Genomic DNA, 113,380 nt, shown 5'->3' with positions numbered 1-113,380 from the left:
TCGACACATAGGCGACCGGGCCCTCGACCTTGGCAGGGGGCAGGTGGTCGAATTTCTCGATTTCCGGGAAGCTGATGTCGACCTGGGCGGCGCCGGTATGGCGGCGCTCGCGGATCATCTGCGGCAGGCGGTGCAGGGTCTGCGGGCCGAACACCACGTCCACATGCGGTGCGCGCTTGACGATGGCCTGCCCTTCCTGCGAAGCCACGCAGCCGCCCACACCGATCACCAGGTCCGGCTTGTCGCGCTTGAGCGCCTTGAAGCGGCCCAGGTCGGAAAACACTTTCTCCTGCGCCTTTTCGCGCACGGAGCAGGTGTTCAGCAGGATGACGTCGGCGTCTTCGGGCGAATCGGTGCGGACCAGGCCATCGGTCGAGCCGAGCAGGTCGGCCATCTTGTCCGAGTCGTACTCGTTCATCTGGCAGCCGAAGGTCTTGATGAATACTTTTTTCTGCATGGAAAGCTGTGTTGAAGGGAAGGGCGGATGCCGTGGCACTAGCGGCATCCAGTTTATCGTAAATCACCATCAGGGCCGGAAATCGGCCCGTGCGCTCCCATTTTCTATGCCGTAGGGAACGATATGTTTCTTAACCTAAAGTAGTTGTTGTACTGCTCAGATTGTTAAATGTGAGTTCGCACACCGAACAGCTGGAAAATATCGGGGAGTATGTCGACAACAAACTCTTTCTTCTTGTAAATCAATAGGTTCCGCTCAACTTCTAATTAGGAAAATTTATTGCAGAAATCTCTTGCGTGCGCCACAAAACATCCCCATGTGCTGAAATGCCTATGTGACAAGCTTTCCACACGATAGCTTGATTTCTGACAATGAGTCACATGCGCAGCTCGGGTGTACTGAGGGCGTATGGGCCTGATAATTTGTTCGAAAGACAAGTGCGCATGTGGGAAGTGGCACGCGGGGGCATGCGGTCCGGTACGTTTCTTTAAGGAGATTTTCAGGTCCTGCCTGTTTAATCTCCTCAAGGTAGACGCGGAACTTTCGTTGAAGAGTGGCTTTTAACAAAAGTTCGTAAGGGAACTATTTTAACCAACTTAAGAGGTAAACATCATGGCACAACAGCATCATGCTTTGTCTTCGCAAGAAAGCTACAACCCGAACCATCTGCTGGATATCCTGCTCGGCAAGATGCAACTGAAAAACGATGCCGCGCTGTCGCGCATGCTCGAAGTGGCGCCGCCCGTCATCAGCAAGATCCGCCACCACCGCCTGCCGGTCGGCGCATCGCTGCTGATCCGCATGCACGAAGTGACCGGCATGAGCATCCGTGACCTGCGCGACCTGATGGGCGACCGCCGTACCAAATACCGCCTGTCCGACGCACAAGGCCGCCCGAAGCCAGAAGAGAAGGCAGCCCAGGCAGCCGCTGCGGCAGCCGCCCAGCAGCAACCGCAGCAACAGCAACAGCAATCGTCCAACGAGAACCAGTCGTCCTCGTCCGGCAATTATGCGCACTGATGCCGTGGGCATGACGGCCGCGCCTGTCATGCCTTCGGTACCAGCGGGCTGCGGCGCCGCGCCCTGAAGGGCGGTGCCGCAGCGGTACCACATACACAAGACGCCACCATCCGTCTTTTTTGGCCAGGTTTGGCCAGCACGTCATCGGGCCGTTCAGTCGGCCGTTCTTTTTTCAGGCCATCAGGATGGCCGCCATCTCCTCGACCTGCAGCTCCGTCTCGTGGAAGGCCTGCAGCCACGCTTCTTCCGACATGCCAAGTGCCGTCCAGGCCACCGCCGATACGCGCGGCACCAGCTCGTCCGGATTGCCTGCCAGATCCAGCGCGTGCACGACCGCACTTGCCACGTGCACGATGGTCGCGAGAAAGCCCGCTCCCGGCGCTTCCGGCATGCGATAGAAGGCGATCGCCTGGCGCATGGTGCTTGAAAAATGCCAGTGTTCGGCCAGGGCCACGCCGGCGTCGACGTGGTCGATGCCCAGCAGGGCGCGCTCCGCTTCCGCCAGTTCGCAGTCGCGCTTGTCGCGCAGCGAAAGCACGGCCTGGTAGCGCTCCGGGAAACGGCTCACCAGCACCAGGCGGCCGATGCCATGCAGCAAGCCGGCCGTGAAGGCGTAGTCGGGATTGAAGCGCACGCGCCGCGCCAGCACCCGCGCGCAGGCGGCGGTGGCGATCGAGTGGCGCCAGAAGGCACGGTCATTGAAACCGGGGCAGCGTCCTGCCGGAAAGCAGCCAGTCAGCGCGGCGGCCGTGATCAGCTGGCGCATGGTCTGGAAACCCAGGAAAGTCATGGCCTGCTGGATCGTGGTCGCCTTCACCTGCAGCCCGTAGGCCGAGGAATTGGCCAGGCGCAGGGTCTTGGCCATCAGGGCCGGATCGCTCGCGACCTTTTTCGCCAGCACGGCGATGTCGCTGTCTTCCTGCTCGATGCTGCCCAGCAGTTCCATCACGACGTCCGGCAGCGAGGGCAGGTCTTCGACGCCGCCGATCAGTTCTTCGATCGACAGCGCGGAGTTCAGGGAGTCCGGGGCGGTCATGGCGCCACCTCGCGCTTGAGGCGGTAATCCTCGACGTAGCGGCGCAGCAGGCCGGTGGCCCAGTCGCCGAGGTCTTCGCGGTCGTTGCGGCGGAACAGGTGATCGAGCCGGGCCTGGATCTCGGACTCGTCGGGCGGCGTCAAGGGTACGGCGCGCAGGATGGGTGCGGCGCCGACGCCATGCCGCGCGAGCGACTGGATCGCCGCCTCGTTCAGGGTCGCGCCCGCCGCCAGCAGGACGTGGCCGTGCTCGTCCATCAGGGCGTCGGCCAGCACCATCCCCGGGTAGAGGTGGGCCAGCGGCGTCATTTCATAGGTATCGCTCATGTCTTCCCCACGTAGTTTCTTGTGCGTAAGCCTATCGATCTTAACACCCCGGCATGCGCTGAGAAGGCTCTTCTGGACGGATGTAGCGTTCTCGCAAAGTCCTACGCAACATGTTGTACGATTGCAATCCAATGGCCGTGCAGGCCACCCTCTGCCCGCAGGCCCGGGCTGAGCGCCACATCCTGTTTGCCTCGGATACCATCGCGCCATGAGCCAATACTACGTAGCACTTTTAAGAGGAATCAATGTTGGGCGCGCCAAGCGTGTCGCCATGGCCGACCTGCGCCTGATGGTGGAAGGGCTGGGATACACGGACGTGCGCAGCCTGCTCAACAGCGGCAATGTGGTGTTCCGGGCGGAGGGGACGAGTGCGCCTGAAGCCGCCGCCGCGATCGAGGAGGCCCTGGTGCTCAGGCTTGGCGTAGCGGCGCGCGTCTTCGTGTTGGACAGCGAAGAACTGGCCGCCATCGTCGCGGCCAATCCCTTGCTCGACGTCGCCGACAACCACGCGCGCCTGATGGTCTTCCTGCTGGGCGACCCCGCGCAGCGCGAGCGGCTGGCGGCGCTGGCGGAGCAGGACTGGGGCTGCGAGCAGCTGGCGCTGGGCGAGCGCGCCGCCTATGTCTGGTGCCCCGACGGCATCCTGGATAGCGCCCCGGCGGCGGCGCTGGGAAAACAACTGGGAGACGGCACGACGTCCCGCAACTGGAATACCTTGATGAAGCTGCACGCTATGTGCGCTGAAGGCTGAGGCGGGGCGCCAGGCTGGGGCATGAATCCGCAGGCAAGGAAGTGGCGCGCGTTCCTGCCTTGATGCTTCAAGCCGGGCAGGGCGCCCGGCCGCTACGAAAGACTGCTTACTTGAACTTCTCGCTGCTGTCGCGGCTCGCGCGGTAGCCGATCAGTACCAGGCCGAGCAGCATCATGGCGAACACTTCCGGTTCGGGCAGTTCGGACATGTGGCTTGGCGGCGTGACGATGTCCTGGCGCTGGGTCACGGACAGGTTGCGGACCGGTTGCTGGGCGGCGGGCTGCGTGCCGGAGTGAAGGTCGATCAGGGCAGCTTGCGCCGGACTGCCGAGGCAGATTGCGAGCGCCGCTGCCAATGCATATCTTTTCATAGCCGTTCCTCTTGCTGTGAATGCTCATGGCCCCAGGCGACCCCGGATAGGGAGGATGGGGCGAACCCATTGTCCGAATCAGCATATCAAAACCGCGCAAATTGTCGCGCTCAATTGAATGGTTGAGTTGCGCAAAGATGTCATCAGGATGCGCAAAGATGCATACTGTTGAGCTCACGCAAACCATTCTTTCACTGTCGCAAAATAGCCTCGCGCCTGACTGACATTATTGCAATGCGCGGGTGGGTTTGTAATGGCATTTATATAAGAAACACGTTTTGTTTTACCAGTTCGATAATTTCTGCTGACAGCCTGACAATCAAAACTGTTATCGTTATTTTCACTATCGGCGTAATCGGCATTTTTTTCATCGCACGGTATACACCTCGGTTTTTTTTGCGGGTATAGTCTCCATATCCCTATTGCCTTCGGGCATCAAAACAATACCAAACGAACACGTTTGGAAACCAGAGCGGCCCCTGTGCGCCGCAGCCGATCCCGCGAGACCACGCCGGCACGGCATCCTGAAGAAGTACCGTCGCTGTCCCAAACTGAGCTTAGAGATCACCATGCCCAATTTCGCCCAATTGCAAGTTGCTTTCAAGAACGCGTTCAAGAGCGTGTACGTGCGCATCGCCCTGGCGGCGCTGCTCGGCGTGATCGCAGCCGTGGCAATCTGGAAATCGACCGTGAGCCAGGACCCGAGCCCGGTCGTGCATTCGCAAAACATTGCCGAGATCACCGAACTGGCCGCCAAGAAGGCGCGCCTGGAATACCTGCTGATCGCCAAGCCGCTGTCGGAGTCGCCGCGCTACGTCTATAAATTCAAGGATTCGAACGCGATCAACGTCGTGAAGGTGCCGAGCACCTCGCACCTGTCGCTCGAACGCGAAGTGCTGCTGAAGAACGCCATTCCGTATTCGATCGCCAAGGACGAGTACCTGGCCAGCCACAAGGCCGTCATGGACGAGGGCGAGAGCTTCCTCGACAAGACCGGCACCTTCTTCAAGAACTATGGCCTGAACATCGCCATCGTCCTGCTCGTGCTCTACCTGCTGAAGTTCGGCGTCCCGGGCATGAATGCGAGCGCCTCGATCATCACCCCGGACAAGCTCAAGGGCAGCATGGATGACCTGATCGGCATGGAAGACATCAAGCAGGAAGTCCTGCACCTGGAAGACATGATCCGCAATCGCGACGAATACCAGTCGCACAACATCGACAAGCCCTTCAACGTCATGCTGACCGGCCCTGCCGGCACCGGCAAGACCAAGCTGGTCGGCTACCTGGCCAAGCGCCTGGACATGCCGCTGATCTCGGCTTCGGGCTCGGCCCTGGAATCGGGCTACGTCGGCGGCGGCTCGAAAGCGCTGAATGCGCTGTACAAGAAAGCTTGCGCCAAGGGCAAGTGCATCATCTTCCTGGATGAGGCGCAAAGCCTGTTCATGCCGCGCGGCCGCAGCGAAAAGAAGTGGGAAGACGACACCGCCAACACCCTGCTGGGCCTGCTGGACGGCGTGAAGAGCGACAAGGGCCAGGGCGTGATCTGGGTGGTCGCCTCGAACTTCGACGATTCGAATACCGAGATGGACGAAGCGATGCTGCGCCGCTTCTCGGTCAAGATCAACTTCCGCCTGCCGAACAAGCAGGAACGCAAGGAACTGCTGCGCAGCTTCCTGGCGCGCAAGAAGGATGGCCTGGTGGACTGGAACGACACCAACCTGGACCAGGTGGCGGAAATCACCCAGAACCTGAGCCCGGCCCTGCTGGAAACCGTGGTCGAGCGCGCGTCGATGCTGTCGATCCAGGAAAAGGCGATCATCAACACCAACCTGCTGTTCCGTGCCTACGAACGCGCCACCATCGGCCTGACCGACCGCGCCACCACGGCCGAGAAGACCAAGCAGCGCGAGCGCATCGCCCTGCACGAGCTGGGTCACTTCTTCATGCAGATCGACCCTTACCTGCGCCAGGGCCTGAGCCTGGCCGAGGTGAAGGAAAAGTCGCACCTGCTGAAGATCAGCACCGAGGCCGTGTCGAAGATCGGCGCCCTGGGTTACGTGCTGCAGTCGGGCGAGGACATGTCGCTGCGCACCCTGGAAGAGCTGGAGCGCGACGTGGTCGGCCTGTACGGCGGCGTGGCGGCGGAAGAGCTGTTCTACGGCGCCCGCGGTATCTCGGTGGGCAGCCAGAACGACATCGAGAAGATCACCAAGATGCTCAACCTGATGGTGAGCAAGCTGTCGATGTACTCGCGTTCGAAGCTCGACTACTCGCAACTGTCGAAGGAAGTCGGCGGCGAGCATACCCTGCGCCTGGTGGAAGAGAAGGCCGATGAGCTGTACACCTACACCCTGGACGCGATCCGCGACTACAAGCTGGTGATCGAGTCGCTCAAGGACACCCTGATGGACGAGTACGTACTGTCCAAGGATGCGGTGTTCGCGCTGCTGGAAGAGCGCAGCGAAATGATCTACTCGCAGCTGCACGGCCGCCACGCCAACCTCAAGCTGTGCGTGGAAGAAGCCGCCGCCTGAGTCTGACGATTTTTCCTTGCTGTTCTTAGCCCCGCCGTGCGCAAGCCGGCGGGTTTTTTTTGTCCTAGTGCGCGGTGGCCCCTTCCTTGAGCGTCTCCAGCACGTGCCGCGTCATGCTCGCCGCCAGCTCCTGCTCGCCCACGAAGACCTTGCCGCCGGTCTCCTGGCGCAGCAGGTCCGCCTCGCCTTCGTTATGGCTGCGCACCACGACCCCGACCGAGGGGTTGAGCATGCGTGCGATTTCGACCATGCGCCGCACCTCGAAGGTGTCGGGCGTGGCGATCACGAGCAGGGCCGCATGGGTGATGTGCGCCTGAATCAGTACCGCCGGCTCGGCCGCATTGCCCGCCACCGCCGGAATCCCGCGTGCGCGCAGTTGTTCGACGACTTCGCGGTTTTGCTCCGCCACCACGAAGTGCACGCCGCGCGCCGCCAGGTCGTCGGCGATGCGGCGGCCGACGCGTCCGAAGCCCACCAGCACCACCTGTCCGCTGAGCTTCTCGTGCGCCGTTTCCATCGGCAGCTCGGCCAGCGGGTCAGCCGGGCGTTCCAGCTTGCGCGCCAGCTCGGGTTTCGAACGCAGCCATTTTTCCAGCGGCGCGCCGAGGCTGAACATCAGCGGATTGACGGCGATCGAGATGATGGCGCCGGCCAGGATCAGGTTCTGGCCCAGGGCCGGGAGCAATTCGAGCTGCATGCCCAGCGCCACCAGGATGAAGGAGAATTCGCCGATCTGGGCCAGGGAGGCCGAGACCGTGATCGCGGTGTTGATCGGGTAGCGCAGCGCCAGTACCAGCACGAAGGCCGCGACCGACTTGCCGAACAGGATGATCGCCACCACCGCCAGCACCTGCAGCGGGTACTGGACCACGACCATCGGGTCGAACAGCATGCCGACCGAGACGAAGAACAGCACCGAGAACGCGTCGCGCAGCGGCAGCGACTCCTCGGCCGCGCGGTGGCTCAGCTCCGATTCGCGCAACACCATGCCGGCGAAGAAGGCGCCCAGCGCGAACGAGACGCCGAACAGGTGCGAGGAACCATAGGCGATGCCGACCGCCGCCGCGATCACGGACAGGGTGAACAGCTCGCGCGAATTGGTTTTCGCGACCCGCCAGAGGAACCAGGGGAAGACCTTGCGGCCGACGATCAGCATGAAGGCGACGAAAGCGCCCACCTGCAGCAGGGTCTTGCCCAGCGCCGGCCACAGTTCGGCGCCGGCGTCGCCCTTGCCGCCCAGCGGGCCGGCGAGGGCCGGCAGCATCACCAGCACCAGCACCATGACCAGGTCCTCGACCACCAGCCAGCCGACCGCGATGCGGCCGTTCATGGAATCGAGCACGCCGCGCGCTTCCAGGGCGCGCAGCAGCACCACGGTACTCGCAACCGACAGCGCCAGGCCGAACACCAGGCCGGCGCCCAGTCCCCAGCCCCAAAAGTAGCCAAGCCCCATGCCCATCATCGTCGCCACCGTGATCTGCAAGAGGGCGCCGGGGAGGGCGATCTTCTTCACGTCGAGCAGGTCGCCCAGCGAGAAGTGCAGGCCGACGCCGAACATCAGCAGCATCACACCGATCTCCGCCAACTGCGACGCCAGCTGCACATCGGCCACGAAACCAGGTGTGGCGGGGCCGATCAGGACGCCGGCGGCGAGGTAGCCGACCAGCGCGGGCAGTTTGAGGCGTATGGCGAGCATGCCGAACAGGAGGCCGAAGCCCAGTGCGGCGGCGATGGTGGTGATCAGGCTGAGTTCATGGTGCATCCGTGCGGCCTCCGTGGCAGGTTGTTAACTCCACGAGTATAAGGGACGCAAGTTCCTTAGCCGGAAAAAAATTCCACCAAATGGAGGATCAGTGCATTTCAGGGCACGGTCGCAAGCGTTAGCAGCACTTTGTGCACCGATGCGCGCACGGCCGCGAACTGCCCGGGACGCGCGTGACGGTCCAGGCGAAACAGCATCAGGCCCTCGACCTGGGCCACGATCAGCACGGCGCGCTGCATGGCCTCCTCGTCGCCGATGGCCGGGTTCAGGCCGCGGATCAGGCCATACACGGCCTTGCGCTCGCGCGCCATCATCCTGCCCATCAGTTCGGAAGCGAAAGGGTGGCGCGAGGCCAGCGCCCAGATCTCGAAGAAGATCGCGTGGGTGACGGGATCGGTGATCTCGTCCAGGAACATGTCGATCGTGGTGAGGAAGCGCTCGACCTGCGGCCGGCCCGCCATCGCCACGGCGATGCGGTCCATCTTGGCCTGGAACTCGTCCATTGTATAGAGCAGCAGCGCTTCGAGCAGCTGCTCCTTGCTGCCGTAGTAGTGCTGGACGTTGGACAGGCTCATGCCGGCGTCCTGGGCGACGCGCCGCATCGACAGGCCGGCATAGCCTTCACTGGCGAGCAGGGCACGCGCGGCCAGCAGGATGGCACGGGCACGCCCGAAGCCTTTTTCGGTGGTGAGCGAGGGCTTGTTGCGCAGCGCGCTGTCCAAAGTCGGGGTCATGCGGGGATTATCGCATCGGCATACAAAAGTGAGTACGGCTGACCTATAATCGGAGTGATAGTAGGTCGCGCGACCTAGAATGAGGAGACAGCATGAACAAGGTGTATGTGAGCGGCGTCGGGATGATCCCCTTCGCCAAGCCGGGCGCGAGCAGCCCCTACCACGAGATGGGCGCCCAGGCGGCGCGCGCGGCGTTGGATGACGCGGGCCGCGGTGGCGTACCATTCTCCTACGAACTTGTCGAGCAGGCCTATGCCGGCTATGTCTACGGCGACTCCACCAGCGGGCAGAAGGCCCTGTACGCGGTCGGCATGAGCGGCATCCCCATCGTCAACGTCAACAACAACTGCTCGACCGGTTCCACCGCCCTGTTCCTGGGCCGCCAGGCGGTCGCCAGCGGCGCGGCCGACTGCGTGCTGGTGCTGGGCTTCGAGCAGATGAGCCCCGGCGCCCTCGGCTCGGTCTTCACCGACCGCCCCACGCCTTTCGACGCCTTCGACGAAGTGACCGACCGCCTGGTCGGCAAGCCGGAGATCCCGCTGGCGCTGCGCTACTTCGGCGGCGCGGGGCTGGCGCACATGAAGAAGTACGGCACGCCCCTGGAAGCGTTCGCGCGCATCCGCGCCAAGGCCAGCCGCCACGCCGTCAACAATCCGCTGGCGCTGTTCCGCAAGGAAGTCACGCCCCAGGACGTGCTCGACGCGCCGGAAATCTGGCCCGGCGTGATGACCCGCCTGATGGCCTGCCCGCCGACCTGCGGCGCAGCAGCAAGCTTGCTGGTGTCGGAAGACTTCGCGAGGCGCCACGGCCTGCGCCGCGACGTCCACATCGCCGCCCAGGCGATGACGACCGACACGCCCGGCACCTTCGATTCCGGCGACATGATGCGCCTGGTCGGCTACGACATGAGCCGCGCCGCCGCGCAAAAGGTCTACGAGCAGTCCGGCCTCGGTCCGGAAGACCTCGACGTGGTCGAGCTGCACGACTGCTTCGCGCACAATGAACTGATCACCTACGAAGCCCTGGGCCTGTGCCCGGAAGGCGGCGCCGACAAGTTCATCATGGACGGCGACAATACCTACGGCGGCCGCGTGGTCACCAACCCTTCCGGCGGCCTGCTGTCGAAAGGCCATCCGCTGGGCGCCACCGGCCTGGCGCAGTGCTTCGAGCTGACCCACCATTTGCGCGGCACGGCCGACGCCCGCCAGGTTGCCGGCGCCCAGGTGGCGCTGCAGCACAACCTGGGCCTGGGCGGCGCCTGCGTCGTCACCATGTACCGGAAGGGCTGAGGACATGGACATGAACTCCCCCTGGATGAACGAGGAACTGGCCGCCTTCCGCGATGCCGTGCGCCGCTTTGTGCTAGGTGAGATCACGCCGCACCAGGACGCCTGGCGGGAGCAGCGGCACGTCGACCGTGAACTCTGGCGCAAGGCCGGCGAGATGGGCCTGCTGCTGGCCGACATCCCGGAAGAATATGGCGGCGCGGGCGGCAGCTTCGCCCACATGGCGGTGGTGTTCGAAGAGCTGTCCTACGGTGGCGATACCGCGTTCGGCATCCACGTGCACGCCATCGTCGCGCACTACCTGCTGAACCAGGGCACCGAGGAGCAGAAACAAAAGTACCTGCCGCGCCTGGCGAGCGGCGAGATGATCGCGGCCATCGCCATGAGCGAGCCGGGCGCGGGCTCGGACCTGAAGGGCATCCGCACCACGGCCGTGCGCGGCCCCGACGGCTACCGCGTGAGCGGCTCCAAGACCTTCATCTCGAACGGCTATATGGCTGACCTGATCCTGGTGGTGGCCAAGACCGACCCGGCGGCCGGGGCCAAGGGCGTGTCCCTGATGCTGCTCGAAACGAAGGACAATCCGGGCTTTCGCGTGGGCCGCATCCTGGAGAAGGTCGGGCAGAAGGGCCAGGACACCTGCGAGCTGTTCTTCGACGATGCCCACGTCCCGTTTGATAACGTGCTCGGTGGCGAGGAGGGGAAGGGCTTCGCCCACCTGATGACCGAGCTGCCCTACGAGCGCACCATCCTGGGTGTGTGCGGCGTGGCCGCCATCGAGCGCGCGCTGCAGCTCACGGTGGAACATACGCGGGAGCGCCGCGCCTTCGGCCAGGCCCTCATCGAGATGCAGAACACCCGCTTCGTGCTGGCCGAGATCAAGACCGAGGCCACGATCGCGCGCATCTTCATCGACCGCTGCATCGAGGACATGCTTGCCGGTCGCATGGACACCGTGCGCGCCTCGATGGCCAAGTACTGGATATCGGACCTGCAGTGCAAGGTGGTGGACCAGTGCGTGCAGCTCTTCGGCGGCTGCGGCTACATGCTGGAATACCCGATCGCCCAGATGTACGTGGACGCGCGCGTGCAGCGCATCTACGGCGGCGCCAACGAGATCATGAAAGAGATCATCGCCCGCTCGCTCTGACAGGCAGAAGGAGGACACGATGGCAGGACCCTTATCAGGCGTACGGGTGGTCGAGATGGTCGGCATCGGGCCCTGTCCCTTTGCCGCCATGATGCTGGCGGACATGGGCGCGGAAGTGATCCGCATCGACCGCAAGGCGACAGCGGGGGAAGACAACCCCTACCCGGTGCTGGGCACGCGCCATGACGTGATGGCGCGCGGGCGCCGCTCGCTCGCGCTCGACCTCAAGAAGCCCGCCGGCCGCCTGGCCGCGCTGGGATTGATCGACCGCGCCGACGTGCTGCTCGAGGGCTTCCGTCCCGGCGTCATGGAACGCCTCGGCCTGGGGCCGGACGTGTGCCTGGAGCGCAATCCGAAGCTGGTCTATGGCCGCATCACCGGCTGGGGCCAGGACGGGCCGCTGGCGCAGGCGGCCGGGCACGACATCAACTACGTCGCGCTGTCCGGCATGCTGCACGCGATGGGCCGGGCAGGCAGTCCGCCGGCCCCGCCTCTGAACCTGGTCGGCGACTTCGGTGGCGGCGGCATGATGCTGGCCTTCGGCGTCGTCTGCGCCGTGCTGGCGGCGCGGCAGTCGGGCCAGGGCCAGGTGGTGGACGCCGCCATGACGGATGGTGCCGCCCTGCTCGGCGCCATGACCTATGGCCTGCGCGGCTTCGGTGCCTGGAACGACAGGCGCGAAGACAACCTGCTCGACGGCGGCGCCCCCTTCTACGACAGCTACGCCTGCCGCGACGGCAAGTTCATCGCCATCGGCGCCATCGAGCCCCAGTTCTTCGCGAAGCTGCTGGCGCTGACGGGGACGGTCGACGAGGCGTTCACGAAGCGCTGGAACAAGGCGCACTGGCCAGGGCTGAAAGCGCGCTTCGCGGCCCTGTTCGCGACCCGGACGCGCGAGGAGTGGTGCCGCCTGCTGGAGGGCACCGACGCCTGCTTCGCCCCGGTGCTGGACATGGCCGAAGCGCCGCGTCATCCGCACAACGCGGCGCGCAAGACCTTTGTCGAGATCGACGGCGTGACCCAGCCGGCGCCGGCGCCGCGCTTTTCCCGGACCGTGCCAGGCAAGCCGACGGCGCCATCCAGCCCCGGCCAGGACAACGAGGCCATCCTGCGCGACTGGGGCTTTACGGCAGAGTCAATCGAAACACTGAGGGCCGGCGAAGTCATATAGGATGGGTAGGGTGCACGGCTTTGCCGTGCGCGCGTTCAAATACACGTCGAAATGGGGCGCATCGTCCATTCCCGCGCCGGTTGAACGCGCGGTCGGCGAAGCGTGCTCCAGTCCACTGGACTGGACCACCCCTACGAACCCGGGACCATGACCAAGGAAGCCGAACTCCGACAATCAAAACTGCTGGCGCTGGCCTTTTTCGCCGGCGCGGCCCTGCTATTCCTGTCGACGCTGTTCCTGCCCCAGAACTGGTGGACCGGCCTGCTGCGCGCCTTTTCCGAGGCGGCCATGGTCGGCGCCCTGGCCGACTGGTTCGCCGTGGTCGCCCTGTTCAAGCGCGTGCCGATCCCCATCGTCTCGCGCCACACCGAGATCATCCCCAAGAACAAGGAGCGCATCGCCGACAACCTGGCGCTGTTCGTGCGCGAGAAGTTCCTCGACACCGAGTCCATCGTCGGCCTGATCCGGCGCCACGATCCGGTGCAGAAGGTGGCCGAGTGGCTGGTCAAGCCGGCCAATACCGAGCTGCTGGGCCAGCACCTGGTGCGGGTGGGCGCCTGGATGCTCGACTTCATCGAGGACAGCGCCGTGCAGGGTTTCATCCGCCGCGCCGTGCACGCCATGGTGGGCAGCGTCGACCTGTCGAAATCCGCCGGCACCATCCTCGAAAGCCTGACGCGCGACGGGCGCCACCAGGAACTGCTCAATGAAGGCATCGTGCAACTGGCCCGCCTGCTCGACAATGCCGACACCCAGGAGACCATCGGCCAGGGCATCGTCGACTGGCTCAAGGAAGACTATGCCTTCATCGAGAAGATGCTGCCTTCGGAACTCATCGGCCGCAAGGGCGCCGACCTCGCCGTGCGGCTCGCCTCAGGCATCCTGAACAAGGTGGCGGCCGACCCGCATCATCCGCTGCGCCAGCGCTTCGACGCCTTCACCGTGGAATTCATCGAGCGCCTGAAGCGTGATCCGGCCTTCGCGCAGAAGGCCGAGGAAATCAAGGCTTACCTGCTGGGCGACGAGACCCTGAACGGCTACCTCGGCTCGCTGTGGGGCGAGCTCAAAGGCTGGCTGAAGCAGGATCTGCACAGCGAGGATTCGACGCTGCGCCGGCGCCTGGTCGGCATGGGGGCCTGGGTCGGCAAGGTGCTGGCCGAAGACCCGCAGCTGCGCGCCTCGCTCAGCGAGAACCTGGAATCGGCCGCGCGCGGCGTGGCGCCGGAGTTCGCGGGTTTTCTCACGCGCCACATCGCCGACACCGTGAAACAGTGGGACGATCGCGAGATGTCCGAGCAGATCGAACTCAACATCGGCAAGGACTTGCAGTACATTCGCATCAACGGCACCATCGTCGGTGGCCTGATCGGGGTCACCCTGTACCTGCTGTCGCAGGCGCCCGCGCTGTTCCGATGAAAGGAAACACCATGCAGCAACTCGCACTGGATGACTGGCTGGCGCTCAACCCGGACGTGGTGCAGATCCCGGGCCGCGACCTGTTCGTGATCGCCAAATACCTGGTTCCCATGGAGGCGACGCTGGCGCAGGGCTGCCTGGTCGCAGCCGGCATCCCGGCCGTGCTGGCCGATGCCCACCTGATGCAGACCGACCTGCTGCTGGCGCCCGCGCTGGGCGGGGTGCGCATCCTGGTGCCGTCCGACTACCTGCAGCAGTCGGCGGCCGTGCTCGAGGGCCTGGCCCGCGGCGACTACGCCCTGGACGACTCCTTTACTGCCGAGTAGATCGCCCCTTTGCGTGAAGTAGCGAACGTTGCAGCGACAGACAGAGGCGTAGCCTGAGCCCATGGACTAACCATGACAGGAGAATCATCATGCCTCAAGGTGATAAATCGTCCTACACGGACAAGCAGAAACGCCAGGCCCAGCACATCGAGCAAGGCTATGAGAAGAAGGGCGTGCCGAAGAAGGAAGCTGAACGGCGCGCCTGGGCCACCGAGAACAAGATCTCGGGTGGCGGCAAGAAACACTAACTGGTTTTTAAAAAATAATGGCCCGCTATCGGGCCATTATTGATTAATCAAGCTGCTTTGTGCTTCGTTCCCCCGCCTAACGCTTGTAATTCTTTGAAGGACTGGTTGCAGTAGGGGTGCATTATTTCGCAGTTCGCAGGATCCCCATCACCCCCTTCGCGAACCGGTGTAACATGGTCATACGACATAGATTTTTCGGCATCCATAAAACCTTTGCACATTGGGCAGCGAATCGCCGACTTAAGTGCTGTTTTCAAAAACACAAGACTTTTAGTGTCATCCGTAAAAGACGTTGACCTTTGAATATCCTTGCCAACAACGATTTTTCCTTCTAGGCCGAGCAATTTGACTAACAATACATCATCTGGCGCAGTTCCATTGGAGAGCGAATCAATCAAGCCAGACAGGAACTGCTCATATTTATCGACTCGCTTCTTACTCGGATGCTTTTGGAGAATGGTAGCGATCATTTCCTTATCTTCGATAAGAATTTTCTCGAGTTGCTCCCTAACCCTCGTAAATTTCGGGAAAAATGTTTTATCATTATTTGCTATGGCACGCGCAATCAACGAAATGGTGCCCATGAACATCGGATTGGAGTGCCGCCCGGTCGGGCCGTAAAAATATACCGCAGGGTGAAGGCCTAAGCTGCCATTTGCATTGCCAGAAACTCGCTGTGCAAGTTTGTCCAATTTAATAAGTACATTAGCCGTGCCGTTACCATCTTCATCGTCAGGAGTGTCATCAATTGAAGTTGGCTTACCTGACTGATCTCGAAGTGCAATTAAGCAAAGATCAATTAATGCTTGAATTGCAGTGCGCACCCCCTTTGGTCCACCAAGTGGAAGGTCAAGAGTTTTGATTGGCCGCTGGAGTTCGGGGTCGAATAAAGTTGAGTGGATCTTTCGCGATAAATCTTCGATTTTAGCCGTGACGTCCTGATTAAACGCCGACCAATACTTGTGACCTTTGCCAGCCCGAATAATCGCCCGTGCTGAAATTGAGATGGCCTTTTTTCGCCCCTTCAATAAAAGCTCTTCAATATCATCAAGCGGCGTTCCCTGGGTGTTTATGTTGAAAAACGAAGTTTCTGCCTTTTCAGCATCGCCTTCAACCCACTGTATGGGTAAGCCTCGAACAGCAATGGTATTAACGATCTTCTCCTCAATAGCTGAAAGTCCTGTAGTTCCCATTTTTGCCTGGAAATGCTGCCATGTTCCAACTTGAGTTTGCACCATTTCACGCACGCGCTTTGCAATGCGCTTCTGCTCTTGTGAGATTTCATACCCGAAAAAAGGTTGGGAGGCGGGCCCGTCTCCATAATCGTCAGTAACCCAGGCTTTCAATACACTTAAGCGATGGCCGCCGTCAATAACGAAAAAATGACGATCAGATTTCCAAAGAATTACCGATGGGATCAGGTCGCCGTTAATGAAACACTTGAGAAGTGATACTACCTGTTCCGGTGTCCAATGATTTGTTTCACGTTGGAAATCTGGCTTCCGTAGAAGCTTCCCAATAAAACCGTCAGGGCCGAGTTCCCTTAACGTTATCTTATCCGTCTTTTCAAAAGATTGAGCCTCACCACTAGAAGCCGCGAAGTCTTCGCGAATAATCATTGCATCTAGATTTACTAGGTTTGCCATACAGTCCCTTTGCCGTTCGATTATCGTAAAGATTCTGAACCTAAGCTTAAGGTTTAGCAACACATTTGCGTGAAAAAAGATCAAGCATGCGACAATTGATAAATTATGCGCTTAACATTTATATTTTTTGAGCTAGTGTTCACTCTGAAGAAGGATGATGACTAACCGAATTTTGATGGGGTTTGCAGATCAAGAAAAGAAAAAGCCGTCGACTCAAGTAAGTCGACGGCTTTTGTCATGGTGGTGATAGGTGGACTTGAACCACCGACCCCAGCATTATGAGTGCTGTGCTCTAACCAGCTGAGCTATATCACCGAAAGCGGTAAAACAAAATGGCCTGACTGCGAGAGCCAAGCCATCCGTTTGGAATTCTGTGGTGGTGATAGGTGGACTTGAACCACCGACCCCAGCATTATGAGTGCTGTGCTCTAACCAGCTGAGCTATATCACCGCAACGGCAGGCATTATCGGGGCCAGCGCGACGCCTGTCAAGGCTGGACACTGTTCCCTGGCGTAAAAATCTTACGTCGATGTCATTTTTCCAACGCTGCCAGCCGGTCCAGCAAGGCTTGCGTCGGGTCCGTACCGAGGCAGTCTATCACGATCCGCTCCGGCATCGCGCGCAGCCAGGTGATCTGGCGCTTGGCCAGTTGGCGGGTGGCGATGATGCCCAGTTCGCGCAGGTCTTCCCGGTTGATCGTGCCGTCCAGGTAGTCCCAGGTCTGGCGGTAGCCGACGCAGCGCATCGAGGGCAGGGTCGGCGACAGATCGCCCCGCGCGCGCAGCCGCGCCACTTCCGCCACCAGGCCCTCGTCGTCGCGCGTGCCCAGCATCCCGTCGAAACGTTGGGCGATCCGTTGATGGAGGACGGCGCGGTCCGACGGTTCCAGTGCGAAGGAGACGAGGTCGAATGGCAGCTCGGGCCTGGCGCGCAATCCGAGCAGCTCCGACATGGGCTTGCCGGTCAGCTGGATGATTTCGAGGGCGCGGTTGATGCGCTGGGCGTCGTTCGGTTTCAGGCGCTGGGCCGTGACAGGGTCGAGGACGGCCAGCTTCGCATGCATCGCCGGCCAGCCGATGCGCGCGGCTTCTTCTTCGATGGAGGCGCGCACGGCCTGGTCGGCGGTCGGCAGGTCGTCCAGGCTGTCGGTCAGGCCCTTGAAGTACATCATGGTGCCGCCCACCAGCAGCGGCAGCGCGCCGCGCGCCGAGATCTCGCCGACCAGGCGGATCGCATCCTCGCGGAACTGCATCACCGAATAGGCTTCGAGCGGGTCGATGATGTCGATCAGGTGGTGGGGCACGGCGGCCAGTTCCTCGGGCGAGGGCTTGGCGGTGCCGATGTCCATCTCGCGGTAGACCAGGGCCGAGTCGACCGAGATGATCTCCACGGGACGCGTCTTCGCGATCGCCAGCGCCGCCGCGGTCTTGCCGGACGCGGTCGGCCCCATGATGGCCACGGCCATCGGTTTCTTTGGATCAGACATCATTGGCCGCGCAGGAAGAGCTTGTCGAGCGCCGCGATTTCGAGCTGGACCCAGGTCGGGCGGCCGTGGTTGCACTGGTCGGAGCGCTCGGTGATTTCCATCTGGCGCAACAGGGCGTTCATCTCCTGGTTCGACAGGATGCGGTTGGCGCGCACCGCCGTGTGGCAGGCGAGGGTGCCGAGCAGTTCGTTGCGGCGCTCGATCAGCACGCGCGAGCCGCCGAATTCGCGCACGTCGCGCAGCACGTCGCGCGCCAGCGTCTGCGCGTCGGCATTCTTCAGCAGGGTCGGCACCGTGCGCACGGCGAGCGTGGTCGGCGACAGGGCGGCGATGTCGAAGCCGAGGGCCTTCAGGGTCTCCTGGTGGTCCTGGGCGGTCGCCACCTCGATGGCGTCGGCGTAGAAGGTCACGGGGATCAGGAGCTGCTGCACCTGCAGCTCTTCGCCTTCGGCTCTGGCGTCCAGCGCGTTCTTGATCTGTTCGTAGAGGATGCGTTCGTGGGCCGCATGCATGTCGACCAGCACCAGGCCCTTGGTGTTCTGGGCCAGGATGTAGATGCCGTGCAGCTGGGCCAGCGCGAAGCCGAGCGGGAAGTCGTCGTTCGACAGCGGGCGGTCGGATGCCGACAGTGGCACGCCGACCGGTGCGGCCGCTTTCGCCGGCTCGTTCGACGCGAACAGTGCGCCATACGCCTCGGTGCGCTGGGCTACGCCACCCTGCGATGGTGCGGGGCGTGGATCGTCCCAGCGGCTGCCCGGCGCGAAAGGCGAGGGCGAGAAGGTCGGCGCGAGCTGCGCTCCGAACGAGGTCTGCTCGTGCGGACGCGGCGCCCACACCGGCGTGCCGGTCGGGCGCACTTCGGCGGCGGAGATCGGCGCCGGCGCGCTGCCGTGGGCAGTGGCCGACGTCTGGGCCAGGGTGCGCTGCACCGCGTGGAACACGAACTGATGCACCGCGCGACTGTCGCGGAAACGCACCTCGATCTTTGATGGGTGCACGTTGACGTCGACCAGTGCCGGGTCGAGGTCGAGCGAGAGCACGTAGCAGGGGAAGCGGTCGCCGTGCAGCACGTCCTGGTAGGCCGCGCGCACCGCGTGCACCAGCAGCTTGTCGCGTACGAAGCGCCCGTTCACGTAGAAGAACTGGCCATCGGCGCGCGCCTTGGAGGCCGTCGGCAGGCCGACGTAGCCATGCAGGCGCAAGGGACCCGCCGCTTCGTCCAGCGGCAGGCGCGCCTCGGCGAAGTCGTTGCCCAGGATCTGGGCGCTGCGCTTGGCCGCTTCGCTCACGTTCCAGTGGTCGATGGTGCGGCCGTTGTGCGTGAGGCTGAAGGACACGTCCGGACGCGCCAGCGCGATGCGGCGCACGACTTCGGCGCAGTGGCCGTATTCCGTCTGTTCGGACTTCAGGAACTTGCGGCGCGCGGGGGTGTTGAAATACAGGTCCTGCACGTCGATGGTGGTGCCGAAGGCGCCCGATGATGGCGCCACGGTGCCCTCGTGCGAGCCGACGATTTCCCAGGCGTGGGCGGCGTTCGGCGTGCGCGAGGTGATGCGCACCGCGGCGACCGAGGCGATCGAGGCCAGCGCCTCGCCGCGAAAGCCCAGGGTGCCGACGTGTTCGAGGTCGTGCAGCGAGGCGATCTTCGAGGTCGCATGGCGGGCCAGCGCCAGCGGCAGCTGCTCGGGCTCGATGCCGCGGCCGTTGTCGGTGATGGCGATGCGCTTGACGCCTCCTTCTTCCAGGCGCACGGTGATCTGGGTCGCGCCCGCATCCAGGGCGTTCTCGAGCAGTTCCTTCACCACGGCGGAGGGCCGCTCGACGACCTCGCCGGCGGCGATTTGCGAGATGAGCTGATCAGGCAGCTGCTGGATCGGACGGTGGGTAGGGGCGGGCGCGTTCATCGGCAAATTATATCCCGCCCCAACGGGGTGCGGCGGCGGTCTTACTTCTGCTCGCGCACCGGAATCGGCGCATTGCACAGGTCAATCTTGCCGGTGGCAACCTTGGTCCACGGGCCGCCGCGGTTGCGCTGGGCCTCGACCACGGCCTGGTAGGTGGCGCTGTCGGTGCGCATCACTTCGAACTTGCTGCGCTCGGTTTCCGGCAGGTCGGCCGCGATGCGCACTGACTGGATCGGCATGCGCTGTTCCGGCTTCTCGTAGAAGCCGGCGGCGCCCGTGCCGCGCGGCTGGGCGGACAGCAGGGGCATGCCATGCACGATGCGTCCCACCACGGTGATGTTGCGGTCCAGGTGGCGCGGCGCGTGGCCGATGACCACGTAGAGCTGGGAGCCGTTGCCGCTGTCGTAGCCGTTGTCGCGCGCCACGCCGATCATGCCGTAGCAATGGGGCAGCCAGGTCTCGCCCCTGGCGGGATCGCGCGCCACGGGAAAACCGTTGACGTGGCCGACCTGGGGCGCGTAGACGTCGCCATCCTTCAGGCGGGTAAAGGCGCCGGCCTTGGCCGCGTCCCTGATCGGCACGGTGAATTCTTCCTTGACCGTTTTGGCGGCCTTGAAGGGCTTCGGGTTCTCTTCGTCCGGGTCGCCCCACTGCACCACGAAGCCGTCCTGCGAGCGGATGATGAACAGGCCGTCGAAGTATTTTTCGCGCACCAGGGCGCGGATGTTGGCGGCGGTGGCCGGGGCAAAGGCGGGCGCCAGTTCCATGATCACGCGGCCCGTCGGCAGGTCCATGTAGACCGTGTTCTCCGGGTCCAGCGCGCGCCAGTCGGACGGTTTCGAGGCCTTGAGCACGTCGGCCACGGTGGGCTTCGGCGGCAGGGTGTTGGCCTTGGTGGCGTCAGGCGCGGCCTGGGCGGCGAAGCCCATGGCGGCGAGGGCGGCGGTGGCAAGGCGCAAGGTGAACACGGCGGTCATGCAGTCTCCGTATGGATGGGTATTCGAGCGATTGTGCGGGAATGTGGTCACAAGGTAAAGCATCCGAGATGATATGATGGCGGGCTACCTTCTAGGACGAATATGGATTTGATGCAATTATTCGACATGATTCTTCATGTCGATAAAACGCTGGGCACGCTGCTGGCCCAGTACGGCCTGTATGTCTACATCGTGCTGTTCGCCATCGTCTTCTGCGAAACCGGCCTGGTGGTCCTGTTCTTCTTCCCTGGTGACACCCTGCTCTTCATCGCCGGCGCCTTCTGCGCCACCGGCGAGATGAACTATCCGCTGCTGACGGCCCTGCTGGTCGCGGCGGCCGTCCTCGGCAACACCCTGAACTATTACATCGGGCAGGCAATCGGCCACCGGGTGTTCTCACACAATTACCGCTGGATCAACAAGGATGCGCTGCAGCGCACCCACGACTTCTTTGAAAAGCACGGCGGCAAGACCATCATCGTGGCGCGCTTCGTGCCGGTGGTGCGCACCTTCGCGCCCTTCGTCGCCGGGGTTTCCGAGATGACCCATGCCCGCTTCCAGCTCTTCAACATCACGGGCGCGGTGCTGTGGGTGGTGAGCCTGGTGACAGCCGGCTACCTGTTCGGCAACATTCCAGTCGTCCGCGAGCACCTGACGGAGATCGTACTGGTCGGCATCTCGGCGGCCATGGTGCCACTGGCCATTGGTGGCATGGTTAAATTCGCACGGCGAGTGCTCAGCCGATGAGCAGCCGATGGGTTGTCAGATCGCTTCCACCCCTTGCAACACCTTCAACGCCCCGAGATTTTCGGGGCGTTGTTGCTTTAGCGCACTCAAGTTTTGACGACAATTTGCCGATAAGCATGAGGACAGACCAATCCTGGAATCCCATGCGCCACCTCATCGCCCTGTTAGCTTGCAGCCTCGCCATGGCCGGCGCAAGCGCGAGCGACTCCGCTCCATCATCCGCAGCGCCGGCCAAGCCGGTCGCCGAATTCAAGGCCAGCGACGCCAAGGTCGACGGCAAGTCGGCCGACGTCAAGGCCATCCTCGAAGGCAAGGGCAGCGTGCCGGCCAAGCCTTCGATCAAGCCGAACCTCAAGCCTGCCGCCGCTGCGCCGGCGCCGGCCGCAGCCGACGAAGACCAGGCCGAAGTCGACCTGTCGGTGCGCATCGCCGAACGCCTGGCCCAGCTGCGCGAGCAGCAGGCTGCGCGCGTGGCCGCGGCCGCACGGGCGAAGAAGGCGGCTGAGGCCAAACGCCGCAAGGAAGCCGAAGCGGCGATCGCCGCCGCCAACAAGCCGAAGAACGGCACCCACTGGACCTACGAGGGCGAGTACGGCCCGGCCAACTGGTCGAACATTAATTCCGCCTGGGCCAAGTGCAGCACCGGCAAGCGCCAGTCGCCGATCGATCTGCGCGACGGCATCAAGGTCGACCTGGAACAGATCACCTTCGACTACCATCCGAGCTCCTTCAGCGAGATCGACAACGGCCACACCATCCAGGTCAACGTCGGCGGCGGCAACTTCCTCACCGTGGGCAACATGAGCTACGAGCTGCAGCAGTTCCACTTCCACCGCCCGTCGGAAGAGCGCATCAACGGCAAGGGCACGGAGATGGTGATCCACTTCGTGCACCGCAGCTTCGAAGGCAAGCTGCTGGTGCTGGCCGTGCTGCTCGAGCGCGGCCGCGCCAACCCCTTGATCCAGACCGTGTGGAACAACCTGCCGCTGGAAAAGCAGACCACGGTCTCGCCCTCGATCGTGCTGGACCCGAACGAAGGTCTGCCCGAGAAGCGCGAATACTTCACCTACATGGGTTCCCTGACCGAGCCGCCCTGCACCGAGGACGTGCTGTGGATCGTCATGAAGCAGCCGATGCAGGCTTCGCCCGCCCAGATGGCCTTGTTCTCGCGCCTGTATCCCCTCAATGCGCGTCCCGTCCAGCCGAGCAATGGCCGGATGATCAAGGAATCCAATTGACCGATTCAACCTCGGTGTCAGGTCTGACATTTGGACACGAGCTCAGCTTTAATTGCTCGCCAACTGTCGAGGCCGTGTCTGAATGTCAGACCTGACACCCTGGTTTTAATGTCAGACCTGACACCCTGGTTTTTGATTCACCGTTTCATCGCGCCGCGTGCACGGTTCGGCGCATTGCGCTGGACCGCAATCTCGCCTCTTACTAAGGTGGGAACTTTCCAACCCCCGGAGTTCCCATGCGCGCTTTCCTCGCTTCGATCCTTCTCGCACTCTGCCTCACCCATTCCGCATACGCCGCCGACCAGGTCCGCAGCAGCGGCCCCGCAGCCGATGTCGCGGCCATCAACAGCGTCGTCGAGCAGTTCAAGGCCGCGATCATCGCCCACGACGGCAAGACCCTCGGCAGCCTGTTCCTGCAGGACCACGACAGCTGGCTGTCGGTGGCCGACGAGAAGGCCTGGGAAAAGGTCAAGGCGCGCCATCCGAAGGCGCGCAAGGTGGTGCCCTCGAGCTGGAAGAAGTTCGCCGAATTCGTCCAGACCGAGAGCAAGCCGATCGAGGAGCGCTTCTACAACGTGCGCATCGACACCAACGGCGCGGTCGCCTCGGTCTGGTTCGACTTCGACTTCATCGAAGACGGCAAGGTGGTCAACCGCGGCAGCGAAAGCTGGCAGATGGTGCGCGCGGAAGACGGCTGGAAAATCAGCTCGATGCTGTTCTCGATGGGCGATTGACAAGATAGAATCGCAGGATTGACAGATCCGGAACGCCCAGCGTGAAAGTCGAAACGCCCCTGCTCGTCCCCGTGCTGGCCGCCTTGCCGGTGTGCGCCTGCATGGCCATCCTCGGGCTGCCGGCCTTCGGCCACGGCTATGCCGCCGCCTTCCGCACCCTGTTCTTCACGGCCTGCCTGGCCTGGCTGGTTCCGCTGGCCCTGCTGCAGCGGGCCATGTGGCGGCGCGAATGGCCCTGGCTGCGCATGGCGCTGGTGCTCTTGGCGTCGACCTATGCGATGTCCCTGCTCAATGCCGTACTCGGGCAACGCCTCGCCATCTCGCTCGGGCTGGAGACGGAATACCGCTGGGATGAACTGGTGCAGGGCCTGGACGGCTGCTGGCTGGCCCTGATCGCCTTCTGCGCGGTGCATGCGGTGGCCGGCTACTACCTGTCGCTGCAGCAGGTCCGCCTGCACCTGGCCCAGGCCCAGGCTGCGGCGCGCGACGCCGAACTGCGCGCACTGCGCCTGCAGGTCAATCCACATTCTCTCTTCAACTCCCTGAACGCGATCTCCGCGCTGGTATCAAGCCAAGCCAACCGCGAGGCCAACCACATGCTCGGCTGCGTTTCAAGCTTCCTGCGTTCCACCCTGGCGCACGACGGCCGCCACGAGCATTCGCTGGCCGAGGAACTGGCCCTGCTCGACGCCTACCTCGAGATCGAGAAAGCGCGCCTGGGCGAGCGCCTGCGCCTGACGATGAAGGCCGGGCCCGACCTGCTGGATGCGGTCGTGCCCTACCTGATGCTGCAGCCGCTGGTCGAGAACGCGATCCGCCACGGCATCGCGCCGCTGGCCGAGCCGGGACGCCTCGACATCCGCGTCGAGCGCCAGGGAACGCGCCTGCTGGTCGAGGTGCACAATGATGGCCGGCAGCCTGTCTACTGCGGAAAGGGCATCGGCCTTGCCAATGTGCGCGAACGCCTGCGCCACCTCTACGGCGAGGAGCAGCAGGTCGATGCGGGGTGGGGCATTGACGGCCGCTTCGGCGTGCGCATCGCGCTGCCGCTGCGCACCGAGGAGGCAGTGGCATGAACATCCGGGTGGTCGTCATCGACGACGAGCCGCTGGCCCGGCTGGCGGTCAAGGCCAGGCTGGCGCGACGCAGCGGCTTCGAGCTGGTGGGCGAATTCGGCGACGGCGACAGCGCCTGCGAGGGGATCGCGGCGCTGCGTCCCGACCTGGCCTTCGTCGACGTCGAGATGCCTGGCAGGACCGGGCTGGAGGTGCTGGCCGCGCTGCCCCCTGGGCAGCGGCCGATGGCGATCCTCCTGACCGCCTACGACGGCTTCGCCGTCCAGGCTTTCGACCTGGCGGCGATCGACTACCTGCTCAAGCCCGTCGACGACGAGCGCCTGGACGAAGCCCTGGACCGTGCGCAGCAGGCCTTTCCCTACCGGGGGCCGTGCCGCGCGGCGCCGCCGGCTGCGCCGGTCGCGCGCACCTTCAGCGTGCGGGTCGGCGCGCGCACGGTGCTGGTGCCGGTCGCCGAAGTCGAGCGCATCGAGGCCGATGGCGACTACGCCACCCTGCACGCGAACGGCAAGACCTGGCTGGTGCGCGAGCGCCTGCACAACCTGGCCATGCAGCTCGATCCGCGCCAGTTCCACCGCATACACCGCTCGACCATCGTGCGGCTCGACATGATCGCCGAACTGCGCGCGCTGACCAACCGCGACGCCCTGCTGCGCCTGCGCGACGGCAGCGTGCTGCGGGCCAGCCGCACCTATATGCCCGCCCTGGCGGAAGCGCTGCAACACCTCAACAAGAAAACCGCATGACACCCCGCGAATCGAAACACGGCCGGCTCGCCGGATTGGACACCCTGCGCGCGCTCGCCATCGTGCTGGTCCTGATGTCCCACTACAACAGCTTCGTCAGCCGGGCCCCGACCTTCGGCTTCATGGGTGACATCGGCTGGGCCGGCGTCGACCTGTTCTTCGTGCTGAGCGGCTACCTGATCGGCAACCAGCTGCTGGCGCCGGCGGCGCGCGGCGAGAGCCTGGAACTGAAAACCTTCCTCGCACGCCGCCTGCTGCGCACGCTGCCGAATTACTATGTCGTGCTGGCCGTCTACCTACTGCTGCCCGACAGTCCGATCGCGGGAAAAAGCATGGCGCCGACCTGGCAGTCCCTGACCTTCACCCAGAACTTCGGCCTGAACTACGGCGAGACCTTCACGCACTCGTGGTCGCTGTGCATCGAGGAGCAGTTCTACCTGGTGCTGCCGCTGGCGGTGCTGGCGCTGGTCGGCAGCAGACGCTCGCCGCATCTGCTCTGGTGCGCCCTGTTCGCCGCGATCGGCACCGGCATGACGGCGCGCGGCATGGCCTTCATGGACGGCAAGGACGTCTTCGCGGCGCCGGTGTACTACTCGAGCTTCTGCCGCTTCGACGAACTCCTGCCGGGCGTGGCCATCGCCATGCTGAAGAACTTCCATCCGGCGGCCTTTGCACGCGTGCTCCGTCATGGGAACGCGCTGCTGGCGGCAGGCCTGGGCATGGCAGCGGCCGTGCTCTATGGGGTGATGAACGATGCGCCGAGCGCCTTCATGGGATCGACCTTCGGCTTCTCGCTGGTCGCCATCAGTTTCGCGCTGCTGACCTGCGCCGCGCTCAGCCCGGGTTCGCTCCTGAACCGCCTGAGCATTCCCGGCGCGGCCAGCCTGGCGCTGTGGTCCTATGCGGTCTACCTGGTGCACAAGCCGGTGTTCATGGCGCTGCGCCCGGAACTGCTCGGCAGGGGAATCGATCCGGGTGCGCCGCTCACCATCCTTGCCGTCATGGCGGCCGGCATCCTGGGCGGCTGGGTGCTGTACCGGGTGGTCGAGACGCCCTTCATGCGGCTACGGGCGCGCTGGTTCCCTGCGAGCGCCGCGAAGGCGCCCTGGCCTGCTCCCGCCTTCCCGTCCGGCAGCGCGCGGGTGGGCTGACGGTCATTGCATCCACATTTTCAGGGGCTCGTATGCGCGTGATTCTATCCATGATGTTCTGCCTGGCCTGTACGGCAGCCAGGGCCGAAAGCCTGTTCACGTTCTCGAACATGCCCGGCCTGCACGGTGTGGGCGTGCGCGTGGTCAAGCAATACGATCGCACGCGCACGTTCACGCTGCAGCAGGGCATGCTGGCAAGCGTGTTTTCGAAACAGGAGAACCGGGGCCGGCCGATCCAAACGGTGATCTGGTATCCGGCGGAGAAGGGCGGGCAGGGCGTCAGGTATGACGATTACCTGCAGCTGGTCGGTTGGGAAACCGACCCCGAACGCTCGCCGAAAGAGCGGGCGCGGACGGTGGATGCCTGGCTGCAGATGGTCACCGAAGGCAAGCGCAGGAAGCAGGTCGAGTCCGAACGGCGCAGAAGGATGTGGGCGGTGCGCGACGCCGTGCCGAAGGCCGGCAAGTATCCGGTGGTGATCTACGCGCCCAGCATCAACAACACGACCTTCGAAAACGCGGACATCGCCGAATTCCTGGCGAGCCATGGCTATATCGTGATCGCCGCGCCAACCATCGGAGAAACGAGCCGCTGGATCAAGAAGGATTTGAAGCACGCGGAACTGCAGGTGGACGATATCCGCTTCCTGATCGATTATGCGCGCACGCTGCCGCAGGCCGACATGACGCGGGTGGCGGTGGCGGGTTTCAGCTGGGGTGGACTCAGCAACGTGCTCGCGGCTGCGAAAGACGAGCGGATCAAGGCCCTCGTGTGCATGGACGGCGCGGTACGCTATTTCAATTCCATCGTGACGCAGGCGAAGTACGCCGTCCCCGAGAAACTCAGGACGCCACTGCTCTTCCTCGCCCAGACCCCGGCGTCGATGGAAGAAAATATCCGCTACAAGGAAGACATGAGCGGCAGCTTCATGAGCCGCATGAGCAATGCGGACGTGTACCTGCTGACGATGTATCCGATGGAGCATGTCCACTTCGGGTCCGCATATATCCGGCTCGACGACCCCGCCGAGTACAAGGAATACACGCCTGAGGAAGTATCGTTCGCATACAGCCTGGGAGCCAGGTACATCCTGAACTTCCTGAACGGTTACCTGAAGAACGACGGAGCCGGACTGGCCTACCTGGCGAACAGGCCGGTCGCCAACGGCGCCGCGCCGCATTCGATGAAAATGGAATACATGCCCCGCCAAGGCAAACGGTGATTGGCGACGCTCGGGCTTTCCCGATTCGTGACAGAGCGCGTATTTCGGCAGCCTGACTGGCTGCTAACATGGGCGGATCCAGTTCCTGAGGAGACCGACAATGCCCATGCGATCGACAGGGTTCAATATGGTAAGGCATGCCTGCGCGGCTCTCGTGCTGGGCGTCATCGCAAGTCCCGCCAGCTGGGCTTGCCGTGCCCCGCCGCGCGAGCAGGTCGTGACACCGCAGGAGCTGATTGCAAAGGCAAGCGATGTATCGCTTGCAAAGGTGGTCCGCGCGACTCCATTGTCGGGCGCAACGGGTGGCGGACGTCCGTCCGTAGAGTACGAGTTCGAAGTCCAGCAGCGCATTCTCGGACCGGAAGAACCGCGCTTCATCCTGATCGGCGCGCATGGCCAAACGCGCCACCAACCAGCATCGGCCGATCACAGCGACGAAGCGTTCTGGCAGCAGGGAGGAGGGCGCCTGTACAACGACATGGATTGCGTCTTGCGGCCCGATTTCGCTGTCGGTGAAAGCTATCTGATCTTCTGCGGCAAGCCTGCAGTCTGGCGCGGCTTCGAGCGCATCGAGACTGTGCGTGGCCGGCCGAATCCTGAAGACAAGTGGCTGTCCTATGTCGTGGAAAAGCTGGGAAGCCGATAGGCGCAAATGCCTGAGCTGAGGCCGTTTTCGAGGCGGCGCCAGCACCGGCAGGCCAGCGCCCCCCGCTAAGGCAGGAGGCCGCCCGGCTGCCCGGCGATTACTTTGCCGCGCTGCGCTTCTTGCGCTGCTCTTCCCGATACGCCTGATAACGCTCGATATGCGGCTCGCGGCGCAGGATCTTCGAATTCGGATCGAGGACGTAATGCGCGCCTTCCTCCAGCTGCACACTCCCGCGCCCGTCCGTCATCGGCACGTTCACGATGCGCTCGCCCACGCGCACTTCGACCGGCATCGGGAAGGGCGTGTCCTTCTCCGTCTTCCACGCCAGGTTCAGGGTGTTGCCGCTGCGGGTGGCCTGCAGGTCCGGCAGGGCCGCCTGATAGAGATAGGCCTGGAAGAACCAGTCCAGGTCGCGCCCGCTCTCGCGTTTGGCAATCTCCATGAATTCCTTCGTCGTGCCCAGGCGCGGCTCGAAGTTGCCGGGGCGCGGGTCGGGGGTGCCATAGACGCTGGTCCGGACGGTGCGGAAGAAGGCCTCGTCGCCCATCACGCCGCGCAGCGTGTGCATCACGAGCGCGCCCTTGGTGTAGATGTCCTGGCCCGGTCCACCGCGTTCGGTGGAATACACCTGGCCCTCGGTGCGCGGCTTGCCCGAGACGATAGGCGCCTTGTTCTGGATACCGGCGCGCTGCGCCATCAGCTCGGCGAAGTAGGCCTGCTGGCCGCGCAGGTACTGCATGTAGAGCGGCTGCATATAGGTGCCCAGGCCCTCGTGCAGCCACATATCGTCCCAGTCGGCATTGGTCAGCTGGTTGCCGAACCATTCGTGGGCGAGTTCGTGCTGCAGCAGCTCGTCGTAGCCGTACTGCGTCTTGGCGTACTTGTTGCCGTAGGCATTGATGGTCTGGTGCTCCATGCCCTTGTGCGGGGTCTCGACCACGCCCATCTTCTCGTAGCCGAAGGGGTAGGGGCCGATGGTGCGCTCGAAGAACTCCAGCATCTGCGGGAATTCCTTGAACAGCTCCGCGGCCTGCTTGTCGTTCTGCGGCAGGTACCAGAAGCGCAGCGGGACCGTGTTGCCGTAGCGGCTGGCGTAATTCCCTTCCAGGAGTTTATACGGGCCGACGTTGATCGAGATGCCGTAGGTGCTGGGGTTCCTGGTCGACCAGTGCCAGGTGCGCCAGCCGTCTTTCTCGTCCATGCCCATCGCGACGCCTGCGCCGGCCGCGACCAGGGGGGCGGGCACGGTGAAGTGCTGGTCGACCTGCTTCGGTTTGCCGGTCGGATGGTCGATGCAGGGCCAGAACAGGTCGCAGCCTTCGCCCTGCACGGCGCTGGCCACCCAGGGCTGGCCATCGGGCGTTTGCGACCAGACGAAGCCGCCGTCCCAAGGGGCGTTCCTGGCCACGTGCGGCGTGCCGCGGTAGCGCACGCGGATCGTGGTCTGCTTGCCCGGTTCCAGGCGCTGCGGCAGCCTGACGGTGAGGCGGCCTTCCGGATTGCTCCAGCTGCCGCCTGCCAGCGCCTGGCCGTCGACCTCGATGGCCTCGATTGGCAGGTTGCGGTCGAGGTCGAGCTCGATGCGGTCGACCGGCTGGCGGGTGCCGAAGGTCAGCAGGGCGTCGCCCTGGATGCTGCGGGTCTTCGGCTCCACCCGGATGTTCAGGTCGGCCTTCTCGAAGCTGAGCGCCAGTTGGTCGGGACTGCGGGCGACGCCGGAATCGACGGTGTAGGACGTGAGCGCAGGAGGCGGCGTCGTGGTGGCGCAGGCGGCCAGCAGGGAGCTGGCGGCAGTGGCGATCGCGATCTTTTTCATCTGGCGGGCGGGAGCGGTTAATAATCTGTCCAATTTATCACGGAGGAAACTTTCCGGATATATTGACGGCCCGCCGGCCGGCGCCGTTCAGCTGACGCGGTAGTTTCCGGTCCAGGCCTGGCCCGGCGCCAGGGTATGCGGCTCGAGCAGGGCCGGCTCGATGCACACGAAGCGTTTGTACTCGTCGTCCGCCATGTCCGACAGGGCCGCGGTATCCAGCGCCCCCGGATTCCACACGACTGCGTCCAGGAAGCCGCCCTGTTCCAGCAACAGCGTGCGTTCGCCGGTGGCCAGGGTGGCCCGTCCCGTCACGTGAGGATAGACCTTGTCGAGCTTGTCGATGATCGAGATCTCGTCCGAGGAAATGCCTTCGATGCGCACCTCGCACACGTCCGGCACCAGGTAATAGGTGTGCAGGGCCGCGGAGAAGGGGAAGGGCATGCTGCCCTCGTTGCGCACGGTGAGCGTCATCGCCAGCTCGTTGGCGCAGACCGCCACGCGCAGCAGCAGCGCGAAGTCATGCGGCCAGGCCTGGCGGACAGGTTCGGCAAGCATGCGCGGCGCCAGCGCGAATTCGGCCCAGGCCGTGCCGCCGTCCAGGCCGCTGCCGGCCAGTTCCCAGGTGCTCACGCGCGCAAAGCCATGGCGCATGCCGGCGCCGCGTTCCGCGAACTGCGGGAAGATCACCGGCACGCCGCCGCGGATCGCCTTGCTGCCGTCCATCGCCGACTGCGTGCTGAGGAACATGCCTTCGTTGCCATCGGCCCCCGTCCACGAGACCAGGTGGGCGCCGTACAGCGTCACGATGGCCTGGGCGCCGTCGGGCGCCGCGATGCGGATGGCGGGCAGCTGCCCGAAGGTGGTGGCGGTGGCGTGGGTCATGGGCGATATCAGGTCTGGCGGCTCTTGGCCATCGGTGGATTGTCGGCGAAGTAGCGCTTGATGCCCTTGGTGATGGCGTCGGCCAGCTGGTTCTGGTAGCCGTCGTCGCGCAACTTCGCCTCTTCGTCGGGGTTGGAAATGAAGGCGGTTTCGACCAGGATGGACGGGATGTCCGGCGCCTTGAGCACGGCGAAGCCGGCCTGCTCGACGGCCGCCTTGTGCAGGCGGTTGATGCCGCCGATCTCCTTCAGGACGGCCTTGCCGACCTTCAGGCTGTCGTTGATCTGGGCCGTGGTCGACAGGTCGAACAACACGCTGGCGAGTACCTTGTCCTGCACCGCGGCGTTGGCGCCGCCGATCAGGTCGGCCTTGTTCTGGTCGTTCGCCAGCCAGCGCGCCGCGCTGGAACTCGCGCCCTTCTCGGACAGCACGAAGACCGAGGAGCCGCGCGCCGTCGGCGAGATCCAGGCGTCCGCGTGGATCGACACGAACAGGTCGGCCTGCACCTGGCGCGCCTTCTGCACGCGCTGGCCGAGGGGGACGAAGTAGTCGCCGTCGCGGGTGAGCATCACGCGCGTGTTGGGCAGCTGCTCGAGCTTCGCCTTGAGGCGCTTGGCAACCGCCAGCACGATGTCCTTTTCGCGCGCGCCGGTGGCGCCGATGGCGCCCGGATCTTCGCCGCCATGGCCGGGGTCGAGGGCGATGGTCACCATGCGCACCACTTTCTGCGCGGGCGCCCTGGCGACCTGCCTGCCTGGCGTCGGCTGGACCGGCTGCGACGGCGGCGTGCCGTTCAGGGCCGACATCTCGGATTCCAGTTTGGCGATGGCGTCCGGAACGACCTCGGTCTGGGCCGGCGGCGTGGCCGGCAGGGGCGAGGCGGGGTTGGCGCTGCTCGCGGCCGCAGCCGGGGTGTCGTCGGTGGTCCACTCGCCCTTGCGGATCATGGCCGCGATCGGGTCCACGGGCTTGAGCGGATACAGGTCGAAGACCAGGCGGTGCTGGTAGCCTGCCACCGGCGCCAGTGTAAAGACTTCCGGCTTGATCTCTTCCTTCAGGTCGAACACCAGGCGCACCACGTTCGGCCGGTTCTGGCCGACGCGCACCTGCTTGATGTAGGGGTCGTTCGGTTCGACCTTGGCCACCAGGCTTTTCAGGGTGTTGTTCAGGACCAGGCCGTCGATGTCCACCACCAGGCGCGGCGGATCGGGCACCAGGAAGTGCGTGGTTTTCAGCGCGCTGTCGTTTTCCAGCGTGACGCGGGTGTAGTCGGGCGCAGGCCAGACGCGCACGGCCATGATCTGCGTGGCGCTGGCCGGCAGCGGCGTCAACACGGACAGCAGCAGGGTGCCGCCGGCCTTGAGCAGGGTGCGTCGGTGCGGTGAACCGGGAGTCAGGGGGGCGGGGCGTAGGCGAGACGGTCGAGGCATAGCAGGCCCAATTGAGACAACGCCTGCAATTCTACCTCACGGCCGAGCCCACTGACGCTAAGCAACACCCGGACGTCGGGCGGCGGCAACACCGGCTCGCCCTTTTCGGGCCATTCGACGATACAGACATTGCGTCCGTCGAAGTCGTCGCGGAAGCCCGCGTCGAGGAATTCCTCGGGGCTGGACATCCGGTAGAGGTCGTAGTGGATGATGTTGCCAGGTTTGCCATCGATCGTGACCCGGTAGGGTTCCGACAGGGTGTAGGTCGGACTTTTGACCGTGCCCGTGTGCCCACTGGCCTGGATCAGGGCGCGCGTGAGCGCCGTCTTGCCGGCGCCGAGGTCGCCATGCAGGTAGATCACCAGGCCGGGCTGGAGGGCGCGCGCGAGCGCCTGCCCCAGGGCGATGGTGGCGGATTCGTCGGGCAGATAGGCTTTGAAAGGCTGCATCGAATAAAATAGCGTGTTAAATCGCGGCTGGTGATGCCGCCTCGTTCTATCCTGCCATGTTGCCAAAACCCCCTGACTTGCCAGAACTTGCCCGCGCCATCAAGGCATGGGGACGCGAACTCGGTTTCGCCGACGTGCGCATCGCGGACGTCGACCTGGCGCATGCGGAAGCCGGCCTGCAGGCCTGGCTGGACGCCGGTTATCACGGCGAGATGGATTATATGGCAAGCCACGGCATGAAGCGTGCGCGGCCGGACGAGCTGGTGCCGGGGACGGTGCGCGCCATCGTGGCGCGCATGGACTACCTCCCCATGAGCCGGGACGACGGTTGGCGCGAGCAGGAGCGGGCGCGCCAGCTCGAGCCGGGCGCTGCCGTGGTCTCGGTGTATGCACGCGGCCGCGACTACCACAAGGTGCTGCGCAACCGCCTGCAGGCCCTGGCCGAGCGGGTCAAGGCGGCAGCGGGCGAACTCGGCTACCGCGTGTTTACCGATTCGGCGCCGGTGATGGAACTCCCGCTGGCCGAAAAGGCCGGCCTGGGCTGGCGCGGCAAGCACACCCTGCTGCTCGCGCGCGACGCCGGCTCGACCTTCTTCATCGGCGAAATCCTGGTCGACCTGCCATTGCCGGTCGACCCGCCCACGGGCGCGCATTGCGGCGCCTGCAGCGCCTGCATCGACGCTTGCCCGACCCAGGCCATCCTCGGCCCGGGCCGGCTGGATGCGCGGCGCTGCATTTCCTATCTCACTATCGAACTCAAGGGCAGCATCCCGGAAGCGCTGCGGCCCCTGATCGGCAACCGCATCTACGGTTGCGACGACTGCCAGCTGGCCTGCCCATGGAACAAGTTCGCGCAGCGTGCCGCGCTGCCGGATTTCGACGAGAGAAATGGCTTGGGCGATGCAGGCATGATTGCGCTGTTCGCCTGGGAAGAGGACGAATTCAACCGGCGGATGGAGGGCAGTCCGATCCGTCGCATCGGCCACGAGCGCTGGCTGCGCAACCTGGCGGTCGGGCTGGGCAATGCGGCAGGAAAGGATGGCGCGGATGGCGAGGCGATCGTTGCCGCGCTGCGCGCACGCGCCGCGCATCCATCAAGCCTGGTGCGCGAGCACGTGCGATGGGCGCTGGCGCGCCACGGCGTGGACGTTTCGTTCCTATTCGATGCGCTTGAGGCGCAGGGCTGACCAGTCGCCGTCGATCGAGATCATCGCCACGCCGGTAATGCCGTTTTCCTTGGCATAGGCGTTGATGGAATCGCGGTTGATGTCGGTTGCCTTGGAGGCGGTCTGCTTGAGGTAGGCGATCCACAGGGAGCCCTTGTCGCCCAGGCGCTCCTTGGCGGCGGGCAGGTATTGTTCGAGTTCCTTGCGGTTCAGGGCGAACAGCAGGATGACGTCGAAGGGTCCGTCGCCCTCCTTGACGATCTCGGCGGGCATCTGCGCCGCCACACCCGGGTTGGCCTGGCCATTGAGGATCAGCATCGATTTAGCCGTCCTCAGGAACATTTTGTCTGCGACAGTCTTTTCGTTCATGAGTATTCCTAAATGCAATTGCTCGCGGCGTAGTGCGGCGAGGCGTTCAGCCTGATTTTACAAGGCTTCGTGCAAAGGGCAGGGACGCTTGCATGCATGCAAAAAGTAGGGTGGTCGGCTTCGCCGACCGCGCGTTCAACTCCCCTGTGAACAGATGCGGCGCGACTATTCGCCGGGTGGTTGAACGCGCGGACGGGAATTTAGTCCACTGGACTAAATTCCCCCGTCCACCCTACTTTAAAAGACCGGCCAATTCGACGGCCGTTTTGACCTGCATCTTGTCGAAGATGTGCGCGCGGTGCACCTCCACCGTCCGCATGCTGATGCCGAGTTTATCGGCCACGACCTTGTTCATCATCCCGGCCAGGATCAGGTCCAGCACCTCGCGCTCGCGCGCCGACAGGGTGGCCAGGCGCGCCTGCACGGCTGCCGCCCCGGCCGCCTTGCGCGAGGCCGCCAGGGCTTCCTCGACGCGGTCCATCAGCACATTATCGTTGAACGGTTTCTCGAAGAAGTCGAAGGCGCCGCGCTTGAGCGAGTCGACCGCCATCGGCACGTCGCCGTGGCCGGTCAGGAAGATCACGGGCAGGCGCGAAAGCAGGCCGCGCGCCACCAGCTGGTCGAATACCGCGATGCCGTTCATGTCCGGCATGCGCACGTCCAGCAGCACGCAGTCGCCTTCCGGATCGGGCGTGCCCACGGCGTCGAGGAAGGCCTGGCCGCCGGCATGGCCGCACGCCTGCAGGCCGCGCGATTGCGCCAGCCAGGCGAGGGCGTCGCGGATGACGTCTTCATCGTCGACGATGTGCAGCATGTGGTCTCCGTCCTGTCGGGGTGTGCCCGCGTTGTTGTGTGCAGGGGGGATTTTAGCCCAGCGTCCCGTCCGCCGCTTGGCCTGTATGACAAGGCAGGGCAAAGGTAAACACGGTGCCGCCACCCGGGTTCGGCGCATGGCTCAGGGTCCCGCCGTGGAATTCGATCGCCGTGCGGCAGATCGACAAACCCATCCCCATGCCCTCGGCCTTGGTCGAATAGAAGGGCTCGAACAGGCCGGCCGCGACGTTTTCCGGAATCCCGTGGCCGCGGTCGATCACCGACACCGCGACCTTGTCTTCGACGACGGCGGCGGCGATGCGCAGCACGCGCTGGTTGGGCGCCGTGTCCTGCATCGCCTCGATGGCGTTGCGCGTGAGATTGAGCAGCACCTGCTCCAGCATCACGCGGTCGGCCAGCACGGCGGGCAGCTGGGGCGGCAGCTCGACGCGCAGCACCACGCCGGCCTGGCGCGCCTGCAGTTCGACCAGGGCGCGCACGCCGTCGATCACGCTGCGGATCGTCACCTGCTCGCGGCGCGGCTCGCGCTTCTTGACGAATTCGTGCACGCTGCGGATGATCTGGCCGGCGCGCTGGGCCTGCTGGCGCGCCTGCTCCAGCGCGTGGCGCAGCATGCCGCCATTGAGCGTTTCGCCCGACTGCCTGCTGCGCTCCAGCACGTTGAGCGCGCCCGCCGTGTAGCTCGAGATCGCCGCCAGCGGCTGGTTCAGTTCGTGCGCCAACATCGAGGAAATTTCCCCCATGGTGGCCAGGCGCGCGCTCGCTTCCAGCTTGGCCTGCTGCTGGCGGTTCAGTTCCTCGACGCGCTTGCGGTCGGTGATGTCGAGGATCGAGCTCATCCAGCCGCTCTGGCGGCCGTCGGCGTCCACCAGCGGCGCTTCGAATACCAGCACCGGCACCCGCACGCCGTCGGGACGCTGGAACACGGTTTCGAACTGCGGGGTGACATTCCCCGCCAGCACACCACGGAAGCGTTCCTCGTATTCGGCCATCGCTTCCGGCGCCCAGTAGGGCATGGGCGGCTTCTTGCCCACCAGCTCCTCCGCCGGGTGGCCGACGATTTCGCAGAAGGCGCGGTTGACATAGGTTACACGCCCCTCGAGGTCGCGCGCGCGCAGGCCGGTGATCAGGGAATTTTCCATCGCGGTCCGGAAGGCCATCTGCTGGCGCAGCGCGCTCTCGGCGGCGAGGGTGCGCGAGATGTGGCGCCACAGGGCGCCCAGGCTCAGCACCAGGCCCAGGGCCAGCACGATCACCGAGCCCACCAGCAGGTTCGGCAGCAGCTGCGGCGCGCGCTTGGTGCTGTCGGTGGACAGGATGACCAGGGCGCCCGGCAGGTCGAGCTCGCGCCGGTGCGTGTAGACGCCGCGGCCCGGGCCGCCGGCCGCGCGCCGCGCCACCGGCTGGTCGTCGCGGTCGAGCAGGGTCAGGGCATTGTCCTGGGCGAACCACCAGGGCACGGTCTCGTCGAGCAGGATCTGCAGGCTGTAGGTTGCCACCAGGCGGCCGGCCGGACGCCCTTTCGCATACAGCGGCAGCACATAGTCGAGCACGCCGGAGGTGGCGGCCGTCGCGCCATACACTTCGCTGTAGCGGCCGCCACGGGTGCCGGCGGCGACCTCGGCCGCCAGCTGGGTGGGCGCGGGCAGGGCGGCGGGCGGTTCCAGGCCGTGGCTGGCCAGGACCTTGCCCTCGGCGTCGTACCAGACCACGCGGATCAGTTCGTGGCCATTGTTGAACATCTGCTGGAAGCGCGCCTGCAGGGCGGCGGGGGAGGGCGGGCGCGTGACCAGGTCGGTCCCCAGGCCGGCCAGGGCTTCCTCGCTGCGCGCCAGCTCGAAGCGCAGGGTCTGCTCGACCCAGAGCGTATCGGCAATCAATTGCTCCTGTCGCTCGGTGGCTTCCATCTGGCGCGCCTGCCAGGGCAGCCAGACCAGCACCGCCAGGAACAGCAGCACCAGCAGCACCGGCACCAGCCAGCGCCAGGAACGCGCACGCTGGGCGGCCCCGGGCTGGGCTGCCCGTTGCTGGGCGCAGGGAAATGTCATTCGAGGCTGCATATACCTTACACTGTCGAGCGATTGTGGATGTCCACGATGGTGCACCCATCCAGGTGCGCGCAGACTGGGATCATCTTATTCCCATTGTTTTCAGGAAGACCGAAACCTCATGCGATTTCCCCTGCTGGCCGCGGCGCTGCTTGCCTGCGCCGGATTCGCCTCCAGCCCCGGCGCCCTGGCACAGTCGCGCAATGCGCCGAACGCGTCCGCTGCACCGATCGTCATCAAGTTCAGCCACGTGGTCGCGCCCGACACGCCGAAGGGCCGCGCCGCCGAGCGCTTCAAGGCGCTGGCCGAGCAGATGAGCAATGGCCAGGTGAAGGTGGAAGTCTACCCGAACAGCCAGCTCTACAGGGACCGCGAGGAGCTCGAGGCCCTGCAGCTGGGCGCGGTGCAGATGCTGGCGCCCTCGCTGGCCAAGTTCTCGCCCCTGGGCGTGAAGGAATTCGAAGCCTTCGACCTGCCCTACATCTTCCCCTCCAAGCAGGCGCTGTACGCGGTGACCGAGGGACGCATCGGCCGCAGCCTGCTGCGCAAGCTCGAATCCAAGGGCATTACCGGGCTGGCCTATTGGGACAATGGCTTCAAGATCATGTCGGCCAACAAGCCGCTGCTCGCGCCCGCCGACTTTCGCGGCCTGCGCATGCGCATCCAGTCTTCGCGCGTGCTGGACGAGCAGATGCGCGCGCTCGGCGCCCAGCCGCTCGCGCTGGCCTTCTCGGAAACCGCGCCCGCCCTGCGCAACGGCGTGGTGCAGGGCACCGAGAACACGCCCTCGAACATGTACACCCAGCGCATGCATGAAACCCAGAAGCACCTGACGGTGTCCAACCATGGCTACCTGGGCTATGCCGTCATCGTCAACAAGAAGTTCTGGGACGGCCTGCCGGCCGGCACCCGCCGCATCCTCGCGCGCGCCATGGCGGAGGCGACGGCCTACGAGAAAACCATTGCCCAGCGTACCAATGACGAAGCATTGGAAGCGATCCGCCGCGCGGGCACTACCACCATCCATACGCTCAGCCCGCAACAGCAGGCTGAATGGCGCAAGGCGATGGCGCCCGTGTATGCACGGATGGAAGAGCGCATCGGTAAAGACGTGGTGCAGGCGATCCGGCGCGAAGCAAGTGGCCGATGACATGAAGATGACACACGACGCGAACGCTCATGCGTTTTCTTCATAATTAAAATAATTTTCGGGAATGTGGTCAAAAAGATACGTTTGTACGCATGTGCTTGCGTTATGATGGGGCCTTCTCGCACTTACATGGTGCGTACGCGAACAGAACACACACGGTTTTGGGGAGCATAGATAAAATCACGGTAATCCATACCGGAGACAAATCGAGGAGACACACGTTTTACAGAAGCCGTTAGCACTGCTAAACGGCCGGGGACGTGACCCGAATTGGAGCGCACCTTTGAGTGCGCTTTTTTTTCGTCCCCGCTATGCCCCGAAAGAGGTGGCAAGGGAAGCACTGATTTATTCTGGCGTGCAGGAATCGATCACGAAAAATGTGCCCGGCAAGGCCTGGCCGGCCGCGCTCAACCGCAGCGATACCAGGTGGTATCGCGAGGATTTACAACGCAGCAGGGTGCATTTTCTCGTGGTCGAGGCCGCAGCCATGAATAGATCAGTGCTTCCCTAGGGTCCCGCCCAGCGGTTAAGATGAGGGCATGAAGACAGACCAGGTTTTGTTCAACGCCATCGTGCCGGCGGCCTTCGGCGCGCTTGGCATCCGTACGCTCGAAGGCCGGGTGCGCGAGCTGGTCTACCTGCCGCCATCCTTCGAAGAAAAGGCGGCCGACAACGAGGTGGCCGCCCAGGCCGCGGAGCAGGTCGCCCGCTATCTCGCCGACCCCGATTTTCACTTCGACCTGCCCCTGTTCGAGGCCGGCACCGATTTCCAGCGTCGTGTCTGGAGCGAGATCTCGAGCATCCCGCGCGGCAGCGTCAAGACCTATGGCCAGCTCGCCAAGACCATCGGTTCGGCCCCGCGCGCGGTCGGCCAGGCCTGCGGCGCCAACTGGTTCCCCCTGATCATTCCCTGCCACCGCGTCACCGCATCCGGCGGCCTGGGCGGCTTCTCGAACCAGGACGACGAGAACGGTTTCCACCTGTCCGTCAAGCGCTGGCTGCTGCGCCATGAAGGCGCCACCGCATCCCCATGGCAGCAGCAATCGATCTGGGACTGATCGACGAGTTCTGCGACACCCTCTGGCTGGAACAGGGGCTGGCCAAAAATTCGCTCGACGCCTATCGCCGCGACCTCAAGCTCTTCGCCGGCTGGCTGGAGCTCAAACGGCCGGAGCGGCCCAGCCTGCTCGCCGTGCAGCCGGAGGACATCGCCGCCTACTTCGCCGAGCGCCACGAAGACACCCGCCCCAGCTCGGCCAACCGGCGCCTGTCGGTGCTCAAGCGTTTCTATGGGCTGGCGCTGCGCCGCAACCAGATCGCGCAAGACCCCTGCCTGAAGATGGCCTCGGCCAGGCAGCCGCTGCGCTTCGTCCATACCTTGAGCGAAAGCCAGGTCGAGGCCCTGCTGGCCGCCCCCGATATATCGACGCCGCTGGGTTTGCGCGAGCGCACCATGCTGGAGCTGATGTATGCCAGCGGCCTGCGGGTGTCGGAACTGGTGGCATTGAAACTGGTCGAAGTGAGCCTGAACGACGGCGTGCTGCGCATCACGGGCAAGGGCAGCAAGACCCGCCTGGTGCCGTTCGGACAGGAGGCGAGGCTGTGGCTGGAGCGTTACCTGAAAGATGCGCGCGGCATCATCCTGAACGGGCAGATCGACGACGCGCTCTTCGTGACCGGCCGCGGCGGGCCGATGACGCGCCAGATGTTCTGGATCCTGATCAAGAAACATGCACTGAAGGCCGGCATCAAGGGGCCGCTGTCGCCGCACACCCTGCGCCACGCCTTCGCTACCCACCTGCTGAACCATGGCGCCGACCTGCGCGTGGTGCAGCTCTTGCTGGGCCACGCAGATATTTCCACCACACAGATTTACACGCATGTTGCGCGCGAGCGCCTCAAGCACCTGCACGCCCAGCACCACCCGCGGGGTTAATTCAAACCGCGGCGCATTCCCTCGTCCATAATGGCCGTGCAGTACGGCAGTGGACATCCTTCTTCAATTGGCAGAGCTCGTAACGAGGTAAACATGGCAAAGACAAACTTCCAGTACGAAAAGCGGCAGCGGGAACTCGAGAAGAAGCGCAAGGCCGAGGAAAAGGCGCGGCGCAAGCAGGAAGCGAAACACACGGCGCCGGAAGGACAGGATGGCGGTGCAGGCGGGCAGGATGGCGAGTCCTCCGCTGACGCGGAAGACGAGGCGGCGCCACAGGGCGCCGCCTGAGTCATCCGCCGCCGCTTGCCTGAGCGCCGCGGCGGGTAAAAGTGGGCGCGCGGGCTCCGTCTTGAATGCAAGATGGAGCTCCTTGCGCATGGTGTCACTGTAGGCGTGTGCGCCATGCGCCGCCACCGGCTTGCGACAGGCGGCCGCGCGGCGGGTCTGGAATGCAGAAATGCGCGACGAAATGCGGGCTACCGGCCCGTTTGCGTGCCCGCAAAGGGTGTGCCGGAAGAAGGGAAAGAATAAGGGGATTGTCATCGTACTCACGATGCTTTCTTCTTGATAAGGATCTTTTCCTGTGAACGATTCCACGCAGGGTCAGACCGGCCGGCCGGGCACGCCCGGCGGCGCGGCCGATCCTGGCCGGCCGGAGCCTGTCGCACGCAGCGAGGGCCAGGCCGGTGGCTTCCATAGCGATAGCCCCGGCCGTGAAGCGCTGGACTGGCTGTACCGCTTCGTAACGGCCATCGAGCTGGCGCCGGCGGTCGCCGTGCACTCGGTCGACGCCCGCGGCATCGTCCGCTTCTGGAACCATGCCTGCGCCCAGCTGTTCGGCATCCCGGCCAGCCATGCCCTGGGACGGCCGTTCCGCGAACTCGTCTCCCACCTCGAGCGCCAGGCCGAATTCGACGCCGCCATCGCCGAAATCTGGCGCGAGGGCAGCGCGCCCGCGCCGCGCGACTGGCATGTCGAAACCGCTGCCGGGCGGCGCCTGTGGCTGCACTCGAACCATTTTCCCGTCAAGCGCGAGGGCGCCACCCAGCAGGTGTTCTGCATGGAGGTCGACATCACCGGTCGCAAGCAGGTCGAGGAAAACCTCACCTCCGCCGCGCGCGTGTTCGAGAACGCGCACGAGGGCATGATCCTCATGGATGCCGAATACCGGGTGCAGGCGGTCAACCCGGCTTTCACCACCATTACCGGCTACGCCGCCGCCGACATCGTCGGGGCCACGCTCGCCAGCCTGCCCTGGGGAGAGACTGAAACCGGCTTTTACGAAAGCATCTGGTCCCAGCTCGACGGCAACGACCACTGGCAGGGCGAGGTCGCGGCCATGCGCAAGAACGGCGAGCGCTACCCGGCCTGGGTGGCCCTGACCACCATCCGCGATCCGCGTGGCGAGGCCATCAGCTACATGGCCATGCTGTCCGATATCAGCGAGCGCAAGCGGGCCGAAGACCGGGTGCGCCACCAGGCCGAGCACGATCCGCTTACCGGCCTGCCGAACCGCGCGCTCTTCCTCGACCGCATGCACCACGCACTGGCCACCTGGCGCCGCCAGCGCGACAATTTCGCCGTGCTCTTCCTCGACCTCGACCGCTTCAAGGCCATCAACGACAACAATGGCCACCAGGCCGGCGACGCCGTGTTGCGCGAGGTCGCGGCGCGCCTGCGCGGCTGCGTACGGCGGGTCGACACCATCAGCCGCCTGGGCGGCGACGAGTTCGTGGTGCTGCTGGCCGACATCGGCGGCGCCGACCAGGCCGCCCATGTGGCGCAGGCCGTCATGCAGGCGGTGGCGCGGCCCGTCGAGGTGGGCGAGAGCCTGTTCACGCTGTCGGCCTCGATCGGCGTGGCCATCTGCCCCACCGACGGAACGGACGTCGACACCCTGATGCACCACGCCGACGTCGCCATGTACCACGCCAAGCAGAACGGGCGCGACAGCTTCCGCTTCTTCAGCCCCGAGATGAATGCCCGCGTGCTCGAGCGGGGCGTGCTGGAGCAACGCCTGCGCCAGGCCCTCGATCGCGGAGAATTCCTGCTCGAATACCAGCCCGAGCTCGAGGTCGGCAGCGGCCGCGTGATCGGCGTCGAAGCCCTGATCCGCTGGCGCCATCCCGAACGCGGCCTGCTGCTGCCGCATGACTTCCTGCCGGTGGCGGAGGAGTGCGGGCTGATCGTGCCCATCGGCGACTGGGTGTTGCGTGAAGCCTGCCGCCAGGCGCGCGCCTGGCGCGACGAGGGTCACGACGTGACGGTGGCGGTGAATCTGTCCGACGTCCAGTTCCTGCACGGACGCCTGCTCGACACCGTCGACGAGGCCCTGGCGCAGTCCGGCCTGGCGCCCGAATGTCTCGACCTGGAAATCACGGAAGGGGCGATCATGCGCGGCGACGCGGGCCTGGACGGCATCGTGGAAGCGTTGCGTTCACGCGGCGTGCAACTGACCATCGACCGCTTCGGCACGGGGCTCTCGAGCCTGTCGTCCCTGCGCTGCTATCCGCTGTCGAAGCTCAAGATCGACCGCAGCTTCGTGAGCGACATCGAGCACGATCCGGTCGACGCCGCCCTGATCCCCGCCATCATCGCCGTGGCCCGCAGCCTGCGCCTGCGCGTGATTGCGGAAGGCGTGGAAACGGCGGAACAATTGCGCTTCCTGCAGCAACACGGCTGCGACCAGTACCAGGGTTTTTATGCGGCGGGCGCGAGCAGCAGGCCGGATTTCGGGCCGGCGCCATCTTGAATGTCGGGCCAAGATACCTGGTTTGACCGTGTGGGCAAGAACTTGCCCACCCTACGATTAGAAAACGCGGCAGCAGGTGTTCGCCTTTCCTGACGCCAGCTTAATCTAGACCACCGTCGAAGCGCCCCGCTGGCGGATACAGGCGAATCCGCGCCAGCACCTGCCCATGGTCCGACGCTTCCGGCAGCCCCAGGTCCAGGTGGTCATTCAGGTACACCACGTCGACCACCTCCCCGATCGCATCCGGCAGCACCGGATTGAATTCCTGCGACACCAGGATATGGTCGATGGTCGAGTGCCGGCTCTCGTGCACGATCGAAAACCCCACGCTGCGCAGATTATCCTGGTGCATGTGCAGCCGCGCGGCGTCGAACATGCGTTCGGCCAGCGGCGCACCTTCGCCCAGCACGATCTCGGTGGTGACGGAATCGGCGACGTCGTTGAAGTCGCCCAGCACGATGCGCGGGCGCTGTTTTTCGCGCGCCATGTCGGTGAGCAGGACGCGCAGGGCGGTCGCCTCGGTGCCGCGCCGGATCAGGGAGCGCAGGCAGGCGAGGGCATACAGGTTCGGGTCTTCGCCCGTATCGCTGGCGCGGTAGTCAGGGCGGCGCGACTTCAGGTGCACGACCACGACATCGATGACGATGCCGGGCGCGAGTTCGACTTCGGCATGCAGCGGCGCCCGCGTGAAACGGTCCGGGTCGCGGCTGCCGGGCGGCATGGCCACGCTGTCGGGGAACATGGTCAGGGGCCGCGCATGGCTCACGACCGGCAGGCGCGAGACCAGGGCCACGCTCGGTGTCAGGCGCGGCGCTTCCGGGTCGGGATCGAAGCCAAGGTGCACCGCTTCGCGAAAGCGGCGGGTACGCGACAGCACCTCGCGCAAGGTCGCCTGCGAAAAAATCTCCTGGAAGCCGATCACGTCGGCATTGAGCAGGTCGATCTGGTGCGCGGTCCACTGCAGCTTGGCCTCGTACTCCTCCGGCGTGCAGGGCTCGAGGTTCTCGTAGCAGCGCATGCCGGGCGGCGCCAGGTTATAGGTATTGAAGGTGGCAAAGCGAATTTCTTGCTGCATAATAGAAACCCCTTATATTCGTCTTTAGCGTACCACGCATGGCCAAGAAAGAGCACGTGTCCGAGACACCCGCGACGCAGTTCCTGCGCAAGCATGGCGTGAGTTTCACGGAACATCCCTACGACTATGAAGAACATGGCGGCACGTCAGTTTCTTCGCGCGAACTTGGCGTGCCTGAGCACCATGTCGTGAAGACCCTGGTGATGCAGGATGAGGCCGCGCGCCCGCTGATCGTGCTGATGCATGGCGACCGCAAGGTCTCGACCAAGAACCTGGCGCGCGCGATTCCCTGCAAGTCGGTCGAGCCCTGCAAACCGGAAGTGGCGCAGCGCCATTCGGGCTACCTGGTCGGCGGCACTTCGCCCTTCGGCATCCGCAAGGCGATGCCGGTCTACGTCGAGGAATCGGTGCTGGGGCTGGAAAAAATCTATATCAACGGCGGCCGCCGCGGTTACCTGATCGGCATCGACCCGGCCGTCCTCACCGGCGTACTGGGCGCACGGGCGGTGCAGTGCGCGCTGGTCGAGTGAGCTTCCTGAGGGCTAAGTACTCGCCCTGAAATAAATGTGTTTTTGGCTGCCATAACCGGCGCGTTGCTGCGTTGGCTCCTGCTTGCAGTGCTCGCACTGCGGCGCACTCGCCGCCTTGCACCGCATCCGGTCCTGTTTGCCAAAACTCACATTTATTTCTTGTCGAGTACTTAGGCTAATGGTGTATAGTCCCGAGCGCCCGAGCATATGTACTTATAAGAACAAGCAAGAGACCACTAGAAAGACGTGATGAATACCCTGATCGCTACCATTGCCGCTTACCTGATCGGCTCGATTTCCTTCGCCGTTGTGATGAGCCGCGCCTTCGGCCTGTCCGACCCGCGCACCTACGGCTCCAAGAACCCGGGCGCCACCAATGTGCTGCGCAGCGGCAGCAAGAAGGCCGCGATCGCGACCCTGGTCGGCGATGCCGCCAAGGGCTGGCTCGCGGTCTGGCTGGCGGTCAAGTTCGGCCCGTCTTACGGCCTCGACGAGGGCGGCATCGCCCTGGTGGCCATCGCGGTCTTCCTGGGCCACCTGTGGCCGGTGTTCTTCCGCTTCGTGGGCGGCAAGGGCGTGGCGACGGCGCTCGGCGTGCTGTTGGGCATCAACGTCTGGCTCGGCCTGGCCACGCTCGCAACCTGGCTGATCGTCGCCTACGCCTTCCGCTATTCCTCGCTGGCGGCCCTGATCGCCTCGGTGTTCGCGCCCTTCTACTACGGCCTGCTGTTCGGCGCGGACGAGATCCTGTTCGCCGTCGTCGTGATGAGCGCGCTGCTTCTGTATCGCCATGGCGCGAACATCTCGAACCTGATCGCCGGCAAGGAATCGAAGATCGGCAGCAAGGCCAAGGGCGCTGCGAAGAAATAGCACCGCGGGTCCTGGCGCGCCGAAATAGCCGGCGCGCCACGTCAAAACGCACATCGCGTTACCATTACGCCACCTGGCACAGTCCGTGCCTGCAATGAATTGAAAGGTGGCATCAATGGCCAAGCAACTCAGGATCGACTTCGTGTCGGACGTCTCGTGCCCGTGGTGCGCGATCGGCTACAAGTCGCTGGAAACGGCGCTGCTGCGCATGGGCGGCGAAGTGACCGTCGACCTGCACTTCCAGCCCTTCGAACTGAACCCGAACATGGGCCCGGACGGCCAGGACATCGTCGAGCACATCACGGAAAAATACGGCGCCACGGCCGAGCAGCAGGCGAATAGCCGCGAGATGATCCGTCAGCGCGGAGCTAGCGTCGGTTTTACTTTCGACATGGAACGGCGCGGTCGCATCTACAACACCTTCGACGCCCACCGCCTGCTGTCCTGGGCCGAGGAGGAAGGCCAGCAGCGCGACCTGAAACTGGCGCTGTTCGAAGCCTATTTCACCCGCTGCGAAGACCCGAGCAACCATGACGTGCTGCTGCGCGCCGTCGAGCGCGTCGGCCTGGACCGCGACACCGCCGCCCAGATCCTGCAGTCCGACGCCTATGCCGACGAGGTGCGCGAACGCGAGCAGTTCTTCCAGCGCGCCGGCATCCACTCGGTGCCGGCCATCATCATCAACCAGCGCCACCTGATCTCGGGCGGCCAGCCGCCGGAAGTGTTCGAACAGGCCCTGCGCGACATCGCCGCGCGCGGCGACGCGCCCCAGCCTGGCTGACTCAGTTCAGGTCGAGCACGATCGGCTGGTGATCCGAGGCCGCGGTCTCGGACTGCACATCGACCGTGGCCACGCGCGGCGCCAGGTCTTCCGTGACGAAGAAATAGTCATAGCACTCTGGCCGTTCCGGCCAGGGGTAGCCGTGCAGGCCGGTGGTCGGCGCACGTGCGACCGTGCCGTGCGCCACCCGCCAGGCATCCTGGAAGACGGGCGCCCCGCCTTCCATCGGCGCCAGCAGCGCCGCATAATCTTCCGCGTCCGGCGCAAAATTGAAGTCGCCGCAGAGGATGGCGGACGCCGGCCGGAAGCCCAGCTGGTAGGGCGCGTCGAGGTTCGGGTCGGGCTGGAAGATGCGGGCCCGGCTGCTGGCTTCCATGTGCAGCTCGCGGATGCGGCGCACCTGCGCCATGCGCTGCAGCGGCGAGTAATACTCGAGGTGGGTTGTCATCAGGCGCAGCTTGCCGCTGGGCGCATCGATGACGGTTTCCATCAGGCCGCGCGGCATGCCGGCCGGATTGCCGGGGTCGGCAGGCCAGGGCAGCAGGTGGCGGTGCACCTGCGAGATGCGGTACTTCGAGAGAATCAGGTTGCCGAACAGGCGCGGCGAGTTGTTCTTGTAGAGTTCACTCGGGGCATGTTCCATCATGTGGTAGCCGCCGAAGGCGCCGCCCAGCTGCTTGAACTGGTTGGCGGTGGCGCCGCCATCCAGTTCCGAATGATTCGCCGCCACTTCCTGCAGGCAGACGACATCCGGATTCAGCCGGCGCAGGACGTCGATGATCGCATGGATGCGGATCCGTCCGTCCTTCCCACAGCCCCAGTGAATATTCCAACTTACAACGCGCATTGCACCTACCTCCGTAAAACTTTACCGCCGGATATTGCCACTGTTTGGCATGGGGCGGTCACACGGTAGGATCGATGTCAGGCTTGCAAGTTCAATTGTGCTAACAAGGTTTTCAGCAGAGAATCAGGCGGCTTCGAGCTCGTCGAGCGGCCAGCGCGGACGCACATTGAAGGCGTAATCGCGCTGCGCCAGCGCGGGATTGCGCTCCAGGCGCATGGCGCCGGCGAAGGCGATCATGGCGCCATTGTCGGTGCAGAATTCCAGTTCGGGATAGTAGACCTTGAACTTGCGTTTGGCGGCCGCCGCATTGAGCGATTCGCGCAGCTGGCGGTTGGCGCCGACGCCGCCCGCGATCACCAGGCGTTTCAGGCCCGTGTGCTTCAGCGCGTTCACGCACTTGGCGGTGAGCACCTCCACGATGGCGTCGACGAAACCGCGCGCGATGTTCGCCTTGTCCTGCTCGCAGATGTTCGCCACCGCCTCGTTGTGGTTCTTCACCACCGTCAGCACCGCCGTCTTCAGGCCCGAGAAGCTGAAGTTGAAATCCTTCGAGTGCAGCATCGGGCGCGGCAGGGTGTAGGCGCTTGGGTCGCCGAATTCGGCCAGGCGCGAGATCGCCGGGCCACCCGGATAACCGAGGCCGAGCAGCTTGGCCGACTTGTCGAAGGCTTCGCCGGCCGCATCGTCCAGCGTTTCGCCCAGCAGGGTGTAGCTGCCGACGCCATCCACGCGCATCAGCTGGGTATGGCCGCCCGAGACGAGGAGGGCGATGAAGGGGAATTCCGGGCGTTCGCTGGCCAGCAGGGGCGAGAGCAGGTGGCCTTCCAGGTGGTGCACGCCGAGCACCGGCTTGTCCAGGGCGAGGGCCAGCGAGCAGGCCACCGAGGAGCCGACCAGCAGGGCGCCCGCCAGGCCCGGGCCCTGGGTGTAGGCGATGGCGTCGATGTTCGATGCCGGGATGCCGGCGCGGCTCAGGACTTCCTCCAGCAGCGGCAGGGCGCGGCGGATGTGGTCGCGCGAGGCGAGTTCCGGCACCACGCCGCCATACTCTTCGTGCATGGCCACCTGCGAGTGCAGGGCATGGGACAGCAGGCCGCGCTCGGTGTCGTACAGAGCCAGGCCGGTTTCATCGCAGGAGGATTCGACGCCGAGGACAATCATGGGAGAGAAAGGTAAAGCGGAATCCGCCATTGTAGCGTAGGGTGGACGGCTTCGCCGTCCGCGCGTTCAGCCAGCGTAAGAATGGACGAAACGTCAATTCATGCGTGATTTGAACGCGCGGTCGGGAAACCCGACCACCCTACGGGCGTTGGAGCAATTCCGCGTGCGCGCTACGAAGCATCGCCTCGGTTTCTTCCCAGCCGATGCAGCCATCGGTCACCGAGCAACCGTACTTCAGTTGCGACAGGTCGGCCGGAATCGCCTGCGAACCGCTGACGATGTTCGATTCGATCATCACGCCCACCAGCGAGCCGTTGCCATGCTTGATCTGCTGGATCACGTCCGACATGACCAGCGGCTGCAGCTCCGGCTTCTTGTAGCTGTTCGCATGCGAGCAATCGACCACCAGGTTGGCCGGCAGGCCCGCCTTCTTGAGCGCCGCTTCGGCGATCGCCACCGACACCGAATCGTAGTTCGGGCGCCCGCCGCCGCCGCGCAGCACCACGTGGCCGTAGGCGTTGCCGCTGGTGCGGACGATCGACACATTGCCCTGGCCATTGATGCCGAGGAAGGCGTGCGGATTGGCGGAAGAAAGCACCGCATTGATCGCGATGCTGACGTCGCCGTCGGTGCCGTTCTTGAAGCCGACCGGGGTCGACAGGCCCGAGGACATTTCGCGGTGGGTCTGCGATTCGGTGGTCCGAGCGCCAATGGCGGTCCAGGCGATCAAATCGCCGAGGTATTGCGGCGAGATCGGGTCGAGCGCCTCGGTGGCGGTGGGCAGGCCCAGCTCGCAGACGTCGAGCAGGAAGCGGCGCGCGCGTTCCATGCCCACGTCGACGCGGAAGGAGTCGTCCATGAAGGGATCGTTGATATACCCCTTCCAGCCGGTGGTGGTGCGCGGCTTCTCGAAATACACGCGCATCACCAGCACCATCGTATCGGCCACCTCGGCCTGCAGCGCCTTCAGGCGGCGCGCATAATCCAGGCCCGCTTCCGGATCGTGGATCGAGCAGGGCCCGACGACCACGAAAAGGCGCTTGTCCTTGCGATCCAGGATATTGCGCAGCGTTTCGCGGCCGCCCATGACGGTGGCGAAGGCGCGGTCGGTGAGCGGCAGGGTGGCATGCAGTTCCGTCGGCGTCGGCATGCGCGCGAAGGAACTGACGTTGGTATTTTCGATGGCTGGGGTGTTGATCATGATGCGATAGTGTCTGATGGACGCTCCAGTGTAGACCGAAATTGCTGCAACTGCACATCAGGGCGCGATTTTTCAACGCGTTGTATGCTCATGCCATGGACAAGAATATCGATCGAATTGCCGCCGCGCCCTTCATCAAGGAAATCGGCCGCGGCGTGAAAGGCGCGCGCAGCATGTCGCGCGAAGATGCCAGGGCGCTGTATGCGGCCATGCTGGACGGCCGCGTCTCGGACCTGGAGCTCGGCGCCATCCTGCTGGCCATGCGCATCAAGGGCGAGTCCGTCGAGGAGCTGGCCGGTTTCATGGATGCGGCGGAACATTCCTTCGCTCCCTTGCCGGCGCCGCCAGGCCCGTATGCCCCGGTCCTGATCCCCAGCTACAACGGCGCGCGCAAGCTGGCCAACCTGACGCCGCTGCTGGCACTGCTGCTGGCGCGCGAGGGCGTGCCGACCCTGGTGCATGGCGTGCGCAACGATCCCGGGCGCATCACCACGGCCGAGATCCTGGCCGAACTGGGCCTGGCCGAGGCAGACACCTCGAACGACATCCTCGAGGCAATGGCGAGCGGCCGCCCGGCCTTCATCCCGATCGAACGCCTGGCCCCCGAGCTGGCGCATCAATTGTCGCTGCGCCGCATCCTGGGCGTGCGCAATTCCACCCACACCCTGGTCAAGATCCTGCAGCCTTTCGATGGGCCGGCCCTGCGCCTGGTCTCCTACACCCATCCCGAGTATCTCGAAACCCTGGCCGCCTACTTCACGACCGCCGCCCCAGCGGCGCGCGGCGACGCCTTCCTGATGCGCGGCACCGAAGGGGAGACCGTCGCCAATCCGCACCGTGCCCAGCAGATCGACTGGTTCCACGGCGGCGAGCGGACCTTGCTCGTCGAGCGCGATGCGCCGGCCGACGAGCTGGCCGAGGTGCCGGAGGCGCGCGACGCCGCCACCACCGCGGCCTGGATCGCCGCCGCCCTGCGCGGAGAAGCGCCGATTCCCCGTCCCATCACGGTCCAGGTCGCACACTGCCTGCGCGTGGCCCGGGCCTTGCGCCCCTGAGTCCACGGCGCATCGCCGCTTGCCGGGGCCGTCCTTGTGACGGCCTTTTTACTTTCAGTCGAGTACCTTCCGTTGGAAAGTAACAACAAGTAACGGCGGGGAACATATGTTTGTTCATTAATCAAAACACATCTTGTTCGAAACATATCAAGCGCGATATTTACGCAATATGCCCATAAATACACTGCATATGCCAAGAACTGCAGCTCATTGCTGACTGTACAGTTGTACAAACGCTTAGCAATTTCACAATTGCTGGCAAAAAGGGCAATTATTTTCTTACAGCAAGCTTTCAAATTCTCTGATTTTGCACAGAAAGCCGCTATCATTTTCTTGCAACATAGCAAAACGATACCGAGCGGCAACGAAGAGTGTGTCTTGCATGTCAACGTTGGAGCGCGGTTCGTCATAACAGTCCGGCGTCATCGACGCCGTCCGAAACACTCTGAAGGAAGACCAGAATGACCAAGCAATCCCGCACCTCCTACCTGACCCTCTCGGCCCTGGCCCTGGCTGTCGCCGCCGCCGCCGGCAGCGCCAGCGCTGCGGTCGCCACCGCGACCTCGACCAGCACCGTGGTCACCCCGATCACGATCAGCAAGAATGCCGACCTGTCCTTCGGCAGCTTCGCGCCGGGCGCCACGACCGGCACCGTCACCGTCAGCCCGAACGGCACCCGCGCCGTGAGCGGCGGCGTGGTCGCCCTGGGCAGCGGCGCAACCGCGGCCCAGTTCGCCGTGAGCGGCCAGGACGGTTCGACCTACTCGATCACCCTGGGCGGCTCGACCAGCCTGACCTCGGGCAGCGACACGATGACCTTCACCAGCATCAGCGACCTCACCGCCAGCGCCGCCACCAGCGGCAACGTCAGCGGCGGCACCCTGACCGGCGGCACCCAGACCATCTACGTCGGCGGCGTGCTGGACGTGGCCGCCAACCAGCCGTCCGGCACCTACACCGGCACGGTCACGGCCACCGTCGAGTACAACTGAGACTCGCCGGCTTCGGCATTGACCTGAACCATGCTGCTGCGCCGCCTCGCACTGCCGGCCGGCGCCGCCGTGCTGGCGGCGCTTGCGGCGCTGCTGCTGCTCGCGGCGCGCGACAGCGCCGCCCAGCAGCTCACGATCGGCAACCTGCGCGCGCTCGACTTCGGGCGCTTCGTGGCGGGCAGCGGCGGCGCCATCACCATCAGCCCGACGGGCTTGCGCTCGCGCACCGGCGGGGTGGTCCTGCTGAACTCGCCCAGCACCGGCCAGGCCATGTTCAGCATCGGCCGCAGCGGCAACGAGGAGGGCAAGGCCGTCGTCATCTCGCTGCCTCCGAACGGCAGCACGCTGCTCAGCAGCGGCAGCGCCAGCATGGCGGTGAACGCTTTCATGGTCGAGCCCGCCAGCCTGGTGAGCATACCGGCCGGCGGCGCCACGCTTTCGGTGGGTGCGACCCTCGTGGTGGCGCCTGACCAAGCGCCGGGCAATTACACCGGCACATTTTCTTTGATCGTCAATTACCAGTAGGTCCAGTATGTTTCGCCTTCCGCTCTTCCCCGCCTCCGTTCAGCGCGTGTTGCTCGCCAGTTTGCTCCTGCTGCTGGGCGCCTCGGCCCACGCCGAACTGATGCTGCATCCCACCCGCCTGGTATTCGACAAGAACACCCGCACCGCCCAGATCGAGTTGATCAACAACGGGACCAAGCCGGCCAGCTACCGCATCACGCTGGTCAACCGCCGCATGACCGAGGCCGGCCAGTTCGAGCCGGCCGACAGCGCCCAGGATGGCGAACGTTTTGCCGACAGCATGCTGCGCTACTCGCCGCGCCAGATCACCCTGCAACCGGGCACGGCCCAGACCGTGCGCGTCATGCTGCGTAAACCAGCCGAGCTGGCCGAGGGCGAATACCGCTCGCACCTGCTGTTAGACAAGCTGCCCGAGGTGGAAGGGAACGCCAGCATCGAGAACCGCAGCGACGGCAAGCAGATCGGCGTCATGATGAATGCCCTGGTGGGCGCCTCGGTGCCCGTCATCGTGCGCCATGGGAATGTCGCAGCGACCGTCAACCTGGCCGGCCTCGCCATCCAGAAGGATGCCGCACGCCGTCCGCTGCTGGCCCTGCGCTTCGAGCGCGAAGGCGACAGCTCGGTGTACGGCGACGTCAGCGTCACCTTCACGCCACGCGGCGGCAAGGCCCTCACCCTGGCCCAGGTCGGCGGCATCGCCGTCTATACGCCCAACCGCGTGCGCCAGGCCGCGCTGCCGCTGCAGCTGCCAAGCGGTGTTGCGCTCTCCGGCGGCACGCTGGAAGTCGCCTACCGTGACCGGCCGGAAGCGGGCGGCAAGCTGCTGGCCCAGGCCAGCCTCAGCCTGCCTTGAGCGGACGGGCGTTTCCTTGATTCTCTTCGGGTATTGACCGCCGCACCCCGAGTGCGACGCGGTCTTACGCAGCATGCGTGTTTGTAAAGCGGGATTCCTGGCCGTGGCCATGCTGCTGCCGGCCTGGCAGCCGGCCGGGGCCGCGCCGTCGACGCCGCCCGCCGCCCAGGATGCCAACCTGGTGCTGCTCGAAGTGCGGCTCGGCAACCAGGTCTTGTCCGATGCCGTGAACGGCTACGAGATCGGCAAGGACGTCTTCCTGCCGCTGGGGGAACTCTCGCGCCTGCTGACCCTGGCGATCCGCGTGACGCCGGGCGAAGGCAAGGCCAGCGGCTATATCCTGTCGGAAGAACGCGGTTTCAGCCTGGACGTGCCCGGCCGCGTGGCCGAGATCGCCGGCAAGCGCGAGGAGCTCGACCGGGCCCAGTTCAAGCTGCAGCCGGACGAGATCTATGTGGCGAGCCGGCTGCTGGCGCGCTGGCTGCCGGTCGACCTCGACCTGGACATGCCGAGCCTGGCCCTCAAGGTCCGCCCGCGCGAACAACTGCCGCTGCAATCCAGGCTGGCGCGGCGCCAGCGCGGCAGCCTGCCGGGCATGCCGGGCGGCTATGTCGACCCCGGCTATCCGCGCCTGGCCACGCCCTACCGCCTGGTCGACACGCCCTTCATCGACCAGACCATTGGCCTGCTCGGCAACCGCCAGGGCGGCCGGCGCCAGACGGAAGCCAGCTACACCGGCTACCTGACCACCGACCTGCTCGGCATGGAAGCGGCCCTGTACGCCAGCCGCAACCGCCACGACCCCTCGGCCGGCGTACGCCTGACCTTGGGGCGCCACGACCCCGATGGCGGCCTGCTCGGTCCGCTGCAGGCGCGCACGGCCCTGTTCGGCAGCGTGCCCCTGCCGGGCATGCCGAACGTCGCGCCCAGCAGCCCGACCGGCAATGGCCTGCTGTTGAGCAACCGGCCGCTCAACCAGCCCACCAGTTTCGACCGCCACACCCTGCAGGGGCCGCTGCCGCCGGGCTGGGATGTCGAGCTCTACTACAACGAGGCCCTGGTCGGCTTCCAGCAGTCGCGGCCGGACGGCAAGTACAGCTTCGAGGACCAGCCGCTGGCCTATGGGCCCAATGAATTCCGCCTGGTCTTTCACGGCCCGCTGGGGCAATTGCGCGTGGAACGGCAGAGCTTCCTGCTGGAACAATCCGCCGTGCCGCGCGGCGCCCTCTACTACGACCTCGGCGCGCACCGCGACGTGCGCGGCCGCGAGCACGCGCTGGCCCAGTTCGAATGGGGCCTGGGCGAGCGCTTCAATGCGGTGGGCGGCTGGCAGCGCGTGCCCCTGTTCGACGGCAGCCGGCGCGATTATGCCAATCTCGGTCTGCGCGCCTACTGGAATGGCCTGATCGCGACGGGCGACGCGGTCCGCGCCGACGATGGAGGCACCCTGGCCCAGCTGGGCCTGAAGACCCGGCTCGGCAATGTCGCCCTGTCGGCCACCCATGCGAGGCTGAACGATTTCAGCAGCGATTTCTTCTCGAAGTCGGCCGACCCGGTGCGTAGCCGCAGCGAGGTGCGGGCCGAGGGCGTGGCCTCGCTCGGCACCCAATATTTCCCGCTGGCGCTGCAGCTGCGCCAGGACCGGCTCGCCTCCGGCGCGCGCAATACCGATGTCACGGGCCGGGTCTCGGCCTACCGCAACGGCACCGCTCTTACCAATGCGCTGCGCTGGCAGTCTTTGGGCGGCAAGGAGGCGGCGGACGGCATGTTCCAGGTGAGCCGCCGCGTGGCAGGCATCGGCCTCAACGGGCAGCTGCAGTACACCCTGTCGCCCGACACCTCCCTGGGCAGCGCGGCCATATCAGGCGACTATTACCTGAGTGATGGTTACTTGCTGAATCTTGGCCTGACGCGCATGTTCCAGAACCGCGAGCTGCGTCTCCATGGCGCGCTGAACAAGAGCCTGGGCAGCTACGGGCTCGGCATCAACGGCTTCTATTCGAATCGCGGCGACTACGGCCTGGGCCTGCAATTCTTCATGGCCATGGGCCTGGAGCCACGCAGCCGCCGCCTGATGCTCGATGCCCAGCCGATGGCGAACATGGGCGCGGCCTCGGTACGCGTCTACCTCGACAAGGACCTGAACGGCAGGCTCGACGGGGCGGACGAGGCCATCCCCGGCGCCGGCTTCACTGTCAACGGCGCCAACTACGCGCTGCGCACCGGCCCGGACGGCATCGCCTACCTGCCACGCCTGCCTGCCCACCAGCACACCGACATTGCCGTGGATCCGAACACGCTCGACGATCCGCAATGGCAGCCGAAGGTGGCGGGCCTGCGCGTGGTGCCGCGGCCGGGCCGGGTCAGCGAGCTGGAGTTCGCCGTGAACCTGACGGGGGAGGTCGACGGCACCACCTACCTGTATGCGGACGGTGCCCGGCGGGCGATCGGCGACCTGCAGCTGGAACTGGTGGACATGTCGCGCCAGGTCGTGGCCACGATGACGAGCGCGGCGGACGGCTACTTCGTGATCACCGGGATCTTCCCGGGCGACTACTTCCTGCGCATTTCGCGGGAGCAACTGAAGCGCCTGGGGCTGACGGATAACGGCATGCACCTGATCACCATCGACAAGGACGGAACGATCCTGAACGGCCGCGACCTCGATGTGCGGGCGCAAGACGAAGCCTAGCGCTCCCATCGGCCGGCACAGTACAATGTCCGGTTTGGCGAATCGCGGAGCAGTGCAGGCATGGCAAAACAGTATGATGTGGCAGTAATCGGCGCGGGCGCGGCCGGCATGATGTGCGCGGCCGTGGCAAGCGCGCGCGGCAAGCGCGTGGTGCTGCTCGACCATGCCAGCCGCCTGGCCGAGAAGATCCGCATCTCGGGCGGCGGGCGCTGCAATTTCACCAACGTCAATGCCGGCCCGGCTAACTTCCTGTCCGAGAACCCGAACTTCTGCCGCAGCGCCCTGTCGCGCTACACCCCGCAGGATTTCCTTGCCCTCGTGAAGAAGCACCGCATCGCTTACCACGAGAAGCACAAGGGCCAACTGTTCTGCGACGATTCTTCCGAGCAGATCATTCAGATGCTGCGCGCCGAATGCCAGCAGGGCGACGTCGCCTGGCGCATGCCCTGCAAGATCGGCGCGATCGAGAAAACCGGCACGGGTTTCCTGGTGACGGCGGAAGGCGGCGACATCAGTTGCGACAGCCTGGTCATTGCAACCGGCGGCCTGTCGATCCCGAAGATCGGCGCGACCGACCTCGGTTACCGCATCGCCAGGCAGTTCGACATGCAGATCGTCGAGCCGCGCCCCGGCCTGGTGCCGCTGACCTTCGACGGTCCCAGTTGGGAAGCGTTCGCCCCGCTGGCCGGCATCGCGCTCGAAGTCGACGTCAGCACCGGCGGCGGCAAGGGCAAAGGGAAGGGCGGCAAGGGCAAGAGTGGCGGTCATTTCCGCGAAGACCTGCTGTTCACCCACCGCGGCCTGTCCGGCCCGGCGATCCTGCAGATCTCGAGCTACTGGCAGCCGGGCACGCCGATCGTGCTCGACCTGCTGCCGGAGATGGATGTCGCGGAAGAGTTGATCTCCTCGAAGACCACGGTCAAGAAGCAGCTCGGCAATGTGCTGGCCCAATGGCTGCCGGCGCGCCTGGCCGATGGCCTCTTGACCGCCAATGGCTTCGCGCCGGATGCGCGCCTGGCGGACATGGCCGACGCGAAACTGCGCAAGCTGGGCGACGCCATCAACCGCTGGGCCATCGTCCCGATCGGTTCGGAAGGTTATAAAAAGGCCGAGGTGACCCTGGGCGGCGTGGACACGCGCGAACTGTCCCAGCAAACCATGATGGCGAATAAGGTGCCGGGGCTGTACTTCATCGGCGAGACCGTCGACGTGACCGGCTGGCTGGGCGGCTACAATTTCCAGTGGGCCTGGGCCTCGGGCTGTGCCGCCGGGACGAGCGTTTGATTGCTGTGGCAATTGTGGAACAAGTTGATAAAACCTTCCACTGAACGGTAAATGGTGCTAGAATTTCGTTCTTCCCTAAATCCAACGGTTTGATTTTTACATGACCACTATCCGCCTTAAAGAAAACGAGCCGTTCGAAGTCGCTATGCGTCGCTTCAAGCGCACTATCGAAAAAACCGGTCTGCTGACTGAACTGCGCGCTCGCGAGTTCTACGAAAAGCCAACTGCAGAGCGCAAGCGCAAGCTGGCTGCCGCAGTGAAGCGTCACTACAAGCGTATCCGCAGCCAACAGCTGCCGAAGAAGCTGTACTAATCAGACTGCATTGACGGCTTGGCCGGTGACAGCATTGTCCCGGCGAGCCGCTGAGCGTCCGCAAGCCCGCTCCGGTTGTTACCGCGGCGGGTTTTGTCGTTTATACCAATCGAATACGGAGAAGCCATGAGCCTGAAAGCACAAATCACCGAGGACATGAAAGCCGCAATGCGCGCCAAGGAAAGCGCCCGCCTGGCCACCATCCGCCTGATCCTCGCCGAGATCAAGCGCAAGGAAGTGGACGAGCAGATCGAACTGGACGATGCCCAGACCCTGGCCATCGTCGAGAAGATGATCAAGCAGCGCAAGGATTCGATCACCCAGTTCGAAGCCGGCGGCCGCGCCGACCTGGCCGAGATCGAGAAGGGCGAGCTGGCGATCCTGTCGGCCTATATGCCTGCCGGCCTGTCGGACGAGGAAGTCGCTGCCGAGGTGAAGGCCGCCGTGGCCTCCACGGGCGCTGCCGGTCCACAGGACATGGGCAAGGTGATGGGCGTGCTCAAGCCGAAACTGGCGGGGCGTGCGGATATGACGGTGGTGTCGGGTCTGGTCAAGAAGGCGCTGACCGGCGGCTGATCTTCGGTTGGCTGGACGTCGGCGGAGGACCGCCCACCCTACAAAAGCGGTTTAACGTAGGGTGGTCGGCTTTGCCGACCGCGCGTTCAACCGGCTGGAAAAGGTCCCGCGATGCCTGGGCCCCACAAGCAACCCCATCCACGCGCCTGTCTTGTCATAAATCAACTTGCAGTCAGCGCTGCGGTATAGTCTGAGTTGAGACAAACACTGAGTACCTCCTAGTGATTCCGCAATCATTCATTACCGATTTGCTCAATCGTGTCGACATCGTCGATGTCGTCGGCCGCTACGTCCAGCTGAAAAAGGGCGGGGCCAACTACATGGGCCTGTGCCCATTCCATAACGAAAAATCCCCCAGCTTCACGGTCAGCCCGACCAAGCAGTTCTACCACTGCTTCGGCTGCGGCGCCCACGGCACGGCGATCGGCTTCCTGATCGAATACTCGGGCATGGGTTTCGTCGACGCCGTCAAGGACCTGGCCCAGAACGTGGGCATGGTGGTGCCTGACCAGGACGACAAGATCCCGCCCCAGCAGCGCGCCGCCCAGCAGGCCCAGGCGCTGGCGATGACGGATGCGCTGACCCAGGCCTGCGCCTACTACCGCGCCCAGCTGCGCGAGGCGCCGAACGCCATCGCCTACCTGAAGAACCGCGGCCTGACCGGCGAAGTGGCCGCCCGCTTCGGCATGGGCTACGCTCCCGGCGGCTGGGATAACCTGCGCTCGGTCTTCCCCGACTACGACGCCCTGGCCCTGGTCGATTCCGGCCTGGTGATCGACAAGGTCGACGAGGACGGCAACAACAAGAAACGCTACGACCGCTTCCGCGAACGGGTCATGTTCCCGATTCGCAATACCAAAGGGCAGGTGATCGGCTTCGGCGGCCGCGTGCTCGACGGTGGCGAACCGAAATACCTGAACTCGCCGGAAACCCCGCTGTTCCAGAAAGGCCTGGAACTCTACGGCCTCTTCGAGGCAAGGCAGGCGATCCGCGACGTCGGCTACGTGCTCGTGACCGAAGGCTATATGGACGTGGTCGCCCTGGCCCAGCTCGGCTTCCCCCAGGCCGTCGCCACGCTCGGCACCGCCTGCACCAGCACCCACGTGCAAAAGCTGCTGCGCCAGACCGACACCGTGATCTTCAGCTTCGACGGCGACAAGGCCGGCCGCCGCGCCGCGCGCCGCGCGCTGGAGGCCTGCCTGCCGCAGGTGACGGACGACAAGACCATCAAGTTCCTGTTCCTGCCGCAGGAGCACGACCCGGACAGTTTTGTGCGCGAACGGGGCTTTGATGCCTTCGAGCAGGAAATCCAGGATGCGATGCCGCTGTCCCAGTTCCTGCTGCGCGAGGTGACCACCGAGCACGACCTGGAAACCCCGGAAGGCCGCGCCCACGCCCAGCACGAGGCCAAGCCCATGCTGCAGGCGATGGCGCCGACCAGCCTGCGCCTGCAGATCGTGCGCGGCCTGGCCAGCCTCACGGAATCGACGCCGGCCGAGATCGAATCGCTGTTTGAACTGTCTAAGCCGGTATCGGTAGCGCGCCGGGCTCCGCCGCGCCAGGGCCGGCCCAAGCCGGTGGGGCTGGAACTGCAGATGCTGCGCATCCTGGTCTCGCACCCGCACCTGGCGCTGCTGCTCGACGACACCGCCCAGCAGTCCTTCGACTATTTCGGCCAGGAAGCGGCAGACAGCCTGCGCCACCTGGTCGGCATGGCCCAGGCGCTGGGCGAGCACGGCACGTTCGCTGCCTTGTCACAGCAATTAAAAGAAGTGACGACAGAATACGACAGTCTGATTGCGGAAATCGCAGCCGAGCCGGAGTCGGACGTTGATGCAGATCGCATCTGGCTGTTAAGCGCAGTGCGTCAAATCAAGATGGATGCGTTAAAACAGGAGCTTAACCAGTTGTTTTCTTCGGGCCTGACCCCAGATCAGGTAAGTGCTCGCTATCGCGAAATTACTGCCCAGCAGGACCTCTTGGCCCGCGAAGCGGCAGCAGACATGGCGCCCCGGTAATCAAGGCAATCAAGCACATGTGTGTACATTTGTGCAACTTGGAAAAATAGGGGTGCGTGCTATAATAAAACGCTAACTATTGCAACCTTTGAAACCATTTTTTGTTTCAATCGGGGCGTGGAGTTTCAGTTAGCGAGGCAACAGATTGTTGCCTGCAGGGTGATGTAAGGTAACAAAACTTTATCTTTAACCATCGTAAAGTTAGTCGTTGTGACTTCGAAAGCGCCTGTGCCAACCAAGAAACCCGAAACCAAAGTGGCTGCAAAAACCACGAGAGCGTCCGCCAAGGCGGACAAAGGTCAAGACAAGGCCGAGGTTCGTACCGCGAGCCCGGCGCCTGTCAGCCAGACGACCGATGCGGCAGCACTGGCCGCGATCGATACGTCCGGCTACGTCCTGCCTTCCGTCAAGGTGCCGGGACGCCGTGGTCGCAAGCCGAAAGAATTCACCCCCGAGAACGACGAGATCGCCGCGCTGAACGCGGTCGAGCGCGCCGAACTGAAAGCCGCGGACAAGGCCAAGGCCAAGGACCGCAAGGCCAAGGAAAAAGCGCTGCTGAAAGACGCCTTCTCGTCGGATACCGAAGCGAGCGAGGAAGAGCTCGAGATTCGCCGTAACAAGCTCAAGGCCCTGATCAAGTCGGGCAAGGAGCGCGGCTTCCTCACCTACTCGGAAATCAACGACCACCTGCCGGACAACATCGTCGATCCGGAAGCGATCGAAGGCATCATCGGCACCTTCAACGACATGGGCATCGCCGTCTACGAGCACGCCCCTGACGCCGAAACGCTGCTGCTGTCCGATAGTGTTCCGAACGTCACCAGCGACGACGAGGCCGAAGCGGCTGCCGAAGCGGCCCTGTCGACCGTCGACTCCGACTTCGGCCGCACCACCGACCCGGTCCGCATGTACATGCGCGAAATGGGCTCGGTCGAGCTGCTCACCCGCGAAGGCGAGATCGAGATCGCCAAGCGCATCGAGGATGGCCTGAAGGACATGATCCAGGCAATCTCCGCCTGCCCGGTGACCATCGCCGAGATCATCGACGCCGCCGCCAAGATCGAGAAGGACGAGATCAAGATCGACGAGATCGTCGACGGCATGGTCGACCCGGACGAAGACGAGCAGACCTCGCCGACGGCCGTCGCCCCGACCTCGACCGACGACGAGGATGAGGACGAGGACGAAGAGGAAGAAGCCGAAGAGGAAGAAGAGGAAGCATCCGGCGGTTCCGCCGCGGCCGGCTACTCGGCCGAGCAGCTGGAAGCCCTGAAGGCCGCCGCGCTCGAAAAGTTCGACCAGATCGCCCAGCAATTCGACAAGATGCGCAAGGCCTTCGAGAAGGACGGCTACAACTCCAAGGCCTACGTCAAGGCGCAGGAAGCGATCTCCAACGAGCTGCTGGGCATCCGCTTCACGGCAAAGGTGGTCGAGAAACTGTGCGACACCCTGCGCGGCCAGGTGGACGAGGTGCGCCACATCGAGAAGCAGATCCTCGACGTCGCCGTGAACCGCTGCGGCATGCCGCGCGCCCACTTCATCAAGGTCTTCCCCGGCAACGAGACGAACCTGGAATGGGTCGACGGCGAAGTCAACGCCGGCCACGCCTACAGCGCCATCCTGGGCCGTAATATCCCGACGATCAAGGAACTGCAGCAACGCCTGATCGACCTGCAAGCGCGCGTCGTGCTGCCGCTGCCGGACCTGCGCAACATCAACCGCCAGATGGCGGCCGGTGAAATGAAGGCCCGCAAGGCCAAGCGCGAGATGACCGAGGCCAACCTGCGTCTCGTGATCTCGATCGCCAAGAAGTACACGAACCGCGGCTTGCAGTTCCTGGACCTGATCCAGGAAGGCAATATCGGCCTGATGAAGGCGGTGGACAAGTTCGAATACCGTCGCGGCTACAAGTTCTCGACGTACGCGACGTGGTGGATCCGCCAGGCCATCACCCGTTCGATCGCGGACCAGGCGCGCACGATCCGTATTCCGGTGCACATGATCGAAACGATCAACAAGATGAACCGGATCTCGCGCCAGATCCTGCAGGAGACCGGCGCCGAACCGGATCCGGCAACCCTCGCCATCAAGATGGAGATGCCGGAAGATAAGATTCGCAAGATCATGAAGATCGCGAAGGAACCGATTTCGATGGAGACGCCGATCGGCGACGACGACGATTCGCACCTGGGCGATTTTATCGAGGACAACAACACGCTGGCGCCGTCGGATGCGGCCCTGCATGCCTCGATGCGCGGTGTGGTGAAGGACGTGCTGGATTCGCTGACCCCGCGCGAAGCCAAGGTGCTGCGCATGCGCTTCGGTATCGAGATGTCCACGGACCACACGCTGGAAGAGGTCGGCAAGCAGTTCGACGTCACCCGCGAGCGTATCCGCCAGATCGAAGCGAAGGCCCTGCGCAAGCTGCGTCACCCGTCGCGGTCGGACAAGCTGAAGAGTTTCCTCGAAGGCAGCTCCTGATCGTTGTAGTCTGAGCTTGACGTACCTGCACTAAAAGCAATATCCTCTCGCCACTCTGCTTCACGGTACCGCACCGGTGGAAGCGGGTGGCGAGATCACTTCTAGCCACTGCCCCGATTTCTGGGCCTCTAGCTCATGCTTGGTTAGAGCAGCGGACTCATAATCCGTTGGTGCCCGGTTCGACTCCGGGGAGGCCTACCAATATTTCTCATGCTGAATCAAGGGGTTGCGGTGTTGCGTAGTCCCTTTTTTGTTAGCCCTGCAAAACGGCACTGTGACGTAGTTGTGTCGTGCAGTAGGGAATCGATCACCGCTGCGTTACGCGCCATCTGCGCGGGCGCCAGATGCGCGTGCCGCCGTACCATCTCCGCCGACTTCCACCCACCCATTTCCTGCAAGTCATACAAGGGGGGGGCCGTGCTGGACCAGCCAGCTGGCCCAAGTGTGGCACAGGTCGTGCCAGCGAAAGTTCTCGATCCCCGCCCGTGCTAGGGCCCTACGCCAGCCGCGGGTATTGACCCATTTGATGGGCTTCCGTCGATAGGTGAAGACCCGCTCCGGGTGGTTGCCGCGCTGGCGCTGCAAGACCGCGAGGGCCAGGTCGTTGAGCGACACATGCAGGTCGTCGCCGTTCTTCACATCCTCTCCAGAGATCCATGCCGTGCGGCGCTCCAGGTCGACCTGCGACCAGCACAGGCCGGTCACGTTGCCTTGACGAAGCCCCGTGGCCAGCGCGAACAGGACCATGTCGCGCTGGTGTTCCTGCAGCTCATCGAGAAGTGTCCGTGTTTGCTCCGGCGTGATCCAGCGCACCCGACGCTTGGGCTCCCTGTAGAGCTTTACCTTCGGCGCCTTATCGATCCATTCCCACTCATCGCAGGCCCGGCGCAGGATTGCGCGGATGAGGGCCAAGTGGCGGTTGGCGGTCGCAGCGCTGGCTTGGGACCGCTTGCGCGCCCCGATTCCTGCAACCACGTCATGCGTCACTTCTGTTAGCAATTTCCCCCCTAGATACTGCTCCAACCAGCGCAGCTTGAGCACATCGTCATGGTGCGTGCGCTTGTGGGACGTCTCCTCGAGCCATTTCGCTGCCGCCTCATCCCATGTGTACTGCCGCCGCTCTCTCAACCGATCAACCCGCCAACTCTCTGCCTTGAGCCGGTCGTGAAGCTCCTGCGCTTCCAGCTTATTGCCCGTGTCGGCAGAGTGCCTGATGAGTTCCCCCGACGCCGTAGTGAAATCGATCCACCACATGTTGTCGCGTTTGTAAAGTGACATGGTCAATACTCCTGTTCGATGTCACTTGCGACGCTTGCCAATTCCTACAGTAGCTTAGATTTTTTCACCTGCAAAGCGACTTCGGTTGACCGGACCTAGGCAGGTTCTTCCATGGTGACAGCAAGCCAAGACTTTGCGCCACTGAGATTGCGTCAAGTCAAGTTTTGGTTCTACGTAAGATCTACGATCGAGCTTTACGCGACTGCTTCAGGGAAATTCAAGCACGCCATCAGCGCGGTTTATTGCCCAGTCCCTAATTATCTTCGCGGAGTTACTCACGTGATTCTCGATAAAGTACCCTTCAGTGTTTCCAGCCTGACTGAAGCGAATCGTCCTATCCGGCTGCGCCTTGCGACGAAAGACGGGGTGGTTGACGATTTGCTGCTGGTGAAGCACGTGAGTGGCATTGAGACAATGTGTGGCGGCATCGAATATTCACTGCTGTGTGTCTCTCATTCGGTAGGCATGGAACTGAAGCAATTCGTCGCCAATCCTGTTGAGTTGCAGTTCGTGACTGCTTCAGGCGGACTACGCACTGTATGTGGCATCGTCGGTAGTGTCGCGGAAGGACAAAGCGACGGTGGGCTTGCCACTTACCAGCTTGTGGTTCGTGATGCGTTCTCGTTGCTGGGGGAAGCTTGCAACACCCGTGTATTCCGCAACGTCAACGAAGTCGATATCACGCACACCGTCTTGCGGGAGTGGTGCTACGCCAATCCGGTTGCTGCGCGTGCGTTTCGCTATGAACTAGACAACTTGAAGAAATACCCATCGCGCGAATTCACGATGCAGTACAACGAATCGAATGAGGCGTTCCTACGCCGCCTTTGGAAACGACGGGGTATCGGATGGTTTATTGAGGCTGGGAAGGCTACTGGCCAGGGCAGCAACGAAACACCAGTTCACACGCTTGTATTGTTCGACGATCCAGCGTCCATCAAGGAGAATGCGGCGGGTCCAGCACGCTACCATCGAGACCACGCTACGGAAGAACGCGACAGTATCACTGCCTGGCATGCAGTGCGGAAGCTGACCGCTGGCCGCGTTAGCCGGCACAGCTGGGATTATGCACAGGCCTGGTCGATGAGCGGCGAGGAGACGAGCCTGAATGACCAGGGCCAGCTCGGCAACCAGTTTGCCGCTACTTTAGACGAGTATCTTGTCGACTCTCCACACGCCGGTGATGATGCCCGAGACTACCGTTCGCTAGTACTGCTGCGCATGCAGCGAAAGGAATACGAAGCCAAATTCTTCCAAGGAGAGAGCGGTGATCGCGAGATGCGAGTCGGCCAATGGCGGCGCGTGGACGGCCATCCTGAGATTGACGTCCACCCACCGCACGACCGGGAATTCGTGTGCACCGAACTGCATGTCAAAGCTGAAAACAATCTTCCGAAGACGTTGGACGATCAGGTTCACCGACTGTTTGCCCTGAATCACTGGGACAACGAACGTGCGGGACTACTCAGGGCTAACGACGAACGCGGCATGCGTTACACGAACCGTTTTACATGCGTGCGACGAGGAATTCCGATTGTGCCCGCTTATGATGCACGCACTGAACTGCCTCGCACGGAACCGCAAACAGCGATCGTCGTAGGTCCCACTAATCACGAGATCCATTGCGATGCGATGGGGCGGGTTAAAGTCCGCTTTCCCGCATGCCGGCCGCAAGACCATGAGCATGCACAAGGGGCTGGGGCATCGGACAGTGATCGCGACTCGGCCTGGATTCGCGTTGCCTCGGGGTGGGCAAGTAACAGGTATGGCGCGATTTCCCTGCCGCGCGTGGGCGACGAAGTCCTTGTTATTTTTCTTGGGGGCGATCCTGACAAGCCGTTGATCATCGGGAGCGTCCACGGAGCTAACACGCCACCGCCAGCCTTCAGCCATATCAGCCGCCTACCTGGTGACAAACATCTGTCTGGGATCGTCAGCAAGGAGGGAAGTTCGTGCCGCTCCAACCAACTGCGAATGGATGACACGCCCGGGCAGATCAGTGCTCAACTGGAGAGCGAACACGGACATAGCCAACTCAACTTGGGCTACCTGACCCATCCGCGGCACGAGGGTAAGGCCGACCCGCGTGGCGAAGGGGCTGAGCTACGTACGGACGCTGCATTGTCGCTGCGAGGACAGGGCGTACTCATTAGTGCAGACGCGTCATTACGAGCCGCAGGGCGCCAGCTCGATCGAGACGGGCTATCTGGTTTGGCCGAAGCGCTCGTCAACATACAAAAACAGGTCGCCGAACTGGCAAAGACTCATGAGAGCGACGCTGCGACCGATGAGTCGCTTGCACAGGTGTGCGGCCACCTGAAGCAATGGGAGCAGGGCAGTAACACCGCTGGAGGTATGGCAGGGGCAGCGGGAGGTCAACCAATTGTCGCGGTCGAAGCGCCGGCTGGCATGCTACTAGGCAGCCGGGCTGGGATTTCGATGGGAGCTCAGACAAATGTGGATGTCGTCAGTGTTGGAAACACGCAAGTTTCGTCAGGACGAAAGCTGATCCTTCATGCGTTGCATAGCATCAGTATCTTTGCTCATGCGCTCGGAGCAAAGCTCACTGCTGCCAAGGGCAAGGTCGAGGTCCAAGCACATGAAGACAATGTCGAGATTACCTCGGCAAAACGCATTGTCCTTGTCGCGTCCGAGGAAATTGCCATGCAGGCACCGAAGATCACTCTGGTCTCTAGAGGGGCGCAGGCGGCATTTGGCGGTGGTGGTATTACCCAGCAATGCACTGGCAGCTTCTTGGTCAAGTCTGCCAAGGCCGAGTTTCCCGGTGCCGGCGATGGCGAGCCAATCGCTATGCGACTGCCAGAGAGCGAGGTAGCACACGACCAGCGAGTCCGAATAGTTGACCTGACGACCGGCGAGCCGCTGGCCAACCAGCGCTATCGAGCGACGATGGAAGATGGTCAGATCCTGGAAGGTATGACCGACGCTGAAGGCGTGACGCAAGTATTCAAATCTGAGATCCCGTTCGGTCATTTCACTATCGAGGCGCTCTACGACTAATTTTTTGAACTATAACGGTTACATGGCGGTGTAGACATGGCAGAGAGTAAGTTGACGGGTTATAAACTCCCGGTTAATCCGGCTCAACAACAAGGTACCGTTGCGCAAGGGTTCGTCACGCCCAACCAAGACCGCGTTCCGCAGGTTCAAAGCATTCCGCCCAAACGCGTACTGCCAGTCATATTCATACCCGGAATTATGGGGTCGAACCTACGGATGAGTTCTGAACGTCAGCAGCAACAAGGCGCCAAGAATAATATTGCATGGCGCCCGGATAATTTGAGTGCCACAGTTCCTCAGTACAACGATAGCGCTAGCGAGAGGCAACTGCGATTGGATCCATTAGCTACGGAAGTCGATATCTATGATCCGAACGAAAACGTCACTGGCGACCCGAATGAAACGGCCGATCAGCGCAACGACACAGTACGCTTCTCCACGTTGTACGACCCCTTGAAGCGCCTCGATGGCCCCCTGCTGCAAAGCGATCCTCCAAGAACTCCAAATCCTAAAACCAAAGACCAAAAGGCGCGTGAGCGAGGGTGGGGCGAGGTGTATTTCAGTAGCTACCAAGATATTTTATCCCTCTGCGAGCTTCGACTAAATGCCGCGTTTTCGTATGGCAGTTTGAACAGGTACTTGAGTAAATTTGTGGTCGGTGTCGAGCCATCAAAATGGCAGGCTCATCCTACCCCGGTGTTGAAAGAGCTCGGCGAAAAAAGAATTCTTGAAGCAGTCAAAGGTTGTTGGTTCCCTGTTCACGCAATGGGCTACAACTGGCTACGGGGTAATGCGGAGGCTGGCACGACAATAGCTAAACGAATCACTGTACTAATGGCGACCTATCAAGAGCAAGGCTTTCAATGCGAGAAAGTTATATTGGTTACTCACTCGATGGGAGGTTTGGTAGCGCGTGCGGTACTTCACCCAGACATAGGAAATCTTAACGATAAGGTGCTAGGAGTGGTACATGGGGTGATGCCGGCAATTGGAGCCGGTACCGCCTACAAGCGCGTGCGTTGTGGATTCGAAGGCAACGGTGTAGGCGCCAAGATTTTAGGTCGAGTTGGACCAGATGTGACTGCAGTTCTGGCTAACGCTCAAGGCGGCTTGGAATTGCTGCCAAGTCAAGCCTACGGTAATCATTGGCTGCAGGCAAAGCAGAAGGGAAAGTTGCTTATGAGCCTGCCGGAGAACGGCGATCCTTACGAAGAAATTTATAAAGTGCGCGGCAAATGGTATGGCTTACTGCGAGAGGAGTGGCTTAATCCTGGTAGGGTCCGAGGTGCCGGTTTCAAGAGGACATGTGGCTTGCTGGATAGGGCAAAAGATTTTCACAATATGATTGCCAATACTTACCACGACCAAAGTTACGCACATTACGGTGCTGACGCTGCGGGCCCCGCCTGGCATAAGGTGGTTTGGCAGATTGATGAGGATGCAAAGTTACAAAATGTGAGTCTGCTCACGATCAGTGGTGATAGTGAAAAGGGGAAGTTAACTTTGTTCGATCCGAATCTCCTACTTGGAACTAGAAAAGTTCCGGTTCTGGTCGGTGCAACCCTGCTTGACCCGGCTGAACCTGGTGATCAAACAGTACCGTTACATTCAGCGGACGCGCAACTTCGGAGCGGCAAATTCAAGGGGATTTTTCGCCAAACCGGATATGAGCATCAAGCTAGCTACGGCGATTCAGCAGTGCTGGCCGCTACGATCTACAGTTTGTTTCAAATTGCCTCGACGATGAAATGGACGAAACAGTGAGAGCAATCGACCGCAGCGCATGCGTAACGTTCATAATGACCGTCCTGATTCCAGCACTTCTCAGTGGATGTCAGCCCGAATCTTCCGCAAGGAGCCCTATGACTACCTTATCTTCCCGACTGGAGCCGCTGTTAGCGAAGACGCGGACCGTGTGTTTCGGCCGTTTTGTTATGCAGGTGCCTTCGACGGCGGTCGTCGTCTATGGGCCGGCCGAAGTAGAAACCCCCATCCGATATTTTCAAGGGCAAGCTGATAAAGTGGCCGAGCACTTGTCTGCACGGTTGGCGGAAATCGAGAACGAGCGTCGATTCCTGCTCAAGACGGATATTCCTCGGCTGCCTTTATTTGGGAAAGTAATCGATGGCGTGAAGTCGGGGCAGAAGATTGTGTTCGGCTCAAAAGATCAAGTTGGCTATGCTGTTTATTCTTTTATTCCAGTCGGAAAAGACCTGTTCGTTCAGTATATCGATTCAATCCCGCCAGATGAGGAGATCGTTAACTCCTTTAATGCGATAGCAAGCCATCTTCGACCGCGCGCGCAAGACGAGATCCCAGCAGAGCCGGGTTCATGCATCGAAGGTGGATTTATTCCGCTCGAAAAAGAGTACGAACGCGCGACAGTCGGGATTCGGTTGCAGGAGTTCCCCGACGTGCATATCTCCGTCGATGTCCACAAGAACCAGGAGTCTCTGGCGGATAGGAGCAGTCCAAGCCTGTTACGGGAGCAGGCGAAGCAAGCAGCTGAAGGGGATGGTCTAGGGGTAGTCTTCGCGCGGGCCAAAATACTGCGTCAAGGAGCGCTTCAGTTAGAGGGGTGGAAGGGTGAGGAGATGGCGCTAGTGACGCCGGCCTACAAAGACGACAAGGCAGTACATGAGTTCCGGTTTCATAGCGCTGGGGCGGTGCGTGATTCCTTGCAACCTGAGATCGATATCCGGCTCGACTCGGGGGTAAAAGACAACCGCAAGGCCCACGTCAACCCGAGTATCTCGGATGAGGAAGCGCTGGCCCTTTGGGATAAACTGATCAGGACAATCCGCGTCCGTCAGCCGAGCGACGCTACACCAACTATGGCCGCAACGCGGCAGACACCAATCGGGAGTGTGGTCCGGACAGGTGAAATTTGTCCGCAAACCGGGTGGTGGGAATGTACTGAGAGTAAAAGCACTGATCGCAGCGCTAAGCGCTTGCTCAGGGCCGGCGAACCGGCGCCCCTTGCCCAGCTGGATAGTAAGTCGGGGCTCTGGCAAAGATTTTTTGGGGAGCGACAGCGCCACATGCCAGCCGTATGGAAGCTCGTCGGTTTCGACGATCAGAACGTGTGATGGTTCTCCTCGGACGATCCGCTTGCCCCCTACAGGCCACACACAGAAATCATTACTTACCCGAGCGGCCGAATCCAAGGTAAGAGAGGACAGTTAGCTAGCAGGCAAACACTAGCTTAAGTTGGCGTAACCCTACACTCCTTCCGAAATGAGTAGTGTGCCATTGACGGCGCTAGTCGGCAGTGACACTAAGAAAGGCAATCATGCGTAATATCGTTCGTCTGAACGATCCGACGAGTCACGGCGGTAGCGTAGTCACTGTTGCTGCCACCCACTTCACCGTTGGCGGCGTTGCTGTGGCTCGGGTTGGGGACAAATGCACTTGCCCTATCCATGGAGACGGTACCATTACCGAGGGTGATCCAAATCACACCATTGGCGGTATTCCCGTCGCGTACGACGGTCATCGGACTAGTTGTGGCGCGACATTAACAGCGACCGTCACCAATTTTGGATGGATTTGATTCTCAATAATAAGTGCAGTACAGTCGCTGAATCTGTTAGTCGCAAGAAGCACTGGCCTGTGGAGGCCGCTTAGTCCAAGCAAGCAGTGCAGTGACTTTCTCGATCATCACCACCCACATTCCGGGCGGTGAGCGGTTGCTTTTGTCCCTTGCTCGATCTTCTGCTAGTTGTTATCAATTGCGCAGCGCAACGCTTCGGCCTGATGGGACACGTGGTCGCGTCCCACCACAGCAAATACCTTTTTCCCTTCGCGGACCGTTGCCGAGAGACGTTGCACCATATTGATATTGCGGAACGCACTTGATCGTGCATTAACTTCATTGGTGAAGATCCCGCCCGTATCCTCCGACTTCGCCTGCGGATCGAACCAGCGTGACGGCGCCTGCCACCACTGTGCGGGTTCCTTCCAATAGCGGGCGTAGGCCTGGGCGACGTCGGCCGACGTGCGGAATGGGATCGCATTGAGCCCCATGCCAGCAGCACGTTCCAGCAGCTGATCGATGCTGCGCGTGATTTCCGCCTCACCCATATTGCGCCGTTCGCGCAGGCGTGCGGCTTCGCGCAACGTGAAGAACAGACCGACCTGTTCAGGCGTGAACCGCTCCAGCAGATAATTGGTCTCGTCTTTCGAATCCGGCTCCAGGCGGCCCAGCTGGACGCCATCGCGGGTCGCAAGCCAGCGGACGAGACCGGATTCGCCGGTTTGCCGGATCGCCTCGTTTCTGTCCTTGGGTACGGGCCTATTCGGCCCTTCGTAGAAAGCGATCTGCGGACGCTGCGCGTTCCACTGCTTTTCGATTTCAGCGAACTGGGGATCGGCCGGATCGGATGAATGCCGTGCCCCGAAATATGTCAATTGTCCGGCACCGGAGGCCAGCGCCAGGCGATACTCTGGATTGGCGATGGGCGTCGAATATGGAACCAGGCGTTCGAGGCAGGGATTGGCGGTGGCATTCGCCGCGGCGAAAGTAGCCAGGAGGATGAGCGTTTTCATGCCGGCAGATTAGCGCCGCGCGTGTTGCGCTGCCTGGCCTTTCCGACGAACGGGGAACAAGGAGAGATGAAGGGTTGCCAGCGCTGACGAATCATTTCAGGAACGCCAAGGCTCCCAGAGGCTCGGCTCTACCAACTATCGACGACGTTTGTCTTTCACCTCGAGTATCTCGGTCACTTCGAGCATGCGTCTGCACATTCCCATGCTCCGAACTTTCCCTCTGGTCCGAGTTTTCCGCGGACGATTACGTATGCCGTTCCCCATTGCACGCCACGCTTATCGGGCGGGAGCATTGCCTTCGACATGTCCGAATCGACACACCAGGATTCGTCCTTACCATCAGGCGTGAAGACGGAGTTTTCGAAGTTATAGAAGTAGATACCCCGAAAGACAGGGTCTTTCGACGCTGGCGCCGCCAATACAGGCATGGTAAGGAGCGTAAGTGCGAGGGAATAGCAAACGGCCGATGTTCTCAATGGACTTCTCCGAAATGCAGGCCGATGGAATCATCCGCTGGCGACCTGTCGCGACACTGCTGCGCAGCATACGACAGCTCCGTGTCTATGCGTCGAATCTCGGCCATTCCCGCTATATTCGTGCATCGAATGTTACTGCAAAAGAAAGGCCCAATATGCGAAAGATTTTCCTCCTCGGAGCGATCGCCATCCTGAGCGCATGCTCGGATAAATCGGCGGCGCCAGCCGGCACCACCAGCGGGAACGAAGCGCCTTCCCTGCCTGCACAAGACATCCCTGCGCCAACTGCTTCGACACCGGCGCCGGCCCCTGCATCGAAGGTGCTCAGTGCAGATGGAATCGGTGCCATCCGCTTCGGCATGAAGCTGGCCGAAGCGGAGCAGGCAGCAGGCAAAGCGACCTTGCCCGAACCCTTCGATCCGGTCTGCAGCATGGTGCGCTTCGCCTCCGTGCCCAAGCTTCGCTTCATGGTCGAGGAAGGTGTCGTCACGCGTGCCGATGCAGAGCCCGGTGTCGGGAATGCCGTGGGCGTCGCGGTGGGCGACACACTGGCCCAGGTGCGTGAAAAGCATCCCGACGCGCAGGTCAGCACGCACAAGTACGACAAGAACGGCCACTACGTGACCTTCCCGAACGCCGACGGCAAAGCTGCCATCATTCTCGAGGAATCAGGCGGCAAGGTGAGCAAGGTGCGCGCCGGGCTGCAGCCGGCAGTGGCATACGTCGAGACCTGCGGCTAGGCCGGCGCGTACTTCATTCGCACAGTGCGACGGCTTTCGTGCGCTGGTCGATCATGACCGTATAGCGCTGGAGGATGTGCGCGCCCACCAGCAGTTCCGGAAAGCGCTCCGCCACCCGCACCTCCACGCCCGAGAGGCGCGAGGAACCGATCGTGACGGTTTGATCGAGGACGCCGCGTTTGGTCTCGATCCGGGTGTTGGCGAGCGTCCCGTGCCCGGCATTCTGCAGCGGAGCGCTTGCCACCTTGTCGTACATCGCCTGCGGCATCACCAGGCTGACGTTCGCACCGGTATCGAGATTGCCTTCCAGCCTGGTCCCGCCGATGGAGACGGGAACGCGAAATGCGCGTTCGTACTTCAGTACATTGTCACCTGGCGCGGGCAGCGACAGGGTAGTACTGAACGACAAGGTCTTGTTGGGATAGTCCAGGATCAACAGCCCATCCGCGAAGAAGTCGCGCCCGAGGATGCCGTGAAAAGCGGCTTCCGGCTTCATGCGGCTGCCGTAGTCGCGCGTAATCACTTCGAGCCCTTGCCGGGACAGGCTACCCAGCTGCACGGAATCGAGCCGCACCGTATCGACCGTGGCGGACTGCACGCCGTCCGAGTTGCTGCTCGTGCCGTGGATCTTCAGGTCCAAGGCGGAAACGAGTGACTTATCTGCGCGACCCAGGCCGCTCGCCCCGGTATCGATGGCGAACCTGAACGGACCGCGCCCATTGACGCGGGCCTGTACGTAGATGCGCCCATCGACCACGTCGAAGGGAACACGGACCGCGAAGCTGGCGGCCGGCGCCTTCGCCAGCGCGCAGGCCGGCGCGGCAGGCCGTGACTGCGCCGACACAAGACCAGTGGCGCCCAAACACAGCAGACACAAGACGATTGAAAAGCGTGCATACGCGAACATGGCGTCTCCTTGAGGGAAAACGCCAGTGTCCTCGCGCGCTCATGCACGTGCCTGCGCTTTGCGACGAAGCCGTGCCGGGGGCGACGAAACGCCGCCCCCTTCCCGTGAAAGAACTAGGCAGCCATCTTCAAGGCCCGCCGCGGATTGCGCCGCTGCAGCAGGTCGAAGCGGTCGAGCATCATGACCTTGTCCCAGGCCGCCACGAAGTCGCGTACGAATTTTTCCTTCGCGTCGTCGCTCGCATACACCTCGGCCAGCGCGCGCAGTTGCGAGTGCGCGCCGAAGACGAGGTCTGCCGCCGTCGCCGTCCACCGCACGGCGCCGCTTGTCCGATCGAGCCCTTCGTAGATCTTCTCGCCCGAGACCGATGGCCGCCACGCCGTGCCCATGTCGAGCAGGTTCACGAAGAAGTCCGTGCTCAGGACGCCCGGCCGGTCGGTGAAGACGCCATGCTGCGCCTGCCCATGGTTGGCTCCCAGCACCCGCAAGCCGCCCACCAGCACCGTCATCTGCGGCGCGGTCAGTTTCAAGAGGTTGGCCCGGTCCAGCAGGCGGGTTTCGGGCTTCAGCGGGTCGTCTGGCCGGAAGAAGTTGCGGAAGCCGTCGCCCACCGGCTCGAGCACGTCGAAGATGTTCTCGTCGGTCTGCTCCTGCGAGGCGTCCGTCCGGCCCGGTACGAAGGGCACCGTCACCTGCACGCCTGCCTTGGCGGCCGCATCCTCGACCGCCGCGCAGCCCGCCAGCACGATCAGGTCGGCCAGCGAGACTTTCTTGCCGCCGGACGCCGCGCCGTTGAAGTCTTGCTGGATGCGCTCCAGCACGGCCAGCACCTGGGCCAGGCGCGCGGGCTCGTTCGATTCCCAGTCCTTCTGCGGCGCGAGCCGGATCCGCGCCCCATTGGCGCCGCCGCGTTTATCGGTGCCGCGGAAGCTTGCCGCCGCATTCCAGCCGGTGGAGACCAGATCAGCGGTCGAAAGGCTTGATGCCAGGATGGTGCGCTTTAAAGCAGCGATGTCGCCCTCGTCGACCAGCGGATGGTCGACCGGCGGCACCGGGTCTTGCCACAGCTGCGGTTCCGGCACCCAGGGGCCGAGGTAGCGCGACAGCGGCCCCATGTCGCGGTGCAGGAGCTTGAACCAGGCCTTGGCGAAGGCCTCCGCCAGCTCTTCCGGATGCTCGTGGAAGCGTTTGGAAATCGGTCCGTAGATCGGGTCCATGCGCATCGACAGGTCGGTGGTGAGCATCATGGGCGGATGGCGCTTCGCTGGATCGTGGGCGTCCGGCGGCATGTCCTGCGCTTCCGGATTTTTCGGGGTCCATTGTTTTGCGCCGGCGGGACTGGTCGTCAGCTCCCATTCGTACTTGAACAGGTTTTCCAGGAAGCCGTTGTCCCACTTGGTGGGGTTGGCGGTCCATGCACCCTCCAGGCCGCTGGTGATGGCATGCGGGCCCTTGCCGGTGCCGAACTTGTTCTTCCAGCCGAGGCCCTGGTCTTCGAGCGCCGCGCCCTCCGGTTCGGGCCCGACGTTGCCGACCGCCGGGGCGGCGCCATGGACCTTGCCGAAGGTGTGGCCGCCGACGATCAGCGCCACGGTCTCTTCGTCATTCATCGCCATCCGGGCGAAGGTTTCGCGGATGTCGCGGGCGGCGGCCAGCGGATCGGGGTTGCCGGCGGGGCCTTCCGGGTTCACGTAGATCAGGCCCATTTGCACGTTGGCGAGCGGCTTGGCGAGTTCGCGTTCGCCGCTGTAGCGCTCGTCGCCCAGCCAGGTGTCTTCCGGGCCCCAGAAGATGTCCTCGGGTTCCCAGACGTCGGTGCGGCCGAAGCCGAAGCCGAAGGTCTTGAAGCCCATCGATTCCATGGCGACGTTGCCGGCCAGGACCAGCAGATCGGCCCAGGACACGGCCTGGCCGTATTTCTTCTTGATGGGCCAGAGCAGGCGGCGCGCCTTGTCGAGGTTGGCGTTATCGGGCCAGCTATTGAGCGGCGCAAAGCGCTGCTGTCCTTCGCCGCCGCCGCCGCGGCCGTCGGCGATGCGGTAGGTGCCGGCCGCGTGCCAGCTCATGCGGATGAACAGGGGGCCGTAGTGGCCGTAGTCGGCCGGCCACCAGTCCTGGGATGTGGTCATGACCTCGACCAGGTCGCGTTTTAGCGCCTCAGGGTCGAGTTCCTTGAACTGTTCGGCGTAGTCGAACTCTTCTTCCAGCGGACAGGACAGGTGGGAATGGGTGTGGAGTACGGAAAGGTCCAGCTGGTTCGGCCACCAGTCCTGGTTCCGTCTGGGGCGCCCGGCCTTCGGGGTCGGGGCCGGCATTGCCGGGTTTTCGCTTTCGCTGACGCTGCGGGTGTTGTCCTTGTCTGCCATGTCGGTCTCCATCGAATAGGGGCACGGTATTGGAGTGCTTCAGTCAACAGCACGTTCAGCCTAAGCCACTGTTTTCGAGCCGACAATCAAATTAAATCAATGGGGCCGATAGGGTTTCGCCGAGGGGAAAGGCACCGCGGCGCAACCAGCCGCGCACGGTGTGGAAGGTCCATTCGCGCTCCGCGCGCACGTCCTTTGAAGCATCAATGACCTGCCAGTGCACCTCGGCCAGGCCCTGCAGTTGCAGGATGTCGCCGCTGGCGAAATCGACCATGACGAGCGAGGCGCGCGGTTCCAGCAGCAGGTTGCCGAGGGTGTTGAAGTAGCGGTTGCCCCAGTAGTCGGGCACTGTCAGCACTTGGCCTTCCAGGCGCAGGAAGCCCGCCTCTCCGCCGCGGTGCGAGATGTCGAGCCCGCCCGCGTGCACGGAGGCGCCGCTCGAGGTGGCGACGAACATGGTCTCGCAGCGCGCGATCAGCGCGGCCGCTTCATTCGGCAGCTCGGCGCCGAAGCTTGTGACGGCGCCCGCCTGCCGCGCCACAGGCACAAGCTGGCGCACGTGAATGTACTTCGGGCAGTTGCCGAACGACTGGTCGACGTCGACCAGCAGCCCCTCGCTATCCGCCTGCGCGACGACGCCATTGGCCCGGTTGCGCCGGCGGGTGGCGAGGTCGATGCCGAGCATGCCGACGCCGGCGCCGGCACTAACAAACGGGCGGGTGGGATCGTCCACGCCAGGCAGGGCGGCGATGCGCAGCCGGCCGGGGTCGGGCGAGCTCACGAAGCCCGGCTCGCCGTGTACGAGTGTCGCCAGGGGCCAGCCGCTCCCGTCCGCCACGCCCATGCACAGGAAAGGGAGCAGGGGGAAGAATTGCCGATGCTGCTCCGGCATCCGGCTGCGGATCGGTGCGCCGGGCGGCCCGCCGCCGGCGAGCTGCTGGGCCCGCAATTCACCTGCGTGGAAGGGTTCGGGGATGCGGTGGTCCAGCATGGCTCAGTTCTCCGGCATGGGGACGAAATGGGGCAGGGCCTGCACGCGGGCGATCCAGGCGAGCACGTTCGGATAGGCGTCGAGCGCGATGCCGCCCTCCGGCGCATGGGCGATGTAGGCGTAGCAGGCGACGTCAGCCAGCGTCGGCCGTGCGCCGGCCAGGTAGCCTCCCTTCGCGAGAGAAGCGTCCATGAAGCCCAGCACCTTGTCCGCCAGCTGGCGCATGAGCAGAGGCGGCATGCCGGTGTCGTAGAAGCGCGCCGAGATCCGCGCTCTGGCCGGGCCGAAGGCGATTTCTCCGGCCGCCAGGGACAGCCAGCGCTGGACCTGCGCCGCCCCGACGGGATCCTCGGGCAGCCAGCCGCTGCCGGGTGCGTAGCGCCTGGTCAGGTAGACCAGGATGGCGTTGCTGTCCGAAAGCACGAGCTCGCCATCCTGCAGCACGGGAATCTGGCCGAGCGGGTTCAGCTGCAGGTACTCGGCGCTCTGGCGCACCGCGCTCGACGCATCGATGCGGCGGTAGGGCAGTTGCAGGAGGTGCAGGAACAACTCCACGCGATGGGTGTGGCCGGATAGCGCGGTCCCGTAGACGGAGATAGATGGCGAACTCATGTCTGCAATGAAGTGGTTGAAGGTGCTTCATCGTAGGCAGGATGTGCCTATTGCGGAATGGGGCATAATGACAATTCATCCTTTCATGTTGCGCAATAATTCATGGACCGTCTGGACGAATTGCAGGTCTTCCTCGCCATCCTCGAGACGGGCAGCATGGCGGCGGCCGCGCACAAGCTGCGGCGTTCCGCGTCGAGCGTCACCCGCATGCTCGCGACGCTCGAGGAAAGGGTCGGCACCCGCCTGTTCGAGCGCAGCACGCGCCGGCTCACGGCGACCAGTGAAGGGCTGGGCCTGGCCGATCAGGCGCGCCGCCTGCTGGCGGACTACGACACGGCGATCCGCGAACATGGTTCCACCGCGCCGCGTGGCCTGCTGCGGGTGACGGCGCCGATGGTCTTCGGCCGCCGGCACGTGGCGCCGGTCGTCACGCGCTTCCTGATGCGCTATCCGGACATCCAGGTCGACCTGGTGCTGGCGGACCGCAATGTCGACCTGATCGACAATGGCATCGACGTCGCCCTGCGCATCGGCGCGCTGGACAGCTCGGGACTGGTGGCCCGCCAGCTGGGCACGGTGCACAGGGTGACGCTCGCCAGTCCCGCCTACCTGGAACGGAGGGGCGAGCCGCAGGCGCCCGAGGAGCTGGTCCATCACGAACTGATCCTGGGTACCGCCGTGCGCGGTCTCGCGGAATGGCGCTACCGGGTGGATGAGCGCGAGCAGGTGGTGCGCTTCACGCCGCGGCTGCAGATGAACGACGTCGAAGGGGTGCTGCACGCGGCGCGCGAAGGCTTCGGGATTGCACGCGCGCTGTCCTACCAGGCCGCGCCGGACCTCGAAACGGGCAGCCTGAAGCGGATACTGACGGCTTGCGAGCCGGGGCCGATTCCTGTCCAGCTCGTCTTCCCGAGTGCCCGCCACATGGCGCCGCGGGTGCGTGCCTTCGTCGATTTCGCCGTCGATGAATTCTTTCGCCTTGCGCTGATCCACTAGCCCGGTTCAGCGGTGCTCCGTGACCCCCACCTGCCGGCACATGTCCAGCACCGGGCAGGTGGAGCAGCGCGGCCTCGTTCCGGTGCAGATGTGCTTGCCGAAGGGGACCAGCAGCCGGTTGATGTCGATCCAGTGCTCCCTGGGCAGCGTGGCCTCCAGCGCCAGCAGCGTCTTCTCCGGCGTCGTCGCGGCCGCATAGCCCCAGCGCCCCGTCACCCGGTGCACGTGGATGTCGACACTGATCACCGGCGTCCCGCAAGCCACGCCCAGGACCAGGTTCGCGCATTTCGGCCCGACGCCGGCAAAGGACAGCAACACGTCCCGGTCCCCCGGCACGGTTTCGCCGAAGCGTTCGGCGACCTCCCGTGCAATCGCCAGGATCTGGTTCGCCTTACGCTCATGAAAGGTACTCGGGCTGATCAAGCCGTCCAGTTCTTCCCACGACAGGCTCGCGATGGCGGAGGGCGTGCGCGCCCGTTCGAACAGCCTGCGCGAGACCGGCAAGGTCACCTCGTCGTATGTACGGATCGAAATGATGCAGGCCAGCAGCTGTTCGAACGTCGCTGTAAAGCCTTCCTCGGCCAGCTGGAACAGCGCGGCCTTCGGCCACGGCTGCACGGCTTCGTCGATGCGTTCCAATGCCAGGTCGATATCGAATGGACGCTTGTCCATGGCCCCGTCTCCTTGTCGCTTGAGCATTGAGCATACGCCGCGGACAGGAGGGGATACCGTTCCCTGGCACACATGACAAGCGCACTGTGGCGCTTCCTGCTGCAAACTGCCAAAATCCCCCTAGCTCATTCCCCGATACATTTGGTTTTGCTTTATAGTGCTTCCTCCAGTCAACGCCACGTAATCAAGCGCATTTGGCGTGATTATTTAACCAAGCAACCGAATCAAGGCAGCAATGGACACCCTCGAGCAATTTGTCGAAAAATTCAAGAACGCCGTCGACTTCCAGGACGACGTCGAACTCACCGGCGACACCAACCTGAAGGCCCTGCCTGAATGGGATTCGCTGGCGGCGCTCGGCGTCATCATCATGTTCGACATGGAATACAACAAGGCCATAACCGGCAAGGACCTGGTCCAGTGCCAGCTGGTCAGCGACGTCTACAAACTCATCGGCTGAGAAGAGCATGGCACAGGCGACTATCCGTAACGTACGTTACGCAGGCATGGCGACCTGCGTGCCCAAGCGCGTGCTGTCGAACCTGCAGGACTGTCCTCCGCAGCTGCGTTCGGCCCGCGAGCGCGTCGTGCGCAACATCGGCATCGAGACACGCCGCATCTGCTCCGAATGGCAGTATTTTTCGGACCTGGCCTTCGACGCCACCGAGCGCCTGCTGGCCGACCTGAAATGGGAGCGCGACGAGATCGATGCGCTGATCGTGGTGACGCAATCGCCCGACTATCCGATCCCGGCCACCGCGATCATCCTGCAGGACCGCCTCAAGCTCAAGCAAACCACGATCGCCTTCGATATCAATCTTGGCTGCTCCGCCTATGCTTTCGGTCTGCACGTGCTGGGCTCGATGATCTCTGCGGGCGGCATCAAGAAGGGTCTCTTGCTGGTGGGTGACAAGTCCGCCTCGGTGATCGAGCCGCTGTTCTCTGACGCAGGCACCGCTACCGCGCTGGAGTACGATCCGGAGGCGCCGCCGATGTATTTCGACCTGAACAGCGACGGCAGCGGCTACCAGGCAATCATGTTGCCGGCCGGCGGCCACCGCGAGCCGATTGGGCCCCAGCATATGGTGCCGGTGAAGGACGAGGACGGCATCCTGCGCTGGCCGGGTGCGCTGATTCTGGACGGCCCTGCGGTCCTGAGCTTTTCGACGCAGCGCGTGCCGCCTGCGGTGAAAGACCTGCTGGCCTATGCGAATTGTCCGATCGAGGAGGTGGATTACTTTATCTTCCACCAGGCCAACAGGATGATCAATGAGACCATCCGCAAGAAGCTCGGCCTGGCGCCGGAAAAGGTGCCCAGCACGCTGCATGATTTCGGCAACACCAGCGGGGCTTCGCTGCCGGTCACCATGACCGCGCGCATCCGCGAAGCGCTGCTTGCAGGGAAGACGCGCGTGCTGATGTCGGGATTCGGCATCGGCCTTTCCTGGGGCAGCTGCATCGTCGACATCGAGAACGCGGTCTTCCCCGAACTGATCGTCTCGTGAGCATGAACCCGCACGCCGCCAACCCATTTCGCCTGGACGGCCGCCAGGTCCTCGTCACCGGCGCCTCGTCCGGGATCGGCGAAGCGGCCGCGCGACTGTGCGCCCGCATGGGCGCGCAGGTCGTGGCCTGCGGCCGCAACGCCGACCGCCTGGATGCCGTGGTGGCAAGCCTTGCGGGAAGCGGGCACCGCGCGCAGGTAGGCGACCTGACCGATCCGGCTGCGCGCCAGGCGCTGGTGGACGCCGTGCCGGCGCTGGACGGCTGCGTCTTCAGCGCCGGTGTCGCCGCGCTGGCGCCGATGCGCATGGTCTCGCAGCGCCATATCGACACGCTGTTTTCGGTGAACTACGAGGCGCCGATGCTGCTCACGCAGGCGCTGCTGGCCAAGCGCAGGATCGCTCCCGGCGCCTCGCTGGTCTATGTGTCGGCGCTGGCCGAGCACACCGCGCCTTTCGCGACAGGTATCTATTCCGGCACCAAGGCCGCCCTGACCGCCACCGTGCGCACGCTGGCGACCGAGGTCGCCAAGCAAGGCATCCGCGCCAATTGCGTGTCGCCGGGCTACGTTGCCACGCCGATGATGGAGAGCCTGCAAAGCGTCATGAACAGCGGCGCCAAGATGGAACTGGCGCCGCTTGGCACGATCGAAGCGGAAGACGTCGCCGCCGGTATCGCCTACCTGCTGGCCTCGGCCAGCCGCTGGGTGTCGCGCACCTCGCTGGCGGTCGACGCCGGCCTGACCTTGCATATCCGATGAACGATTCCTCCATGCTCCCGGACCCCTTCAGCCTGCAGGGCAAATCCGTGCTCGTCACCGGCGCATCCAGCGGCATCGGCCGAGCGGTGGCGGTGGCCTGCGCCGCCGCAGGCGCGCGCCTGGCAATCACCGGACGCGACCAGGCGCGCCTGGACGAGACGCTCGCCGCGCTGGCGCCGCCGGGCGAGGGCGCGCACCAGGCTGTCGTGGCGGACCTGACCGATGCCGCGCAGCTGGCGCAGCTGGCCGGCGCCGCCGGACAGCTCGACGGCGTCGTGTTCGCTGCCGGCATCCACGGCACCTCGCCGGTGCGCATGCTGCGCCAGGCGCAGCTCGAATCGGTGATGGCCGCGAATTTCATCGCGCCCGCCATGCTGACCCAGAAGCTGCTGTTCCAGAGACAGCTGCGCAATGGCGCTTCGCTGGTGTTCGTTTCCTCGATCGCCGTTCATACCGGCACTGTCGGCGTCGGACCTTACTGTGCCTCGAAGGCTGCGCTCGAAGGCTTCATGCGCGCGCTGGCGCTGGAAATCGCACCGCGCGGCATGCGCGCCAATGCGCTTGCGCCTGGCCTGGTCGACACGCCGCTGGTCAACCACGCGCGCGAATGGCTGGACGAGCAGGCGGCCAAATATCCGCTGGGCCTGGGACAGCCGGAAGACGTGGCGCATGCCGCGGTCTACCTGCTGGCCGACGGCAGCCGCAAGGTGACCGGCATCCACCTGCACCTCGACGGAGGCATTCCTTGGACCTGAAGCCCGAGCCTCCCGACGTGTTGATCATCAGTGCGGGCGGCTTCGGACGCACCGTGTGCAAGATGGCCGGCGAAGACCCGGCCAGCGGCCGCGACTGGCGCATCAAGGGTTTCCTCGAAAGCCGTCCGGAAGTCGCGGCCAAGGCGCCGCTGCCGGTGATGGGCGATCCGCTCGCCTACCAGGCCAGGCCCGGCGAACAGTACATTTGCGCCCTGGGCGACCCTGGCCAGCGCCGCCGCTTCGCCGCGCCCCTGCTTGCGCAGGGCGCCACCTTCCTGAGCCTGGGCACCGGCCTGATCGACTACTACAGCGTCAGGATGGGACAGGGCTGCCTGTTCGAGCAATGGGTGCGCACCGGGGTTGACGTCGAGTTGGGCGACTTCGTGGTGGTCCAGTCGACCACCGTGATCGGCTACGAGGTCAAGATCGGCTCGTATGTGACGGTCGGCAGCTTCGTTTTCATCGGCGGGCGCGCCGAGGTCGGCGAGAACGTCATCATCCATCCGCATGCCACGATCCTGCCCGGCGTGAAGATCGGGGCAGGCGCGGTGATCGGCGCCGGCAGCGTCGTCATCAGGAACGTGCCGCCGGGCGTCACGATGGTCGGCAACCCGGCCAAGATATTCGAGTTCAAATGACGTCGTCCCGGATTCCACCCCAAGCCTATATCGACCAGGCCTGGTTCGAGCGCGAGCGCGAGTTGCTGTTCAAGCCGCTGTGGCAGTTCGCCGCACTCAAGACCATGCTGGCGCAACCGAATGCATTCGTCACCCGCGACCTGCTTGGTGTCCCGGTCCTGATACAGAACATCAAGGGCGAGCTGCGCGCCTTCGAGAATGTCTGCCCGCACCGCCAGAACCCGGTGCAGACCGCGCCCCATGGCGTGCGCCCGCTGTTCTGCGGCTACCACGGCTGGAGCTTCGACCAGGACGGCGCGACCGCCGGCATTCCCCACGACGATGCCTTGTACCGCTTCACGCCGCAACAGCGCGATTGCCTGCGTTTGCGCCGCTTCGCGCTGGCCTGCGTCGGCAACCTGGTGTTCGTCAACCTGTCCGGGCAACCGATGCCGATCGAGGAGCAGTTCGGCGCCGGCATGCTGGCTTATCTGGCGCAGGCATCGGACGCTTTCGACGGCGAAGTGATCCTGACCACCTACGAAGGGCGCTTCAACTGGAAGCTGGCCTATGAAAACCTGCGCGACGCCAACCATCCGCGCTATGTCCATAGCCGCACGCTGTTCCAGGAGACGCGCTTCCAGGCGCAGATCGACGAGGCCGGCGTCGCGGCGCTGCGCAGGCTCGAGGCCGGAGGGGGCGTGCGGGACCGCGCAGATGCGCTGGCGATGCTGCGGGCCTTCAGCCGGGGCGGACGCGATGCGCCGCTGGAGGACGCGCCCCGCCATCCCTGGCATCCTCTGATCGAGCGCTACCGCGACCGCGACGGCGCCTGCCACGACGAGTACTACAACTGGCTGGTGTTCCCGAATATCCACATCGCGTCGGCGAATGGCGGCTATTCCTTCACGCTCGAGCACCACGTCCCGGTCGGGCCGGGACGCACCGACATGATCGTCTATTACATGACGGCGAAGAAGACCCGTCCCTACGCGGCCTCGGCGGCGGTCCTGCACAGCACCATGCTGGGCGCCGACAAGGTGTTGCGCGAGGACGTCGACATCATGGAAAACATCCAGCGCACGCTGCACCCGGATGCGCGCTCCCCGTTCATGGGCGACTACGAGGCCGAGAATGCGATCATCCACCGGTGGTACCTGGACCTGATGGAGGCGAAGTTTGTCCTGTAAATTCGTGGTCGGCACAGGCGCCATGCTCGACTGGGCGCTGGCGGCCTGGCGCGAGGTTGCGCCAGGGCTGGACCTGGTGCCGCTAGCGATGGACACCGGCGCCGATCCGGCCGAGGTCGAGTCCCTGCTGGCCGGACGCGACCTGGCTGGCGCCACTGCTTTCGTGACGGCCGACGCACGTCATTTGAACTTCTCGCGGCTGGAGCGCATGACCCTGTACCGCCTGCGCGGCCTGCCGATGCCGCCGCTCCTGTGCCGTGGCGCCGTTGTCGCAGAGGGCACCGTCATCGGCGAAAACAGTTGGATCGGGGCGGGCGCGGTCGTGGGGCAAAGCTGCAAGGTCGGCTTCAACAGCGTCGTTGGCGCCGGCGCAGTGCTCGGCCACGGCAGTAGCGTCGGTAACTCCTGCTGGATCGAGGACGGCGTCGTGCTCGGGCGCGAATCGCGGCTCGGGGCGCATGTCACCCTCGGGGCCGGCGTTGTCGTTCGCAGCGGCGTTTCGGTCGGCAAACTGTGCGTGATCGACAAGCCGGGCCGGATCGACGCCGACGTCGCTGCCAAGACCTTCATCCACGCGCACTACGCGCAGCCGATGGTGATCGTCGGATCCTGAGCCGGTTCGGCGGGTTCGAGGGTCAGCGGATCGATGTCGGCGGCGGCAGGACAATGCGCGCCGTGAGGGGCGCGGCCGGCAGGCCGGCGCACCAGCGCCGCCAGATCAGGCGCATCGCGTTCTCGAAACCATTGGTGACGTGCTCGAGTTCGATCGACGACGATGCCGGAAAGCGGCTGCGCATGTCCGCGCGCAGGGCGGCCAGCGCCGTCAGGTCGGCGCAGGCGGCCACGCCTTTGGCGATAAAATCGTCGGCATCGACTGCGATGAACTGCGGCAGCTTCTTGTGTTCGAGGATGCAGGCAGTCTGGCGGCCGGCCGAGGTCTCGCCCGCCAGCGTGAGGGTCGGCACGCCCATGTACAGTGCATGCAGGCTGGTGGTGCCGCCGGAATAGGGAAAGGTGTCGAGGTTGATGTCGACCTGCCCGTGCAGCGCCAGGTAGTCGTGCATACCGGTGCGGGGATGGAAGCGCACGCGCGCCGCATCGATGCCTTCCTCGCCCAGCCAGACCAGCAGCTGGGCATGGCCGCCACCCTCGGGCATCCCCGCCACCAGCAGGTGGGCGCCATCGACCGCGCGCAGCAGCCTGCCCCAGGTGGCCATCACTTCGCGGCTGATCTTGCTGATCCGGTTGAAGCTGCCGAACGTGACGTGGCCGTTGCGCAGGGCCGGCAGCGGCGCCAGCCCGGGCGCGTCCGGGTCCGGCTGGAAGGGCGATACCACTGGCAAGTGGAGCAGTTTTTCCGAGAACAGGTGGTCGAACTTCCCGGGCGGAAGGATGAACCGGTCGGCCAGGTAGTAATCCATCGCCGCCAGACCGGTGCTGAAGGGGTAGCCGATCCAGGTGGCCTGCAGCGGTGCCGGCTTGCGCGCGAAGACCGGCAGGCGGTTATGGGCGGTGTGGCCGGACAGGTCGATCAGGATGTCGATGGCGTCGGCGCGGATCGCGGCGTCGAGCGCGTCATCGTCCAGCAAGGCGGCGTCGACCCATTTTTCCATGTAGCCGCGCAGGCGCATGCTCACCGCGTCCTGCGCCGGATAGGTGTAGTAGGCGAACAGTAGCGTGCCGGGGCGGTTGGCAAGCCGCTGCAGGATCGGTTCGACAAAGCTCGTCACCGCATGGTTGCGCAGGTCGCCCGAAACGAAGCCGATGCGCAGGGGGCGTTCCGGTTCCCGCGTGTTGTCCCAGCCGCGGGGCGTGCCAAGGCGAGCTTCGAGCCGGCGCCCGAACTCGCGGTGCGCTTCGAACAGGGTGGCGGGCGCGATGCCCTCCATCTGGCTCATGCTGAACAGCATATTGCTGTGGGCCGCCGCGTGGTCGGGGCGCAGGGCAAGCACGTGCCGGTAGGTTGCCACTGCCTCGCTCGAACGTCCCAGGCGCGCCAGCACGGCGCCGAGGGTGTTTGCGGCTTGCTCATGGGAGGGATCGAGGGCAGAAGCCCTGGCCGCGCTGGCATGCGCCTGCTCCAGACGACCCATTTCCGCCAGGAGCACTGCCAGGTTGTTGTGCGCGCTGGCGCTGTCCGGCTGCAGCGCGATGCCGCGCCGCAGGACCAGCTCCGCCTCGGGCAGCCGGCGGGCCTGCTTGAGCAACATGCCCAGGTTGCTGACGGTTTCGGCATCGTCGGCTCCGTGCGCGAGTGCGCGGTCCATCGCCGCGATTGCGCCCGGAAGGTCGCCGCGCAGATGCAGGACGGCGCCTAGCAACTTGAATCCGAAGGGATGCCCGGGAAAACGTTCTGCCAGTGCGTGCGCGGCATCCTCCGCAGCATCGAGCCGGCCGCACGCGAACAAGGCGGCGGCTTCGTCGATCGCATCCGCATCCGGCGCGCTCGAGGCGGCCAGCAGTCCTGCCATCGCGTCGACCGCTTCGCCGCCCAGGCCGTGCTCGCGCCCGAGTTGCAGCACGTCCTGCGCAGCGGCGAATTCGCGCGCTGCGATCAGTGCCTCGATGTAGGCGAGCCAATGCGACTCCTGGTCGGGGGCTGCCTGCAGGGCGGCGGCGAAGTGCGCAATGGCCTCGCTCAGGCGGCCGGCGGTCCGGGCCAGCCCTGCCAGCCCGAGGTGGGCGCCCGCGTGGTCGGGAATGAGGCTGAGCACCGCCTGGTACAGGTCGCGAGCCCGGTCACTGCGTCCGGAGGCGGCTTCAAGTTGCGCCGACTGCATCGCCGCATCGGCGAGGCGGATGGCTTCATCGCCTGGCGACTGGGTGGATTCGTGCATCAAGGAGGGACCTGCATCGTGGAAAGGTGAAAGCGCTGGAAGGCCGCTGGACTTGCATGCCTGCTGACTGCGACACAATAGAGCAAGGCCTCGCCACGGTCAAGAAACGCGCTCGTCTTCCCGGCTTGCGGGAGACGTGGAAGGCCAGCAAAGCATACAGGGTCTCGACCGAGCCGGGCAGGCGTGCCGTTCCGCCCGAGCGCGCGCATGGCCTGTTCGAATTCCAGGCAGGGAACGGCATGTGTGCGGCACAGGACGTCGAAGAAGCGCTTCGCGTAATCGTAGCGGCAGGCGTCGACGGCGACGATGTCCGGATCGGGCTTCATGACGATGGGCGGCTCGTCGCTGTACAGGGAGACGGCGGCCAGGAAGGCTCCATCGGATCGAAGGATCAGAGTGCGAGGCGGCTCCCGATGTCCGCCGCGGAAAAGGTGTGCATGGGGTGTCTCAGGCGGATGCGATCAGGCCGGCGATGCGCGCGATGTCCTCGTCCGCCAGCGCCGGGAAGATCGGCAGGCAGATCACCTGGCTCGCGACCCGGGCCGCCTGCGGCAGGTTCTCCGGGGCGGCCGAGGGCAGGTCGCGGTACATCGGGAAGGCACTGATCAAGGGATGGAAATAGCGGCGCGCGACGATGCCGTGCTCGCGCAGCCTCTGGAACAGGGTGTCGCGATCGAGCGGATAGCTGCTGCCCACCAGGATCGGGAAGTAGCCGTGGTTGGCCTCGTGTCCCGGCTCGGCCGGGGGCGTGATGCCCTTGACGCCGGCGAGCAGGCGCCGGTAGCGGGCGGCGACTTCGCGGCGCCGCGCCAGCGCCGCATCGACGCGGCCCAGCTGCAGCAGGCCGAAGGCGGCGCTCACTTCGTTCATCTTGCCGTTGATCCCGGCGGCGACCACGGTGGTCTCGTCGACGATGCCGAAGTTCTTCAGCTGGTCGATGCGCGCCTTGGTGGCGGCATCGTGGCAGACGATGGCGCCGCCCTCGAACGTCGTGAACACCTTGGTCGCATGGAAGCTCAATACCGACAGGTCGCCATGGCGCAGGATGCTGCGGCCATCCTGGCGCACCCCGAAGGCGTGGGCCGCGTCGTAGATCACCTTCAGGCCATGTTTGCGCGCGATGGCCCCGATGCGCTCGACGTCGCAGGGCGTGCCGTAGCAGTGCACCGGCATGATGGCCGTGGTGCGCGGCGTGATCGCGGCTTCGATGCGGTCCGGATCGAGGTTGAAGGTCAGCGGGTCGATGTCGGCGAACACCGGCTGCAGGCGGTTCCACAGCAGGGCGTGCGAGGTGGCCACGAACGAATAGGGCGTGGTGATGACTTCGCCCTCGATGCCGAGCGCCTGCAGGGCCGTGAGGAGCGCGGTCGTGCCGTTGTTGAACAGCGCGACGTGTTCGACGCCCAGGTAGTCGCACAGGGCGGCCTCGAGCTGCTGGTGGAAGCGGCCGCCGTTGGTCAGGAATTTGCTGTCCCAGATCTGCTCGAGCGAGGCGACGAAGTCCGCCAGCGGCGGCAGGTCGGGCTGGGTGACGTACAGCGGATGTTGGCCGGCGGGCGGTGTGTCGTGCATGGGCGGGCCTCGCGGTCAATGCAGTCCAGTGGGCGCTGGGTTGTTCTCCAGCATCATTGCGACACAATAGTGCAAGGCCCAGCCAGGGTCAAGACGCGCTGCTTCTCCGGCTCGCCAGCCAGTCGCGGCCGCCGTTGGCGAGGGCCTTGGCGATGACCTCGGGCGGCAGGCTGTAGACGGTGGCCCAGGTGGCGCGCCCGTCGGCTGCGTTGGAGGGAAAGCTGCTGGTCTCGATCGGCCAGTGGTACTTGCGCTTGAGCGCCCGCACGATGGCGGCCAGCGTGATGCGGCCGCGCATCGGTTCGGCGCCGGTCTGGTCGTCATTGGACAGCAGCACGGCGAGGACGGCGCCGCGCGCGGTCATCGGGCCGGGGAAGAGGGGTGTTTTTTTCGGCATGGAGGATTGTAGCCCGACTGTCGCACTTCACTGGCCCGCAAGGCGCAACACGCCATCCTTGCCCAGCTCATAACGGTCGAGGTCGCGCGCCAGCGCCAGCATGCCCTGGTAGTGCTCGCGCGCCTCCTTCTCGATATCGTCCAGGCTCAGCGAACCATTGCCCGGCCGGTCCTGGTAACGCGGACTGAAATGCGTCAGCACCAGGTTCCGCACGCCTGCTTCCTGGGCGAAGCGCGCCACCAGCGCCGCCGAACTGTGCTGCGGCCCCGGCCCGACCTTCTGCCGGATCTCCTCGGTATAGGTCGCCTCGTGCACCAGCACGTCCGCATCGCGCGCCTCGTCCGCCAGCAGCGAAGGGGTGTCGTTGTCTCCGCCGATGATCACCTTGCGCGGCTTGCGCGGCGGCGCCAGGTAGTCCTCGGCGGTGAGTTCGCGCCCGTCCGGCAGCACGACGTTCCGCCCCCGCTGGATCTCTCCCCATACCGGACCCGAAGCGATCCCGCCGGCACGCAGCCGGCCTGTGTCCAGGTGGCGCTCGACGACGGCCTCGGTAAAGCTGTAGGCCCAGCAGTCGATGCGGTGCGAGAGTCTTGTCGCGCGCACCCGCAGGTCGGGCAGCACGTCGGCATGCGACAGATCCTCGATCGCCACCCACGCGAGCGGGTAGGGCAGTTCCAGCTGGGTCGCGGCCATGATGCATTCGATCATCGGGCGCAGCGGCGCCGGGGCGACGATGGTCAAGGCCTCGCTGCGGTTCAGCATGCCGGCCGTGGCCAGCAGGCCGGGCAGGCCGTAGCAGTGGTCGCCGTGCAGGTGGGTGATGAAGATGGCGCGCAGGCTCACCGGCGACAGGCCGGCGCGCTGCAGGCGGTATTGCGTGCCTTCGGCGCAATCGACCAGCGACCAGTGTTTCGCGCCGCTGCTGCGGACCGCGGCCGCGGTCATGTTGCGGCTCCGGGTGGGCGTGCCGGAGGAAGTACCGAGGAACTGGATTTCCATAAAGTCTGGCTGCGATGAGGATGCCCCATTATCACGCAATCGCTGCGATGTTTGATTTTTCGCAAACCGCAGGACCCCCTCGACTTGTCTGACGTGACAGGACGGCCGCCGTGGAGCGGCTGCCACCATCATCGTTCACGAGGAGGTGTCATGCGCAAGTTCACTATGCTGATCGCGGCAGCATGCCTGCTGGCCGCTCCCTTTGTCGCCAGGGCCGAGTGCAGCCGGCCGGTATCGCGGCTCGCCCTGGTCGATGCGGCCAGGCAGGCCGCTTCTCCGATGGGCGGCAGCGTGCACGGCCTGTACACGCTGTCGAACGGACAAAGGCTGCGGCTGATGGACCACTATGGCGACCTGGTCGCCATCTTCGAGGGGCGCCAGCTGGTCCGGCTGCAGGAGGCAGGTCCCAACCGTTACGCTTCGCGCGAAGGCGACGTCCAGCTGAACTGGGCGCCGCGCGACGGCGAGATCCGGTTGCATTACCAGGCCGACAGCCAGGGACGACTGCGACGCAGTTGCGAGTAGCCTTCAGCCGAACATCAGCGACTGGTGGGCGCCGGTGCCGGCCATGGCGCCGTCGGCCACCGCGATCGCCACATTGCCCGCCGCGCGGGCCGCGTCACCGCCCGCGTAGACGCCGGGCACGGTGGTCTGCTTGCGCTCGTCGGTGCGGATGAAGCGTCCCATCGGCCCCTCGTCGAAAGCGCAGCCCAGGCGTTCGGCGAGCGGGCTGGCCATGTGGGTACGGCCGTAGGTGAACAGACCCGCCATCGGGAAACGCCGGCCGTCCGCCAGCACCACGGTGGCGGCGTCTTCGATGCGCGCGACCAGGGTTTCTTCGATGGCGGCCACGCCGCGCTGGGCCATGGCGGCGCGCTGTTCATCGCTGGGTTCGAAGCGGCCGTTGGTGAACAGGGTCACGCGGCCCCAGTCCGGCAGCATCATGGCCTGGTGGAAGGACAGCTCGCTGTTGGCGAGGATGCCGATGTCGCCCTGCTGCAGCTCGTAACCGTGGCAGTAGGGGCAGTGGAAGACGCTGCGACCCCAGCGCTCGGCCAGGCCCTCGATGGCGGGCAGCTCGTCGCGCACGCCGGTGGCGAGCACCAGGCGGCGGCCGTGCACGGGAGCGGCGCCCTCGAGTTCGACCAGGAAGCCGTCGTCCCCGGCACGGGCATCGACGGCGGCGCCAAGGTGCCAGCTGACGTTCGGGTAGGCCGCGACATCCTTCCTGCCGGCTTCCGCAATGGCGGCCGCCGGCTGGCCGTCGCGGCCGAGGAAGCCGTGCGAATCCCGGGCGAAGCGGTTGCGGCGCCGGCCGGCGTCGACCACCAGCACCCGGCGGCGGGCGCGCGCCAGTTGCAGGGCGGCCGACAGGCCGGCATAGCTGCCGCCGACGACGATGGCGTCAAAGGTCTCGTTCTGGATGGGCATGGTGGACTCCGTGGGTGTACGCATGTTGGTCATAGCGGCGGTTGAACTCGGCCGAGAGGTCGGCCAGGGTCACGTGCCCGAGCTGGCGCATCAGGAGGGCCTCGGCCTCGTCGAAGGCTTCGCCGAGCGACTCGTTGACGACCTGTTCGACCAGGCAGCCGGGCGATTCCGTGCGGTTGCCCATCGCGAAGAAGGGCGGGGCGCCCACCGCTTCGTAGATGTCGCGCAGCGTCACCTTCGCCAGGTCGCAGGTGATGCTCCAGCCGCCGCCGTGGCCGCGGTTCGACGTGATGAAGCCGCGCTCGCGCAGGCCGGCCAGCACGCGGCGCACCAGCACCGGGTTGGTGTCGAGGAAGCGCGCCATGTCTTCCGAGGTCATCGGATGGTCGCTGTGGGCCAGGTGCAGCAGCACGTGGAGCACCGAGGATAGTTTGCTGTCGCGTCTCATGTAACTCATGATATTACAAATTCGCGCGACCGTGTGCGCAGTCGGGCGAAAAAATCAGCGGGGAGGCAGGCGCAGGGTTGGCAGGACGCGCCACATGTAGAAGCTGACGCAGGCGCCGACCAGGCCCAGCAGGGCCGGCATCGCCAGTCCTTCGAAGCGGCGCATTCCCATGAGCAGCGAGCCCCACAGCATCACGGTCGCCACGATCTTGGCCTTGAGCGGAATGCCGCGACCGGCCTCGAAATTGCGCAGGTACTCGCCGAACACAGGGTGCGAGAGCAGCCAGCCGTGCAGGCGATCGGAGCCGCGCGCGAAGCACCAGGAGGCCAGCAGCAGGAAGGGCGTGGTCGGCAGCAGGGGCAGGAAGATACCAAGGATGCCCAGCAGCACGGCGATCGCGCCGGCCACGTTATAGAAAGGTTTCATGATGATGTCACTCTAGCATGCCCCTTGCAGGGCGAGGCGTGAAAGAATATTTCACGGAAGGCTTGCAAATGAAACAATATTGCGCCGTTGCTTTAAGGCATCAATTCCGGCAAATTTTAAGCGGCCTATAAATTCCATATGGAAACAGCAGATATAATCGCGTGAAATTTGACGGGCGCGATCCATTACTGAACGGGCGCGAGCACGACGCCCGGCTTCGCCTTCATTCACCGGTTGCCGCAGTCCGTCGTCATGCCTTCGCCCATCACGCACCCCACCCGTCCGCCCGCCAGGCGCCCGGCGGATTTCTTCCGCCCGCGTGTGCTGCGCGACCTCGCCATCTACCTTGCCTGCATGCTGCCCATCGTCTGGGGGCTGGTGGCCGTGGAGCGGGCGCGCTTCGCCTCCCTTGCCGAGAGCAGCACCCGGCGCGACCTGCGCAATTACGCGCGCGTGTTCACGGAAGAGGTGCGCGCCACCGTCGGCATCGTCGACCTGTCGCTGCTGCAGCTGCGCTCGACCTGGCTGCGCGACCGCGACAGCTTTGCACAGACCGTGGGCGAGCACGCGCGTCATCTGCGCCACCGGGTGCCGATGCTGGTCACGGTGATCGACGCCGCCGGCCGGCTCGCCTATACGAACGCAGGTCCTTCGCACACGGGCACGGACCTGAGCGCCTATCCGGCCTATTACGCCCACCTCGAAGCAGCCGACGACCGCTTCTTCAGCGGCCGTCCCGTGATGTCGCCCCTCACGGGCGCCTGGGTGGTGCATTTCAGCCGCGCGATACGCGACCGGCAAGGCCGGCTGCTGGGCGTGATCGTGGCCGCCGTGTCGCCGGATTACTTCGTGCGCTTCTACGACGACATCGATCTCGGGCCGAGTGGCTCGGTGTCGCTGATCACGGTCGATGGCGCGGTGATCGCACGCAGCACCCGGGTCGACCGCCACCGAGGCATCGGCAGCGTCCTGAAGGACAATCCGCACACCGCCCACAGTCCGATCACGGGAAGCTTCCGGCGCGTCGGCCAGATCGACCAGATCGAGCGCTACTACGCCTGGCACAGGATTCCGGAATACGGCATGGTGGTGACGGTTGGACAGTCCGTGCACGATGCGGGCCTGCGCTTCGAGCAACAGCGCGACGTGCTGGCCGGGATCGGAGGAACGGTCTCGCTGCTGCTCGCCGTGCTGGGCTGGGCCGCATTGGGGGCCACCGACCGCCGGCGCCGCGCCCTGAAGGCCCTGGCCGCCGCCGAGACGCGCTGGAAGCTGGCGCTGAACGCCGCCGGCGACGGCGTCTGGGACTGCGACGTGGTCACGGGCCTGGCAACCCTGTCCTCGCGCGCCCAGCGCATCCTCGACACGGACCGCGCCCTGGTTTCCCTGTACGGCAGCGCCCTCGACGCGATGGTCCACCCGGACGAGCTCCCCGGCCTGCGCGCCGCGCTGCGCAGCCACCTGGCCGGCCGCAGCGCCGACTTCGCGTTTGAATTCCGGGTGCGCATGAAGCGCGGCGACTGGAGCTGGATCGAGGCGCGCGGCACCGTCAGCGAGCGCGACGAACTGGGCCAGCCGCTGCGCATGGTCGGCACCTTCTCCAACATCGACGTGCGCAAGAACGAGGAGGCGCGCATGCGCCGCATGGCGCACGAGGATGCGCTGACCGGCCTGCCGAACCGGGTGCTGCTGGGCGACCGCCTGCGCCAGGCGATCCGCAGCGCCGGGCGCGACGGCCACAAGGTGGCCGTGATCTACTTCGACCTCGACAAGTTCAAGCCCGTCAACGACACCCACGGCCACGCCGCCGGCGACCGCCTGCTGCAGCTGGTGGCGCGCCGCCTGCGCGCCGGCCTGCGCGATTCCGACACCTTGGCGCGCATCGGCGGCGACGAATTCGTCGTGCTGCTGCCGCGCTGCGCCGGCATCCAGGACGCCGCCATCGTGGCCGACAACATCCTCGCGCAGCTCAACCAGCCTTTCGAGGACGGCGAGCTGACCCACCGCATCTCGGGCAGCCTGGGCATCGCCCTCTACCCGGACGACGGCATGGACGGCGACGCCCTGCTGCGCAGCGCCGACGCGGCCATGTACGACGCCAAGTCGCACGGCCGCAACCGCGTCGCCAGCCACCACCGGGACGAAGCGTAAAGCGCACACCTCGGTGTCAGGTCTGACATTCGGACACGAGCTCAACAATACGCAACGGCTCGCACGCAATTCGACGAGCAGATCTGCAAAAAAAGAACGTTCTCGAATCTTGCTGAGGCGCTGAAGAAAGGGCGCGGCATCCATACAGATGAGGCCGTGTCCGGATGTCAGACCTGACACCCAGGTTTGATGTGGCCCGGAGTTACTGGTTTTGTTGCGGCTCGGCGACCCCGTCCGGCACCGTGCGCGCCGCCACCGCCACGTGGCGCGGCAGGTAGAGGGTCACTGTCGTGCCCTTGCCCGGCTCGCTGGCCAGGCGGATGTCGCCGCCGCTCTGGCGTGCGAAGCCGTGGGCCATCGACAGGCCCAGGCCCGTGCCCTTGCCCTCGGGCTTGGTGGTGAAGAAGGGTTCGAAGACGTGTTCCATCACGTCCGGCGGTATGCCGTGCCCGGTGTCGCTGACCGCCACCGTGACGTAGTCGCCCGGGGCCAGCGCAGGGTCGTTCGCGACCGTGACGTTGTCGAGGACCAGGCGCACGCTGCCCCTGCCGTCCATGGCGTCGCGCGCATTGATGACCAGGTTGAGCAGCACGTTCTCCAGCTGGTTCGGATCGGCCAGGGTCGGCCACAGGGCGGGCGGGGCGCTTTTCTCGATGCTGACGCCGTCGCCGGCGGCGCGCAGCACCAGGCTGTCCATGCGCGCCAGCAGTTCGTCGACATGCACCTCGCTCGGGTGCAGCGGCTGGCGGCGGGCGAAGGCGAGCAACTGGCCGGCCAGCTTGGACCCGCGCTCGACCGCATCCAGGATGCTGAGCAGGCGCTTGCGCTTGCCCTCGTCGAGACGGTCGGCGCGCAGCATCAGCTGCACGTTGGCGCTGATGATGTGCAGGATGTTGTTGAAGTCGTGCGCCACGCCGCCCGTGAGCTTGCCGACCGCTTCCAGCTTCTGGGCGCGCGCCAGCGCCTGGCGCGCTTCGTCGAGGCGCTGCTGGCGCTGCTGTTCGCGCTCCAGGGCTTCGCGCCGCGCGCTGATGTCGCGCACGAAGACCGTGGCCCCGAAGCGCTCGCCGATGGGCAGCACCGCCACGCTCAGTTCCACCGGAATCTCGCGGCCGTTGCGGTCGATGACGTCCAGTTCGGTGGGGCCGCCCAGCTGGGGACAGGCGCCGCTGGTCGCGAAGCGCATGTAGCCCTCGCGGAAAGGCGCGCGTGCGCGTGGCGGCAGCAGGTCTTCGGCGCCGCGTCCGATCGCTTCGGCCGGGTTCCAGCCGAACAGGCGCGTGGCCTGGGCGTTCCAGTCGGTGATGCGCCCGTCGGCGTCCAGCGCCAGGAAGGCGTCGTGGGTGTGCTCGAGGATGACCTGGATGCGCTGGCGTTCGGCGGCGACCTGGTCGTGCGACTGGCGCAGCTCGAGGGTCATGGACCGGGCCAGCAGCAGGGCGCGGCGGCGCGAGCTGGCCAGCAGCCAGACCACCACGCTCAGCAGGAAACTCAGGCTGACGCCGGTGAGCGCGATCAGGCGCGGGCGGGTGGTGTCGAGGCTGTTCTCGAAGGCGGGGCTGGAACGCATCATGACGGTCCAGGTGCGCCCGCCCGGCAGGATCTGGGCGCTGGCCTTGAGCCGCGGCGTGCGCGCTGGGGCGGCTTTGGCGGAGCGGTAGAGCAGGGTGGCGTCGCCCTTCGGATCGCCGTCGTGGATCTCGATGTCGAGGTCGAGCGAGTGGGCGCCGCCCAGGCCCCGCATCAGGTCGTTCATCCGGAAGGGCGCGTAGACCCAGCCGACCAGGGCGGCGCGGCGCTGGTCGACGGTGCCGGAGAGCATGCCGGCGCGATAGACCGGCAGGTACATCAGGGCGCCGGACTGGGGCGCGCCGGCGCCGCCCTCGCCCGGGCCTTCCTGCACCAGCACGACCTTGCCGCTCAGGGCCGCCTGGCCGCTGTCGCGCGCGCGCTCCATGGCGGCGCGGCGCACCGGCTCGCTGTACATGTCGTAGCCGAAGGCGCGCAGGTTGCGGTCCGTGAACGGTTCGATGTGGGTGATGGCCGTCAGCACGGGGCGCTGGCCGGGCGGCGTGACGCGGTAGCCGGGGAAGCCTTCGCGCCGCAGCGCGGCCTCGTGGGCGGCCAGCTGCCCGGGCGGGACGAGGGTGGCGATGCCGAGCGCCTCCATGCCCGGGAAGGACTGGTCCAGGCGCAGGAGGCCATAGTACCTGGCCCAGTCGCTGCGCTCGAGCGCCACCGAGCCGCGCAGGTAGCCGCGCGCGCCGCGCAGCACCTGCTCGTAGACCGCCATCCTGCGGCTGATGCTGAACACCATGTCGCGGGTGCGGTAGTCGAAGGTTTCGACCAGCTGCGCCTCGGCGGCGTGCCGCGCGCTGCTCCAGGCGAAAAAAGTCACCAGCAGTGTCACCAGGCACACCAGCATGGCCAGCAGCAGCGGAAGCTGCCCGGAATCGGACGGGGTGCGGCTGGTGGAGGCGGGCTGGGCGGAGGGCATGTTTCGGTACGCGCGGCGGCGATTCTGGCGGCGGGTTGTTCGGAAACGCGCGGAAAGCGGTAGCATACGCATCCTTGCTGTGTCGGGGCGCACGTCACCTTTGCGTGTTTGGCAACGGCATTATCGCCTAAAATTGACTCAATGCAACTTTTTGTCTTCCCGTTCCGGGGCGCGCCTGCGCCTGCCCAACGATGAGCCAGCCACCATTCCTGCAGCGCCACTGGCCACTGGCGGCGCTGCTGGGCGCCCTGGTCCTGGCCCTGCTGTGGGGCGCGCTGTGGCCGGTGCGGGGAGACAGTCATGAGGTGCTGCTGGACTTTCCGCCCGGCGGGCAGGACGTGCCGTCGGAAGTGCGCCTGACCGCGGGCGTGCAGGACGTGCTGCTGCTGCGTAACCGTACTGGCCGTCCGCTGGTATTCGGGCCCTTGCAGCTTGCCCCCGGCGCCCAGTACCGCCTGCCTTTCGAGGAAGAGGGCGAGCAGGCAGTGCCGGTGCCGGCCCTGCCCGGCGGCGTGCTGCGGGTGCGCGTGGTGCGCTTGCCGGACCCGGGTTGGGAGCGCCTGCGCTGGCGCCTCGGCAACCTGGGCAGCGCGATCCGCCACCTGCCGCTCCAGGGGCCCGATTGAGGCGGCGCCGGGCGCCAATCGTGCTCCCCGCCCCCCTGCGATTCTGTCATCATGGGCATCATGTCGACGATTTCCATGCCCTTGTTCCCGCTCAGTACGGTGCTGTTCCCGGACGGGGTGCTGCCGCTGCAGGTGTTCGAGGTGCGCTACCTCGACATGATCAGCCGCTGCCTCACCGAGGACACGCCCTTCGGGGTGGTGCTGCTCACCCAGGGGCACGAGGTGCGCCAGCCGGAGGGCGAACCCGAACGGTTCGTCGCCGCCGGCACCATCGCGTCCGTCACCGAGACCGCCACCACCACGCCGGGCCTGCTGCAGGTCCTGTGCCGCGGCGGCTCGCGATTCAACGTCGTTACCGCCGAGCAGCGCCTGAACGGCCTGTGGATGGCCGAGGCCGAGCTGGTCGAGGACGACCACGAGGTGCGCATTCCGTCGGAGCTGCAGGGCGCTTCCGACGCCCTCGACCGGGTGCTGAACTCGCTGCACGACGTGCCGCAGCACCGCTGGCCGGTGCAGCCGCCGTTCCGGCTGGACGACTGCGGCTGGGTCGCCAACCGCTGGTGTGAACTGCTGCCCTTGCCCAACCGGCAAAAGCACAATATGCTCATGCTGGACAACCCCGTGATCCGGCTCGAATTGCTGCACGACGTCCTCGACGAGCACGGCCTGATCACTTCCTAGCAGGGAGATGCGGCGGCCATGAAATTCTCGGACGACCTCCTGATCGCCTACATCCACGGTGAGCTGGCCGAGCCGGCGCGCGCGGCGGTCGAGCGCGCCATGCACGCCGACCCCATCCTCGCAGCCCGCATCGCCCAGCACCGCCGGAGCGACGCCCGCGCCCACATCTTCAGCGTCTCGGCCAATGGCCACCACGACAGCGGCCACCCGCAACGCCAGCTGCCGCCCCAGGGCGCCAAGGTGGTGCACCTGGACGCCATCCGACCGGGGCGCCCCATGCCGCCGCCGCCGCCGGAACGGAGCAGCTGGTCCCCGCGCCACTGGCTGGCCGTGGCTGGCGCACTGGCCACGGGCGTGGTGGCCGGCGCCCTCGGCTGGCAGCAGCTGCAACCGGCGCCCAGCCTGGTAATGCTGGTGGCCAGCGACGGCGCCCTGGTCGCGCGCGGACGCCTGGTCGACGCCCTCGGCGACCAGCTGGCCAGCCCCGGCCCGGCGGAATCGGGCGTGCGCATCGGCGTCACCTTCGTGTCGAAGGACGGCAGCTATTGCCGCAGCTTCGTGGTCGACACCAGCGCCGGCCTGGCCTGCCGCGGCAACGGCCGCTGGACGATTCCCGTGCTGGCCCAGGCGCCGGCCGGCGCCGCCTACCTCGACGGCAGCGTGCCGCCGCCGGCGGTGCAGGCCGCGATCGACGCGCGCATCGTCGGCGCCACCCTCGATGCGCAGGCCGAACGGGCGGCCCTGCAGCGCGGCTGGACGCCATGATCCTGTCATGTGCCTGAGCAGGAATCGTCGGGATGGCCGACCGGGGAAACAGGACTTTATATACAGTGGGGTGGATTTGAGGTATCGTGTCACCCGCTAAAGTGCCTCTACCTCCGCGCGCCCGTACTCCGGCGCCTCCGCGGTCATGCGGTCCGGTCGCCGGCCCGCCGTCTCCTCTGGAAGCTTCCCGCGCAGGCCGCACCGTGCCCGCAGGCGCAGCCGTAGAGCTAACGAAATACTGTCGAAGAAGAAAATGTCTGATACCCAGAATAATGTAGCCAGCGCCGACCCGGTCGACAACATGCCGATGAGCGACGACCTGCCCGTCGTCCAGGTTGCCGCCGACGAAGCGCCGACCGTGCGTTTCGCCGACCTCGGCCTGGCGCCGGAAATCCTGCGCGCCCTGACCGACCAGGGGTATGTGCACCCGACCCCGATCCAGGCCCAGGCCATCCCGCTGGTGCTGCAGGGCCGCGACGTCATGGGCGCCGCCCAGACCGGCACCGGCAAGACCGCCGGCTTCTCGCTGCCGATCATCCAGCTCCTGATGGCCCACGCCAACAGCAGCATGTCGCCGGCGCGCCACCCGGTGCGCGCCCTGGTGCTGACCCCGACCCGCGAGCTGGCGGTGCAGGTGGCCGACAACGTCAAGGCCTACGCCAAGCACACCCCGCTGCGCTCGACCGTGGTGTTCGGCGGCATGGACATGAAGGGCCAGACCACGATCCTGAAGGGCGGCGTCGAAATCGTCATCGCCACCCCGGGACGCCTGCTCGACCACATCGAACAGAAGAACATCAGCCTCGGCCAGGTGCAGATGCTGGTGATGGACGAAGCCGACCGCATGCTCGACATGGGCTTCCTGCCGGACCTGCAGCGCATCATCAACCTGCTGCCGAAGCAGCGCCAGAACCTGATGTTCTCGGCCACCTTCTCGCCGGAGATCAAGAAGCTGGCGAACAGCTTCCTGAACAAGCCGGTGCTGATCGAAGTCGCGCGCAGCAACGCGACCGCCGACAAGGTCACCCAGACCGTGTACAAGGTCGACGAGGAGCTCAAGCGCGACGTGGTCGAGCACATCATCCGCGAGCGCAACCTCAAGCAGGTGATCGTGTTCTCGAACACCAAGATCGGCGCCTCGCGCCTGGCGCGCCACCTGGAGCAGAAGGGCATCAAGGCCTCGGCGATCCACGGCGACAAGACCCAGCAGGAGCGCATGGCCGCCCTCGACGCCTTCAAGGGCGGCGCGGTCGAAGTGCTGGTGGCGACCGACGTGGCCGCGCGCGGCCTCGACATCTCGGACCTGCCCTGCGTGATCAACTTCGACCTGCCCTACAACGCCGAAGACTACGTGCACCGCATCGGCCGCACCGGCCGCGCCGGCGCCTCGGGCGACGCGCTGTCGGTGTACTCGGACAAGGACGAGCGCCTGCTGGCGGATATCGAGAAGCTGATCAAGCAGACCATCCCGCGCGGCGAGCTGGCCGGCTTCGTGGCGCCCTCGAGCCGTTCGCGCGAGGGTTCGCGTGAGGGCGGGCGCGACTTCGGCGGCGAACGCCGTGGCCGCCGCGACGAGGCTCCCGCACGCGGCGGCGAACGCGGCGAGCGTCCCGCACGGGGCGGCTACAGCCCGACGCCGCGCCGCGAGAAGGTCGACCCGTGGTTCCTCAAGCCCTACGAGCCGTCGAGCGCGGCGCGCCGCGAGACCGTGACGGCAAGCGCCCCGGCCAAGCAGGGCAAGCAGAAGCTGGCTTTCCTGCTGGGCGGCGGTCCGCGCACGACCGCCTGATCGTCCGCGTCACCGCTTTTCGTAGGGGTGCTCCAGTCCAGTGGACTGGAGCACGCTCTGCCGACCGCGCGTCCAGCTCCGGCATGCTCCGTTGCGACTCATCCGTGAGTTGAACGCGCGGTCGGCGAAGCCGACCACCCTACGTTCCTCCATTCCGTTTCGCGATTGATCAAGCCGCGCGGCGCCCATGCAGCGCCGCCTGCACCCGGTCCAGCAAATCCTGGTGGTCATAAGGCTTGGCCAGCACCTCCAGCGCCTGCCCCTTCGCGCTGCGCGCCGGCAGTTCGTCCATATACCCCGTGGTGACCAGCACCGGCATGCCGGGGCGCGCTTCGTGCACCTTCTCGATCAGCTGCAGTCCGTTCATCCCGCCCGGCATGATGACGTCGGTGAACAGCAGGTCCACCGGTTCCCGGGCCAGGAGCGCCAGCGCCGTTTCGCCGCTGGGCGCCGACACCACGTCGTAGTTCGCCGCCGCCAGCATGGCTTCGGCCAGCCCGCGCACGTCCTCGTTGTCTTCCACCACCAGGATGCGGCACTTGCGGCCCTCCTCGGCGGCCGCAGTGGCGAAGTCCGGGCCGCCGGCGTCTTCGTCCCGGGCCTGTTGGGTCACGGGGAAGATCATGCGCACCCGGGTGCCACGGCCAGGCTCGCTCTCGATCTCGAGCCGCCCATGCGACTGCTGCACGAAGCCGTGCACCATGGCCAGGCCCAGTCCCGTGCCCAGGCCCTTGGTGGTGAAGAAGGGTTCGGTGGCGCGCCTGGCCACCTCCGGCGCCATGCCTTCGCCTTCGTCCAGCACGCAGATCGACACGTAGTCGCCCGGCGGCAGGCGGGAGGCGGCGCGGTGGGCCTCGTTCACGATGGCGGTTCCCACCGTCACCGCGCCGCCCTCGGGCATGGCGTCGCGCGCATTGATGACGACGTTCAGCAGGGCCATCTCGAGGTAGGTCGGGTCGAGCGAGCAGGGCGGCAGGCCGGGCTTGAGGTCCAGGCGCAGCTCGACCTTGTCGCCGAGCGTGCGCACCAGCATGTCGGAGAACTCGACCACCAGGCCGTTCAGGCTGACCCGTTTCTGCTCGAGGCGCTGCTTGCGCGCAAAGCTCAGCAGCTGCTGGGTGAGCTTGCCGGCCTGCATGGTGGCGCGCTGGGCGCGCCGGATCGGATCGCCCGCCGCGGTCTTGCCGGCCGTGAGCAGGGCCAGTTCGAGGTTGCCGTTGATGACCTGCAGCAGGTTGTTGAAATCGTGGGCCATGCCGGCCGAGAGCTGGCCGATCGCCTCCATCTTCTGCGCCTGCAGGTTCGCTTCGAGCATGCTGCGGCGCTCGGTGATGTCCATCTGCGAGGCGAAGAAGTAGAGCAGCTTGCCGTTCTGGTCGAAGATCGGGCCGATGAAGAGGGCGTTCCAGAAGGGCTCGCCGTCGGCCTTGTAGTTCAGCAGGTCGACCGAGACGGCGCGCTGCTCCTGCAGCGCCTTGCGCACTTCGGCGACGGTGGCGGGGTCGCTGTCAGGCCCCTGCAGGAAGCGGCAATTGCGCCCCAGGACCTCTTCTTCCTTGTAGCCGGTGAGGTCGAGGAAGGCACCGTTCACGAAGACGATCGGATTGTCTTCCAGGTTGGGATCGGTGACGACCATGGGCATGCGGGTCATCTCGACGGCGGCGAAGAAGATGTTGCCGCGGTCCTCCAGGCCTTCGCGGCCGATGTAGCTGGCCTGCCAGTGGTTGACGCCGGGATTGCCGGCCGGGTTGAAGGCGTTGCCTTCCACTTCGCCGCGCGCCATGACGCCCGCGCTCTGGCCGCCGCCCTGTACGTCGAGCGGCCTGTCGAGGTGTTCGTCCTTGTCCGTTCCTGTTGCCATCGAGCGAATCCCTGGTATGCATGGCGATGGGCGCCGCCTGGCCCGCCGCAGGAAGCGGACCGGGCATGGATTCACTCTACCCGGCGCACACCGAACCCTCCGTTCGTGACTTCACACAGGCCGGCCCTCGTCTGCGGCGAATCAGGCGAGGGGCCGGGGAGCGCAGTCAGGCCGAATGGCGGAAGGTCACTGCCTTGTGCAGCGCGAAGGTCAGCACGGGGCCGAACAGGAGCACCATCAACAGTCCCGCCAGGTAGTGCCAGGCCATCGCCTCCGCCAGCGCCGACAGCCCGATCGTCAGGGCCAGGCTGAGCAGCGAGACGGCAAGGAAGCTGCGGTAGCGGCGCCAGCTGGGCGGCTGGCGGAATGCCAGCCGGCAGTTGGCGAAGAAGGAAAACGTGTTCGCGACAGCAAAGCCGGCCACGTTGGCCGCCACCGGATGCAGCAGCACGCCTTCGACCAGGGCGATCACCGTGGCCGAATGCAGCAGGGTGTTGGCAACCCCGATCATGCCGAACAGCAGCAGCGCACGGTGGCGCTCCAGCAGGCGGACGAACGGCTTGTCAGGCTGTTTCACGCTCGTGCGCCGCCGACGGCGCGGAAGCAGGGCGGTTATCCGGCTGGTATTCCTCGCGCACCAGGTAAACGGGGCGCCGCTTGACCTCGTGGTAGATGCGGCCAACGTATTCGCCCAGCACGCCGATGCCGATCAGCTGCACGCCGCCAAGGAACATGCCGCCGGCCATCAGCGAGGCATAGCCAGGCACGTCGACGCCGTGGATCATGGTGCCGATCACCGTCGTGCCGGCGTACAGCAGGGCCAGCGCCGACACGGCCATGCCGATGTAGGTCCAGATCTTGAGCGGCGCCGTCGAAAAACTGGTGATGCCTTCCATTGCCAGGTTCCACAGCCTCCAGAAATTGAAACTGGAGGTGCCCGCATGGCGCTTGGCGTTTACATAGGGGATCGTGACGGTGCGGAAACCCACCCAGGCGAACAGGCCTTTCATGAAACGGTGGTTTTCCGGCAGCCGGCGCAGCGCCTCCACCACGCGCCGGTCCATCAGGCGGAAGTCGCCCACGTCCATCGGCACCTCGACGTGGGAGATCAGGTTGTGCAGCCGGTAAAAGGAGGTGGCAGAGAATTTCTGCAGCCGCCCGTCGGTCTCGCGGTCGGTGCGGCGCGCGAGCACCACCTCGGCGCCCTGCTCCCACTGCGCCAGCATCTCGGTGAGCAGCTCGGGCGGATGCTGCAGGTCGGCGTCGATCGGCACCACCGCGTCGCCCTGGGCGCGGTCCAGCCCGGCCGTCAGCGCGGCTTCCTTGCCGAAGTTGCGTGACAGGTCTACCAGGTGCACCCAGGAGTATCGGGCGCGCGCCTCGAGCAGCTCGGCCCAGGTGTTGTCGCGGCTGCCGTCGTTGACGGCGACCACCTCGATGTCATAGGCGGACAGGCTGTCCGCGATGGCGGCCACGCGGCGGAAGAACTCCGTTACGTTGCCCGATTCATTATAGAACGGGGCAATCAGCGAAATGCGTTTCTTGTTCATTGACGGTCCTGCTGGTGAATAGTGCTGCGGCACAGGAAGACGATGTCCATGTCGGCACAGGTGGAATCGGGGCCCATCAGTTTCCTGGCATCGGCCAGCTGCGGAAAGGAAGCCTTCTCGAATGCGACGGCCGTGCTGTCCGGCAGTTGGGCGATGGTTTGGGCGGTGTCGTCGCAGCGCTTGGCCGCGCGGGCGATGTAGCCTGTCGAGAACGGATAGCGGTGCTTGACCGCATACGCCATCACGGGCAGCAGCGCGTTGGAAGCGGGCGCATCGGTGCAGCGGAAGGGCGGATAATAATGCATGGCGGTAATGCCCGGACCCAGGAAGGCGTCCCAGCGCGCCGCGTCGACGGCCGCGGGCTTGACGTGGGCCACGGTCACGTGCACCCGGTGGTGGTGCACTTCCAGGTCGGTGTATTGCAGGGCCAGGAGGCCGGCCAGGACCGGCGCCGACACCAGCCAGTGCACGTGGCGCGCGAAACCCAGCACGGCGAAGGCGGTGATCGCATAGCCGACCGGCCAGAAGAAACGGCCGGAAGCGCGAAAACTGGTGGTCACCACCTGCATCCATTCCGGGAACAGGACCGCGAACAGGCGCGCCGAACCGAGGTGCACGATGTTCGACACGGCGAACATGGCCAGCAGCGCGAGCACCCATGTGAGCACGCGATGGCGGCGCCAGAATCCGGGATCGCGGCGCCCGGTCAGGCGCCAGGCGGCGACCGCCAGCGCCAGCACGAAGACGCCGACGTAGTTGTAGCCTTCGTTCTGGCCGTCGTGCGCCAGCGGATGCTCGAGCTGCAGGTAGATCCCGCCGTGCAGCGGCGCCAGCAGGTTCATCGAGAAGTAGCCGAAGCCCCATTCGCGGTTGCCGGCGCCCGGCGGCAGGGGCAGCATCGTTGCCCACATCGTCAGGAACAGCAGGCCGAACACCGCGACCGGCGCGAGCAGGGTAGAGCGGAGCGCAGGCGCCGGCGCATCCGGGCCGGCCGGCCTGTGCAGCAGCTGGCGCAGCACGTCGGCGGCGAAGATGCTCGACACCATCGCGCACAGGTAGATGTTGATGTAGAAGGCGCCCACCACCAGCGCCATCCACCAGCCGGTCGCAAGGCGCTCCAGGCGCACGCTGCGCAGGTAGACGGCAAAGGCGAACAGCAGCAGCCATTGCGACATCAGGCTGGTATGCGAGATGCGGAAGGTCAGGGCGGGGAAGGCGGCGAACAGCAGGGCCAGGGCCGCCAGGGCGGCCCAGTTGCGCATCCGTGCCTCGCGGCAGATCCACCACGCGCCCACGCCCTGCAGGATGAAGCACAGCGCGATCCACAGGCCGAAGGGGTTCCAGTAGCCCTTGCCGTGGGTAAGCACCTTCAGCACCAGCGAGTAAAGTGGAATGGCGTCGAGGAACGTGGCCAGCGTGCCGTCCGGCGTGTTCAGGGTATCGACGCGCAGCAGCGGCCAGCGCCACTGGTCGCTCGCGAAGGCATTGAAGCCCGCCAGGTACTGGGTGACGTCGGCATTGTCGCGCCACCAGAACGGCGCCGTCCCGTGCAGCATCGGGAAGCCGAACAGCCACCAGGCGTAGCCCAGGGCCAGCGCGGCGGCCAGGCCCATGCCTGCCGGGCCATGGATGTCGAACCAGAAGGAGGCGCGGCGCCAGGGCGCCGCGGGCCCTGCAAGCCGGGCGCGCATCGTGCGGAGGGAAGTCATGTCGCCTGCTTCGCTCCCAAGGCCGTGCCCGGCAGCGGCGCGGTGAGCAGCGCCAGCAGCGCGCGCGCCTGCTCGCGCCAGGTCATCCAGCGCATGCCCGCGGACGTGGGGTGGCGTCCTTCGGCATGCAGGGCCAGCCATGCGCGCACCGCGTCGGCCAGGTCGGCGGCTTCCAGGCCCGAGAAGTAGTGGGCGTGTTCGCCGGCGACTTCGCGGAACACCGGCAGCTCGCGCGCCAGCAGCGGCAGGCCGTGGTGGGCCGCTTCGATCAGCGGCAGGCCGAAGCCTTCGGCCTCGCTCGGGAACAGCAGGCAGGTGCTGGCCAGGTAGACCTGCTGCAGGGTGTCGTCGTCGATCCCCTCGAGCCACAGCAGGCGCTTGCCCAGCTCCGGGCTGGCGCGCAGGCGCTCCATGATCTGTGGCAGGGTGCGGCGGTCGGCGTCGGCCAGCGGTTTCCAGCCTTCGCGGCCGACGATGACGAGGTTGACGTCCACGCCTTGCGCCCACAGCTGCTCGAAGGCCTCGATCGCCTGCAGGTGTCCCTTGCGCGGCTCGATCGTGCCCACCATCAGGAAGCTCGGGCGGGCGGCGACCTGCCGGGCCTGGGGCGACTCGACCGCCTGGCCGCTCATCTGCAGTTCCAGGTCGGCGCCCAGGTGCAGCCCGGTCAGGAGCTGGCCCGGGCGACGCGCCACGCCGCGCTCGGCCAGCCAGGCCCCCATATCGGCCGCGACCGCGTGCGAGATGCAGACCAGACGGTCGGCTTCGGCCGCCACGCATTCGAGCCAGGCGCCATGGGTGATGTCGGCGCGCGGCGGGAAGAACTCGGGACGCAGCACCGGCAGCAGGTCGTAGACCGTGAAGTTGATGCTGACCCCGCGTGCGCGCCAGGCCGCGTACAGGCCGTTGCGCGCCGCTTCCATGGTGGCATGCGGCGCGAAATCGGCGCAGTAATAGATGTCGCCGGCCAGCACGTCGACCACCGGGTCGGCGCCTTCCAGCACGTCCCCGATGCCGAGCAGGCGCGCGCAGTAGTTGCGCGCGTAGCGGAAGTGCGGCGCGCCGCCGTCCTGGCTGAGATACACGGGCTCCACTCGGTAGCCGATGGCGCGCAGCTGCAGCAGTTCCTGCAGCTGGTTGCGCACCACGCGCTCGATGCCGGTCTTGAGATCGTTGCGGGCGATGGTGGTCACGTCCAGCAGCAGCTGGCGCGGCTGCAGCGGATCGGGGCTGCGCGCGGCGCAGCGCGCCAGGCGCTGCAGCATGGCGTCGTCCTGTTCCAGCCCCTCGGTCGCCAGCAGCGCGCGCAGCAGCGCCGGCCGGCCATGGCGGCGCTTGCGCGCGTCCACCGCCAGGGCTTGCTTGTACATGAGGCCGACCCGTTCCGGGCTGTTGCGGGTGCCCATCAGGGCAAAGCCCGCGGCGCCCAGGGCGCGCCGGCGCGCGTCGTCGTTGCGCAAGGTTTCCAGCGCGTCCACCAGGGCCTGCTGGCCGAACGCGTCCGGCAGCATCCACACGGCGTCGTGCGGGAACTCGGCCATCGCGCCGTTCGCGTTGATGATGACCGGGAGGCCGTAGATCATGCAGTCGAGCACCGTGCCCGAGGTCTCGCCGCGCGATCCGGTGCGCAGCTGCACGCCAATGTCGGCCGCCTGCAGGTAGCGGAAATAGTCCTCGTCCGAGGTCCAGCCCGAGATCGTCACCCGCGCCCCCGCGCCGGCCGCGCCGATCGTTTCCGTCATCCGGCGGCCATAGTCGCCGCCGTGGTTGGCGCCGACGAACACCAGGTGGCAGCGCGCATCCCGGTGCAGGCTGGACGCGAGCCAGGCCTGGAGCAGCTCCAGGCAGTGCTTGGTGGGCGCGACGAAGCCGAAGTTACAGACCAGGAAAGTGTCGTCGTCGATGCCGAGGGCGCGGCGCGCGGCGGTGCGGTCGTTCTCGGCCGGCACCGCGCGCGGCAGCTGGGCCGGGCTCCAGTCCTCGCCGGCGCGCGGACCGTACCAGTCGCGCGCCAGCTGGCGTGCGTACTCCGAGTGCACGATGACGTGGCTGGCGTCCTGCAGGATCTCCAGGTTGCTGGGGTAGTCCTGCTTGGTGCGGTCCAGGCCGTCCGGGGCGATACTGGACTGCACCGCCGCATAGCCGTGCGAATGCAGCAGGCTGCGCGTCCACACGCCCGGCATGGCCCCCGTGACCTGCTCGTAGGAGATCATGCTGCTCAGGAAGAAGTCGTGCAGCACCACCACGCCGGGGTGGCGCGCCAGCAGCGGCAGCATGTAGCTGTGGAAGGGACTGTTGCCGAACTGGTAGACGATGTGCTGGTAGCGTTCCGGATGCTGGTCCAGCCAGGAGGCCGGGTGCCGCGGCAGGTGCGCCAGTTCAGGCGGCATCTCCACCTTGTCCTGGTGCACGATCAGTTCGACCTCGAAATGGGGCAGCAGGGTAGGCAGCACGCGCACCGCGTAATCGGCCACGCCGGTGCGCTCCGGCGGCAGCGGCGACAGGAAGGCGATGCGCGGCTTCAGGCCGGCCGCTTCGCCTGCGGCGGGCGCGGCGGCGCGGGCGGCCACGCGCTCCTCCAGCGCGGCGATGGCGCGGCGCGCGCTGTTGTCCCAGCTGAACTTGCGCGACTGCAGGGCGGCGTGCTCGCGCAGGCGCGCCTGCAGCGCCGGATCGCACAGCACCTGGGCGATCCGGGCCGCGATCGCGGCCGGCTGGCGGCCGTCGAACATGGCGTCCTGATTGCCGATCACTTCCGGGATGCTGGTGCTGTCGGCGCCGATGGCGAGCGCTCCGCAGGCCATCGCCTCCAGCGCCGGCAGGCCGAAGCCCTCGTGCAGCGAGGGGAACACGAACAGCGCGCAGCTGCGGTACAGGTCGATCAGGTCGGCGTCGCTCAGGTAGCCGGTCAGCACCAGCTCGTCCGGGCGCAGGCCGTGCTGGCGCGCCAGGCTCGCCAGGCGCTGGCGCTCGCCTTCGTTGATCTTGCCGGCGATGACCAGCTGGTGGGCGGCGCGCTGCGGCGCCGCCAGCATGCCGTAGGCGGCGATCAGCCCGTCGATGTTCTTGCGCGCGTCGAAGCCGCCCGGCGCGCACATCAGGGCGGCGCGGGTAATCCCGAGGCGCCCGCGCAGGGCCGCCAGGTGGGAGGAATCGGGAGCGCCGGGATGGAAGCGCTCGTCCACGGCGGTCGAGATCGAGACCACCCCGGCCGGATCCAGGCCAAGGGCGTCGATCGCTTCCTGGCGCGAGTAGTCCGAGATCGCCAGCAGCAGGCCGGCGCGGCGCAGGGAGGCGATCTTGCGATCGTAGTAGCTGCGCTGTTCCGGCTGGCGCAGGTACTGGTCCGGGTTCAGGAAGGGGATCAGGTCGTACAGCACGGCCGCGGTGACGGCGCCGCCCTCGTCCAGCCTGCCGATCGAGGTGACGGCGTCGTCCACATAGCCTTCGAACAGGCTGGTCACCAGCACCGCGTCCGGACGCAGCTGGGCGATCGCGTATTCGCGCAGCAGTTCGCCGGCGCGCGCGCGCGGACTGTTCTGCGCCTGGGCCTCGGCGGTGGGAGTGGGAATATCGAACAGGCAGATGCGTTCGGGCGGCAGCAGGCCGGCAAAGGCCTGGCGGATATCGTCGATGGCGCCGCCCAGCGCCGCGTTCAGCGCCAGCCACACCTCGTGTTCGCCCGCATTGCGCGCCACCCCGAGGGCCAGCGCCAGCGAATAGCGCCCGATGCCGCGGTAGCGGCTTTCCGACTGGGCGCCCTGGAGATCAATGACTATCCGCATCTGGCTTCCTTGCTGTTTCCTGTTTCAGTTGGCGCAGCTGCTGGTAGATGCGTGCGGCGCGCGGCGACAGCTCGCCCCCGCCGTCGTCGAGCACCACGCGGCCGGCGTTGCGATTGTCGAGCATCATGCCGTACAGGCGCGACTCCAGCGCCGGCACGTGGCGCAGCACGGCGCGCACGGCGCGCTTCAGGGCCGGACGGCGCAGCACGGCGCCGCCGGCGCGGCGCACCAGGCCGGCGACACGCCGCCTGGCGGCGCTGCCCAGGCGTCCCTCCGCCCGCGCCGTGCGCAGCCGCAGCAGCAGGCCGGACACGCGGCGCAGCGGTTCGGTGATGCGCCATGAGGTGCTGTCGAGCATATCGACCACGCGCTGCGACATCTCGGCGGCGTGCGCTTCCACGTGTGCGAGCCGCGCTTCCTGGCGCGCAGCCTGCTGCCGCAGTTCATCGATCCAGGCGTTGACCCCGGCCGTGTCCGCAGCGATCTGCTCGGCGCGGCGCGCGACGGCGCCGATGGCGTGATGGATGTCGGCGTGCTGGCTGGCCGCATGTTCCTCGAAACGGTGCGCCAGTTCGCCCAGCGTCAGGCCCCAGGCGGCATCGAACGCGGCATCGAAGGGCGACAGCAGGTCCGGCCCCGCAGCCTTCTGCGCCACCACTGCGTAGTCGGGGCTCACGCCTTCCAGCACGCTGATCAGGGGAATCCGCTGCGCCGTGCGCAACGCCGGGTCTTCCTGCAGGCGCACGATGCGCGTGCGTCCGAAGCCCGCGTATTCGGCGGCGAAACCGAGCAGGCCGGGCGGCAGCGGATGCACGTGCGAAGGGTCGAGGTAGAAGCTGGTGGCGCCGACCGTCAGGTTTTCCGGGTTCGGCGTTTCCATGACCAGCAGCCCCCCCGGCTGCAGCGTGCGCAGCGCTTCGGCGACCAGCTCGCGCACCAGGTCGAAGGGCAGGTGCTCGACCAGGTGGAAGCACGAGACCATGGCCAGGCTGCCGTCCGCCTGCTCCCGCAGCGCGGCCAGGGCGTCGCCATGGCGCGCGTTCAGGCCGCGCTCGCGGCAGGCGGCCAGCATGCCTTCGTCCAGGTCGACGCCCCGGGCGTCGAAGCCGCTCTCGCCCAGCAGCTCCAGCCATTCGCCGCGGCCGCAGCCCAGGTCCAGCACGGCGCGCGTGCCCGGCAGCTGCAGCAGCGGATCGGTGAAGCGGGCATAGGCGCGCAGCCGCTCCTTGATGGTGTCGCGCGAACCGCGGAAGCGGTCCTCGAAGGCGCGGTAGAAGGTGGTTTCGGTGCTCTGGTTCAACGTTGGATCTCCACTTGCGGCTCCAGCCAGCTGCTGCCGACGAATTCGCGGCGGTTCATGTTCATGACCTCGAAGATGGCGGCCAGGTCGCGCCACTCGTAGTTGTCGGCCAGGTGGGTTTCGCTGCTGGTCAGCGCGGTGGTCACCGAATAGCTGCCCGGTCCCAGGTTGAGCGGGAAGCGGAAGCGGTAGTCGATGGTCTCGCCGGCTTCCAGGTCGTTCAGGGCCTGGTCGAGGAAATGGGTGTTGGTGCCGAAGATCTGCTGGCCCAGGCGGTCCTTGATCATATAGCCGAGCACCAGGCGCGGCAGCGGCCGGTTCACCTGCACACGGATGCGCAGGGCGATGGGCACGCCGACGTTGAGCACCTCGAGCGCCTGGCCATCCTCGTTCTCGAGCACCACCTCGGTCACGCTGGCGGCGCCATTGCCCGAGGTCGTGCGTACCCGCCCCTCGGGCGTGCGCACCTGTTCCACCTTGCTGCCTTCGCGCTCGGCGATCAGGGCGTTGTAGAAGTCCATGACTTCTTCCGGCGAGCCCTGCTTGGCCAGGCGGCCGCTGTCGAGCAGGATGGCGCGGTCGCAGATCGACTGCATGGCGGCGCGGTCGTGGCTGACGATCAGCAGGGTGGTGCCCTGCTTGCGGAATTCGCGGATGCGTTCGAAGCTCTTGTGCTGGAAGTAGGCGTCGCCCACCGACAGCGCCTCGTCCACGATCAGCACGTCGGGCCGGCGCACCGTGGCCACGCTGAAGGCCAGGCGCATCTGCATGCCGGACGAGTACACGCGCACCGGCTGGTCGATGTAGTCGCCGATCTCGGCGAAGGACTCGATCTGCGGCATCAGGCGGGCGATCTCGTCGACGCCCATGCCCAGCAGCTGGCCGGCCATGAACACGTTCTGGCGGCCGGTGAAATCGGGGTGGAAACCCATGCCCAGTTCGAGCAGGGCGGCGACGCTGCCGCTGATGGACACGCCGCCGGTCGTCGGCTGGGCGGTGCCGGTGATCAGCTTGAGCAGGGTGCTCTTGCCGGCCCCGTTGATGCCGATGATGCCGACCGCGTCACCGGGAGCCAGCTGGAAGCTCACATCCTGCAGCACCCATTTCAGCTGGTGGCGCGGCCGCTTGCCCGGCAGGATCCATTCGGCAAGGCGGTGCCAGCGGTTGCCATACTGCTTGTAGGCCTTGCCCAGCTTGTCGACGACGATCGTGCCCATCAGAGTTCATCCACCATTTCGCCTGCGCGCTTGCGGAACAGGTGCAGGCCCAGCGCGCAGAACAGCAGGGCGAGCACCGTCACCGGCAACAGGCTGGGCCAGTGAGGCAGCCGGTTGTCGAGCAGGATGCTCTGGCAGGCCTGGATCACGGCCGCCATCGGGTTCCAGGCCAGCAGCGGCCGGATCGACTCGGGCAGGGCGGCCACCGGATACACGATCGGCGTGAACCAGAACCAGAACTGCAGCACGATGGTGAAGAACTGCCCGACGTCGCGGAAGAACACATTGAGCACGCCCAGGGTCATGGCCAGGCCGATCGCGAACAGCACCAGGATGGCCAGCACCGGCAGCAGCGCCAGGTAGGCCCAGCCGGGGAAGGCGCCGGACAGCGCCAGGAAGACCGAGAACAGGCCGAAGATGATCGCGAAGTTCACCAGCGCATTGAGCACCACCACGATCGGCAGGCAGATGCGCGGGAACTGCAGCTTCTTGATCAGGTTCGCGTGCTCGAGGAAGACGTTCTGGCCGCGCATGGTGATCTCGGCGAACAGGCCCCAGGTGAGCACGCCCGCGCACAGGTAGATGCTGTAGGCGAAATGGCCGACATTGCCTTGCAGGCGGGTACCCATGACCTGCGAGAAGATCACGGTATAGACCAGGATCATCGCAAGGGGGTTGAGGATGGTCCAGGCGGCACCGAACAGGGAGTTGCGATACTTGGCCTGGAATTCGCGGCGTACGCTGCCCGCGATGAAGCCGCGGTAGCGCCAGACGCCGCCGAGCATGAATCGGGAAATCATCGATGTAGGACGCTGGTCAAGGGATCAGGAAGGCGCACGGCGCGGTGCGCGTCACGCGGGCTGATCCTGCAGGAAAGTTGGCCATTATAGCATGATGCTAGATGCCAATTAGCTCTTTACTAATTGTTACGCATTAAGACGGTTTTAGGACAAAGGCCGTTGTTCGTGCGGTGTGGTTCAGCCCTGGATAAGCTTTTGCAGCTCGTCCGGCTTGATAATGGTGATCTTGTGCGTGCCCTTCTGGATGATGCCCGCCTGGGTCAACGCGAGCAGGGCGCGGGTGACGGTTTCGCGGCTGGTGTTGATCATGTTGGCGATATCCTGGTGGGTCGGCAGGTTCTCCACGACCTCGACGTCGCCCTCTTTCTTCTCCTTCATCAGGTTGAGGAAGGTGTAGATGCGGCGCGACGTGTTGTGAATGCTGAGGAGGGAACGGAATTCGGAATCGCGCTGCACCTTTTCGGCCAGGAAACGCAGCATGTGGCTCGCTACCGATGGGGCGTGCGAGAACAGGTGCAGGGCGATCGAGCGCGGCAGCAGGGCGACCAGAACAGGCGTCAGGGCTACGACCGAAGCCGAGCGCACGGAGCCGTTGATGACCGCAATCTCCCCGAAGAAGTCTCCCGGCTGCAGCAGGCGCAGGCCGATCGCGCGGCCATCCTCGGTTACGTCGATGACTTGCAGCGAACCGGTGAGAAGGAACAGCAGGCTGTCGCCGGGCGCGCCCTTTTGCAGCACCACCTCGCGCTTTGCAAACTGGCGAATGCGCAGGTTGGCCTTCACCTGCTGCATGTCCTCATCGCTGAGGTTGGCCAACAGCGGGATCTTGCGCAAGTGAATCTGCAGGTTGACTTCT

The 113,380-nt window shown here is 65.1% G+C and carries 102 protein-coding genes and 3 tRNA genes (2 of these 105 running past the window's edge); 57 read left to right on the top strand and 48 right to left on the bottom strand.

The features are described from left to right. Positions 1-457, bottom strand: the 5' end (the start) of a protein-coding gene (gene miaB / locus NX780_RS13695) for a tRNA (N6-isopentenyl adenosine(37)-C2)-methylthiotransferase MiaB (RefSeq protein ID WP_258828418.1). 902 nt of this gene lie to the left of the window's left edge; only the first 457 of its 1,359 coding nucleotides appear in the window; its start codon is at positions 455-457; its stop codon lies beyond the left edge, outside the window. Between the two features lie 612 nt (positions 458-1,069). Here miaB and NX780_RS13690 point away from each other — a divergent pair. After that, positions 1,070-1,477 carry a hypothetical protein gene (locus tag NX780_RS13690; RefSeq protein WP_258828417.1) on the top strand — a complete coding sequence of 136 codons (408 nt, stop codon included), beginning with the start codon at positions 1,070-1,072 and terminating at the stop codon, positions 1,475-1,477. 172 nt (positions 1,478-1,649) lie between these two features. On the opposite strand, the gene NX780_RS13685 is transcribed toward NX780_RS13690, so the two are convergent. Continuing rightward, positions 1,650-2,513, bottom strand: coding sequence for an HDOD domain-containing protein (locus tag NX780_RS13685; protein ID WP_258828416.1), 864 nt, complete (start codon positions 2,511-2,513; stop codon positions 1,650-1,652). Next, the gene (locus tag NX780_RS13680) at positions 2,510-2,839 is read right to left on the bottom strand and encodes a hypothetical protein (protein WP_258828415.1); all 330 of its coding nucleotides are present in this window, start codon (positions 2,837-2,839) and stop codon (positions 2,510-2,512) included. The genes NX780_RS13685 and NX780_RS13680 overlap by 4 nt, the downstream gene beginning before the upstream one ends. Positions 2,840-3,047: 208 nt before the next feature. Here NX780_RS13680 and NX780_RS13675 point away from each other — a divergent pair, with 208 nt between their 5' ends. Further along, positions 3,048-3,590 carry a DUF1697 domain-containing protein gene (locus NX780_RS13675; RefSeq protein ID WP_258828414.1) on the top strand — a complete coding sequence of 181 codons (543 nt, stop codon included), beginning with the start codon at positions 3,048-3,050 and terminating at the stop codon, positions 3,588-3,590. Positions 3,591-3,696: 106 nt separating this feature from the next. On the opposite strand, the gene NX780_RS13670 is transcribed toward NX780_RS13675, so the two are convergent. Beyond that, complete coding sequence (locus NX780_RS13670; RefSeq protein WP_258828413.1) at positions 3,697-3,960, bottom strand: hypothetical protein; 264 nt, start codon at positions 3,958-3,960, stop codon at positions 3,697-3,699. A gap of 569 nt (positions 3,961-4,529) precedes the next feature. Here NX780_RS13670 and NX780_RS13665 point away from each other — a divergent pair. Further along, positions 4,530-6,497 (top strand): AAA family ATPase, encoded by a 1,968-nt coding sequence (locus NX780_RS13665; protein WP_258828412.1) that lies wholly within the window; start codon positions 4,530-4,532, stop codon positions 6,495-6,497. A gap of 64 nt (positions 6,498-6,561) precedes the next feature. Here NX780_RS13665 and NX780_RS13660 read toward each other — a convergent pair whose 3' ends face one another. After that, positions 6,562-8,259 carry a cation:proton antiporter domain-containing protein gene (locus NX780_RS13660; protein ID WP_258828411.1) on the bottom strand — a complete coding sequence of 566 codons (1,698 nt, stop codon included), beginning with the start codon at positions 8,257-8,259 and terminating at the stop codon, positions 6,562-6,564. A gap of 98 nt (positions 8,260-8,357) precedes the next feature. Then, positions 8,358-8,993, bottom strand: a complete 636-nt coding sequence (locus NX780_RS13655) for a TetR/AcrR family transcriptional regulator (protein ID WP_258828410.1) — start codon at positions 8,991-8,993, stop codon at positions 8,358-8,360. Between the two features lie 92 nt (positions 8,994-9,085). Here NX780_RS13655 and NX780_RS13650 point away from each other — a divergent pair, with 92 nt between their 5' ends. The 6 genes from NX780_RS13650 to NX780_RS13625 all read left to right on the top strand — a co-directional run bounded on the left by NX780_RS13650 (position 9,086) and on the right by NX780_RS13625 (position 14,590). Then, positions 9,086-10,282, top strand: a complete 1,197-nt coding sequence (locus NX780_RS13650) for a lipid-transfer protein (protein ID WP_258828409.1) — start codon at positions 9,086-9,088, stop codon at positions 10,280-10,282. A gap of 4 nt (positions 10,283-10,286) precedes the next feature. Continuing rightward, a complete protein-coding gene (locus tag NX780_RS13645) occupies positions 10,287-11,429 on the top strand; it encodes an acyl-CoA dehydrogenase family protein (RefSeq protein WP_258828408.1) in 1,143 nt (380 codons plus the stop codon). Between the two features lie 19 nt (positions 11,430-11,448). Then, a complete protein-coding gene (locus NX780_RS13640; protein WP_258828407.1) occupies positions 11,449-12,600 on the top strand; it encodes a CaiB/BaiF CoA transferase family protein in 1,152 nt (383 codons plus the stop codon). 147 nt (positions 12,601-12,747) lie between these two features. Next, positions 12,748-14,016, top strand: coding sequence for a DUF445 domain-containing protein (locus NX780_RS13635; RefSeq protein WP_258828437.1), 1,269 nt, complete (start codon positions 12,748-12,750; stop codon positions 14,014-14,016). An 11-nt stretch (positions 14,017-14,027) separates the two neighbouring features. Beyond that, positions 14,028-14,342 carry a hypothetical protein gene (locus NX780_RS13630; RefSeq protein WP_258828406.1) on the top strand — a complete coding sequence of 105 codons (315 nt, stop codon included), beginning with the start codon at positions 14,028-14,030 and terminating at the stop codon, positions 14,340-14,342. Positions 14,343-14,431: 89 nt separating this feature from the next. Further along, positions 14,432-14,590 carry a hypothetical protein gene (locus tag NX780_RS13625; protein ID WP_027866691.1) on the top strand — a complete coding sequence of 53 codons (159 nt, stop codon included), beginning with the start codon at positions 14,432-14,434 and terminating at the stop codon, positions 14,588-14,590. 47 nt (positions 14,591-14,637) lie between these two features. Here the strand turns inward: NX780_RS13625 and NX780_RS13620 are convergent, their stop codons facing one another. From NX780_RS13620 to NX780_RS13595, 6 genes are all read right to left on the bottom strand, one after another. Further along, a complete protein-coding gene (locus NX780_RS13620; protein WP_258828405.1) occupies positions 14,638-16,236 on the bottom strand; it encodes a GmrSD restriction endonuclease domain-containing protein in 1,599 nt (532 codons plus the stop codon). A gap of 238 nt (positions 16,237-16,474) precedes the next feature. Next, positions 16,475-16,551 (bottom strand) — tRNA-Met (locus NX780_RS13615). Positions 16,552-16,610: 59 nt separating this feature from the next. Continuing rightward, positions 16,611-16,687: transfer RNA gene (locus NX780_RS13610), tRNA-Met, on the bottom strand. An 82-nt stretch (positions 16,688-16,769) separates the two neighbouring features. Next, positions 16,770-17,726 (bottom strand): tRNA (adenosine(37)-N6)-dimethylallyltransferase MiaA, encoded by a 957-nt coding sequence (miaA, locus tag NX780_RS13605; RefSeq protein WP_258828404.1) that lies wholly within the window; start codon positions 17,724-17,726, stop codon positions 16,770-16,772. After that, positions 17,723-19,627 (bottom strand): DNA mismatch repair endonuclease MutL, encoded by a 1,905-nt coding sequence (gene mutL / locus NX780_RS13600; RefSeq protein WP_258828403.1) that lies wholly within the window; start codon positions 19,625-19,627, stop codon positions 17,723-17,725. Before mutL ends, miaA begins: the two co-directional genes overlap by 4 nt. Positions 19,628-19,668: 41 nt before the next feature. Next, positions 19,669-20,604, bottom strand: a complete 936-nt coding sequence (locus NX780_RS13595; RefSeq protein WP_370663612.1) for a peptidylprolyl isomerase — start codon at positions 20,602-20,604, stop codon at positions 19,669-19,671. 102 nt (positions 20,605-20,706) lie between these two features. Between NX780_RS13595 and NX780_RS13590 the strand changes: the two genes are divergently transcribed. From NX780_RS13590 to NX780_RS13555, 8 genes are all read left to right on the top strand, one after another. After that, positions 20,707-21,351 (top strand): VTT domain-containing protein, encoded by a 645-nt coding sequence (locus NX780_RS13590; protein ID WP_258828402.1) that lies wholly within the window; start codon positions 20,707-20,709, stop codon positions 21,349-21,351. 143 nt (positions 21,352-21,494) lie between these two features. Continuing rightward, positions 21,495-22,589, top strand: a complete 1,095-nt coding sequence (locus NX780_RS13585) for a carbonic anhydrase (protein ID WP_258828401.1) — start codon at positions 21,495-21,497, stop codon at positions 22,587-22,589. Positions 22,590-22,825: 236 nt separating this feature from the next. Continuing rightward, a complete protein-coding gene (locus NX780_RS13580; protein WP_258828400.1) occupies positions 22,826-23,323 on the top strand; it encodes a nuclear transport factor 2 family protein in 498 nt (165 codons plus the stop codon). A gap of 41 nt (positions 23,324-23,364) precedes the next feature. Then, positions 23,365-24,399 carry a sensor histidine kinase gene (locus tag NX780_RS13575; RefSeq protein ID WP_258828399.1) on the top strand — a complete coding sequence of 345 codons (1,035 nt, stop codon included), beginning with the start codon at positions 23,365-23,367 and terminating at the stop codon, positions 24,397-24,399. Next, complete coding sequence (locus NX780_RS13570) at positions 24,396-25,145, top strand: LytR/AlgR family response regulator transcription factor (protein WP_258828398.1); 750 nt, start codon at positions 24,396-24,398, stop codon at positions 25,143-25,145. Before NX780_RS13575 ends, NX780_RS13570 begins: the two co-directional genes overlap by 4 nt. Then, complete coding sequence (locus NX780_RS13565) at positions 25,142-26,296, top strand: acyltransferase family protein (protein WP_258828397.1); 1,155 nt, start codon at positions 25,142-25,144, stop codon at positions 26,294-26,296. Before NX780_RS13570 ends, NX780_RS13565 begins: the two co-directional genes overlap by 4 nt. A 32-nt stretch (positions 26,297-26,328) precedes the next feature. Beyond that, positions 26,329-27,519: an alpha/beta hydrolase family protein gene (locus NX780_RS13560; RefSeq protein WP_258828396.1), complete on the top strand. Its 1,191-nt coding sequence runs from the start codon at positions 26,329-26,331 to the stop codon at positions 27,517-27,519. Positions 27,520-27,619: 100 nt separating this feature from the next. After that, positions 27,620-28,165 carry a hypothetical protein gene (locus tag NX780_RS13555; RefSeq protein WP_258828395.1) on the top strand — a complete coding sequence of 182 codons (546 nt, stop codon included), beginning with the start codon at positions 27,620-27,622 and terminating at the stop codon, positions 28,163-28,165. A gap of 97 nt (positions 28,166-28,262) precedes the next feature. Here NX780_RS13555 and NX780_RS13550 read toward each other — a convergent pair whose 3' ends face one another. The 4 genes from NX780_RS13550 to tsaE all read right to left on the bottom strand — a co-directional run bounded on the left by NX780_RS13550 (position 28,263) and on the right by tsaE (position 32,742). Next, positions 28,263-29,981 (bottom strand): M1 family metallopeptidase, encoded by a 1,719-nt coding sequence (locus NX780_RS13550; RefSeq protein ID WP_258828394.1) that lies wholly within the window; start codon positions 29,979-29,981, stop codon positions 28,263-28,265. 87 nt (positions 29,982-30,068) lie between these two features. After that, complete coding sequence (locus NX780_RS13545; RefSeq protein ID WP_258828393.1) at positions 30,069-30,863, bottom strand: D-hexose-6-phosphate mutarotase; 795 nt, start codon at positions 30,861-30,863, stop codon at positions 30,069-30,071. 8 nt (positions 30,864-30,871) lie between these two features. Then, complete coding sequence (locus tag NX780_RS13540) at positions 30,872-32,293, bottom strand: N-acetylmuramoyl-L-alanine amidase (protein ID WP_258828392.1); 1,422 nt, start codon at positions 32,291-32,293, stop codon at positions 30,872-30,874. Continuing rightward, positions 32,257-32,742, bottom strand: coding sequence for a tRNA (adenosine(37)-N6)-threonylcarbamoyltransferase complex ATPase subunit type 1 TsaE (gene tsaE, locus NX780_RS13535; protein WP_258828391.1), 486 nt, complete (start codon positions 32,740-32,742; stop codon positions 32,257-32,259). The genes NX780_RS13540 and tsaE overlap by 37 nt, the downstream gene beginning before the upstream one ends. A gap of 56 nt (positions 32,743-32,798) precedes the next feature. Between tsaE and queG the strand changes: the two genes are divergently transcribed. Next, positions 32,799-33,929: a tRNA epoxyqueuosine(34) reductase QueG gene (gene queG, locus NX780_RS13530; RefSeq protein ID WP_258828390.1), complete on the top strand. Its 1,131-nt coding sequence runs from the start codon at positions 32,799-32,801 to the stop codon at positions 33,927-33,929. Here the strand turns inward: queG and NX780_RS13525 are convergent. The 3 genes from NX780_RS13525 to NX780_RS13515 all read right to left on the bottom strand — a co-directional run bounded on the left by NX780_RS13525 (position 33,900) and on the right by NX780_RS13515 (position 37,159). Beyond that, positions 33,900-34,226, bottom strand: coding sequence for a DUF3052 family protein (locus NX780_RS13525; protein ID WP_258828389.1), 327 nt, complete (start codon positions 34,224-34,226; stop codon positions 33,900-33,902). The two genes, queG and NX780_RS13525, sit on opposite strands and share 30 nt — an antisense overlap. Before the next feature lie 283 nt (positions 34,227-34,509). Then, a complete protein-coding gene (locus NX780_RS13520; protein ID WP_258828388.1) occupies positions 34,510-35,091 on the bottom strand; it encodes a response regulator transcription factor in 582 nt (193 codons plus the stop codon). Positions 35,092-35,143: 52 nt separating this feature from the next. Then, the gene (locus tag NX780_RS13515) at positions 35,144-37,159 is read right to left on the bottom strand and encodes a sensor histidine kinase (RefSeq protein WP_258828387.1); all 2,016 of its coding nucleotides are present in this window, start codon (positions 37,157-37,159) and stop codon (positions 35,144-35,146) included. Between the two features lie 121 nt (positions 37,160-37,280). Between NX780_RS13515 and NX780_RS13510 the strand changes: the two genes are divergently transcribed. The 6 genes from NX780_RS13510 to NX780_RS13485 all read left to right on the top strand — a co-directional run bounded on the left by NX780_RS13510 (position 37,281) and on the right by NX780_RS13485 (position 42,997). Further along, positions 37,281-38,309: a TRAP transporter substrate-binding protein gene (locus tag NX780_RS13510; RefSeq protein WP_258828386.1), complete on the top strand. Its 1,029-nt coding sequence runs from the start codon at positions 37,281-37,283 to the stop codon at positions 38,307-38,309. A 283-nt stretch (positions 38,310-38,592) separates the two neighbouring features. Next, positions 38,593-38,820 carry a hypothetical protein gene (locus NX780_RS13505; RefSeq protein ID WP_258828385.1) on the top strand — a complete coding sequence of 76 codons (228 nt, stop codon included), beginning with the start codon at positions 38,593-38,595 and terminating at the stop codon, positions 38,818-38,820. A 28-nt stretch (positions 38,821-38,848) separates the two neighbouring features. Then, a complete protein-coding gene (locus NX780_RS13500; RefSeq protein WP_258828384.1) occupies positions 38,849-39,367 on the top strand; it encodes a methylated-DNA--[protein]-cysteine S-methyltransferase in 519 nt (172 codons plus the stop codon). Beyond that, the gene (gene xerD, locus NX780_RS13495) at positions 39,340-40,245 is read left to right on the top strand and encodes a site-specific tyrosine recombinase XerD (RefSeq protein ID WP_258828383.1); all 906 of its coding nucleotides are present in this window, start codon (positions 39,340-39,342) and stop codon (positions 40,243-40,245) included. The genes NX780_RS13500 and xerD overlap by 28 nt, the downstream gene beginning before the upstream one ends. A gap of 93 nt (positions 40,246-40,338) precedes the next feature. Then, positions 40,339-40,533 carry a hypothetical protein gene (locus NX780_RS13490; protein ID WP_258828382.1) on the top strand — a complete coding sequence of 65 codons (195 nt, stop codon included), beginning with the start codon at positions 40,339-40,341 and terminating at the stop codon, positions 40,531-40,533. A gap of 295 nt (positions 40,534-40,828) precedes the next feature. Further along, a complete protein-coding gene (locus tag NX780_RS13485; RefSeq protein WP_258828381.1) occupies positions 40,829-42,997 on the top strand; it encodes a putative bifunctional diguanylate cyclase/phosphodiesterase in 2,169 nt (722 codons plus the stop codon). Between the two features lie 100 nt (positions 42,998-43,097). Here NX780_RS13485 and NX780_RS13480 read toward each other — a convergent pair whose 3' ends face one another. Then, positions 43,098-44,072 (bottom strand): endonuclease/exonuclease/phosphatase family protein, encoded by a 975-nt coding sequence (locus NX780_RS13480; RefSeq protein WP_258828380.1) that lies wholly within the window; start codon positions 44,070-44,072, stop codon positions 43,098-43,100. Positions 44,073-44,110: 38 nt separating this feature from the next. On the opposite strand from NX780_RS13480, the gene ybaK reads away from it, so the two are divergent. The 3 genes from ybaK to NX780_RS13465 all read left to right on the top strand — a co-directional run bounded on the left by ybaK (position 44,111) and on the right by NX780_RS13465 (position 46,253). Next, entirely contained in the window at positions 44,111-44,602 is a 492-nt protein-coding gene (gene ybaK, locus NX780_RS13475; protein WP_258828379.1) for a Cys-tRNA(Pro) deacylase, read from the top strand. A 249-nt stretch (positions 44,603-44,851) separates the two neighbouring features. Continuing rightward, a complete protein-coding gene (plsY, locus tag NX780_RS13470) occupies positions 44,852-45,472 on the top strand; it encodes a glycerol-3-phosphate 1-O-acyltransferase PlsY (RefSeq protein ID WP_258828378.1) in 621 nt (206 codons plus the stop codon). A 115-nt stretch (positions 45,473-45,587) separates the two neighbouring features. Beyond that, positions 45,588-46,253 (top strand): DsbA family oxidoreductase, encoded by a 666-nt coding sequence (locus NX780_RS13465; RefSeq protein WP_258828377.1) that lies wholly within the window; start codon positions 45,588-45,590, stop codon positions 46,251-46,253. 1 nt (position 46,254) lies between these two features. On the opposite strand, the gene NX780_RS13460 is transcribed toward NX780_RS13465, so the two are convergent. From NX780_RS13460 to NX780_RS13450, 3 genes are all read right to left on the bottom strand, one after another. Beyond that, positions 46,255-47,100 carry an endonuclease/exonuclease/phosphatase family protein gene (locus NX780_RS13460; RefSeq protein WP_258828376.1) on the bottom strand — a complete coding sequence of 282 codons (846 nt, stop codon included), beginning with the start codon at positions 47,098-47,100 and terminating at the stop codon, positions 46,255-46,257. Between the two features lie 123 nt (positions 47,101-47,223). Continuing rightward, a complete protein-coding gene (gene tsaD, locus NX780_RS13455; RefSeq protein WP_258828375.1) occupies positions 47,224-48,261 on the bottom strand; it encodes a tRNA (adenosine(37)-N6)-threonylcarbamoyltransferase complex transferase subunit TsaD in 1,038 nt (345 codons plus the stop codon). 139 nt (positions 48,262-48,400) lie between these two features. Next, positions 48,401-49,459 (bottom strand): 3-deoxy-7-phosphoheptulonate synthase, encoded by a 1,059-nt coding sequence (locus NX780_RS13450; protein ID WP_258828435.1) that lies wholly within the window; start codon positions 49,457-49,459, stop codon positions 48,401-48,403. 98 nt (positions 49,460-49,557) lie between these two features. Here NX780_RS13450 and ybiB point away from each other — a divergent pair, with 98 nt between their 5' ends. The 11 genes from ybiB (at position 49,558) to NX780_RS13395 (ending at position 62,452) form a co-directional block, all read left to right on the top strand. Next, the gene (gene ybiB, locus NX780_RS13445; RefSeq protein ID WP_258828374.1) at positions 49,558-50,517 is read left to right on the top strand and encodes a DNA-binding protein YbiB; all 960 of its coding nucleotides are present in this window, start codon (positions 49,558-49,560) and stop codon (positions 50,515-50,517) included. 461 nt (positions 50,518-50,978) lie between these two features. Then, on the top strand, positions 50,979-51,509 hold the full coding sequence (locus NX780_RS13440; RefSeq protein ID WP_258828373.1) for a DUF4402 domain-containing protein: 531 nt from the start codon (positions 50,979-50,981) through the stop codon (positions 51,507-51,509). Positions 51,510-51,539: 30 nt separating this feature from the next. Beyond that, complete coding sequence (locus NX780_RS13435) at positions 51,540-52,034, top strand: DUF4402 domain-containing protein (protein WP_258828372.1); 495 nt, start codon at positions 51,540-51,542, stop codon at positions 52,032-52,034. 7 nt (positions 52,035-52,041) lie between these two features. After that, positions 52,042-52,887, top strand: coding sequence for a fimbrial biogenesis chaperone (locus NX780_RS13430; RefSeq protein WP_258828371.1), 846 nt, complete (start codon positions 52,042-52,044; stop codon positions 52,885-52,887). A gap of 73 nt (positions 52,888-52,960) precedes the next feature. Beyond that, positions 52,961-55,579, top strand: coding sequence for a carboxypeptidase-like regulatory domain-containing protein (locus NX780_RS13425; protein WP_258828370.1), 2,619 nt, complete (start codon positions 52,961-52,963; stop codon positions 55,577-55,579). A gap of 60 nt (positions 55,580-55,639) precedes the next feature. Further along, entirely contained in the window at positions 55,640-56,863 is a 1,224-nt protein-coding gene (locus tag NX780_RS13420) for a BaiN/RdsA family NAD(P)/FAD-dependent oxidoreductase (RefSeq protein ID WP_258828369.1), read from the top strand. 100 nt (positions 56,864-56,963) lie between these two features. After that, positions 56,964-57,176: a 30S ribosomal protein S21 gene (rpsU, locus tag NX780_RS13415; protein ID WP_005665410.1), complete on the top strand. Its 213-nt coding sequence runs from the start codon at positions 56,964-56,966 to the stop codon at positions 57,174-57,176. A 126-nt stretch (positions 57,177-57,302) separates the two neighbouring features. Then, entirely contained in the window at positions 57,303-57,752 is a 450-nt protein-coding gene (locus NX780_RS13410; RefSeq protein ID WP_258828368.1) for a GatB/YqeY domain-containing protein, read from the top strand. A gap of 221 nt (positions 57,753-57,973) precedes the next feature. Further along, positions 57,974-59,770: a DNA primase gene (gene dnaG, locus NX780_RS13405; RefSeq protein ID WP_258828367.1), complete on the top strand. Its 1,797-nt coding sequence runs from the start codon at positions 57,974-57,976 to the stop codon at positions 59,768-59,770. Between the two features lie 228 nt (positions 59,771-59,998). Next, on the top strand, positions 59,999-62,251 hold the full coding sequence (gene rpoD, locus NX780_RS13400; RefSeq protein ID WP_370663611.1) for an RNA polymerase sigma factor RpoD: 2,253 nt from the start codon (positions 59,999-60,001) through the stop codon (positions 62,249-62,251). Between the two features lie 122 nt (positions 62,252-62,373). Continuing rightward, positions 62,374-62,452, top strand: a tRNA-Ile gene (locus NX780_RS13395). A gap of 198 nt (positions 62,453-62,650) precedes the next feature. Here the strand turns inward: NX780_RS13395 and NX780_RS13390 are convergent. Then, positions 62,651-63,529: a tyrosine-type recombinase/integrase gene (locus tag NX780_RS13390; RefSeq protein WP_258828365.1), complete on the bottom strand. Its 879-nt coding sequence runs from the start codon at positions 63,527-63,529 to the stop codon at positions 62,651-62,653. Positions 63,530-63,808: 279 nt separating this feature from the next. On the opposite strand from NX780_RS13390, the gene NX780_RS13385 reads away from it, so the two are divergent. The 4 genes from NX780_RS13385 to NX780_RS13370 all read left to right on the top strand — a co-directional run bounded on the left by NX780_RS13385 (position 63,809) and on the right by NX780_RS13370 (position 70,103). Then, complete coding sequence (locus NX780_RS13385) at positions 63,809-66,550, top strand: type VI secretion system Vgr family protein (RefSeq protein WP_258828364.1); 2,742 nt, start codon at positions 63,809-63,811, stop codon at positions 66,548-66,550. A 36-nt stretch (positions 66,551-66,586) separates the two neighbouring features. After that, positions 66,587-68,314 carry an esterase/lipase family protein gene (locus NX780_RS13380; RefSeq protein ID WP_258828363.1) on the top strand — a complete coding sequence of 576 codons (1,728 nt, stop codon included), beginning with the start codon at positions 66,587-66,589 and terminating at the stop codon, positions 68,312-68,314. 98 nt (positions 68,315-68,412) lie between these two features. Further along, positions 68,413-69,639 (top strand): T6SS immunity protein Tli4 family protein, encoded by a 1,227-nt coding sequence (locus tag NX780_RS13375; protein ID WP_258828362.1) that lies wholly within the window; start codon positions 68,413-68,415, stop codon positions 69,637-69,639. 203 nt (positions 69,640-69,842) lie between these two features. Continuing rightward, positions 69,843-70,103 carry a PAAR domain-containing protein gene (locus tag NX780_RS13370; protein WP_258828361.1) on the top strand — a complete coding sequence of 87 codons (261 nt, stop codon included), beginning with the start codon at positions 69,843-69,845 and terminating at the stop codon, positions 70,101-70,103. 164 nt (positions 70,104-70,267) lie between these two features. Here NX780_RS13370 and NX780_RS13365 read toward each other — a convergent pair whose 3' ends face one another. Next, complete coding sequence (locus tag NX780_RS13365; protein ID WP_258828360.1) at positions 70,268-71,098, bottom strand: hypothetical protein; 831 nt, start codon at positions 71,096-71,098, stop codon at positions 70,268-70,270. A 475-nt stretch (positions 71,099-71,573) separates the two neighbouring features. Between NX780_RS13365 and NX780_RS13360 the strand changes: the two genes are divergently transcribed. After that, a complete protein-coding gene (locus tag NX780_RS13360; protein WP_258828359.1) occupies positions 71,574-72,314 on the top strand; it encodes a hypothetical protein in 741 nt (246 codons plus the stop codon). A gap of 13 nt (positions 72,315-72,327) precedes the next feature. Here NX780_RS13360 and NX780_RS13355 read toward each other — a convergent pair whose 3' ends face one another. The 4 genes from NX780_RS13355 to NX780_RS13340 all read right to left on the bottom strand — a co-directional run bounded on the left by NX780_RS13355 (position 72,328) and on the right by NX780_RS13340 (position 77,199). Then, positions 72,328-73,221, bottom strand: coding sequence for an aspartyl protease family protein (locus tag NX780_RS13355; RefSeq protein WP_258828358.1), 894 nt, complete (start codon positions 73,219-73,221; stop codon positions 72,328-72,330). A 113-nt stretch (positions 73,222-73,334) separates the two neighbouring features. Beyond that, positions 73,335-75,536, bottom strand: coding sequence for a catalase/peroxidase HPI (gene katG / locus NX780_RS13350; protein ID WP_258828434.1), 2,202 nt, complete (start codon positions 75,534-75,536; stop codon positions 73,335-73,337). A 142-nt stretch (positions 75,537-75,678) separates the two neighbouring features. Further along, positions 75,679-76,578, bottom strand: coding sequence for a pyridoxamine 5'-phosphate oxidase family protein (locus NX780_RS13345; RefSeq protein ID WP_258828357.1), 900 nt, complete (start codon positions 76,576-76,578; stop codon positions 75,679-75,681). 3 nt (positions 76,579-76,581) lie between these two features. Continuing rightward, entirely contained in the window at positions 76,582-77,199 is a 618-nt protein-coding gene (locus tag NX780_RS13340) for a glutathione S-transferase family protein (protein WP_258828433.1), read from the bottom strand. Positions 77,200-77,292: 93 nt separating this feature from the next. Between NX780_RS13340 and NX780_RS13335 the strand changes: the two genes are divergently transcribed. Further along, complete coding sequence (locus NX780_RS13335; RefSeq protein WP_258828356.1) at positions 77,293-78,186, top strand: LysR family transcriptional regulator; 894 nt, start codon at positions 77,293-77,295, stop codon at positions 78,184-78,186. Between the two features lie 6 nt (positions 78,187-78,192). On the opposite strand, the gene NX780_RS13330 is transcribed toward NX780_RS13335, so the two are convergent. Then, on the bottom strand, positions 78,193-78,858 hold the full coding sequence (locus tag NX780_RS13330; RefSeq protein WP_258828355.1) for an endonuclease III domain-containing protein: 666 nt from the start codon (positions 78,856-78,858) through the stop codon (positions 78,193-78,195). Between the two features lie 235 nt (positions 78,859-79,093). On the opposite strand from NX780_RS13330, the gene NX780_RS13325 reads away from it, so the two are divergent. Genes NX780_RS13325 through NX780_RS13295 form a run of 7 tightly spaced genes read left to right on the top strand, consistent with a single transcriptional unit; the run spans position 79,094 to position 84,296 of the window. Next, positions 79,094-79,318 (top strand): acyl carrier protein, encoded by a 225-nt coding sequence (locus NX780_RS13325; protein ID WP_258828354.1) that lies wholly within the window; start codon positions 79,094-79,096, stop codon positions 79,316-79,318. 7 nt (positions 79,319-79,325) lie between these two features. After that, on the top strand, positions 79,326-80,363 hold the full coding sequence (locus NX780_RS13320) for a ketoacyl-ACP synthase III (protein ID WP_258828353.1): 1,038 nt from the start codon (positions 79,326-79,328) through the stop codon (positions 80,361-80,363). Between the two features lie 2 nt (positions 80,364-80,365). Beyond that, entirely contained in the window at positions 80,366-81,121 is a 756-nt protein-coding gene (locus tag NX780_RS13315; protein WP_258828432.1) for an SDR family NAD(P)-dependent oxidoreductase, read from the top strand. Then, a complete protein-coding gene (locus NX780_RS13310) occupies positions 81,118-81,876 on the top strand; it encodes an SDR family NAD(P)-dependent oxidoreductase (RefSeq protein WP_258828352.1) in 759 nt (252 codons plus the stop codon). The genes NX780_RS13315 and NX780_RS13310 overlap by 4 nt, the downstream gene beginning before the upstream one ends. Next, positions 81,867-82,514: a PglD-related sugar-binding protein gene (locus NX780_RS13305; RefSeq protein WP_258828351.1), complete on the top strand. Its 648-nt coding sequence runs from the start codon at positions 81,867-81,869 to the stop codon at positions 82,512-82,514. Before NX780_RS13310 ends, NX780_RS13305 begins: the two co-directional genes overlap by 10 nt. Further along, positions 82,511-83,683: an aromatic ring-hydroxylating oxygenase subunit alpha gene (locus tag NX780_RS13300; RefSeq protein WP_258828350.1), complete on the top strand. Its 1,173-nt coding sequence runs from the start codon at positions 82,511-82,513 to the stop codon at positions 83,681-83,683. The genes NX780_RS13305 and NX780_RS13300 overlap by 4 nt, the downstream gene beginning before the upstream one ends. Then, a complete protein-coding gene (locus tag NX780_RS13295; protein ID WP_258828349.1) occupies positions 83,673-84,296 on the top strand; it encodes a DapH/DapD/GlmU-related protein in 624 nt (207 codons plus the stop codon). The genes NX780_RS13300 and NX780_RS13295 overlap by 11 nt, the downstream gene beginning before the upstream one ends. A gap of 22 nt (positions 84,297-84,318) precedes the next feature. Here NX780_RS13295 and NX780_RS13290 read toward each other — a convergent pair whose 3' ends face one another. The 5 genes from NX780_RS13290 to NX780_RS13270 form a co-directional block, all read right to left on the bottom strand. Next, entirely contained in the window at positions 84,319-86,520 is a 2,202-nt protein-coding gene (locus tag NX780_RS13290) for a tetratricopeptide repeat protein (RefSeq protein ID WP_258828348.1), read from the bottom strand. Beyond that, the gene (locus tag NX780_RS13285; protein ID WP_258828347.1) at positions 86,520-86,846 is read right to left on the bottom strand and encodes a hypothetical protein; all 327 of its coding nucleotides are present in this window, start codon (positions 86,844-86,846) and stop codon (positions 86,520-86,522) included. The genes NX780_RS13290 and NX780_RS13285 overlap by 1 nt, the downstream gene beginning before the upstream one ends. Before the next feature lie 121 nt (positions 86,847-86,967). Further along, entirely contained in the window at positions 86,968-88,092 is a 1,125-nt protein-coding gene (locus tag NX780_RS13280) for a DegT/DnrJ/EryC1/StrS family aminotransferase (RefSeq protein ID WP_258828346.1), read from the bottom strand. Positions 88,093-88,180: 88 nt separating this feature from the next. Next, positions 88,181-88,489 carry a hypothetical protein gene (locus NX780_RS13275; protein WP_258828345.1) on the bottom strand — a complete coding sequence of 103 codons (309 nt, stop codon included), beginning with the start codon at positions 88,487-88,489 and terminating at the stop codon, positions 88,181-88,183. Positions 88,490-88,516: 27 nt separating this feature from the next. Continuing rightward, entirely contained in the window at positions 88,517-89,488 is a 972-nt protein-coding gene (locus NX780_RS13270) for an MBL fold metallo-hydrolase (RefSeq protein ID WP_258828344.1), read from the bottom strand. 150 nt (positions 89,489-89,638) lie between these two features. Here NX780_RS13270 and NX780_RS13265 point away from each other — a divergent pair, with 150 nt between their 5' ends. Then, positions 89,639-90,013, top strand: coding sequence for a hypothetical protein (locus NX780_RS13265; RefSeq protein ID WP_258828343.1), 375 nt, complete (start codon positions 89,639-89,641; stop codon positions 90,011-90,013). A gap of 3 nt (positions 90,014-90,016) precedes the next feature. Here the strand turns inward: NX780_RS13265 and NX780_RS13260 are convergent, their stop codons facing one another. From NX780_RS13260 to NX780_RS13250, 3 genes are read right to left on the bottom strand one after another with little or no spacing between them, the layout of a single operon-like run. Beyond that, entirely contained in the window at positions 90,017-90,919 is a 903-nt protein-coding gene (locus NX780_RS13260) for an NAD(P)/FAD-dependent oxidoreductase (protein ID WP_258828342.1), read from the bottom strand. Then, on the bottom strand, positions 90,894-91,367 hold the full coding sequence (locus tag NX780_RS13255) for an RrF2 family transcriptional regulator (protein WP_258828341.1): 474 nt from the start codon (positions 91,365-91,367) through the stop codon (positions 90,894-90,896). Before NX780_RS13255 ends, NX780_RS13260 begins: the two co-directional genes overlap by 26 nt. Before the next feature lie 54 nt (positions 91,368-91,421). Beyond that, positions 91,422-91,793, bottom strand: a complete 372-nt coding sequence (locus NX780_RS13250; RefSeq protein ID WP_258828340.1) for a YbaN family protein — start codon at positions 91,791-91,793, stop codon at positions 91,422-91,424. Between the two features lie 252 nt (positions 91,794-92,045). Here NX780_RS13250 and NX780_RS13245 point away from each other — a divergent pair, with 252 nt between their 5' ends. Continuing rightward, entirely contained in the window at positions 92,046-93,944 is a 1,899-nt protein-coding gene (locus NX780_RS13245; protein WP_258828339.1) for a bifunctional diguanylate cyclase/phosphodiesterase, read from the top strand. 202 nt (positions 93,945-94,146) lie between these two features. Here the strand turns inward: NX780_RS13245 and NX780_RS13240 are convergent, their stop codons facing one another. After that, complete coding sequence (locus NX780_RS13240) at positions 94,147-96,441, bottom strand: CHASE domain-containing protein (protein WP_258828338.1); 2,295 nt, start codon at positions 96,439-96,441, stop codon at positions 94,147-94,149. A 191-nt stretch (positions 96,442-96,632) separates the two neighbouring features. On the opposite strand from NX780_RS13240, the gene NX780_RS13235 reads away from it, so the two are divergent. The 4 genes from NX780_RS13235 (at position 96,633) to NX780_RS13220 (ending at position 100,302) form a co-directional block, all read left to right on the top strand. Continuing rightward, a complete protein-coding gene (locus tag NX780_RS13235) occupies positions 96,633-97,067 on the top strand; it encodes a hypothetical protein (protein WP_258828337.1) in 435 nt (144 codons plus the stop codon). Positions 97,068-97,127: 60 nt separating this feature from the next. Beyond that, complete coding sequence (locus tag NX780_RS13230) at positions 97,128-97,748, top strand: LON peptidase substrate-binding domain-containing protein (RefSeq protein WP_258828336.1); 621 nt, start codon at positions 97,128-97,130, stop codon at positions 97,746-97,748. Between the two features lie 18 nt (positions 97,749-97,766). Further along, positions 97,767-98,513, top strand: coding sequence for an anti-sigma factor (locus NX780_RS13225; RefSeq protein WP_258828335.1), 747 nt, complete (start codon positions 97,767-97,769; stop codon positions 98,511-98,513). A gap of 307 nt (positions 98,514-98,820) precedes the next feature. Next, positions 98,821-100,302, top strand: a complete 1,482-nt coding sequence (locus tag NX780_RS13220; RefSeq protein WP_370663613.1) for a DEAD/DEAH box helicase — start codon at positions 98,821-98,823, stop codon at positions 100,300-100,302. Positions 100,303-100,471: 169 nt separating this feature from the next. Here the strand turns inward: NX780_RS13220 and NX780_RS13215 are convergent, their stop codons facing one another. The 9 genes from NX780_RS13215 to NX780_RS13175 all read right to left on the bottom strand — a co-directional run. Beyond that, positions 100,472-102,163: a PAS domain-containing protein gene (locus NX780_RS13215; protein WP_258828334.1), complete on the bottom strand. Its 1,692-nt coding sequence runs from the start codon at positions 102,161-102,163 to the stop codon at positions 100,472-100,474. Between the two features lie 166 nt (positions 102,164-102,329). Next, positions 102,330-102,740: a GtrA family protein gene (locus tag NX780_RS13210; RefSeq protein ID WP_258828333.1), complete on the bottom strand. Its 411-nt coding sequence runs from the start codon at positions 102,738-102,740 to the stop codon at positions 102,330-102,332. After that, positions 102,727-103,713: a glycosyltransferase family 2 protein gene (locus NX780_RS13205; protein ID WP_258828332.1), complete on the bottom strand. Its 987-nt coding sequence runs from the start codon at positions 103,711-103,713 to the stop codon at positions 102,727-102,729. The genes NX780_RS13210 and NX780_RS13205 overlap by 14 nt, the downstream gene beginning before the upstream one ends. After that, complete coding sequence (locus tag NX780_RS13200; RefSeq protein WP_258828331.1) at positions 103,710-105,422, bottom strand: DUF6311 domain-containing protein; 1,713 nt, start codon at positions 105,420-105,422, stop codon at positions 103,710-103,712. The genes NX780_RS13205 and NX780_RS13200 overlap by 4 nt, the downstream gene beginning before the upstream one ends. Beyond that, positions 105,419-109,207, bottom strand: a complete 3,789-nt coding sequence (locus NX780_RS13195; RefSeq protein WP_258828330.1) for a glycosyltransferase — start codon at positions 109,205-109,207, stop codon at positions 105,419-105,421. Before NX780_RS13195 ends, NX780_RS13200 begins: the two co-directional genes overlap by 4 nt. Then, a complete protein-coding gene (locus NX780_RS13190; protein ID WP_258828329.1) occupies positions 109,191-110,507 on the bottom strand; it encodes a class I SAM-dependent methyltransferase in 1,317 nt (438 codons plus the stop codon). The genes NX780_RS13195 and NX780_RS13190 overlap by 17 nt, the downstream gene beginning before the upstream one ends. Further along, positions 110,504-111,724 (bottom strand): ABC transporter ATP-binding protein, encoded by a 1,221-nt coding sequence (locus NX780_RS13185; RefSeq protein ID WP_258828328.1) that lies wholly within the window; start codon positions 111,722-111,724, stop codon positions 110,504-110,506. The genes NX780_RS13190 and NX780_RS13185 overlap by 4 nt, the downstream gene beginning before the upstream one ends. Further along, positions 111,724-112,524 carry an ABC transporter permease gene (locus NX780_RS13180; protein WP_307732820.1) on the bottom strand — a complete coding sequence of 267 codons (801 nt, stop codon included), beginning with the start codon at positions 112,522-112,524 and terminating at the stop codon, positions 111,724-111,726. The genes NX780_RS13185 and NX780_RS13180 overlap by 1 nt, the downstream gene beginning before the upstream one ends. Before the next feature lie 177 nt (positions 112,525-112,701). Then, on the bottom strand, positions 112,702-113,380 hold the 3' portion of the coding sequence (locus NX780_RS13175) for a Crp/Fnr family transcriptional regulator (protein ID WP_258828327.1). Its footprint extends 116 nt past the window's final position; only the last 679 of its 795 coding nucleotides appear in the window; its start codon lies off the right edge, out of view; its stop codon occupies positions 112,702-112,704.

The organism is Massilia agri, from assembly GCF_024753255.1.
Lineage (GTDB): Bacteria > Pseudomonadota > Gammaproteobacteria > Burkholderiales > Burkholderiaceae_D > Telluria > Telluria agri.
The sequence above is the reverse complement of the archived record's forward strand: the minus strand, read 5'-3'. Positions and strand labels throughout refer to the sequence as shown.

What these genes read in the sequence shown, in the direction of transcription:
- NX780_RS13690 (WP_258828417.1), top strand. Translation starts at nt 1,070, where the DNA reads ATGGCACAACAGCATCATGCTTTGTCTTCGCAAGAAAGCTACAACCCG.
- NX780_RS13685 (WP_258828416.1), bottom strand. Translation starts at nt 2,513, where the DNA reads ATGACCGCCCCGGACTCCCTGAACTCCGCGCTGTCGATCGAAGAACTG.
- NX780_RS13680 (WP_258828415.1), bottom strand. Translation starts at nt 2,839, where the DNA reads ATGAGCGATACCTATGAAATGACGCCGCTGGCCCACCTCTACCCGGGG.
- NX780_RS13675 (WP_258828414.1), top strand. Translation starts at nt 3,048, where the DNA reads ATGAGCCAATACTACGTAGCACTTTTAAGAGGAATCAATGTTGGGCGC.
- NX780_RS13670 (WP_258828413.1), bottom strand. Translation starts at nt 3,960, where the DNA reads ATGAAAAGATATGCATTGGCAGCGGCGCTCGCAATCTGCCTCGGCAGT.
- NX780_RS13665 (WP_258828412.1), top strand. Translation starts at nt 4,530, where the DNA reads ATGCCCAATTTCGCCCAATTGCAAGTTGCTTTCAAGAACGCGTTCAAG.
- NX780_RS13660 (WP_258828411.1), bottom strand. Translation starts at nt 8,259, where the DNA reads ATGCACCATGAACTCAGCCTGATCACCACCATCGCCGCCGCACTGGGC.
- NX780_RS13655 (WP_258828410.1), bottom strand. Translation starts at nt 8,993, where the DNA reads ATGACCCCGACTTTGGACAGCGCGCTGCGCAACAAGCCCTCGCTCACC.
- NX780_RS13650 (WP_258828409.1), top strand. Translation starts at nt 9,086, where the DNA reads ATGAACAAGGTGTATGTGAGCGGCGTCGGGATGATCCCCTTCGCCAAG.
- NX780_RS13645 (WP_258828408.1), top strand. Translation starts at nt 10,287, where the DNA reads ATGGACATGAACTCCCCCTGGATGAACGAGGAACTGGCCGCCTTCCGC.
- NX780_RS13640 (WP_258828407.1), top strand. Translation starts at nt 11,449, where the DNA reads ATGGCAGGACCCTTATCAGGCGTACGGGTGGTCGAGATGGTCGGCATC.
- NX780_RS13635 (WP_258828437.1), top strand. Translation starts at nt 12,748, where the DNA reads ATGACCAAGGAAGCCGAACTCCGACAATCAAAACTGCTGGCGCTGGCC.
- NX780_RS13630 (WP_258828406.1), top strand. Translation starts at nt 14,028, where the DNA reads ATGCAGCAACTCGCACTGGATGACTGGCTGGCGCTCAACCCGGACGTG.
- NX780_RS13625 (WP_027866691.1), top strand. Translation starts at nt 14,432, where the DNA reads ATGCCTCAAGGTGATAAATCGTCCTACACGGACAAGCAGAAACGCCAG.
- NX780_RS13620 (WP_258828405.1), bottom strand. Translation starts at nt 16,236, where the DNA reads ATGGCAAACCTAGTAAATCTAGATGCAATGATTATTCGCGAAGACTTC.
- miaA (WP_258828404.1), bottom strand. Translation starts at nt 17,726, where the DNA reads ATGATGTCTGATCCAAAGAAACCGATGGCCGTGGCCATCATGGGGCCG.
- mutL (WP_258828403.1), bottom strand. Translation starts at nt 19,627, where the DNA reads ATGAACGCGCCCGCCCCTACCCACCGTCCGATCCAGCAGCTGCCTGAT.
- NX780_RS13595 (WP_370663612.1), bottom strand. Translation starts at nt 20,604, where the DNA reads ATGACCGCCGTGTTCACCTTGCGCCTTGCCACCGCCGCCCTCGCCGCC.
- NX780_RS13590 (WP_258828402.1), top strand. Translation starts at nt 20,707, where the DNA reads ATGGATTTGATGCAATTATTCGACATGATTCTTCATGTCGATAAAACG.
- NX780_RS13585 (WP_258828401.1), top strand. Translation starts at nt 21,495, where the DNA reads ATGCGCCACCTCATCGCCCTGTTAGCTTGCAGCCTCGCCATGGCCGGC.
- NX780_RS13580 (WP_258828400.1), top strand. Translation starts at nt 22,826, where the DNA reads ATGCGCGCTTTCCTCGCTTCGATCCTTCTCGCACTCTGCCTCACCCAT.
- NX780_RS13570 (WP_258828398.1), top strand. Translation starts at nt 24,396, where the DNA reads ATGAACATCCGGGTGGTCGTCATCGACGACGAGCCGCTGGCCCGGCTG.
- NX780_RS13565 (WP_258828397.1), top strand. Translation starts at nt 25,142, where the DNA reads ATGACACCCCGCGAATCGAAACACGGCCGGCTCGCCGGATTGGACACC.
- NX780_RS13560 (WP_258828396.1), top strand. Translation starts at nt 26,329, where the DNA reads ATGCGCGTGATTCTATCCATGATGTTCTGCCTGGCCTGTACGGCAGCC.
- NX780_RS13555 (WP_258828395.1), top strand. Translation starts at nt 27,620, where the DNA reads ATGCCCATGCGATCGACAGGGTTCAATATGGTAAGGCATGCCTGCGCG.
- NX780_RS13550 (WP_258828394.1), bottom strand. Translation starts at nt 29,981, where the DNA reads ATGAAAAAGATCGCGATCGCCACTGCCGCCAGCTCCCTGCTGGCCGCC.
- NX780_RS13545 (WP_258828393.1), bottom strand. Translation starts at nt 30,863, where the DNA reads ATGACCCACGCCACCGCCACCACCTTCGGGCAGCTGCCCGCCATCCGC.
- NX780_RS13540 (WP_258828392.1), bottom strand. Translation starts at nt 32,293, where the DNA reads ATGCCTCGACCGTCTCGCCTACGCCCCGCCCCCCTGACTCCCGGTTCA.
- tsaE (WP_258828391.1), bottom strand. Translation starts at nt 32,742, where the DNA reads ATGCAGCCTTTCAAAGCCTATCTGCCCGACGAATCCGCCACCATCGCC.
- queG (WP_258828390.1), top strand. Translation starts at nt 32,799, where the DNA reads ATGTTGCCAAAACCCCCTGACTTGCCAGAACTTGCCCGCGCCATCAAG.
- NX780_RS13525 (WP_258828389.1), bottom strand. Translation starts at nt 34,226, where the DNA reads ATGCTGATCCTCAATGGCCAGGCCAACCCGGGTGTGGCGGCGCAGATG.
- NX780_RS13520 (WP_258828388.1), bottom strand. Translation starts at nt 35,091, where the DNA reads ATGCTGCACATCGTCGACGATGAAGACGTCATCCGCGACGCCCTCGCC.
- NX780_RS13515 (WP_258828387.1), bottom strand. Translation starts at nt 37,159, where the DNA reads ATGACATTTCCCTGCGCCCAGCAACGGGCAGCCCAGCCCGGGGCCGCC.
- NX780_RS13510 (WP_258828386.1), top strand. Translation starts at nt 37,281, where the DNA reads ATGCGATTTCCCCTGCTGGCCGCGGCGCTGCTTGCCTGCGCCGGATTC.
- NX780_RS13500 (WP_258828384.1), top strand. Translation starts at nt 38,849, where the DNA reads ATGAAGACAGACCAGGTTTTGTTCAACGCCATCGTGCCGGCGGCCTTC.
- xerD (WP_258828383.1), top strand. Translation starts at nt 39,340, where the DNA reads ATGGCAGCAGCAATCGATCTGGGACTGATCGACGAGTTCTGCGACACC.
- NX780_RS13490 (WP_258828382.1), top strand. Translation starts at nt 40,339, where the DNA reads ATGGCAAAGACAAACTTCCAGTACGAAAAGCGGCAGCGGGAACTCGAG.
- NX780_RS13480 (WP_258828380.1), bottom strand. Translation starts at nt 44,072, where the DNA reads ATGCAGCAAGAAATTCGCTTTGCCACCTTCAATACCTATAACCTGGCG.
- ybaK (WP_258828379.1), top strand. Translation starts at nt 44,111, where the DNA reads ATGGCCAAGAAAGAGCACGTGTCCGAGACACCCGCGACGCAGTTCCTG.
- plsY (WP_258828378.1), top strand. Translation starts at nt 44,852, where the DNA reads ATGAATACCCTGATCGCTACCATTGCCGCTTACCTGATCGGCTCGATT.
- NX780_RS13465 (WP_258828377.1), top strand. Translation starts at nt 45,588, where the DNA reads ATGGCCAAGCAACTCAGGATCGACTTCGTGTCGGACGTCTCGTGCCCG.
- NX780_RS13460 (WP_258828376.1), bottom strand. Translation starts at nt 47,100, where the DNA reads ATGCGCGTTGTAAGTTGGAATATTCACTGGGGCTGTGGGAAGGACGGA.
- tsaD (WP_258828375.1), bottom strand. Translation starts at nt 48,261, where the DNA reads ATGATTGTCCTCGGCGTCGAATCCTCCTGCGATGAAACCGGCCTGGCT.
- ybiB (WP_258828374.1), top strand. Translation starts at nt 49,558, where the DNA reads ATGGACAAGAATATCGATCGAATTGCCGCCGCGCCCTTCATCAAGGAA.
- NX780_RS13440 (WP_258828373.1), top strand. Translation starts at nt 50,979, where the DNA reads ATGACCAAGCAATCCCGCACCTCCTACCTGACCCTCTCGGCCCTGGCC.
- NX780_RS13435 (WP_258828372.1), top strand. Translation starts at nt 51,540, where the DNA reads ATGCTGCTGCGCCGCCTCGCACTGCCGGCCGGCGCCGCCGTGCTGGCG.
- NX780_RS13430 (WP_258828371.1), top strand. Translation starts at nt 52,042, where the DNA reads ATGTTTCGCCTTCCGCTCTTCCCCGCCTCCGTTCAGCGCGTGTTGCTC.
- NX780_RS13425 (WP_258828370.1), top strand. Translation starts at nt 52,961, where the DNA reads ATGCGTGTTTGTAAAGCGGGATTCCTGGCCGTGGCCATGCTGCTGCCG.
- NX780_RS13420 (WP_258828369.1), top strand. Translation starts at nt 55,640, where the DNA reads ATGGCAAAACAGTATGATGTGGCAGTAATCGGCGCGGGCGCGGCCGGC.
- rpsU (WP_005665410.1), top strand. Translation starts at nt 56,964, where the DNA reads ATGACCACTATCCGCCTTAAAGAAAACGAGCCGTTCGAAGTCGCTATG.
- NX780_RS13410 (WP_258828368.1), top strand. Translation starts at nt 57,303, where the DNA reads ATGAGCCTGAAAGCACAAATCACCGAGGACATGAAAGCCGCAATGCGC.
- NX780_RS13390 (WP_258828365.1), bottom strand. Translation starts at nt 63,529, where the DNA reads ATGTCACTTTACAAACGCGACAACATGTGGTGGATCGATTTCACTACG.
- NX780_RS13380 (WP_258828363.1), top strand. Translation starts at nt 66,587, where the DNA reads ATGGCAGAGAGTAAGTTGACGGGTTATAAACTCCCGGTTAATCCGGCT.
- NX780_RS13375 (WP_258828362.1), top strand. Translation starts at nt 68,413, where the DNA reads ATGACTACCTTATCTTCCCGACTGGAGCCGCTGTTAGCGAAGACGCGG.
- NX780_RS13370 (WP_258828361.1), top strand. Translation starts at nt 69,843, where the DNA reads ATGCGTAATATCGTTCGTCTGAACGATCCGACGAGTCACGGCGGTAGC.
- NX780_RS13365 (WP_258828360.1), bottom strand. Translation starts at nt 71,098, where the DNA reads ATGAAAACGCTCATCCTCCTGGCTACTTTCGCCGCGGCGAATGCCACC.
- NX780_RS13360 (WP_258828359.1), top strand. Translation starts at nt 71,574, where the DNA reads ATGGACTTCTCCGAAATGCAGGCCGATGGAATCATCCGCTGGCGACCT.
- NX780_RS13355 (WP_258828358.1), bottom strand. Translation starts at nt 73,221, where the DNA reads ATGTTCGCGTATGCACGCTTTTCAATCGTCTTGTGTCTGCTGTGTTTG.
- katG (WP_258828434.1), bottom strand. Translation starts at nt 75,536, where the DNA reads ATGCCGGCCCCGACCCCGAAGGCCGGGCGCCCCAGACGGAACCAGGAC.
- NX780_RS13345 (WP_258828357.1), bottom strand. Translation starts at nt 76,578, where the DNA reads ATGCTGGACCACCGCATCCCCGAACCCTTCCACGCAGGTGAATTGCGG.
- NX780_RS13335 (WP_258828356.1), top strand. Translation starts at nt 77,293, where the DNA reads ATGGACCGTCTGGACGAATTGCAGGTCTTCCTCGCCATCCTCGAGACG.
- NX780_RS13330 (WP_258828355.1), bottom strand. Translation starts at nt 78,858, where the DNA reads ATGGACAAGCGTCCATTCGATATCGACCTGGCATTGGAACGCATCGAC.
- NX780_RS13325 (WP_258828354.1), top strand. Translation starts at nt 79,094, where the DNA reads ATGGACACCCTCGAGCAATTTGTCGAAAAATTCAAGAACGCCGTCGAC.
- NX780_RS13320 (WP_258828353.1), top strand. Translation starts at nt 79,326, where the DNA reads ATGGCACAGGCGACTATCCGTAACGTACGTTACGCAGGCATGGCGACC.
- NX780_RS13315 (WP_258828432.1), top strand. Translation starts at nt 80,366, where the DNA reads ATGAACCCGCACGCCGCCAACCCATTTCGCCTGGACGGCCGCCAGGTC.
- NX780_RS13310 (WP_258828352.1), top strand. Translation starts at nt 81,118, where the DNA reads ATGAACGATTCCTCCATGCTCCCGGACCCCTTCAGCCTGCAGGGCAAA.
- NX780_RS13300 (WP_258828350.1), top strand. Translation starts at nt 82,511, where the DNA reads ATGACGTCGTCCCGGATTCCACCCCAAGCCTATATCGACCAGGCCTGG.
- NX780_RS13290 (WP_258828348.1), bottom strand. Translation starts at nt 86,520, where the DNA reads ATGCACGAATCCACCCAGTCGCCAGGCGATGAAGCCATCCGCCTCGCC.
- NX780_RS13285 (WP_258828347.1), bottom strand. Translation starts at nt 86,846, where the DNA reads ATGAAGCCCGATCCGGACATCGTCGCCGTCGACGCCTGCCGCTACGAT.
- NX780_RS13280 (WP_258828346.1), bottom strand. Translation starts at nt 88,092, where the DNA reads ATGCACGACACACCGCCCGCCGGCCAACATCCGCTGTACGTCACCCAG.
- NX780_RS13275 (WP_258828345.1), bottom strand. Translation starts at nt 88,489, where the DNA reads ATGCCGAAAAAAACACCCCTCTTCCCCGGCCCGATGACCGCGCGCGGC.
- NX780_RS13270 (WP_258828344.1), bottom strand. Translation starts at nt 89,488, where the DNA reads ATGGAAATCCAGTTCCTCGGTACTTCCTCCGGCACGCCCACCCGGAGC.
- NX780_RS13265 (WP_258828343.1), top strand. Translation starts at nt 89,639, where the DNA reads ATGCGCAAGTTCACTATGCTGATCGCGGCAGCATGCCTGCTGGCCGCT.
- NX780_RS13260 (WP_258828342.1), bottom strand. Translation starts at nt 90,919, where the DNA reads ATGCCCATCCAGAACGAGACCTTTGACGCCATCGTCGTCGGCGGCAGC.
- NX780_RS13255 (WP_258828341.1), bottom strand. Translation starts at nt 91,367, where the DNA reads ATGAGACGCGACAGCAAACTATCCTCGGTGCTCCACGTGCTGCTGCAC.
- NX780_RS13250 (WP_258828340.1), bottom strand. Translation starts at nt 91,793, where the DNA reads ATGAAACCTTTCTATAACGTGGCCGGCGCGATCGCCGTGCTGCTGGGC.
- NX780_RS13245 (WP_258828339.1), top strand. Translation starts at nt 92,046, where the DNA reads ATGCCTTCGCCCATCACGCACCCCACCCGTCCGCCCGCCAGGCGCCCG.
- NX780_RS13240 (WP_258828338.1), bottom strand. Translation starts at nt 96,441, where the DNA reads ATGCCCTCCGCCCAGCCCGCCTCCACCAGCCGCACCCCGTCCGATTCC.
- NX780_RS13235 (WP_258828337.1), top strand. Translation starts at nt 96,633, where the DNA reads ATGAGCCAGCCACCATTCCTGCAGCGCCACTGGCCACTGGCGGCGCTG.
- NX780_RS13230 (WP_258828336.1), top strand. Translation starts at nt 97,128, where the DNA reads ATGTCGACGATTTCCATGCCCTTGTTCCCGCTCAGTACGGTGCTGTTC.
- NX780_RS13225 (WP_258828335.1), top strand. Translation starts at nt 97,767, where the DNA reads ATGAAATTCTCGGACGACCTCCTGATCGCCTACATCCACGGTGAGCTG.
- NX780_RS13220 (WP_370663613.1), top strand. Translation starts at nt 98,821, where the DNA reads ATGAGCGACGACCTGCCCGTCGTCCAGGTTGCCGCCGACGAAGCGCCG.
- NX780_RS13215 (WP_258828334.1), bottom strand. Translation starts at nt 102,163, where the DNA reads ATGGCAACAGGAACGGACAAGGACGAACACCTCGACAGGCCGCTCGAC.
- NX780_RS13205 (WP_258828332.1), bottom strand. Translation starts at nt 103,713, where the DNA reads ATGAACAAGAAACGCATTTCGCTGATTGCCCCGTTCTATAATGAATCG.
- NX780_RS13200 (WP_258828331.1), bottom strand. Translation starts at nt 105,422, where the DNA reads ATGACTTCCCTCCGCACGATGCGCGCCCGGCTTGCAGGGCCCGCGGCG.
- NX780_RS13195 (WP_258828330.1), bottom strand. Translation starts at nt 109,207, where the DNA reads ATGCGGATAGTCATTGATCTCCAGGGCGCCCAGTCGGAAAGCCGCTAC.
- NX780_RS13185 (WP_258828328.1), bottom strand. Translation starts at nt 111,724, where the DNA reads ATGGGCACGATCGTCGTCGACAAGCTGGGCAAGGCCTACAAGCAGTAT.
- NX780_RS13180 (WP_307732820.1), bottom strand. Translation starts at nt 112,524, where the DNA reads ATGATTTCCCGATTCATGCTCGGCGGCGTCTGGCGCTACCGCGGCTTC.